General features: G+C 68.1%; 110 protein-coding genes, 1 tRNA gene and 2 pseudogenes (1 of these 113 only partly in view). 64 read left to right on the top strand and 49 right to left on the bottom strand.

Features of this window, described 5'->3' with window-relative positions:
• Window positions 1-16: the 5' portion of an MFS transporter gene (locus GH815_RS04520; RefSeq protein WP_153747561.1), read on the bottom strand. The gene continues 1,211 nt to the left of window position 1, outside the view; the window shows 16 of its 1,227 coding nt (coding positions 1-16); the start codon lies at window positions 14-16; its stop codon lies off the left edge, out of view.
• 280 nt (window positions 17-296) lie between these two features.
• Here GH815_RS04520 and GH815_RS04515 point away from each other — a divergent pair, with 280 nt between their 5' ends.
• Window positions 297-1,859, top strand: coding sequence for a trimethylamine methyltransferase family protein (locus tag GH815_RS04515; protein WP_153747560.1), 1,563 nt, complete (start codon window positions 297-299; stop codon window positions 1,857-1,859).
• A 6-nt stretch (window positions 1,860-1,865) separates the two neighbouring features.
• On the opposite strand, the gene GH815_RS04510 is transcribed toward GH815_RS04515, so the two are convergent.
• On the bottom strand, window positions 1,866-2,168 hold the full coding sequence (locus GH815_RS04510) for a DUF6477 family protein (protein ID WP_153747559.1): 303 nt from the start codon (window positions 2,166-2,168) through the stop codon (window positions 1,866-1,868).
• 230 nt (window positions 2,169-2,398) lie between these two features.
• On the opposite strand from GH815_RS04510, the gene GH815_RS04505 reads away from it, so the two are divergent.
• The 3 genes from GH815_RS04505 to lipA all read left to right on the top strand — a co-directional run bounded on the left by GH815_RS04505 (window position 2,399) and on the right by lipA (window position 5,634).
• Window positions 2,399-3,493 (top strand): DUF6456 domain-containing protein, encoded by a 1,095-nt coding sequence (locus GH815_RS04505; RefSeq protein ID WP_153747558.1) that lies wholly within the window; start codon window positions 2,399-2,401, stop codon window positions 3,491-3,493.
• Between the two features lie 248 nt (window positions 3,494-3,741).
• Entirely contained in the window at window positions 3,742-4,536 is a 795-nt protein-coding gene (locus GH815_RS04500; protein WP_153747557.1) for a cache domain-containing protein, read from the top strand.
• Between the two features lie 126 nt (window positions 4,537-4,662).
• A complete protein-coding gene (gene lipA, locus GH815_RS04495; protein WP_153747556.1) occupies window positions 4,663-5,634 on the top strand; it encodes a lipoyl synthase in 972 nt (323 codons plus the stop codon).
• 21 nt (window positions 5,635-5,655) lie between these two features.
• On the opposite strand, the gene GH815_RS04490 is transcribed toward lipA, so the two are convergent.
• The 4 genes from GH815_RS04490 to GH815_RS04475 all read right to left on the bottom strand — a co-directional run bounded on the left by GH815_RS04490 (window position 5,656) and on the right by GH815_RS04475 (window position 8,093).
• Window positions 5,656-6,492 carry an arginyltransferase gene (locus GH815_RS04490; RefSeq protein ID WP_153747555.1) on the bottom strand — a complete coding sequence of 279 codons (837 nt, stop codon included), beginning with the start codon at window positions 6,490-6,492 and terminating at the stop codon, window positions 5,656-5,658.
• Between the two features lie 83 nt (window positions 6,493-6,575).
• Complete coding sequence (locus tag GH815_RS04485) at window positions 6,576-7,034, bottom strand: RDD family protein (RefSeq protein ID WP_153747554.1); 459 nt, start codon at window positions 7,032-7,034, stop codon at window positions 6,576-6,578.
• Between the two features lie 74 nt (window positions 7,035-7,108).
• Window positions 7,109-7,519: a DUF2852 domain-containing protein gene (locus tag GH815_RS04480; protein ID WP_153747553.1), complete on the bottom strand. Its 411-nt coding sequence runs from the start codon at window positions 7,517-7,519 to the stop codon at window positions 7,109-7,111.
• Between the two features lie 106 nt (window positions 7,520-7,625).
• Complete coding sequence (locus GH815_RS04475) at window positions 7,626-8,093, bottom strand: YbaK/EbsC family protein (RefSeq protein ID WP_153747552.1); 468 nt, start codon at window positions 8,091-8,093, stop codon at window positions 7,626-7,628.
• A gap of 93 nt (window positions 8,094-8,186) precedes the next feature.
• Here GH815_RS04475 and GH815_RS04470 point away from each other — a divergent pair, with 93 nt between their 5' ends.
• Together GH815_RS04470 and GH815_RS04465 are read left to right on the top strand one after the other, a co-directional pair.
• On the top strand, window positions 8,187-10,997 hold the full coding sequence (locus GH815_RS04470) for a [protein-PII] uridylyltransferase family protein (protein ID WP_153747551.1): 2,811 nt from the start codon (window positions 8,187-8,189) through the stop codon (window positions 10,995-10,997).
• On the top strand, window positions 10,987-11,253 hold the full coding sequence (locus GH815_RS04465) for a hypothetical protein (protein ID WP_153747550.1): 267 nt from the start codon (window positions 10,987-10,989) through the stop codon (window positions 11,251-11,253). The genes GH815_RS04470 and GH815_RS04465 overlap by 11 nt, the downstream gene beginning before the upstream one ends.
• Before the next feature lie 25 nt (window positions 11,254-11,278).
• On the opposite strand, the gene GH815_RS04460 is transcribed toward GH815_RS04465, so the two are convergent.
• The 3 genes from GH815_RS04460 to edd all read right to left on the bottom strand — a co-directional run bounded on the left by GH815_RS04460 (window position 11,279) and on the right by edd (window position 14,944).
• Window positions 11,279-11,863 (bottom strand): HNH endonuclease, encoded by a 585-nt coding sequence (locus tag GH815_RS04460; RefSeq protein ID WP_153747549.1) that lies wholly within the window; start codon window positions 11,861-11,863, stop codon window positions 11,279-11,281.
• A gap of 564 nt (window positions 11,864-12,427) precedes the next feature.
• The gene (gene eda / locus GH815_RS04455; protein ID WP_153747548.1) at window positions 12,428-13,081 is read right to left on the bottom strand and encodes a bifunctional 4-hydroxy-2-oxoglutarate aldolase/2-dehydro-3-deoxy-phosphogluconate aldolase; all 654 of its coding nucleotides are present in this window, start codon (window positions 13,079-13,081) and stop codon (window positions 12,428-12,430) included.
• Between the two features lie 57 nt (window positions 13,082-13,138).
• A complete protein-coding gene (edd, locus tag GH815_RS04450) occupies window positions 13,139-14,944 on the bottom strand; it encodes a phosphogluconate dehydratase (protein ID WP_153747547.1) in 1,806 nt (601 codons plus the stop codon).
• A 113-nt stretch (window positions 14,945-15,057) separates the two neighbouring features.
• Between edd and GH815_RS04445 the strand changes: the two genes are divergently transcribed.
• Window positions 15,058-16,269: an RSP_2647 family RNA methyltransferase gene (locus GH815_RS04445; protein WP_153747546.1), complete on the top strand. Its 1,212-nt coding sequence runs from the start codon at window positions 15,058-15,060 to the stop codon at window positions 16,267-16,269.
• The gene (locus GH815_RS04440; RefSeq protein ID WP_343030658.1) at window positions 16,266-16,805 is read left to right on the top strand and encodes an RSP_2648 family PIN domain-containing protein; all 540 of its coding nucleotides are present in this window, start codon (window positions 16,266-16,268) and stop codon (window positions 16,803-16,805) included. Before GH815_RS04445 ends, GH815_RS04440 begins: the two co-directional genes overlap by 4 nt.
• A 15-nt stretch (window positions 16,806-16,820) precedes the next feature.
• On the opposite strand, the gene GH815_RS04435 is transcribed toward GH815_RS04440, so the two are convergent.
• Window positions 16,821-17,516: a M48 family metalloprotease gene (locus GH815_RS04435; protein ID WP_153747545.1), complete on the bottom strand. Its 696-nt coding sequence runs from the start codon at window positions 17,514-17,516 to the stop codon at window positions 16,821-16,823.
• A 131-nt stretch (window positions 17,517-17,647) separates the two neighbouring features.
• Between GH815_RS04435 and GH815_RS04430 the strand changes: the two genes are divergently transcribed.
• Window positions 17,648-18,424, top strand: coding sequence for a lysozyme family protein (locus tag GH815_RS04430; RefSeq protein ID WP_153747544.1), 777 nt, complete (start codon window positions 17,648-17,650; stop codon window positions 18,422-18,424).
• Between the two features lie 101 nt (window positions 18,425-18,525).
• Here the strand turns inward: GH815_RS04430 and GH815_RS04425 are convergent, their stop codons facing one another.
• Window positions 18,526-19,614 carry a site-2 protease family protein gene (locus tag GH815_RS04425; protein WP_153747543.1) on the bottom strand — a complete coding sequence of 363 codons (1,089 nt, stop codon included), beginning with the start codon at window positions 19,612-19,614 and terminating at the stop codon, window positions 18,526-18,528.
• A gap of 38 nt (window positions 19,615-19,652) precedes the next feature.
• Window positions 19,653-20,144: a single-stranded DNA-binding protein gene (gene ssb, locus GH815_RS04420; RefSeq protein ID WP_153747542.1), complete on the bottom strand. Its 492-nt coding sequence runs from the start codon at window positions 20,142-20,144 to the stop codon at window positions 19,653-19,655.
• Window positions 20,145-20,405: 261 nt separating this feature from the next.
• On the opposite strand from ssb, the gene GH815_RS04415 reads away from it, so the two are divergent.
• Window positions 20,406-20,927 carry a lytic transglycosylase domain-containing protein gene (locus tag GH815_RS04415; RefSeq protein ID WP_153747541.1) on the top strand — a complete coding sequence of 174 codons (522 nt, stop codon included), beginning with the start codon at window positions 20,406-20,408 and terminating at the stop codon, window positions 20,925-20,927.
• 8 nt (window positions 20,928-20,935) lie between these two features.
• Here GH815_RS04415 and GH815_RS04410 read toward each other — a convergent pair whose 3' ends face one another.
• Window positions 20,936-23,404: a penicillin acylase family protein gene (locus GH815_RS04410; RefSeq protein ID WP_153747540.1), complete on the bottom strand. Its 2,469-nt coding sequence runs from the start codon at window positions 23,402-23,404 to the stop codon at window positions 20,936-20,938.
• Between the two features lie 80 nt (window positions 23,405-23,484).
• On the opposite strand from GH815_RS04410, the gene GH815_RS04405 reads away from it, so the two are divergent.
• Window positions 23,485-24,357, top strand: a complete 873-nt coding sequence (locus tag GH815_RS04405) for an NAD(P)-dependent oxidoreductase (RefSeq protein ID WP_153747539.1) — start codon at window positions 23,485-23,487, stop codon at window positions 24,355-24,357.
• 77 nt (window positions 24,358-24,434) lie between these two features.
• Here GH815_RS04405 and GH815_RS04400 read toward each other — a convergent pair whose 3' ends face one another.
• The 7 genes from GH815_RS04400 to GH815_RS04370 form a co-directional block, all read right to left on the bottom strand.
• Window positions 24,435-25,004: a PqiC family protein gene (locus tag GH815_RS04400; protein WP_153747538.1), complete on the bottom strand. Its 570-nt coding sequence runs from the start codon at window positions 25,002-25,004 to the stop codon at window positions 24,435-24,437.
• 11 nt (window positions 25,005-25,015) lie between these two features.
• Window positions 25,016-27,100 (bottom strand): MlaD family protein, encoded by a 2,085-nt coding sequence (locus GH815_RS04395; RefSeq protein ID WP_153747537.1) that lies wholly within the window; start codon window positions 27,098-27,100, stop codon window positions 25,016-25,018.
• The gene (locus GH815_RS04390) at window positions 27,097-27,726 is read right to left on the bottom strand and encodes a paraquat-inducible protein A (protein WP_246176314.1); all 630 of its coding nucleotides are present in this window, start codon (window positions 27,724-27,726) and stop codon (window positions 27,097-27,099) included. The genes GH815_RS04395 and GH815_RS04390 overlap by 4 nt, the downstream gene beginning before the upstream one ends.
• Window positions 27,705-28,367, bottom strand: coding sequence for a paraquat-inducible protein A (locus GH815_RS04385; protein ID WP_153747536.1), 663 nt, complete (start codon window positions 28,365-28,367; stop codon window positions 27,705-27,707). The genes GH815_RS04390 and GH815_RS04385 overlap by 22 nt, the downstream gene beginning before the upstream one ends.
• A 40-nt stretch (window positions 28,368-28,407) precedes the next feature.
• Window positions 28,408-29,316 carry a DMT family transporter gene (locus GH815_RS04380; RefSeq protein WP_153747535.1) on the bottom strand — a complete coding sequence of 303 codons (909 nt, stop codon included), beginning with the start codon at window positions 29,314-29,316 and terminating at the stop codon, window positions 28,408-28,410.
• Between the two features lie 76 nt (window positions 29,317-29,392).
• On the bottom strand, window positions 29,393-29,680 hold the full coding sequence (locus tag GH815_RS04375) for an HU family DNA-binding protein (protein ID WP_153747534.1): 288 nt from the start codon (window positions 29,678-29,680) through the stop codon (window positions 29,393-29,395).
• A gap of 127 nt (window positions 29,681-29,807) precedes the next feature.
• Entirely contained in the window at window positions 29,808-31,292 is a 1,485-nt protein-coding gene (locus GH815_RS04370) for an AMP nucleosidase (protein WP_153747533.1), read from the bottom strand.
• A gap of 111 nt (window positions 31,293-31,403) precedes the next feature.
• Between GH815_RS04370 and GH815_RS04365 the strand changes: the two genes are divergently transcribed.
• Window positions 31,404-32,258 (top strand): SDR family oxidoreductase, encoded by an 855-nt coding sequence (locus GH815_RS04365; RefSeq protein WP_153747532.1) that lies wholly within the window; start codon window positions 31,404-31,406, stop codon window positions 32,256-32,258.
• Between the two features lie 31 nt (window positions 32,259-32,289).
• Here the strand turns inward: GH815_RS04365 and GH815_RS04360 are convergent, their stop codons facing one another.
• From GH815_RS04360 to GH815_RS04350, 3 genes are read right to left on the bottom strand one after another with little or no spacing between them, the layout of a single operon-like run.
• Complete coding sequence (locus tag GH815_RS04360) at window positions 32,290-33,354, bottom strand: TRAP transporter substrate-binding protein (RefSeq protein WP_153747531.1); 1,065 nt, start codon at window positions 33,352-33,354, stop codon at window positions 32,290-32,292.
• Between the two features lie 17 nt (window positions 33,355-33,371).
• On the bottom strand, window positions 33,372-34,916 hold the full coding sequence (locus GH815_RS04355; RefSeq protein ID WP_153747530.1) for a TRAP transporter large permease: 1,545 nt from the start codon (window positions 34,914-34,916) through the stop codon (window positions 33,372-33,374).
• On the bottom strand, window positions 34,913-35,419 hold the full coding sequence (locus GH815_RS04350; protein ID WP_153747529.1) for a TRAP transporter small permease subunit: 507 nt from the start codon (window positions 35,417-35,419) through the stop codon (window positions 34,913-34,915). Before GH815_RS04350 ends, GH815_RS04355 begins: the two co-directional genes overlap by 4 nt.
• A 112-nt stretch (window positions 35,420-35,531) precedes the next feature.
• Here GH815_RS04350 and GH815_RS04345 point away from each other — a divergent pair, with 112 nt between their 5' ends.
• The 7 genes from GH815_RS04345 to GH815_RS04315 all read left to right on the top strand — a co-directional run bounded on the left by GH815_RS04345 (window position 35,532) and on the right by GH815_RS04315 (window position 44,514).
• Entirely contained in the window at window positions 35,532-37,145 is a 1,614-nt protein-coding gene (locus tag GH815_RS04345) for an FAD-dependent oxidoreductase (protein ID WP_153747528.1), read from the top strand.
• A gap of 59 nt (window positions 37,146-37,204) precedes the next feature.
• Window positions 37,205-38,176 (top strand): TDT family transporter, encoded by a 972-nt coding sequence (locus GH815_RS04340; protein WP_153747527.1) that lies wholly within the window; start codon window positions 37,205-37,207, stop codon window positions 38,174-38,176.
• Complete coding sequence (locus GH815_RS04335) at window positions 38,160-38,804, top strand: Crp/Fnr family transcriptional regulator (RefSeq protein WP_153747526.1); 645 nt, start codon at window positions 38,160-38,162, stop codon at window positions 38,802-38,804. Before GH815_RS04340 ends, GH815_RS04335 begins: the two co-directional genes overlap by 17 nt.
• Before the next feature lie 96 nt (window positions 38,805-38,900).
• Window positions 38,901-39,179 carry a N(2)-fixation sustaining protein CowN gene (gene cowN / locus GH815_RS04330; protein ID WP_153747525.1) on the top strand — a complete coding sequence of 93 codons (279 nt, stop codon included), beginning with the start codon at window positions 38,901-38,903 and terminating at the stop codon, window positions 39,177-39,179.
• Between the two features lie 210 nt (window positions 39,180-39,389).
• Entirely contained in the window at window positions 39,390-40,838 is a 1,449-nt protein-coding gene (guaB, locus tag GH815_RS04325) for an IMP dehydrogenase (RefSeq protein ID WP_153747524.1), read from the top strand.
• Between the two features lie 67 nt (window positions 40,839-40,905).
• On the top strand, window positions 40,906-42,072 hold the full coding sequence (locus GH815_RS04320) for an RsmB/NOP family class I SAM-dependent RNA methyltransferase (RefSeq protein WP_153747523.1): 1,167 nt from the start codon (window positions 40,906-40,908) through the stop codon (window positions 42,070-42,072).
• A gap of 93 nt (window positions 42,073-42,165) precedes the next feature.
• Window positions 42,166-44,514: an ATP-binding protein gene (locus tag GH815_RS04315; RefSeq protein ID WP_246176313.1), complete on the top strand. Its 2,349-nt coding sequence runs from the start codon at window positions 42,166-42,168 to the stop codon at window positions 44,512-44,514.
• Window positions 44,515-44,520: 6 nt separating this feature from the next.
• Here the strand turns inward: GH815_RS04315 and hisH are convergent, their stop codons facing one another.
• A complete protein-coding gene (gene hisH / locus GH815_RS04310; RefSeq protein WP_153747522.1) occupies window positions 44,521-45,159 on the bottom strand; it encodes an imidazole glycerol phosphate synthase subunit HisH in 639 nt (212 codons plus the stop codon).
• Window positions 45,160-45,163: 4 nt separating this feature from the next.
• Entirely contained in the window at window positions 45,164-45,751 is a 588-nt protein-coding gene (gene hisB / locus GH815_RS04305; RefSeq protein ID WP_153747521.1) for an imidazoleglycerol-phosphate dehydratase HisB, read from the bottom strand.
• Between the two features lie 137 nt (window positions 45,752-45,888).
• Here hisB and GH815_RS04300 point away from each other — a divergent pair, with 137 nt between their 5' ends.
• Window positions 45,889-46,128, top strand: coding sequence for an Lrp/AsnC ligand binding domain-containing protein (locus tag GH815_RS04300; RefSeq protein WP_153747520.1), 240 nt, complete (start codon window positions 45,889-45,891; stop codon window positions 46,126-46,128).
• Window positions 46,129-46,146: 18 nt separating this feature from the next.
• Here GH815_RS04300 and GH815_RS04295 read toward each other — a convergent pair whose 3' ends face one another.
• The 4 genes from GH815_RS04295 to pepN all read right to left on the bottom strand — a co-directional run bounded on the left by GH815_RS04295 (window position 46,147) and on the right by pepN (window position 51,603).
• A complete protein-coding gene (locus tag GH815_RS04295) occupies window positions 46,147-46,545 on the bottom strand; it encodes an acyl-CoA thioesterase (protein WP_153747519.1) in 399 nt (132 codons plus the stop codon).
• Between the two features lie 90 nt (window positions 46,546-46,635).
• A complete protein-coding gene (locus GH815_RS04290) occupies window positions 46,636-47,958 on the bottom strand; it encodes an acetamidase/formamidase family protein (protein WP_153747518.1) in 1,323 nt (440 codons plus the stop codon).
• A gap of 119 nt (window positions 47,959-48,077) precedes the next feature.
• Entirely contained in the window at window positions 48,078-48,953 is an 876-nt protein-coding gene (locus GH815_RS04285; RefSeq protein WP_153747517.1) for a 1-acyl-sn-glycerol-3-phosphate acyltransferase, read from the bottom strand.
• Between the two features lie 91 nt (window positions 48,954-49,044).
• Window positions 49,045-51,603 (bottom strand): aminopeptidase N, encoded by a 2,559-nt coding sequence (pepN, locus tag GH815_RS04280; RefSeq protein ID WP_153747516.1) that lies wholly within the window; start codon window positions 51,601-51,603, stop codon window positions 49,045-49,047.
• 66 nt (window positions 51,604-51,669) lie between these two features.
• Between pepN and GH815_RS04275 the strand changes: the two are divergent.
• The 3 genes and pseudogenes from GH815_RS04275 to GH815_RS04265 form a co-directional block, all read left to right on the top strand.
• Window positions 51,670-51,810, top strand: a pseudogene (locus tag GH815_RS04275) (DUF2256 domain-containing protein); the annotation flags it as partial.
• A 76-nt stretch (window positions 51,811-51,886) separates the two neighbouring features.
• Entirely contained in the window at window positions 51,887-52,663 is a 777-nt protein-coding gene (locus tag GH815_RS04270; RefSeq protein ID WP_153747515.1) for a gamma-glutamyl-gamma-aminobutyrate hydrolase family protein, read from the top strand.
• Window positions 52,664-52,775: 112 nt separating this feature from the next.
• Window positions 52,776-53,195 (top strand): c-type cytochrome, encoded by a 420-nt coding sequence (locus GH815_RS04265; RefSeq protein WP_153747514.1) that lies wholly within the window; start codon window positions 52,776-52,778, stop codon window positions 53,193-53,195.
• Between the two features lie 6 nt (window positions 53,196-53,201).
• Here the strand turns inward: GH815_RS04265 and GH815_RS19135 are convergent, their stop codons facing one another.
• Together GH815_RS19135 and kynU are read right to left on the bottom strand one after the other, a co-directional pair.
• Window positions 53,202-53,717, bottom strand: a complete 516-nt coding sequence (locus GH815_RS19135) for a GNAT family N-acetyltransferase (RefSeq protein WP_153747513.1) — start codon at window positions 53,715-53,717, stop codon at window positions 53,202-53,204.
• Window positions 53,675-54,868, bottom strand: a complete 1,194-nt coding sequence (gene kynU, locus GH815_RS04255; protein ID WP_153747512.1) for a kynureninase — start codon at window positions 54,866-54,868, stop codon at window positions 53,675-53,677. The genes GH815_RS19135 and kynU overlap by 43 nt, the downstream gene beginning before the upstream one ends.
• A 176-nt stretch (window positions 54,869-55,044) precedes the next feature.
• Between kynU and GH815_RS04250 the strand changes: the two genes are divergently transcribed.
• From GH815_RS04250 to GH815_RS04240, 3 genes are all read left to right on the top strand, one after another.
• The gene (locus GH815_RS04250; RefSeq protein ID WP_153747511.1) at window positions 55,045-55,500 is read left to right on the top strand and encodes a methyltransferase family protein; all 456 of its coding nucleotides are present in this window, start codon (window positions 55,045-55,047) and stop codon (window positions 55,498-55,500) included.
• A gap of 135 nt (window positions 55,501-55,635) precedes the next feature.
• Window positions 55,636-57,207: a Re/Si-specific NAD(P)(+) transhydrogenase subunit alpha gene (locus GH815_RS04245; RefSeq protein WP_343030657.1), complete on the top strand. Its 1,572-nt coding sequence runs from the start codon at window positions 55,636-55,638 to the stop codon at window positions 57,205-57,207.
• Between the two features lie 15 nt (window positions 57,208-57,222).
• Window positions 57,223-58,659: an NAD(P)(+) transhydrogenase (Re/Si-specific) subunit beta gene (locus GH815_RS04240; RefSeq protein ID WP_153747509.1), complete on the top strand. Its 1,437-nt coding sequence runs from the start codon at window positions 57,223-57,225 to the stop codon at window positions 58,657-58,659.
• A gap of 212 nt (window positions 58,660-58,871) precedes the next feature.
• On the opposite strand, the gene guaA is transcribed toward GH815_RS04240, so the two are convergent.
• From guaA to GH815_RS04225, 3 genes are all read right to left on the bottom strand, one after another.
• Entirely contained in the window at window positions 58,872-60,431 is a 1,560-nt protein-coding gene (gene guaA / locus GH815_RS04235) for a glutamine-hydrolyzing GMP synthase (protein ID WP_153747508.1), read from the bottom strand.
• A 54-nt stretch (window positions 60,432-60,485) separates the two neighbouring features.
• Window positions 60,486-61,241 carry an SDR family NAD(P)-dependent oxidoreductase gene (locus tag GH815_RS04230; RefSeq protein ID WP_153747507.1) on the bottom strand — a complete coding sequence of 252 codons (756 nt, stop codon included), beginning with the start codon at window positions 61,239-61,241 and terminating at the stop codon, window positions 60,486-60,488.
• Window positions 61,242-61,316: 75 nt separating this feature from the next.
• Window positions 61,317-62,171 carry a TPM domain-containing protein gene (locus GH815_RS04225; protein ID WP_153747506.1) on the bottom strand — a complete coding sequence of 285 codons (855 nt, stop codon included), beginning with the start codon at window positions 62,169-62,171 and terminating at the stop codon, window positions 61,317-61,319.
• 233 nt (window positions 62,172-62,404) lie between these two features.
• Between GH815_RS04225 and GH815_RS04220 the strand changes: the two genes are divergently transcribed.
• Window positions 62,405-63,004 (top strand): outer membrane protein, encoded by a 600-nt coding sequence (locus GH815_RS04220; protein WP_246176312.1) that lies wholly within the window; start codon window positions 62,405-62,407, stop codon window positions 63,002-63,004.
• Window positions 63,005-63,023: 19 nt separating this feature from the next.
• Here GH815_RS04220 and GH815_RS04215 read toward each other — a convergent pair whose 3' ends face one another.
• A complete protein-coding gene (locus tag GH815_RS04215) occupies window positions 63,024-64,412 on the bottom strand; it encodes a pyridoxal phosphate-dependent decarboxylase family protein (protein WP_153747505.1) in 1,389 nt (462 codons plus the stop codon).
• Window positions 64,413-64,486: 74 nt separating this feature from the next.
• Window positions 64,487-64,819: an MmcQ/YjbR family DNA-binding protein gene (locus GH815_RS04210; protein ID WP_153747504.1), complete on the bottom strand. Its 333-nt coding sequence runs from the start codon at window positions 64,817-64,819 to the stop codon at window positions 64,487-64,489.
• 108 nt (window positions 64,820-64,927) lie between these two features.
• Between GH815_RS04210 and cysS the strand changes: the two genes are divergently transcribed.
• The 4 genes from cysS to GH815_RS04190 all read left to right on the top strand — a co-directional run bounded on the left by cysS (window position 64,928) and on the right by GH815_RS04190 (window position 69,711).
• On the top strand, window positions 64,928-66,412 hold the full coding sequence (cysS, locus tag GH815_RS04205) for a cysteine--tRNA ligase (RefSeq protein ID WP_153747503.1): 1,485 nt from the start codon (window positions 64,928-64,930) through the stop codon (window positions 66,410-66,412).
• Between the two features lie 190 nt (window positions 66,413-66,602).
• The gene (gene cimA / locus GH815_RS04200; RefSeq protein WP_153747502.1) at window positions 66,603-68,231 is read left to right on the top strand and encodes a citramalate synthase; all 1,629 of its coding nucleotides are present in this window, start codon (window positions 66,603-66,605) and stop codon (window positions 68,229-68,231) included.
• Window positions 68,231-68,947, top strand: a complete 717-nt coding sequence (locus GH815_RS04195) for a class I SAM-dependent methyltransferase (RefSeq protein ID WP_246176310.1) — start codon at window positions 68,231-68,233, stop codon at window positions 68,945-68,947. The genes cimA and GH815_RS04195 overlap by 1 nt, the downstream gene beginning before the upstream one ends.
• Complete coding sequence (locus GH815_RS04190; RefSeq protein WP_153747501.1) at window positions 68,944-69,711, top strand: squalene/phytoene synthase family protein; 768 nt, start codon at window positions 68,944-68,946, stop codon at window positions 69,709-69,711. Before GH815_RS04195 ends, GH815_RS04190 begins: the two co-directional genes overlap by 4 nt.
• Before the next feature lie 115 nt (window positions 69,712-69,826).
• Here GH815_RS04190 and GH815_RS04185 read toward each other — a convergent pair whose 3' ends face one another.
• Complete coding sequence (locus tag GH815_RS04185; RefSeq protein WP_246176308.1) at window positions 69,827-70,378, bottom strand: YceD family protein; 552 nt, start codon at window positions 70,376-70,378, stop codon at window positions 69,827-69,829.
• Window positions 70,379-70,541: 163 nt separating this feature from the next.
• Here GH815_RS04185 and GH815_RS04180 point away from each other — a divergent pair, with 163 nt between their 5' ends.
• Window positions 70,542-70,925 (top strand): outer membrane protein assembly factor BamE, encoded by a 384-nt coding sequence (locus GH815_RS04180; protein ID WP_343030656.1) that lies wholly within the window; start codon window positions 70,542-70,544, stop codon window positions 70,923-70,925.
• A gap of 21 nt (window positions 70,926-70,946) precedes the next feature.
• Here the strand turns inward: GH815_RS04180 and msrB are convergent, their stop codons facing one another.
• Complete coding sequence (gene msrB / locus GH815_RS04175) at window positions 70,947-71,342, bottom strand: peptide-methionine (R)-S-oxide reductase MsrB (RefSeq protein ID WP_153747499.1); 396 nt, start codon at window positions 71,340-71,342, stop codon at window positions 70,947-70,949.
• Window positions 71,343-71,450: 108 nt separating this feature from the next.
• Here msrB and GH815_RS04170 point away from each other — a divergent pair, with 108 nt between their 5' ends.
• The 3 genes from GH815_RS04170 to GH815_RS04160 all read left to right on the top strand — a co-directional run bounded on the left by GH815_RS04170 (window position 71,451) and on the right by GH815_RS04160 (window position 75,239).
• On the top strand, window positions 71,451-72,197 hold the full coding sequence (locus tag GH815_RS04170) for a GNAT family N-acetyltransferase (RefSeq protein WP_153747498.1): 747 nt from the start codon (window positions 71,451-71,453) through the stop codon (window positions 72,195-72,197).
• Window positions 72,198-72,293: 96 nt separating this feature from the next.
• Window positions 72,294-74,948: an alanine--tRNA ligase gene (gene alaS / locus GH815_RS04165; protein WP_153747497.1), complete on the top strand. Its 2,655-nt coding sequence runs from the start codon at window positions 72,294-72,296 to the stop codon at window positions 74,946-74,948.
• Window positions 74,949-74,951: 3 nt separating this feature from the next.
• Window positions 74,952-75,239, top strand: coding sequence for a DUF1330 domain-containing protein (locus tag GH815_RS04160; protein WP_153747496.1), 288 nt, complete (start codon window positions 74,952-74,954; stop codon window positions 75,237-75,239).
• A 115-nt stretch (window positions 75,240-75,354) separates the two neighbouring features.
• Here GH815_RS04160 and typA read toward each other — a convergent pair whose 3' ends face one another.
• Both typA and GH815_RS04150 read right to left on the bottom strand, forming a co-directional pair.
• On the bottom strand, window positions 75,355-77,175 hold the full coding sequence (typA, locus tag GH815_RS04155) for a translational GTPase TypA (protein WP_153747495.1): 1,821 nt from the start codon (window positions 77,173-77,175) through the stop codon (window positions 75,355-75,357).
• Between the two features lie 66 nt (window positions 77,176-77,241).
• Entirely contained in the window at window positions 77,242-77,577 is a 336-nt protein-coding gene (locus GH815_RS04150) for a DMT family transporter (protein WP_343030655.1), read from the bottom strand.
• Window positions 77,578-77,674: 97 nt separating this feature from the next.
• Between GH815_RS04150 and GH815_RS04145 the strand changes: the two genes are divergently transcribed.
• Window positions 77,675-78,724, top strand: a complete 1,050-nt coding sequence (locus GH815_RS04145) for a YjgN family protein (RefSeq protein ID WP_153747493.1) — start codon at window positions 77,675-77,677, stop codon at window positions 78,722-78,724.
• A complete protein-coding gene (locus tag GH815_RS04140) occupies window positions 78,705-79,721 on the top strand; it encodes a M48 family metallopeptidase (protein ID WP_153747492.1) in 1,017 nt (338 codons plus the stop codon). The genes GH815_RS04145 and GH815_RS04140 overlap by 20 nt, the downstream gene beginning before the upstream one ends.
• A 66-nt stretch (window positions 79,722-79,787) precedes the next feature.
• Here GH815_RS04140 and GH815_RS04135 read toward each other — a convergent pair whose 3' ends face one another.
• The 3 genes from GH815_RS04135 to GH815_RS04125 form a co-directional block, all read right to left on the bottom strand.
• Entirely contained in the window at window positions 79,788-80,396 is a 609-nt protein-coding gene (locus tag GH815_RS04135) for a YitT family protein (protein ID WP_153747491.1), read from the bottom strand.
• On the bottom strand, window positions 80,359-81,534 hold the full coding sequence (locus GH815_RS04130) for a Hint domain-containing protein (RefSeq protein ID WP_170290290.1): 1,176 nt from the start codon (window positions 81,532-81,534) through the stop codon (window positions 80,359-80,361). Before GH815_RS04130 ends, GH815_RS04135 begins: the two co-directional genes overlap by 38 nt.
• A gap of 135 nt (window positions 81,535-81,669) precedes the next feature.
• Window positions 81,670-82,884 (bottom strand): NADP-dependent isocitrate dehydrogenase, encoded by a 1,215-nt coding sequence (locus GH815_RS04125; protein ID WP_153747489.1) that lies wholly within the window; start codon window positions 82,882-82,884, stop codon window positions 81,670-81,672.
• A gap of 297 nt (window positions 82,885-83,181) precedes the next feature.
• Between GH815_RS04125 and GH815_RS04120 the strand changes: the two genes are divergently transcribed.
• Both GH815_RS04120 and GH815_RS04115 read left to right on the top strand, forming a co-directional pair.
• Entirely contained in the window at window positions 83,182-83,496 is a 315-nt protein-coding gene (locus tag GH815_RS04120; RefSeq protein WP_343030654.1) for a hypothetical protein, read from the top strand.
• Window positions 83,493-85,049: a methyl-accepting chemotaxis protein gene (locus tag GH815_RS04115; protein ID WP_153747488.1), complete on the top strand. Its 1,557-nt coding sequence runs from the start codon at window positions 83,493-83,495 to the stop codon at window positions 85,047-85,049. The genes GH815_RS04120 and GH815_RS04115 overlap by 4 nt, the downstream gene beginning before the upstream one ends.
• A 22-nt stretch (window positions 85,050-85,071) precedes the next feature.
• On the opposite strand, the gene GH815_RS04110 is transcribed toward GH815_RS04115, so the two are convergent.
• Window positions 85,072-85,329 carry a hypothetical protein gene (locus GH815_RS04110; protein ID WP_153747487.1) on the bottom strand — a complete coding sequence of 86 codons (258 nt, stop codon included), beginning with the start codon at window positions 85,327-85,329 and terminating at the stop codon, window positions 85,072-85,074.
• Window positions 85,330-85,342: 13 nt separating this feature from the next.
• Window positions 85,343-85,996, bottom strand: a complete 654-nt coding sequence (locus GH815_RS04105; protein ID WP_153747486.1) for an alpha/beta hydrolase — start codon at window positions 85,994-85,996, stop codon at window positions 85,343-85,345.
• 150 nt (window positions 85,997-86,146) lie between these two features.
• Here GH815_RS04105 and GH815_RS04100 point away from each other — a divergent pair, with 150 nt between their 5' ends.
• The 9 genes and pseudogenes from GH815_RS04100 (at window position 86,147) to GH815_RS04060 (ending at window position 94,261) form a co-directional block, all read left to right on the top strand.
• On the top strand, window positions 86,147-86,608 hold the full coding sequence (locus GH815_RS04100) for a Fe-S cluster assembly transcriptional regulator IscR (RefSeq protein WP_153747485.1): 462 nt from the start codon (window positions 86,147-86,149) through the stop codon (window positions 86,606-86,608).
• A gap of 66 nt (window positions 86,609-86,674) precedes the next feature.
• The gene (locus tag GH815_RS04095) at window positions 86,675-87,718 is read left to right on the top strand and encodes a cysteine desulfurase family protein (protein ID WP_153747484.1); all 1,044 of its coding nucleotides are present in this window, start codon (window positions 86,675-86,677) and stop codon (window positions 87,716-87,718) included.
• Between the two features lie 53 nt (window positions 87,719-87,771).
• Window positions 87,772-89,298: a Fe-S cluster assembly protein SufB gene (gene sufB / locus GH815_RS04090; protein WP_153747483.1), complete on the top strand. Its 1,527-nt coding sequence runs from the start codon at window positions 87,772-87,774 to the stop codon at window positions 89,296-89,298.
• Window positions 89,299-89,346: 48 nt separating this feature from the next.
• Window positions 89,347-89,676 (top strand): annotated as a pseudogene (locus GH815_RS19130) (DMT family protein); the annotation flags it as partial.
• A 212-nt stretch (window positions 89,677-89,888) separates the two neighbouring features.
• Complete coding sequence (sufC, locus tag GH815_RS04080) at window positions 89,889-90,644, top strand: Fe-S cluster assembly ATPase SufC (protein ID WP_153747481.1); 756 nt, start codon at window positions 89,889-89,891, stop codon at window positions 90,642-90,644.
• The gene (locus GH815_RS04075; protein ID WP_153747480.1) at window positions 90,644-91,933 is read left to right on the top strand and encodes a SufB/SufD family protein; all 1,290 of its coding nucleotides are present in this window, start codon (window positions 90,644-90,646) and stop codon (window positions 91,931-91,933) included. Before sufC ends, GH815_RS04075 begins: the two co-directional genes overlap by 1 nt.
• Before the next feature lies 1 nt (window position 91,934).
• Window positions 91,935-92,426 carry a YIP1 family protein gene (locus tag GH815_RS04070; RefSeq protein WP_153747479.1) on the top strand — a complete coding sequence of 164 codons (492 nt, stop codon included), beginning with the start codon at window positions 91,935-91,937 and terminating at the stop codon, window positions 92,424-92,426.
• A 19-nt stretch (window positions 92,427-92,445) separates the two neighbouring features.
• The gene (locus GH815_RS04065; RefSeq protein WP_153747478.1) at window positions 92,446-93,048 is read left to right on the top strand and encodes a Yip1 family protein; all 603 of its coding nucleotides are present in this window, start codon (window positions 92,446-92,448) and stop codon (window positions 93,046-93,048) included.
• Window positions 93,041-94,261, top strand: coding sequence for a cysteine desulfurase (locus tag GH815_RS04060; protein ID WP_153747477.1), 1,221 nt, complete (start codon window positions 93,041-93,043; stop codon window positions 94,259-94,261). The genes GH815_RS04065 and GH815_RS04060 overlap by 8 nt, the downstream gene beginning before the upstream one ends.
• A gap of 33 nt (window positions 94,262-94,294) precedes the next feature.
• Here GH815_RS04060 and GH815_RS04055 read toward each other — a convergent pair whose 3' ends face one another.
• The 4 genes from GH815_RS04055 to GH815_RS04040 all read right to left on the bottom strand — a co-directional run bounded on the left by GH815_RS04055 (window position 94,295) and on the right by GH815_RS04040 (window position 98,117).
• On the bottom strand, window positions 94,295-94,489 hold the full coding sequence (locus GH815_RS04055; RefSeq protein ID WP_153747476.1) for a heavy-metal-associated domain-containing protein: 195 nt from the start codon (window positions 94,487-94,489) through the stop codon (window positions 94,295-94,297).
• Window positions 94,490-94,601: 112 nt separating this feature from the next.
• Window positions 94,602-94,871: a DksA/TraR family C4-type zinc finger protein gene (locus GH815_RS04050; RefSeq protein ID WP_153747475.1), complete on the bottom strand. Its 270-nt coding sequence runs from the start codon at window positions 94,869-94,871 to the stop codon at window positions 94,602-94,604.
• A gap of 60 nt (window positions 94,872-94,931) precedes the next feature.
• Complete coding sequence (locus tag GH815_RS04045) at window positions 94,932-95,936, bottom strand: NAD(P)H-binding protein (RefSeq protein WP_153747474.1); 1,005 nt, start codon at window positions 95,934-95,936, stop codon at window positions 94,932-94,934.
• Between the two features lie 18 nt (window positions 95,937-95,954).
• Complete coding sequence (locus GH815_RS04040; RefSeq protein ID WP_153747473.1) at window positions 95,955-98,117, bottom strand: malate synthase G; 2,163 nt, start codon at window positions 98,115-98,117, stop codon at window positions 95,955-95,957.
• A 209-nt stretch (window positions 98,118-98,326) separates the two neighbouring features.
• Between GH815_RS04040 and GH815_RS04035 the strand changes: the two genes are divergently transcribed.
• The 16 genes from GH815_RS04035 to GH815_RS03960 all read left to right on the top strand — a co-directional run.
• Window positions 98,327-100,840 (top strand): cation:proton antiporter, encoded by a 2,514-nt coding sequence (locus tag GH815_RS04035; RefSeq protein WP_153747472.1) that lies wholly within the window; start codon window positions 98,327-98,329, stop codon window positions 100,838-100,840.
• Window positions 100,841-100,926: 86 nt separating this feature from the next.
• Entirely contained in the window at window positions 100,927-101,898 is a 972-nt protein-coding gene (locus tag GH815_RS04030) for a glycosyltransferase (protein WP_153747471.1), read from the top strand.
• A 13-nt stretch (window positions 101,899-101,911) separates the two neighbouring features.
• On the top strand, window positions 101,912-102,085 hold the full coding sequence (locus tag GH815_RS04025) for a hypothetical protein (protein WP_153747470.1): 174 nt from the start codon (window positions 101,912-101,914) through the stop codon (window positions 102,083-102,085).
• Window positions 102,086-102,201: 116 nt separating this feature from the next.
• Window positions 102,202-102,492, top strand: coding sequence for a ribbon-helix-helix domain-containing protein (locus GH815_RS04020; RefSeq protein WP_153747469.1), 291 nt, complete (start codon window positions 102,202-102,204; stop codon window positions 102,490-102,492).
• Window positions 102,493-102,590: 98 nt separating this feature from the next.
• A complete protein-coding gene (locus GH815_RS04015; RefSeq protein WP_343030653.1) occupies window positions 102,591-102,986 on the top strand; it encodes a VOC family protein in 396 nt (131 codons plus the stop codon).
• Between the two features lie 65 nt (window positions 102,987-103,051).
• Window positions 103,052-103,576 (top strand): twin-arginine translocation signal domain-containing protein, encoded by a 525-nt coding sequence (locus tag GH815_RS04010; RefSeq protein ID WP_153747468.1) that lies wholly within the window; start codon window positions 103,052-103,054, stop codon window positions 103,574-103,576.
• Between the two features lie 20 nt (window positions 103,577-103,596).
• Complete coding sequence (locus tag GH815_RS04005; RefSeq protein WP_153747467.1) at window positions 103,597-105,168, top strand: GMC family oxidoreductase; 1,572 nt, start codon at window positions 103,597-103,599, stop codon at window positions 105,166-105,168.
• A gap of 106 nt (window positions 105,169-105,274) precedes the next feature.
• A complete protein-coding gene (locus GH815_RS04000) occupies window positions 105,275-105,577 on the top strand; it encodes a hypothetical protein (RefSeq protein ID WP_343030652.1) in 303 nt (100 codons plus the stop codon).
• Between the two features lie 53 nt (window positions 105,578-105,630).
• Entirely contained in the window at window positions 105,631-105,969 is a 339-nt protein-coding gene (locus GH815_RS03995; RefSeq protein ID WP_153747466.1) for a hypothetical protein, read from the top strand.
• Window positions 105,966-106,151, top strand: coding sequence for a hypothetical protein (locus tag GH815_RS03990; RefSeq protein ID WP_153747465.1), 186 nt, complete (start codon window positions 105,966-105,968; stop codon window positions 106,149-106,151). The genes GH815_RS03995 and GH815_RS03990 overlap by 4 nt, the downstream gene beginning before the upstream one ends.
• A gap of 222 nt (window positions 106,152-106,373) precedes the next feature.
• Complete coding sequence (locus GH815_RS03985; protein WP_153747464.1) at window positions 106,374-106,877, top strand: type III secretion system chaperone family protein; 504 nt, start codon at window positions 106,374-106,376, stop codon at window positions 106,875-106,877.
• 33 nt (window positions 106,878-106,910) lie between these two features.
• Complete coding sequence (gene proC, locus GH815_RS19125; protein ID WP_153747463.1) at window positions 106,911-107,732, top strand: pyrroline-5-carboxylate reductase; 822 nt, start codon at window positions 106,911-106,913, stop codon at window positions 107,730-107,732.
• Window positions 107,729-108,067, top strand: coding sequence for a tRNA-binding protein (locus GH815_RS19120; protein ID WP_343030651.1), 339 nt, complete (start codon window positions 107,729-107,731; stop codon window positions 108,065-108,067). The genes proC and GH815_RS19120 overlap by 4 nt, the downstream gene beginning before the upstream one ends.
• Window positions 108,067-109,020 carry a 2-hydroxyacid dehydrogenase gene (locus GH815_RS03970; RefSeq protein WP_153747462.1) on the top strand — a complete coding sequence of 318 codons (954 nt, stop codon included), beginning with the start codon at window positions 108,067-108,069 and terminating at the stop codon, window positions 109,018-109,020. Before GH815_RS19120 ends, GH815_RS03970 begins: the two co-directional genes overlap by 1 nt.
• 403 nt (window positions 109,021-109,423) lie before the next feature.
• Window positions 109,424-109,513, top strand: a tRNA-Ser gene (locus tag GH815_RS03965).
• 103 nt (window positions 109,514-109,616) lie between these two features.
• Window positions 109,617-110,199 (top strand): hypothetical protein (locus tag GH815_RS03960; protein WP_153747461.1); only part of this gene is annotated, 583 nt, incomplete at its 3' end.

Below are 110,199 nucleotides of genomic sequence, written 5' to 3'. Positions count from 1 at the left end.
TGGGCGTATCGGTCATGTCCTTTCCCCTAGCGCGGCGCAGGCGGTCAGGAAAGAGGGAGCCCGCGTTCGCGGGCTGCCTCCGGCGGGGATATTTGAGGCCAGAAGAAGACGGGGCGGCGTCTGCATCTTCTTCCTGGAAAAAATACCCGTTGGCGCGCGATCAGGATCGGGCAAAACGGCGGTGTCATGCCGCGATGTCGCACATGGCGGCGGAAGCGGCGGAAACCGCACGCAACCGCATGGGAAACTGGCGTAAACCGCGCGCGGACACTATGGGCTGGCGACGGGAGAGGGGCATGGGCGACGTGGATGCGCGGCAGGGGGCGGGGGCCACCGGGCGGGGCCGTGGCGGCGGCGGCGCGGCACGGCGGGCGGCGCGCTCGGGCATCGCCATCGAGACGGCGCGCTTCATCGAACGCAACATTCCCGATTTCGAGCTTCTGAATGCCGAGGCGCTGGAGATCATCGAGGAGAATGCCGAGCGCGTTCTGGAGGAGATCGGCGTCAGTTTCGTCGAGAACCCGGCCGCGCTGGCGCGCTGGCGCGAGGCCGGTGCCGATGTGCAGGGCGAGCGGGTGCGCATCCCGCGCGGTCTGGCCCGCAAGCTTTGCGCCACCGCGCCCGCGCGCTTCACCCAGCATGCCCGCAACCCGGCGCGCAACGTCGAGATCGGCGGGCGCAGCCTGGTGCTGGCACCGGTCTACGGGCCGCCCTTCGTGCGCGATCTGGAGGGCGGGCGGCGCTATGCCACGATCGAGGATTTCCGCCGCTTCGTGCGGCTGGGCCAGATGTCGAAATGGCTGCATCATTCCGGCGGCACGGTTTGCGAGCCGACCGACGTGGCCGTGAACAAGCGCCATCTGGACATGCTGCTGGCGCACATGACCCTGAGCGACAAGCCGTTCATGGGTTCGGTCACCGAACCGTCGCGTGCGCGGGATTCCGTCGAGATGTGCGAGATCCTGTTCGGCCGGGACTTCGTTGCATCGAACGCGGTGATGACCTCGCTCATCAACATCAACTCGCCGCTGACCTTCGACGCGACGATGATGGGGGCGCTCGAGGTCTATGCGGCGGCGAACCAGGCATGCATCGTGTCGCCCTTCATCGTCGGCGGTGCGATGGCGCCGGTGACGGTGGCGGGCACGTTGACCCAGGTTCTGGCCGAGGTGCTGGCGGGCGTGGCCTATTCCCAGCTTGTGCGGCCGGGCGCGCCGGTGATCTTCGGGGCGTTCGTCACCTCGATCGACATGAATTCGGGGGCGCCCACCTTCGGCACGCCCGAGGCCAGCCAGATCCTGTTCGGGGCGGGCCAGCTGGCCCGGCGGCTGGGGCTGCCGTTCCGGTCGGGCGGGGGGCTGTGCGGCTCGAAGCTGCCCGATGCCCAGGCCGCCTATGAAAGCGCGAACACGCTGAACACCGCGCTGCTGGCGGGCGTCAACTTCATGCTGCATGCCTGCGGCTGGCTGGAGGGCGGGCTGGTCGCCAGCGTCGAGAAATTCGTGATGGATGCCGATCAGCTGGGCGCGCTGCACCGCATGGCGCAGGGCGTGGCGATGGATCCACAGGCGCAGGCGATGGAGGCGCTGCGCGAGGTCGGACCCGGCGGCCATTTCCTGGGCTGCGCGCATACACAGGCCCATTTCCGGGAGGCGTTCTGGCGCTCGGATGTCCTTGACTACAAGCCTTACGAGACCTGGGAAGAGGAAGGCGCGCGCGACACCGCGTCCCTTGCCGCCGAGCGCGCCCGGGTGCTGCTGGCGCAGTACGAGCCGCCTTCGCTGGACGAGGGGATACGCGAGGGTCTGGAGGACTATATCGCGCGGCGCAAGACCGAGATGCCCGACGCCTTCGTGTGATCCTGCTCAGGCCGCCTCGCTGAACGGTTGGGGGGTGGCAAGGGCGCGCGCTTCGGCCATGAGCGCGATCAGGGCCTCGACATGGCGGGGATAGGAATACCCGGCGTCGCCGCTGCGGCGCCGTTCGTCCATGCCGGCCTCGATCTCGATCAGCCGGTCGATCACCGCTGCCGGGCTGCCGTGGCGCTGGCCTTGCAGCAGCCGGGCAAGGTCTCGGTCGCGGCGATAGTCCGCAAGTCCGAAGCGCGCGGCCTGAATCATCAGGCGGGGGCGACGGAGCCGGGCGAGCTGGGCGGGAAGACGGGTCATGGCAGAACCTCCGATATGTCGATCGCAGGCAACATCGCACAACCCTGACGGGTGTTGCGCGATTGTGGATAACTGCGTACGGAGGGGTCAGAAATCTTTACCGTTTAGAAACAATACTCAGCATCGCGATTGTTGTTAACCGGACGGTAACCAATTCAACCTTGGATTGTATCCGACTTTGGGGGCAAAAGATCCACCCGGGTACATCAGGACCAGAGGGAAGTCTAGACATGGATTGCGTCAAACCGTCGGAAACCTCTCCCGCCTGGCTGCCACAGGCGGCGCGATGGTATCTCGCCCATACCGAGGGCGGCTGTTCGTTGCGTGAACTTGCGCGCAGTGAAGGCTGCCATCCCTCGACCGTACTGCGTCAGGTGCGGCGGGTCGAGACGCGGCGTGACGATCCCCTTGTCGATGAAGCGCTTGCCCGGCTTGGCGCGCATTCCCGGACTTCCCTTCCGCGAAAGGAGACCCCCCCGATGACAGCGACGATGCGCCTGGAAAAGCCCGCGGCGGAGGATCCCGCCCTCCAGCGCGAGGCACGCCGCATCCTGCGCCGCATGAACGAACCCGGTGCCTTTCTTGCCGTTGCAAACGACATGGAAAAGGCGGCGGTGCTGCGCGAGGGACCGGACGGGCAGACCAGCCGAGTCGCGGTGGTGGACCGTTCCGTGGCCGAGATCTTTGCGCTGAAGGACTGGATCGGTTGCCGCAGCCGGGGCCGCGTCACGATATACGAGATCACGCAGGCAGGGCGGGCCGCACTTAAGCGGATTCTTGCCGATGACGAGCCGCGCCAGCCGGGCTTTGCCGAGGCCGCGGCGCCCTTTGCCGCCCAGCATCGCGACTGGGAAACGGTAAGCGACGAGAGGGCCGAGCGCATCCGCTACAACCGCGCCGAGTCGCCGCTGTCGATCCTTGGCCGGCGGCGCGACAAGGATGGCAAGCCGTTCCTGCCCCCCGATCTGGTCGCCGCGGGCGAACGGCTGCGCGAGGATTTCGAGGTGGCCCAGATGGGACCGCGGGTCGCGCAGAACTGGGACCGGTTCCTGACCGGCGGCGAGCGGGGCGGATTCCAGCCCGGCGCCGGTCCCTGTGACGGGCCGATGGGCGCGCGTGAGCGTGTGGCCTCGGCGCTGCGTGATCTGGGGCCGGGGCTGGGCGATGTGGTGCTGCGCTGCTGCTGCTTTCTCGAAGGCATGGAGCAGGTCGAACAACATCTGGGCTGGTCGGCGCGCTCGGGCAAGATCGTGCTCAGGATCGCGCTGCAACGACTCAAGCGGCATTATGAACAACTGGGCGAACGTGCCGGTCTGATCGGCTAGGTGCTGGCCCCTTCTGCCAATCCCATGACATAGACTGCCCCTTGCGGGCGCCAGCAAGACCGCCAAGGCGACGGTGGTGACGCGCCCACCTTGCCCTTCGAAGACGATCTGCCAGAGGACTCCCCGGGTCCGGCATTGCCGGACGGGGCGGAGCGGGCAGGATGAGTGGGCCTTTTCGACCGGCATGGAAATAGAGCGTCGGCACCAGCGGACAAGCATCCATCCCTTCCCATTCCATTGACCCGGACATGTTTCCAGACGGACGGCTATTCCCCCGTCATCGCGTTGATTGTCGGCGTGCGATAAGCCTTTGCCCGATCTTGCCCAGAATTCGTGCGTTTCTTGGGGCCATCTTCACGCATTTTGGCCAGTTTCCCGGCGCAGAAGCCACGCCTGAAAATTCAAGAAAATTCAATTTTTTACAACTCAAGGGCGAGTTTCATGTCCCTCCGTGCCAGGCTCATCCTGTCGATCACTGCCACAATGCGCTGTCGATGGCGACGCTGGTGGCGCGCATGCCGCAGGTTCAGGCGGCCGTGGCCAGCGGGGATCGTGCGTCGCTGGATGCGTTGTTCGTGCCCGGCTTTGCCGAATTGCGCGATCAACAGGGCGTGCGCCAGTTCCATTTCCATACGCCCGGCTCGGTATCGTTCTTTCGGGTGAACCAGCCCGATACCTTTGGCGACGATCTGTCGGGCTTTCGTGAGACGGTGGTTCGGGCCAACGCGACGCGGGCGACGGTGCGCGTGATCGCCCCGATTGCCCATGACGGCGCGCATGTCGGCACCGTCGAGTTCGGGCTGAGCCTTGATGACGAGTTCCCGAATGCGCTGGTCGCTGAAAGCGGTGTCCAGATCGAGTTCCGTGTGGTCCCGAAAGCCGGGATCGCCGCGTTCGACAGTTCGGATTCCGCGGCGGTTGAGCGTAGCCTGGCCACCCCCACCCGCCCCGCGCCGCCCAGCCAACCGAAAGCCGCCGCGGATCCGATCCGGTCCGGCCGCCTCAAGCGTGCCGCCGGTGCCGAGGATTGGCTTGAGTTCTGAGCCCGCCCCCGGGCGCGGAACCGGCACGGCATCCGGGTAACCGGGTGCCGTTACGCGCGCGGCTGCGGACGGCATTGGAAATCCTGCCGGAACAGCCTAATATGGGCGTCTGCTACAGGAGACCCCATGCGCCAGCGCGACCTCAGGAATCCCGGCGAGCGTCACCCCGAAAAGGTCAACCGCCCCGACACCGCCCAGCCGAAGAAACCCGCATGGATCCGCGTGCGCGCGCCCGGCGGGCAGGGCTATCAGGACACCCACAGGATCATCCGCGAACACGGGCTTGCCACGGTCTGCGAGGAGGCGGGCTGTCCGAATGTGGGCGAATGCTGGTCGCAGGGCCACGCCACGATGATGATCATGGGCGAGATCTGCACCCGCGGCTGCACCTTCTGCAATGTCGCGACCGGCAAGCCCCAGCCGCTTGACCCGTTCGAGCCCGGACGGGTGGCCCAGGCGGTGGCGCGGCTGGGGCTGAAGCATGTGGTCATCACCTCGGTCGACCGCGACGATCTGGACGATGGCGGGGCCGAACATTTCGCCCGAACGATCCGCGCCACCCGCCACCGCGCCCCCGACACCACGATCGAGGTGCTGGTGCCCGATTTCCTGAAATGCCCGGGCACGGCACTGGAGACGGTGATCGCGGCGAAGCCGGACGTGTTCAACCACAATCTGGAAACCGTGCCGGGCCTTTACCCCGAGGTGCGGCCCGGCGCGCGCTATTTCCATTCGCTGCGCCTGCTGCAACGGGCCAAGGAGATCGACCCCGCGATGTTCACCAAGTCGGGCATCATGGTCGGCTTGGGCGAGACGCGGCAGGCGGTGCTTCAGGTGATGGACGACCTGCGCGCGGCCGATGTCGATTTCCTGACCATCGGGCAGTATCTTCAGCCGACCCCGAAGCATCACGCCGTCGATCGCTTCGTGACGCCCGAGGAATTCGCCGCGTATGAGAGGGCGGCCTATGGCAAGGGGTTCCTGATGGTCTCGGCCAGCCCGCTGACGCGCTCGAGCCACCATGCGGGCGAGGATTTTGCCCGGCTTCGGGCCGCGCGGGACAAGGTGCAGTCGCCCCGGCCCGACCCCGTATCCTGACCGGACGCGGGCGCCCTGGGCTCAGCCGCGGATCGGCTGGGTGTCGGGCAGGGTGATGCGCGCGACCTGTTCGGCGATGGGCGCGACCGACAGCGGATGGGTCTCGCCGTTATGGGAATCCGGGTCGCCGATATCCTGCCAACGGCCGTTCTTGTAGATTTCCAGCGCGTCGAAATTCGACTTGTAGCCCATCTTGGGGCTGCCCGGCACCCAATAGCCCAGATAGACGTAGGGCAGACGCGCCTCGCGCGCGATCTCGATATGATCGAGGATGATGTAGGAGCCCAGCGAACTGCGCGCCCGGTCGGGTTCGTAGAAGGAATAGACCATCGACAACCCGTCATCGAGGATATCGGTCAGGCTGACGGCAATCAGCGTGCGCCGCCGGTCGCCGGGGGCGGGGTCGGTGCTGTATTCCACCACGCGCGAGCGGATCGGCGTTTCCTCGATCATCGCGGCGAATTCGAAGATGTCCATGTCGGCCATCCCGCCATTGGCATGCCGGCTGTCGAGATAGCGGCGGAACAGCGCGTATTGTTCCTCGGTGGCCCAGGGCGCGCTGGATTGGCGGCGAAGATCGGCATTGCGCGCCATCGCCTTGCGCTGGCTGCGATTGGGCTGGAAATCGGCAACCCGGATGCGGGCCGACAGGCAGGCCGAGCAATCGGCACAGGCCGGGCGGTACAGCACGTTCTGCGACCGGCGGAACCCCTGTTTCGACAGCGCGTCGTTCAGCGTTTCGGCACTGTCGCCCTGAAGCGCGGTGAACAGCTTGCGCTCCATCCGGCGTGCCAGATAGGGGCAGGGCTGGGGAGCCGTCACATAGAATTGCGGCGCAAGCGGAAGGGTGTGGCGCATGAAGGTCGGGGTTGGACAGATTTATGACGTGGTTTCGTCACAAAGCTAACACCCGATTGCGCGCGCTGCCAAGGGGAACGGGCTCAGAACCTTGCAGGACGGTTAATGGCGGCGGTGCCCAGCAGCAGGTCATGCAGCCCCTGCGCCCGCGCGCCGGTCAGCATCAGCACGACCGAGGCCACCTGCGGCAGCACGAAGGCCATGGAGAGCGAATAGAGCAGCGTGTGCAGCGCCGCGCTGGGCAGGTCCAGCCGCTCGCCCCGGCCATTGCGGATCTCGATCGCAACAAGCCGCATGCCCCAGGTCGCCGAGCCGCGCGCCAGCGTGACCGTGCGATAGGCAAAGCCCACCACCGCCACGAACAGCGGCAGCACGAAGACAGCCGCAAAGGCGGTGAAGGGCAGGGCGAGCAGCGCGATCAGCAGGATCAGGACCGTGTCCACGACCCAGGCGACCAGCCGCTTGGCAGGCACGTCCTTGTAGAACTCGGCATGCAGCGCGGGGTCGGGCAGACCCCAGAGGGGATCGGGCGCATCGGTCATCTGGCTCATTTGGGCAGGTCTTTCTGTCGGGGCAAGGGGGCGCGCGCCCCTGGCCGGGCGCGCGGGTCGTTCTGTCAGGCGCCCGCGGGCATCTCGGGGGCAGGCGGGGCCTCGCGGGCACGGCGCGCGCGATCTTCCATGAACTGGTCGAACTCGGCCTTGTCCTTGGCCTCGCGCAGCCGGTGCAAGAACTCCTCGAAGGCGCGCTGTTCCTCTTCCAGGCGGTGCAGCGTATCGGCCTTGTAGGCGTCAAACGCGGCATTGCCCGAGGACCGGAACGCATCGCGCGCCTGGCGGAACTGGCGGTGACGGGAATGGCACTTTCCGTTGAACATGCGTTTGCTCCAGATCATGTAGGCAAGAAGGGCAAGGCCGACAGGCCAGAACAGGATGAACCCGATCACCATGGCGGCGATCCAGGCCCCCTTGCCGCGCTCGTCGAGCCAGCTTTCGGCCCGTCCGGGCCAGGTGGCGAATGTGGTCATGGGCGGTCTCCTCGGTCGCGATGTGAATGTCCTTCACATGAACGCAGATCGGTATCCCGCCCGGCCCCTTCAAGGGGTCATGTGAATCTTTTTCACATGGCCGCGATCAGAGCGTGAAATCGGCCAGCCCTGCCCCGGTCAGGGCGGGCAGCACATGCGGGTCCAGCGCAAAGACATGGCGCGGCGTGCCCGCCGCCGCCCAGACCGTGTCGAACTCCAGCAGCCTTGGGTCCAGAAAGGCGCGGATCGGGGTCAGATGGCCCACCGGCGCCACGCCGCCGATGGCAAAGCCGGTCTGGGCGCGGATCAGTTCGGCATCGGCCTTGCCCAGCGGTTCGCCCGCCAGCGCGGACGCCTTGGCATCGCATACCCGGTTGCCGCCCGCGGTCAGGAACAGGATCGCCTCGCCCGAGTTCTCGCCACGAAAGATGATCGACTTGGCGATCTGGTCCAGCGCGCAGCCCACCGCATCGGCGGCCTCCTGCGCGGTGCGGGTCTGGCCCAGTTCGCGGATATCGGCGGACAGCCCCGCCGCCTCCAGCGCCGCGCGCACCCGTTTCAGGCTCTTGCTCATCGGCTGCCCTCCGTTCTTGCGGCCGGACTAGCCGCGCGCAGGGCAGGGCGCAACCCCGTTGACCCCCGCGCCCGCGCCCGGCATCAAGACGCCATGACCCTAGCCGCCCGCCTGACCCGTTCGCCCCTTCCGCACGAGCCCAACCGCGCTGCCGAGGCGGCCGAGCGTTTTGCCGCGCAGCCCCCCGAGATCCGAGACTTGCTGGCCGGAACCGCCGGGTGCAGCCCCTATCTGTGGGGGCTGATGGTGCAGGAAACCGCCTGGCTGGAGGAGGCGCTGGCCGCCGACCCGGATGCCATGTTCACCGTGCTGCTGGACGGGATCCGCGCGCTGCCGCTCGATGCGCTGAAATCGGGGCTCAGGCAGGCCAAGCGCCGCGCCGCGCTGCTGATCGCACTGGCCGATGCGGGCGGGGCCTGGCCGCTGGAACGTGTCACCGGCGCGCTGACCGATCTGGCGGATCTCTGCGTCGATACCGCGCTGAAACGCCTGGTCGCGGCCGAGATCGCGCGCGGCAAGCTGCCCGGCCTGACCGAGGCCGATGCCGAGGCCGCGGGCGGCATGGTTGCGCTGGCGATGGGCAAGCAGGGCGCGCATGAGTTGAACTATTCCTCGGATATCGACCTGATCATGCTGTTCGATCAGGACCGTTTCGACGAGGCCGATTTCCACGAGGTTCGCGCCGGTTTCGTCAAGATCACGCGGCGGCTGACCGCCCTTCTGTCCGAGATGACCGGCGAGGGTTACGTCTTTCGCACCGATCTGCGGCTGCGCCCCGATGCCAGCGTGACGCCGGTCTGCATGTCGATGGAGGCCGCCGAACGCTATTACGAAAGCCTTGGCCGGACATGGGAGCGGGCGGCCCATATCAAGGCGCGGCCCTGTGCGGGCGATATCGCGGCGGGCTGGGCCTATCTCGACCGGCTGCGTCCCTTCGTCTGGCGCAAGCATCTGGATTTCGCCGCGATCCAGGATGCCCATGACATGCGCCTGCGCATCCGCAACCACAAGGGGCTGCATGGCGCGCTGGCGCTGGAAGGCCATGACATGAAGCTGGGGCAGGGCGGCATCCGCGAGATCGAATTCTTCACCCAGACCCGGCAGTTGATCGCAGGCGGTCGCGATGGCGACCTGCGCGTGCGCGGCACGGTCGAGGGGCTGGCGCGGCTGTCCGCCAAGGGCTGGGTGCCGCCGGACGTGGCCGAAACGCTGAGCGCGGATTACCGCGCCCATCGCGAGGTCGAGCACCGCTTGCAGATGGTCAACGACGCCCAGACCCACAAGCTGCCCGCCACTGTCGAGGGGCTGGACCGGATCGCGCATTTCTGCGGCTGGGGCGATCCTGCCGCCTGGCGCGCCGACCTGACCGCCCGGCTGGGCCGCGTCTCGGGCCTGACCGAGGGTTTCTTTCAGCCCGGCCGTCCCGGCACGGACCAGTCCCTGCCCGAGTTGCCCGACAATGCAGGCGAGTTTGTCGAGCGCTGGCCGCACTACCCCTGTCTGCGCTCGGCCCGCGCGCGCGAGATCTTCAACCGGCTGAAACCCGACCTTCTGACCCGCCTGACCGCCGCCCCCCGGCCCATCGAGGCTTTCGCCGCCTTCGACGGTTTCCTGTCGGGACTGCCTGCTGGGGTGCAGCTTTTCTCGCTGTTCCAGGCCAATCCGCAGCTTATCGACCTGATCATCGACATCACCAGCGTCTCGCCCGAGCTTGCCCAGTATCTGTCGCGCAATGCGGGCGTGCTGGACGCGGTGATCGGCGGCGATTTCTTCCAGCCCTGGCCGGGGCGCGCGGCATTGCAGGCGGCGCTGTCCGCGCGTCTGGCGGCGCTGAAGGATTACGAACGCCAGCTTGATGCCGCCCGTGCCTGGACCAAGGAATGGCATTTCCGCGTGGGGGTGCATTTCCTGCGCGGGCTGATCGACGCGGGCGAGGCGGGACGCGAATATGCCGATCTGGCCGAGGCGGTTCTGGCCGCGCTCTGGCCGCATGTGGTGGCGGGTTTCGCGGCCAAGCACGGGGCGGCGCCGGGCAAGGGAGCTGTCGTGCTGGGCATGGGCTCGCTGGGGGCGGGGTCGCTGACGGCGAAATCCGATCTGGACCTGATCGTGATCTACGATGCCGACGGGGTCGAGGCGTCCGAGGGCCGCCGCCCGCTGGCCGCGCGGGCCTATTACGCCCGGCTGACCCAGGCGCTGGTCACCGCGCTGACCGCGCCGATGGCCGAGGGCAAGCTTTACGAGGTCGACATGCGCCTGCGCCCCTCGGGCAATCAGGGCCCGGTGGCGACCTCGATCCAGAGTTTCCGCAACTACCAATGCAACGAGGCCTGGATCTGGGAACATCTGGCCCTGACCCGCGCGCGCCCCGTGGCGGGCGAGGCGGCGCTGGCCGATGAGGTCGAGGCGTTCCGGCAGCGCCTGCTGGCCGACAAGGGGGATGTGGGCCGCGTGCTGGCCGGTGTCGTGGACATGCGCCGCCGTCTGGCCGAGGCCAAGCCCGCGAAATCCGCCTGGGACGGCAAGCAGGGGCCGGGGCGGGGGCAGGATATCGAGCTGATCGCCTCGGCCGCTGCGCTGATCGCGGCCAGCCCGGCGACAGCGGTGGCCGGGCAACTGGCGGCGGGCGTGGCGGCGGGCTGGCTGCGCGAGGAAGAGGCGCGGGTGCTGGCCGACAGCTACACCCTGGCGCGCAAGGTGCAGGGCGCGGCGCGGCTGATCTCGGACGCCCCGCTCGACCCGGCCCGGCTGGGCGAAAGCGGACGGACATTCCTGCTGCGCGGCACCGGGGCCGAGGATGCCGCGACGCTTCAGGCGCTGCTCGACCGTGCACGGGGGGCGGCGGCAGAGGTGATCGAGACGGTGATCGCGCGCGGTCCTCTGGAGGCGTGCGATGCGGATTGAGACGGCCGACCCCAAGGGCCTGATCCGCGAAGCCTATCGGATCGAGGGCATCGGCCCCGAGGAATGCCGCTCGATCTTCCTCGACTGGGCGCTGTCACTGCCCGAGGGCGCCGGAACAAGGTCGGCGCTGAAGCGGCTATTGGCGGAATATGGCGGCGCAGCGCCTGCGCACCCGATGACCGCGGTGCTGCGCGCCGGTCTCGACGACCAGCCCCCCCCGCGCCGCCGCGGCGGCGCGCGAGGGCGCAGAAGCTGAGCGCAAGGACCGCAGCCGGGATCTCTCAGGCTTCGAGTTCGGCGTCCCAGTAAAGGAAGTCGATCCAGGTCTCGTGCAGGTGGTTCGGGGGGAATTTGCGGCCGGTGTCGCGCAGTTCTTCGGCGCCGGGCCGCCGCGGGGCGCGGCGCAGGCTCATCCCGGCCTGACGCAGGCTTTTCGACCCTTTCTTGAGGTTGCAGCGCGAACAGGCGGCGACGACATTTTCCCAGCTCGTGATGCCGCCTCTTGCGCGCGGCACCACATGGTCGAAGGTCAGATCGCCCCGGGTGCCGCAATACTGGCAGGAAAACTCGTCCCTCAGAAAAAGATTGAAGCGCGTGAAGGCCACGCGCTTCTGGGGTTTGACGAAATCCTTGAGAACCACGACCGAGGGTATTCGGATCTCCCGCGAGGGGCTGCGCACCACCTTGTCGTATTCCGCCACGATATCGACCCGGTCGAGCACCGCCGCCTTGACCGCCTCCTGCCAGGGCCAGAGCGACAGGGGATAGTAGGAAAGCGGGCGGTAATCGGCGTTCAGCACGAGCGCGGGATTGTTCTTCAGACTGCCCGGCTCGCGAACGAAGGTACTTCGAAAATCGCCATCCATCAAAGACTCGGCCTCCGCTCCGTCTGCCTGTTGCGGCCGCGGAGCGGGAAGCGCCCGCCCCCTGCCTGTCAGAGACTATATATGGCGTTTCCCGCCTGGCAAGCCCCGCAACATGAAGTGGCCTGCCAGGGCCTGCCTAGCGTCCTCCTGTAACGTCGATGTGTAACGCCCCGTTCGACCGGGGTTTCCGGGGCGTCGCTGGCGTGGGCATCGCGATGCGGGCTTCCGGGCGTCGCCGATTATTTGCGCGCCGCGCCCGGTCCTTCGCCCCGAACCTGTGCCGAAGAATTGCAGCGGGCGCGCATCTGACGCTGCGTATCGGTGGGAATCGACCCGGTTGCCTTTGCGCTGCGACGGCAGAGGAACCGACCCGGGTTTCGGACCATCCCGGACAATGAGGGCTGCGCCCGGAGGGGTGCGCGATCATGCCGTCGGCGGCATCACACCCGTACAGAAACTGAAAATGGCCGCGTGAATTCTACGGATCCACCCCGCTAGAAAATGGGGGGATTACCGGATGCCGGGCGTCCTCTTTTGCTGGCCGATGCGAGCCCGTGAACGCGATCACCTGATGCCAGGCGCTCCCAGTGCAGCCGCGGCACGGGCAAGCGCGGTGATCTCTGCCCATGCCCCTGCCTCGGTCAGCGCCTTGGGCGCGATCCAGGATCCGCCCACGCAAAGCGTGTTCGGCAGGGCCAGATACTCGGCTGCATTCCCGGGCCCGATCCCGCCCGTGGGGCAGAAACGGATATGGGGCAGGGGACCGGCCAGCGCCCTGAGCGCCGCAACCCCGCCCGCGGCCTCGGCGGGAAAGAATTTCTGCACGGTGAAGCCGCGTTCCATGAGCGCCATCGCCTCGGTCGCCGTGGCCGCCCCCGGCAGAAGCGGCAGCGCCCCCGCCCGCGCTGCGTCCAGCAGCATCGGCGTCGCCCCGGGCGAGACGCCGAACCGCGCACCGGCGCCTTGCGCGGCCTCGACATCGCCGGGCGTGATGAGCGTGCCCGCGCCGATGATAACGCCCTCGACGCTGGCCATCTGGCGGATCGCCTCGAGCGCGGCATCGGTGCGCAGGGTGACCTCCAGCACCGGCAACCCGCCTGCCACCAGCGCCTCGGCCAGCGGGCGGGCCTGGGTGGCGTCCTCGATCACGAGGACGGGGATCACCGGGGCGCGGCGGCAGAGAGTTTCGAGGATTTCGCTGGCGGCATGGGGCGTCATGGCGGGCCTTTTCGCTTGGTGGCAGGGCGGGTCATGGGTATTTGTGCCAAGAAGAAGTCACAGGATCGGGCTTGCCCCCTCGGTCGCGGGGCCGGCATGGGCGCGGAAGGCGGCGAAGAGTTCGCGCCCCATCCCCGTTGCATTGGCCGAAAGGTCAGGGGTTGCGGGCGGGCGGTCGAGCGCGCCTTGGGTCGTGACATCGAGCCTGCCCGCGACGGCATCCAGCCGGATCACGTCGCCATCCCGCAGCCGCGCCAGCGGTCCGCCCCCGGCCGCCTCGGGCGTGAGGTGGATGGCGGCGGGCACCTTGCCGCTGGCCCCCGACATCCGTCCGTCGGTGACCAGCGCCACCTTGAGCCCGCGATCCTGAAGAACGGCGAGTGTCGGGGTAAGGGAATGCAGTTCCGGCATGCCATTGGCGCGCGGCCCCTGGAAGCGGACGACGACCACGGTATCGGACGTGAACTCGCCGCGCTTGAAGGCCTCCTTGACCGCCTCCTGGCTGTCGAAGATGCGGGCGGGGGCCTCAATCAGGTGGCGCTCGGGCGCGACGGCCGAGGTCTTGACGATGCCGCGGCCCAGATTGCCCGACAATGCCTTGAGCCCGCCGCTGGGCTGGAACGGTGAGGCGGCGGGGCGCAGGATCGCGTCGTTCAGGCTGGCGCCCGCGCCCGGAGCCCAGGTCAGCGCGCCGTCGATCAGGCGCGGCTCCTGCGTATAGCGGGCAAGGCCCGGTCCCACGACGGTCTGGGTGCCGGGGTGCAGAAGCCCGACCCCCAGCAATTCGCCGATCAGGTAGCCCAGCCCGCCCGCGGCGTGGAAATGGTTCACATCCGCCAGCCCGTTGGGATAGACCCGCGCCATCAGCGGCGTCACCTCGGAGAGCCGGGCGAAATCCTCGATATCGAGGATGATCCCCGCGGCCCGGGCCATCGCGGGCAGGTGCAGGACCAGATTGGTCGAGCCGCCCGTCGCCATCAGCCCCACGATGCCGTTTGCAAAGGCGCGTTCGTCCAGCACATGGGCCGCAGGGGTATAGGCGTTGCCCAGCGCCGTGATTTCCAGCGCGCGTTTCGCCCCCGCCACCGTCAGCGCATCGCGCAAGGGCGTGCCGGGATTGACGAAGCTCGCGCCGGGCAGGTGCAGGCCCATCACCTCCATCAGCATCTGGTTGGAATTCGCGGTCCCGTAGAAGGTGCAGGTGCCCGGTCCGTGATAAGACGCCATCTCGGCCGCCATCAATTCCTCGCGCCCGATCTCTCCGGTGGCGAAGCGCTGGCGGATGCGCGCCTTCTCGTCATTCGGCAGGCCGCTGGTCATCGGTCCTGCGGGCAGGAAGACCGCCGGAACATGGCCGAAACTGGCGGCCGCGATCACCAGCCCCGGCACGATCTTGTCGCAGACGCCCAGGAACACCGCCGCGTCATAGCAGTTATGCGACAGCGCCACCGCCGCGGCCATCGCGATCACGTCGCGCGAGAACAGCGACAGTTCCATCCCCGGCTGGCCCTGGGTGACCCCGTCGCACATGGCGGGCACGCCGCCTGCGACCTGCGCCGTGGCGCCCGCATCATGGGCGGCGGCGCGGATCAGGTCGGGGAAGCGTTCCAGCGGCTGATGCGCCGACAGCATGTCGTTATACGCCGTCACGATGCCCAGATTGGGCGCGCGCCCCTCGGCCAGCCGGTCCTTGGCCGCGCCCATCGCGGCATAGGCATGGGCCTGGTTGCCGCAGGTCAGATGCGCGCGCGCCGGGCCCTGCTCGGCGGCGCGCGCGATCCGGTCCAGATAGGCGGCGCGGGTCGGGCGCGAGCGGGCGGCGATCGCCTCGGTCACCGCGGCCAGCACGGGGTTCAGCGCCATGGGCCTGCCTCCTTTGGGGAAACGCTCTGTTCCTGGGATATAGCCGGTTAGCGCTAACATGGAAAGGCCGCGCCGCCTCTTTCCCCGCGCGGGCGAAGCGCGTATGGGAGGGCATGACCGACACGCTTCCCACCGACACGCTTCCCACTGTCCGCCTGCGCCCCAATGCCGAGGCCCGCGCCATTCGCCACGGCTTTCCCTGGATCTATGCCGACGAACTGGTGACAGACCGGCGCACCCGCGCGCTGGCGCCGGGCAGTTTCGCCCGGCTCGAGGATGCCGAGCGTCAGCCGCTGGCGCTTGTCACCGTCAACCCGGCCTCGAAGATCATCGCGCGGGTGATGGATTCCGATCCCGGGGCCGTGATCGGGCCTGACTGGCTGGCGGCGCGGCTGTCGCGCGCGCTGGCGCTGCGCGAGCGGCTGCATGATGCGCCCTTCTACCGGCTGGTCCATGCCGAGGCAGACGGGCTGCCCGGCGTGGTGATCGACCGCTTTGGCGATGCGGCGGTGATCCAGCCCAATGCCGCCTGGGCCGAGACGCATCTGGACGCGCTGGCCGAGGCGCTGGTGGCGGTGACAGGTGTCGCGACCGTGGTCAAGAACGGCACCGGCCGCGCCCGCGGTCTGGAAGGGCTGGTCGAGGAAACCTTGGTGCTGCGCGGCGCGCTGGCGGGGCCGGTTCCGGTGCCGATGAACGGGGCGGTCTACATGGCCGATCTGCTGGGCGGGCAGAAGACGGGGCTGTTCTATGACCAGCGGCCGAACCATGCCTTCGTTCAGGGGCTGTCGCGCGGCGCGCGGGTGCTGGATGTCTTTTCGCATGTCGGGGGCTTTGCGCTGGCGGCGCTGGCCGGTGGCGCGGCGCATGCGCTGGCGGTGGATGGCTCGGCCCCGGCGCTGGCCCTTGCCGAACAGGGTGCGGCGGCGATGGGGGCGGCGGATCGGTTCGACACCCGCCGGGGCGATGCGTTCGACACCATGGCCGCGCTGGCCGAGGAAGGGGCGGCCTTTGACATCGTCATCTGCGACCCGCCTGCCTTCGCGCCCTCGAAACAGGCGCTCGAGGCCGGGTTGCGCGCCTATGAACGGGTGGCGCGTCTGGCGGCGGGGCTGGTGGCGCCGGGCGGGTTCCTGTGCCTGTGTTCCTGTTCCCATGCGGCCGATCTGACGCGGTTCCGCACGGCCTCTGCCCGCGGCATCGGCAAGGCGGGGCGGCGGTCGCAGATCCTGTTCACGGGATTTGCCGGACCCGACCATCCGGTGCTGCCGCATCTGGCCGAGTCGGGCTATCTCAAGGCGCTGGTCTTCCGGCTGGCCCCGTGAAGGCCCTGCTGGACGCCTGCGTTCTTTATCCCACCGTGCTGCGGCAGATCCTGCTGGGCGTGGCGGCCGAGGGGGTGTTCACCCCGCTCTGGTCGGCCCGCATCCTGGAAGAATGGGCCCGCGCCGCGCGCAAGCTGGGACCGGCGGGCGAGGCGCAGGCCAGGGCCGAGATCGCGCTGGTCCGAGCCGCCTGGCCGGGGGCAGAGGTCGCGCCGAAACCGGGGATCGAGGGGCGGCTCTGGCTGCCCGATCCGAACGATATTCACGTTCTGGCCGCCGCCATTGCCGGTGGGGCCGACCTGATCGTGACCTTCAACGCGCAGGATTTCCCGCGCCAGACCCTTGCCGACGAAGGGCTGCGGCGCGTCGATCCCGACCAGATTCTGCGCGAATTGTGGCAGGTGCATCCCACCGCGATCGAGGCGGTCGTGGCGCGGGTGCATGAAGAGGCGGAGCGGCTGTCGGGCGAGGCGCTGCCCTTGCGCGGCCTGATGAAGCGCGCGCGCCTGCCGCGACTGGGCAAGGCGCTGGGCTAGGGCGCGGCCCTTCGCTCACTCGCCGGTGACCGCCGTCCAGCGGGCTTCCAGCGCCTCGATGGCCCGGATGCGCTCGTCGGTTTTCGGATGGCTCATCAGCCAGGCGGGCATCGTGCCGCCGGGCGCCGCGGTCAGTTGGTCGAGTTTCCGGAACAGTGCCTTTTGCGGCCCGGTCCCGATGCCCGCCTTGGTCAGCAGCGCAGCCGCATAGGCGTCGGCCTCGTATTCGTCCTGACGGCTCAGCCGCGCGGCCAGCAGAGAGGCCAGCATGTTCGCGATCATGACCCCCAGCCCCGGCAGGAACCGGCCCAGCACCATCGCCAGCGCCGTGCGCAGCGCATTCTGCCCCGAGAAGTCGATCATCCGCCGCCGCGTATGGCCCAGCGCCACATGGCCCATCTCATGCGCGATGACGCTGGCCAGTTCCTCGGCGCTGACCTCGCCCGCCCGGTAACGGTCGTGGAATCCGCGGGTCAGGAAGATGCGCCCGTCGGGGGCGGCCAGCCCGTTCACCGGCGCGATCTCGTAGATGTGAACGCGAATCCGCGGCAGATCGAGCGCCTCGGCCATCCGGTCGGTCAGCCGCTTGAGCCGCGCATCCGCCAGTTCGGTCGAACGCGCATCCAGCTCGCGCGAGGTGCGCCAGGCGGAAAAGCGATACATCGCAAGTGCATAGAGAACGGCCAGAAGGATCGGCGTGAATTTCAGCATGGGCCAGATATGGGGCAGGCGCGCCGCGGTGGCAATCCGGGGTGGCCGCGTCTTCTGTGCAGAGGGCAACCGAATGTGAACCTTCTGCACCCATCCTCGCCGCGATGTCACCGACTCAGAACGAGAGGCGCATGCCGCTGCGCAGACAGATCCTCGCGCTTGCCCTGCTGGCGGTCTGCAATGGTCTGGCCAGCATGGCTGCGGCGCAGGCCGTGTCGCTGTTGGGCGAAGGCGGGATTTTCGGCGCGCGCAGTGCATTGGTGCCGGTGATGCACACGCCTCCCGACATGGACGAAGGGGCCGGTCCCAGCCTGTTCGCCGGTCGGGAGGGGGCGAGCCTGTTCGCCCCCGGAACGCCGCGGGCAGAGCGGTCGCGGAGCAGCGGGCTGGGCCGCGGGCCTTCGGGGTTGCGGCTGTCGGGCACGTCGGCCTTTTTCGCCGAGGCGGTCCGCGACCTGATCGCCCGCGCCGAGGCCGGGTCCAAGGGCTATGACGCGGTGCAACACGGTGCACGCATCCCCCCGCCACGGCGCCCGACCGAAATGACCATCGGCGAGATCTATGCCTGGATCAAGGCGACCCCGCGCCAGCCCCATGCCATCGGTCGCTACCAGTTCATCCCCTCGACCCTGCGCCGCCTGGTCAACGAGCTTGGCATCGACGAACGCACGCGCTTTTCGCCCGAGGTGCAGAACCGGCTGGCGGACCTGTTGCTTGAAGAGGCGGGCATGGGCGAGTTTCTGGCGGGCCGGATGGACCGGCGCAGCTTCATGAACAACCTTGCCAGGATCTGGGCGGGCTTTCCCAATTCCAGCGGCAAGTCGCATTACCACGGCTATGCCGGCAACAGCGCAACGATGAGCTGGGCGCAGTTCTCGGCCCATATGGACCGCATCTTTCCGGGCTGAGCTTGCGGCGCAGGTTGCGGGAACCGGACCGCAGCCTGTTGAGGGCGAACAGGAAATCCGTCGCGCTTTGGTCGCGTCGTAACGGCTACCGCAGGCGCGGCTCAGGCCATGCGCCGCTCGCGTCCCGAGATGACCATCAGCTCGCCGATATTCTCGCGCGTGATGTAGCCGATCATCCGCCCCGTCGGCTCGGTCACCGCAACGGCCGGGGCGCCGCTGTCCTGCAAGGCATCCAGCGCGGCATCCAGCGGTGCGGACAGCGCCACGGTCGGGATGCCTTCGGTCATCGATTCGGCCACGGGCCGCATCGGGTTGCCCTCGGCCAGTGCGGCGAACAGCGCGTTGCGGGTCAGGAAGCCGCGCAGCCCGCCCCCGGCATCGACGACCGGGAATTCGTGCTGGGTCGTGCGGATCACCGCGTTCGAGGCCACCTGAAGCGTGTCAGAGGGCCTGAGCGTCTCGAAATGGGTAATCATCGCATCGCGCGCCCGCAGATGCCGGGCCATGTCGCGCAGCGAGACATCGGCGCTTTCGGCGCCCGCGGCGACAAAGACGAAGATCGCGATCAGCACCAGAAGCGGGCTGCCCGAGGTCAGGCCGAGAAAGCCGAACAGGAAAGCCAGCGCCTGTCCCGAGCGCGCCGCCAGCCGGGTCGCCGCAACCCGCCCCATGCCGTAGGACAGCGCCGCGCGGAACACCCGCCCGCCATCCATCGGGAAGGCGGGGATCATGTTGAACAGCACCAGAAACAGGTTGATCGCGGCCAGATTGCCCCAGAACGCCGCCGCGCCGCCCTCGCCGAGTTTCGCGAGATTGGCGAAATCGGTCTGGGCGCCCAGCCCCACCAGCACCGCCCAGATCACCACGTTCACCGCAGGCCCGGCCAGCGCCACGGCGATTTCCTGCCCGGGCTGCTCGGGCATCCGGTCCAGCCGCGCCAGCCCGCCGATCGGCAGAAGCGTGATGTCGGGCGTCGCGATGCCGAAGCGGCGCGCCATCAGTGCATGGCCGAACTCATGCGCCACCACGCAGGCAAACAGCGCCAGCACGAAGACCACGTTGATCGCGGCCGTCGCGGGGCCATCGGCGATCCAGCTTGCCGCCCCGATCCAGGCCAGCAGCAGGAAGAAGGTGGCATGCACCCTCAGTTCCGAGCCTAACAGGCGGCCGATGGGAAAGGACCAGGTCATCGCCTATGCCTCTGGGCGCGGGCCGGGCCGCGGCCTTGTCAGAACGGGATCTCGTCGTCGAGATCGGCCGCCGGGGCCGGGCCCGGCCGGCTGCCATAATCGTCGCCGCGGCCCTGGTCGTAATCGCCATACCCGCCGCCGCCATAGTTTCCGCCGCCGCCGCTGCCGCCGCCTTCGCCGCGGCCGTCAAGCATGGTGAGCGCTCCACCGATTCCAGCCACGACAACATCGGTGGAATAGCGGTCTTGTCCAGATTGATCCTGCCATTTTCGGGTCTGAAGCGACCCTTCGACATAGACCTTAGACCCCTTGCGGAGATATTGTTCAGCAACGCGCACCAGACCATCGCCCCTGAGAACGACATTGTGCCATTCGGTCCGCTCGCGCCGCTCGCCGGTATTGCGGTCCTTCCAGGTTTCCGAGGTCGCAATCCGGAGAGTGCAGATCTTGCCGCCGTCTGGAAAGCTGCGCACCTCGGGGTCGCGGCCCAGATTGCCGATAAGGATGACCTTGTTGACCGAACCCGCCATATGCGTTCCCCCTGTCGATTCTGAGATGTCGCGTTGTCCTGTTTACACCACCCCGTCACCGCCAAGGGAAGGTCAAAATCCGCCCTTGCCTCGGCGCTCCGGGCCGGGGTGACGCAAGGCGGTGCTCAAGGCTGGCGCGGGCGGCGGTTTTTTTCTATAGTCCCGCCGACGCGAAAGAAGATCGGACGAGGGACAGTGCTTCGCAACTTCACGACCGCCCTGGCGCTGCTTGGGCTCGGTGCATATCCCGTTGCGGCCGATATGACCGTATCCTCCAAGGCGCGGGCGGTGATCTTCCAGTCGCAGACCCGCGTGCTCGATGGCCGTGCGGCGCAGCAATATGCCAATTCCGTGCGGCTTCAGCCGCACCGCTTCGTCACCCCCTCGGCGGGCGGCACGCTGCCCTATGCTGGCAAGTATCGCGGAGAATATCTCGAACATGCCCGCGCCGCCGCCCGGCGCCATGGCGTGCCCGAGGATCTGTTCCTGCGCCTCGTGCAGCAGGAATCGGGCTGGAACCCGGGGGCTGTGTCTCACAAGGGGGCGATCGGGCTGGCCCAACTGATGCCCGAAACCGCGCGGCTTCTGGGCGTGGATCCGCGCGATCCGCACCAGAACCTTGACGGCGGCGCCCGCTATCTGCGCCGCCAGTATGAAAAGTTCCAGTCCTGGCGGCTGGCGCTGGCGGCCTATAACGCCGGTCCCGGCGCGGTCGAGCGGCATGGCGGCGTGCCGCCCTATGCCGAGACGCAGACCTATGTCCGGCGGATCTGGGGCAGCTAGGCCGGCGCCTATTCGGGTGCCGGGATCAGCCGCGTGACGCCCACCGCTGCCGCGCGCGCCAGCGCAGGGTCAAGCGACATCGGGATATATTCGCCGCGCCGCCACAACTCGCCCAGATCGTCGTAATGGCGGCTGAGCGGGTGGCCCGATTGCCCGGTCGAGATCACGAACACCGAACTGTCGGGATCGGCGAAATCATAGACCCCGCGATAGCCCGCGCCGTGGATGCTGGCGAAGGGCTCGGGATCGCGGCCGCGCGTCAGCCCGCGGTTCAGCGTGTTGTCGCCGCCCGAGGTCGGCTGGCGGATATTGACGAACCATTTCAGGAACGGCACCTCGCCCAGCACCGGATGATCGTGCCAGGCTTGATGCGCCGCGCCCCAGCGCAGCGATTCGAGCGATCCGCCATAGGTCTCGGCCAGCCACAGAAGTGCCTCGTCCAGCGCAAGACGGGCGATCTCGGTACAGGTCTCGACGGTGCCCGACTGGCGGATGTCGCACCAGATGGCGGCGCCGTCGATGTCACGGAATACCCGTTCGATGAAAAGCGGCTCGACATGGATGAACTCGTCGGCCAGCGGACCCAGCTCGTCGCGGATCAGTCGGTTCTGAAGATTCCGAAGCCAGGCGGCATAGATCAGCGGCTCGGGCAGATGCTCGTTCATCTCGCCGTTCCAGGCCGCCAGCAGTTCCAGCGCGCGCTGGCGCCGCCGCTCGGGGCTGCCTGCGGGGGCGGGCTCGCCGGTGAACCAAAGATCGCGCGCGATCAGCGGCAGAAGCGACTGCGCGGTGAAGGACACGGTATCAAGCTGCGCCTCGATGAAGCTTTCGCGGGTATGCACCGAGCGGCGCGTCATCAGCGTCTTCCAGCGCTCGATCCGCTGGGTGTCGCCCCAGTCGAAACTGACATGCAGCGGAAACGGCCGGTCCAGAAGCTTGTTGTTGGTGTTGCCCAGGATGCCGCTTTCGGGCGCACGGAAACGCGGGTTGGCGGCATAGTTCAGCCAGCCCTGCCAGCGGTTCTCCTCGCGCCAGCCCGGCACCGGCAGGCGCCCCTGGCTCTGGTGCTCGGCCAGACGGCGGGGCATGGCGCCCACGGTCTGCAACGCGATGGTCTTCTGATCGGCCACCACGAGGTTCTGCGCGGGCGCAATGTAGAAGCGGCCCGCCTCCAGCGCCTCGTCGATATCGCGAGACCGCATCAGGCTCATCGCCGCGCTGAGCGAGGTATCGGCGCCGTTCAGCAGCGTCCAGCCCAGCGCCGTCACATGGCCCGGCGGCGTGATCGAGCCCAGCCCGTAATGCCCGCCGGGCAGCACCGGGCCATTCTCGGTCCAGCGCATCGTGATCGTGACCGGTTCGGCATCCGCGACCCGGATGATCGAACGGCGCGTCTCGAACGGCTTGAACCCGTCCGGGGTGCGGTATTCCTCGGGATTGTCGGGGTTGATCTGTTCCAGGAACACGTCCTGATCGTCCAGATAGGCGGTGGTCATGCCCCATCCCAGATTGGCCGACCGCCCCCCCAGGATCACCGGCAGGCCCGGGATCGTGCCGCCGATCACACCGCCCGAGGCCAGCTCCAGCCGCGCGAGATACCAGATCGACGGCGCGGTAAAGCCCAGATGCGGGTCGCTGGCCAGAAGCGTGCCGCCCGCGGCCGAGCGGTTGGGCGCCGCGGCAAAGACATTCGAGGCCGAGGCGAAGGCGCGCGGGGCAAAGGGCGACAGCGGCCCCTCGGCCATCCGTTCCAGCGGCGCGGCCGAGGGCAGGATCCCGGGGGCGAGCGCGGCATAATCGGGCAGGGCCGTCAGCCCCGGACCGGGTGCGTCGGGCATCAGATCGCCCACCCGCTCGGCCCCGATCAGCAGCGACAGGCGCGCGCGCAGCACCTCGGTTTCCAGATGCGTCGACAGCCGCAGGCCCATCACCTTGATGATGGCAATGGAATCGGCGGGCTGCCACAGCGCGACCTCGGGCGGGAACAGGAAGAATTCCGGCGCGCCGCGGCCGCGGGCATCGGCATTGACCCGGGCGATCCAGGCATTGACCCCGTCCGAATAGGCCCGCAAGGCGGCGGCCGTATAGGGATCCTGCACATCGACCGAGCTTTGCGACTGACCGTAAAGGTCCAGCCGCCGCACCAGCTCGTCGATCGCCAGCGTCCGCGTGCCAAAGATCTCGGACAGCCGCCCCTGCGCGGTGCGCCGCAGCATCGTCATCTGCCACAGCCGGTCCTGCGCATGGGCAAAGCCCAGCCCGAAGAACACGTCGGCATCCGTTTCGCCGAAGATATGCGGGACATTGGCGTTGTCGCGCACGATCTCGACCGGCGCCGAGATCCGGGCGACGCTGTGCGTGGCCTCGTATTCGGGCAGCGACCGCGACGCGAGGTAATAGATTGTGACACCGGCTAGGAAGGCCAGGATCACCGCGGCCGTGAAAAGCCGCAGAAGCCAGCGGAAAAGCCCGGCCATGTCCGCACCATTGTTGACGCCCCCGATGCGGCCGTTAGTTAGGGGCAAACGCCAAAGACTGCAACGAGGGGGAAGATCCGATGGCAAAGGTCGCGTTTCTGGGGCTTGGGGTGATGGGCTACCCGATGGCGGGGCATCTGGCGGCCAGGGGCCATGAGGTCACGGTCTACAACCGCACCGCCGCCAAGTCCGGGGCGTGGGTGGCGCAGCATGGCGGCCGGGCTGCCGCGACGCCCGCCGAAGCGGCGGCCGGGGCGGAATTCGTGATGGCCTGTGTCGGCAATGACGACGACCTGCGCGCGGTCTGCACCGGGGCGGACGGGGCCTTTGCGGGCATGGCGGCGGGCACGGTCTTTGTCGATCACACCACCGTTTCGGCGGCCGTGACGCGCGAGATGCATGCCGCCGCAGCCGCCGGGGGCATCGGTTTTGTCGATGCGCCGGTGTCGGGCGGGCAGGCCGGGGCCGAGAACGGCCAGCTTGTGGTGATGTGCGGCGGCGAGGAGGCCATATATGCCCGCGCCGAGCCGGTGATCGCGTCCTATGCCAAGGCCTGCCGCCTGCTGGGCGCAAGCGGGGCGGGGCAATTGACCAAGATGGTCAACCAGATCTGCATCGCCGGGCTGGTTCAGGGTCTGGCCGAGGGGCTTCACTTCGCCGAGAAGGCAGGGCTTGACGGGCGCGCGGTTGTCGAGGTGATCGGCGGCGGCGCGGCCGGAAGCTGGCAGATGATGAACCGCTACGAGCCGATGATCGAGGACCGCTTCGATTTCGGCTTCGCCGTCGACTGGATGCGCAAGGATCTGGGCATCTGTCTTGCCACCGCCAACGAGACCGGCGCCAGCCTGCCGGTGACGGCGCTGGTCGATCAGTTCTACAAGGATGTCCAGAAGCTGGGCGGCGGGCGCTGGGACACCTCAAGCCTGATCCGCCGCCTGCGCGCCATGGGCTGAGTCCGGGCGCTGCGGCAATCCGTCATGGGCGGGTTGCCGCGCCACCGCCACAGTCCGGCGCGCGCGACTCGGTCCGATCAGCGCAGCCCCTCGCGCGCAATCAGCGCGGCCAGGTCGCGCAGCGCCTCGCCGCGGGCCGCGGCGATGGCAGCCGGGCCGCCGCCGGGGGCGATCCGGGTGGTGATGGCGAAGCTGCCAGAACGCCCGCGCCGCCCCTGTTCGGGCGCCACGAAATACTGGCCCGACAACCGGAACCGGCCATCCGCCTCGGCCAGCATGTCCGAGACGCGCACCTCCAGCGTGGCGGCGGCGCGCTCGAAGAAGGGCCAGGGTTCGGCGGCGACGGTGGCCCCCGTCATCCGGCCCAGATAGCGCGCCAGATCGGCGGTGATCGCGCGGGCCGGATCGTCGGCCCAAAGCACCGCGGGCGCGGGCGCCAGCGCCCCGTCCGCGGTGCGGATATGGATTTCGTCAGAGGCGGCATAGGCAGGCAGCGCAACCTCGCGCAGCGCCACGGTGGCAAAAGCCGAGGGCAGGCGCGGGCCTGCGACCGGCGACTCGGGCACGGTGTAGCGCAGCGGCGGGGTGCTGGCGCAGCCTGCGGCAAGGGCGACCAGCGCAAAGGCGAGAAGGGGGGCGTGTTTCATCTCTGGCGTCCCTAGCGTCCGAACAGGATCGAATTGGGGTTGCGTTCCAGCGTCCGCGCCAGCGCCGATACGGCGCGGGCGGCGCGTTCGACCTCGCGGATGGCGGGGCCAAGATCGCGGCCGACCCCGCGTGTCGCGTCATAGTCGCGGATCGTCGCGGCGGCCTCGTCCAGCACGCTGCGGGCGCGGTTCAGAAGGGCGGGCAGGTCTTCGGCGGCGGCTGAAAACCCGTCGGCGGCGGCCCGGGCCGAAGCCAGCGTGGCGTTCGCATTCTCGATCACGCCGCCATCGCGCAGATCGGCCAGCACCGCGCGCAACTCGCCCAGCGCAGCGGACAGATCGGCGGGCAGGGCGCGTGCGTCATCGGTATCGACCAGCCGCGCCGCGGCGTCGAGCAGCGCCGAAAGCCGGGCGGCCAGTTCGTCCAGCGGCACGGCCTCGGCATTCTCGGCGATGCCGGTCAGGCGGGCGATCAGATCGGGCACCCCCTCGACCGTGCTTTCGACGCGGGCGGCGGCGGCCGCGGCGGCGTCGATGGCCGCGCCCAGTCGCCCGGCGGCGTCGCTTTCGTTCAGCCGCGCGACCAGCGTTTCCAGTTCGCCCACCGCGGCCGAGAGCCGCCCGGGCAACGCCTGCGCCTCGTCGGTGCCGACAAGCCCACGCGCCTCGCCCAGCAGGGCGCGCACCTCGCCCGGTACGGCGCGGATATCCTCGCTGCCGGCCAGCCGGGCGATGTTGTCCAGCGCGGCGATGGTGCTTTCCATCACCTGCTCGATGGGCAGGGCGCTGATGCGGTTATAGATCCCCTCGGCGGTGGCGGCGGCATCGGCGATCTCGGCGGGTGCGGTGGGGATCGCGGGGTTCGGGCTTGCGTCGCGATCCAGCGCGGCGGGCGGCGCCTCGGCCAGTTCGACCAGTTCGACCTTGAGCCCGCCGGTCAGCAACGAGGCCGTGGCCAGCCGCGCGCGCAACCCCTCGTCCACGCGGGCGGCAAGGTAGTCAAGCGCCGCCTCCGGGTCGGGCGTGCCCTCAAGGCCCAACTGGCGGGGCCGGATCGCCAGAGTCGCTGCCAGCCGAACGCGCTCGTCCCCGAAGCGCGCGGCATCCACGATCCCGCCCAGCGCCGTCACCCGGCCGATGCGGATGCCGCCCAGATCGACCGGCGCATCCACCGCAAGGCCGCTGACATTTTCCTCGAAGACCGCGGACAGGCTCAGCAATTCGCCCTCGTCCGGGCCGAACAGGCTGGCGCGCGCCGCGGCCTCGTCGGGATAGACGTTGAACTGCGTGCCCGGCTCCACCGGCGCCCCCCCCGAGACCACGGTGCGAAAGGTGATCCCGCCCGACACCAGCGAGGCGAGCGAGTCGAAATCCAGCCGCGCGCCGCCGGGCCCCAGCGAGAACCGGAAGCCCGAGGTATCCCAGAACCGCGTCGCCGACGAGATCAGCCGGTCATGAGGGGCAAAGATGATCGCTTCCGCCTCGACCGTGGCGCCGTCCTCGGACACTTCGGCGCGGCCGATCCGGCCGACCTCGATGCCGCGATAGACGATGGGCGCCTCGGCCGTCAGCGCGGCCGAGCCTGCCGCGCGCAACCGCAGCCTGAGCGCCGGGCGCCCCTCGCGGTTCAGCGGCGCGGTGGTCGAGGCGTCGTGGCGCTGGACGAAGCCGCCGGGGGTGTCGTCCCAGATCCCCTCGATGAAGGTGCCCGACAGCACGGTTTCCAGCCCCGACACGCCACGCGGCGTCACCTCGGGGCGGACCACCCAGAATTGCGCGTCGTCGTCCACGAAGTCGGCCACGTCGCGATCCAGCCGCACACCGACCAGCACCTTGCCCAGCCCTTCGGTAAAGGCGACGCTTTCCACGATGCCCACGGTCACGTCGCGATAGCGCAGCTCGGTTTCGCCCGCGCGGATGCCCGAGGCGGTCTCGAACACCAGTTCCAGAAGCGGCCCGCGTTCCATGTAACTGTTCCACGCCACCCCCAGCGCGATCACCAGCGCCGCGGCCGGAATCACCCAGACGATGGACAGCCGTTCCAGCAGGCTGCGGCGGGCGGGCTCGATGGGGGTTTCGGGCGGCAGGTCGGTCATGCGCGGCGGCCCTCCCGCTCGGCGTCCCAGATCAGGCGGCTGTCGAAGCTTTGCGCCGAGAGCATGGTGAAGATCACAGACAGCGCAAAGAACAGGCTGGCCGGGCCCGGACTGACCGAGGCGACGGCGCCAAGCTGCACCAGCGAGGCCAGGATCGCGACCACGAAGACGTCTATCATCGACCAGCGGCCGATATATTCCACCACCTGGTAAAGCTGCTGGCGGCGGCTGCCGGACAGGGCGCTGCCATGGCGCACGCCCAGCGCTAGCATGGCAATGGCCAGGAACTTGCCCAGCGGGATCGCGACCGAGGCGGTCAGGATCACCAGCGCGATGCCCCAGTTGCCGTGCCGGGCAATCTCGATCGCGCCGCCGACGATCGTGGCCTCCTGTGAGGCGACCAGCGTGCGGGTGGACAGCATCGGGTAGAGATTGGCGGGCACATAGGCGATCACGCCGACCAGCCACCACGCCCAGACCCGTTGCAGCGCCAGCGGCGCGCGGGTGTGCAGCCGATGCCCGCAGCGCCCGCAGCGGTCCGTTCCCGCGGGCCAGACCCGGGTGCAGCTTGTGCAGGCCACCAGCCCCATCTCGCGCGCGGTTCTCAGCGTTCCAGCGATTTCCATACCGAATACCTGCACATGAATCCGTCCTGCACCACCACCAGCACGACGAGGGCGGCGAACATCCAGAAGGCGGGGCCGAAATGGACCTGCGCCAGATCGGCGATCTTGACCAGCGCGATCGCGCAGCCGATGACAAAGATCTCGGCCATCGACCAGGGCCGCAGCTCTTCGGAGAGCCGGAAAGCGGCGGCGGCGTGGGGCGCGGGCGGGCGGTCCAGCACGACGGGGCCGAGCACATAGATCACCAGCAGCGCGCGCAGCACCGGGATGAACACGATCAGCGCCGCCACCGCCAGCGCAAGCATGGCGACCGGCCCCGCCGCGGCAAAGGCCAGCGCGGCGTCCAGTACCGAACTGGCATTGCTGCGCCCGGCGACCTCGATGGCGAGAAAGGGGGCCAGCGTCGCCGCCACCACCAGCACCACCACCGCCACGGCGACCGCGATCAGCTGCTGGCCCGCCCGGCGGCGCGGCGCGATCAGCACCGTGTTGCAGCGCGCGCAGACCGCGCGTTCGCCCGGCCCGGGCTGGACCGCGCGATAGACCGCATCGCAGCGCGGACAGGCGATCAGCGCGGCCAGATCCGGCCCGATGGCTTGCGGGGCGGGGGGCAGGGGTTGCGGCACGTCCAAGGGGGTCATGGGCACAAGCATAGGGGGTGGGGCGGCGCAATCCAACGCCCTAGGGCGAACGATCCCGCGGATGTGCGGTCTGGGCGGCCGGTCGGACCTGTTTCGACAGTTGCACCGCCAGGATGCCCGCCATGATGACGCCAACGCCCGCCACGTCCAGCGGCCCCAGCGTTTCGCCCAGCAACAGCGCAGCGATGGACACACCGAAGAACGGGCTGAGGAAGTGGAAGGTTGCCGCCCGCACCGCGCCGATCCGGCGCACCAGCAGGAACCAGATCAGCGTGGCGACGAGGCCGGGGAAGATCGTCGTGTAGGCAAAGGCCAGGATCAGCGGCCAGCTCCAGCGCACCTCGGGGCTTTCGCCCGCGACGACCGAGGCCACGGCCAGCGCCGCTGCGCCCACCAGCATCTGAAGCCCGACGATCATCAGCACATTGCCGCCCGACGAGGCGCTGCGCACCGCCAGCGTCGCCGTGGTCAGCGCGAACACGCCCCCGACGCACAGCATGAGCCCGTAGAGATCGACGCCGCCGGTGATCCGGCTGCCCATGATGATCGCGACCCCGGCAAAGCCGATCACCAGCCCCAGCGTACCCAGCGGCCGCACCTTTTCGCGCAGCACCAGCCAGCCGAACAGCGCCACCAGAAGCGGCATGGTCGAGGCGATGATCGCCGCCATAGAGGCTTCGAGGGTCTGCATCGCGACGAAGTTGAGGCCAAGATACAGCGCGTTCTGGCTGATGCCGAAGATCAGCGTGGCGCGCCATTGCTCGCGCGTCAGCCGCCAGCTTTGCCCCAGCGCCAGCGCGATGCCGACGCCCAGCAGCCCCGACAGCAGGAAGCGCAGCGCCAGCGCGCCCAAGGGCGGCGCATCGGCAACGATGATCCGCGCCGAGGTGAAGGCCGAGGCCCAGATGAAGGCGAAGGCAAGGCCCATCGCCAGCGCGCGCAGATCCATGGCGACCCCACAAAGCGAAAGGGCCGCCACGCGGGCGACCCTGAACCGTTTCCGGCACTGCGGAAAGGCGCGGGCCTCAGCCGTTCACGCTGTCCTTCAGCGCCTTGGCAATGGTCATCTTGACAACCTTGTCCGAGGGCTTCTTGAACTGTTCGCCGGTGGCGGGGTTGCGCACCATGCGCTCGGGACGCTCGCGGCAAGAGATCTTGCCCACGCCCGGCAGGGTCACCGAACCGCCCGCAGCCACTTCGCGGGTGATGATATTGGTCACCGCGTCCAGCGCCGCCGTCGCGGTTTTCTTGTCCGCGCCCATCTCCTCGGCCAGGGCCGCGACGAGCTGGGTCTTGGTCATCGGTTTCGCCATCTAGGGTCTCCTCGTTCGTGCCCTCTTTGGGGGCTCATCTCGGGGATTAAACTCGATATTGCGGCAACACACAACGATTTGTGGAATGAAACGGCCAATTTTCACGCATTTTGTGGTCGATTTCCGCCTAGAGGAAGGCCGTTTCCTCGAAGCTGCGCAGCTTTCGGCTGTGAATCCGCTCAAGCGGCATCTCGCGCAGCCGCTCCATCGCGCGGATTCCGATGGCCAGATGGCGCGAGACCTGGGTCTTGTAGAAGTCGCTGGCCATGCCCGGCAGCTTCAATTCGCCATGCAGCGGCTTGTCGGACACGCATAGAAGCGTGCCATAGGGCACCCGGAAGCGAAAGCCGTTGGCCGCGATGGTCGCGCTTTCCATGTCCAGCGCGATGGCGCGCGATTGCGACAGCCGCTGCACCGGGCCGGACTGGTCGCGCAATTCCCAGTTGCGGTTGTCGATGGTGGCCACGGTGCCGGTGCGCATGATGCGTTTCAGTTCGAAGCCCTGAAGCTGCGTGATCTCGGCCACCGCCTCTTCCATCGCGACCTGAATCTCGGCCAGTGCCGGGATGGGCACCCAGACCGGCAGATCGTCGTCCAGAACGTGATCCTCGCGCAGATAGCCATGGGCCAGCACGAAATCGCCCAGACGCTGCGAATTCCTCAGCCCCGCGCAATGGCCGACCATGATCCAGGCATGCGGGCGCAGGACCGCGATATGATCGGTCGCGGTCTTGGCGTTCGAGGGGCCGACGCCGATATTGACCAGCGTGATGCCCTGACCATCGGCGCGCTTGAGGTGATAGCTGGGCATCTGCGGCAGCTTGGCGGGCGCGGGCAGGGCGGCGTCGGGGGTGGCGATCAGCGCATTCCCGGGGCCCACCAGCGCGGTATAGCCCGAGGCTGGATCGGCCAGCGCGGCGCGGGCGAAAGCCTCGAATTCCTCGACATAGAACTGGTAGTTCGTGAACAGGACGTGGTTCTGGAAATGCTCGGGCGCGGTGGCGGTGTAATGTTCGAGCCGCGCCAGCGAATAATCCACCCGCTGCGCGGTAAAGGGGGCCAGCGGGCGTGCGGCGCCCTCGGCCAGCGCCAGCGTGCCGTTCACGATGTCGTCGTTCGTGGTGTTCAGATCGGGCACGTCGAACAGGTCGCGCAGCGGATAATCCAGTACCCCCTCTTGCGGGACGGACAGCCCGGTTTCGCCAGCAACGGCGAAATGCACCGGGATCGGGGTGTCCGAGGGGCCGATCAGCACCGGCTGGCCATGATTGGCGATCAACAGGCCGATCTGCTGGCGCAGGTAATTGGCGAACAGGTCCGGCCGGGTGATGGTTGCGCCATAGGTTCCCGGCTCGGCGACATGGCCAAAGGACAGACGGCTGTCGACCTGGGCATGGGTGGCGGTGGCAAAGCGCACCTGCGGATAGACCGCGCGGAACCGGGCCTTCGGCGCCTCGCCCGCCAGCGTCTGGCGGAACCGCGTGCACAGGAAGCTGCGCGAGATGTCATAGATCTCGACCAGCCGCGCGACCGCCGCCCCGGCATCGGTGAATGCCTCGGCTCCGGGCAGATCGGGGCTGAGAAGCGGCAGTTCGTCGGCGTGGTCCTGCATGTTCGCGGTATCCCCGGGCTGTGCCGGGACAGGTTTCACGCTTTGGCCGCCCGGCGCAAGCCCTGCGCGCGCCCCCTTGCCGCGCGGCGCCGGGCGCGCGATGCTGGGGCCATGACAGGAACGCTTCTTTCCATCGGACATGGCTATTCCGCGCGCGAGCTGGGCCGGGTTCTTGGCCCGGGCTGGCGCGTCATCGGCACCACCCGCAGCTCCGAACGTGCGGACGAGTTGCGCGCCGAGGGGGTCGAGCCGGTGATCTGGCCCGGCGACGATCTGCGCCCGGCGCTGGCCGCGGCCAGCCATGTCCTGAGTTCGGTGCCGCCCGGTGCGGGGGGCGATCCGGTGGTGGCCGCGCTGGGCGATGCACTGCGCGACGCCCGGCATCTGGTCTGGGTCGGCTATCTGTCCACCACCGGCGTCTATGGCGATCATCAGGGCGGCTGGGTCGACGAGACGACGGCGCTGACGCCCGCCACGGGGCGCGGTGCGGCGCGGGTGGCCGCCGAGGCGGAATGGGCGGGGCTGGGCCTGCCGCTGCACATCTTCCGGCTGCCGGGTATCTATGGGCCGGGCCGCTCGGCGCTGGATCGGCTGCGCGACGGAACGGCGCGGCGGATCGTGAAACAGGGGCAGGTCTTTTCGCGCATCCATGTCGAGGATATCGCGCAGGTGCTGGCGGCCTCGATGGCGCGGCCGAATCCCGGTGCCATCTACAATGTCGCAGATGACGAACCCGCGCCCGCGCAGGACGTGATCGCCTTTGCCGCAAGGATGCTGGGCCTGCCGCTGCCGCCCGAGATCGCGTTCGAGGAGGCCGGTCTTGGCCCGATGGCGGCCAGCTTCTATGCGGAATCCAAGCGGGTGCGCAACGACCGTATCAAGACCGAGCTTGGCATCCATCTGCGCCACCCCGATTACCGGGCGGGGCTGGCCGCGATCCTCGAAGCCGAGGCTGGCAATGATTAGGGCCGGCCGCCTGCGCGACCGGCCCCGGTGCTCAGATCCGGCCAGCCAGCAGCGGCAGCGTCATCTCGGCGGCATAGTCGCGCGCCTGGGCCAGATAGGTGTCATAGCTTTCGCGCACCTTCGCCACATCGGCGCTTGCGGCGCTCAGCTCGTCCTGAACCTCGGCCCAGGCATTGCGCAGCGCGGCGATCACGTCTTCGGGGAAGGGCAGGAACTGCACGCCCTGCGCCTTGAGGTCGGCCATGGCCCTGGCGTTGTAATAGTCGAACTGCGCCTGAACTTCGAGCGCTGCGGCATAAGCTGCCGCCTCGCAGATCGCCTGAAGGTCGGGGGACAGCTCGGCCCAGGCATCGGCATTGAACACGATGGCCAGCCCCGCGCCCGGCTCGTTGAAGGCGGGCACGTAGCACAGGTTGGTCAGCTTTTGCAGTCCGAACGCCTGATCCAGCATCGGCCCGACCCATTCGGCGGCGTCGATCGCGCCCGATTGCAGCGCCTGGAAAATCTCGGGCGGGGGCATCAGAACGGCGTTCACGCCAAGCTTGCGATAGATCTCGCCGCCCAGCCCCGCGATGCGCATGTTCATGCCGCGCAGGCTGTCGACGCTGTCGATGGGCCGCTTGAACCAGCCGCCGGACTGCGTGTTGGAATTGCCCGAGTAGAACGGCTTGAGGTTGCGCTGGGCATAGATCTCGTCCCAGATCGCCTGCCCGTCGCCCCAGCGCAGCCAGGCGAAATGCTCGTTCGAGGTCATCCCGAAGGGAACGCCGGTGAACCAGTGGATCGCCGGGTTCTTGCCCGCGGCATAATAGGTCGGGCCATGGCCCACCGGCGCGTTGCCCGCCTGCACCGCATCCTCGACCGCAAAGGCGGGCACCAGTTCGCCCGCGCCATGCACGGTAAAGCTGAGCCGCCCGTCCGACATCGCCGCGACCTTTTCGGCGAAGCTCACGACATTGGTGCCGACGGCGGGAGCGTTCTTGGGAAAGGCGGTGGGCAGGTTCCAGGTGATCTTGCCCTGCGCAATGGCCGGGGCGGCCAGCGTGCCTGCGGTGGCGACACCGGCGCCAGTGGTCAGGAAGGTTCTGCGGTCCATGTCGGTCCTCTCGGGTCTCAGCGGAAAATCTGGTGCGGCAGCCATGTGGCAAGCCCGGGCCAGGCTATCAGAACCGCAAGGGCCGCAAGCTGCAACATGACAAAGGGGACAACGCCCCGATAGGTGTCGAACGTGGTGATGTCGCGCGGCGCGACCGAGCGGAAATAGAACAGCGCGAATCCGAACGGTGGCGTCAGGAACGAGGTTTGCAGGTTCATCGCGATCAGGATGGCGAACCAGATCGGCGATATGTCGGTGCCCAGGATCGGCGGGCCCAGCAGGGGAACCACGATATAGATGATCTCGACCGCTTCCAGCAGGAAGCCCAAGAGGAAGATCAGCACCATCACCAGCGCGATCGCGCCATAGGTTCCGCCGGGCAGGGCGGCCATCATCTCGGCCACCATCCGGTCGCCGCCGAAGCCGCGGAACACCAGAGCCAGAAGCGAGGCCGCGACCACGATGCCGAAGACCATGCCCGAGATGCGGATCGTCTCGGTCATAGCACCTTGCAGAAGCCCCGCCGCCCAGAGCCGCAGCGCGCCCCAGAGCGTGCCCAGCCCGATCACCAGCGCGGCCGCCAATGCGGCCAGCGCCGCAGGGCTGCCCGCTGCTGCGCGGCCCATGCCGCCCATGCCGATGCCCACCAGCGCCAGCGCCGCGAACCCGGCCCCCGCGATCAGCCAGCGGCCCGCGCGGAGCGGTTCGGCGGCATGAGCGGCCAGCAGCAGCGCACCGACCGCGCCCAGCCCCGCGGCTTCGGTCGTGGTTGCGACACCCGCAAGGATCGAGCCCAGCACCGCAAGGATCAGCAGGACCGGCGGCAGGAAGGTGAACAGCACCTCGGCCGCGGGCACGGGATCGCGCGGGGCGTGGGGTGCGGTCAGCGGCGCGGGTTTCAGCCGCAGCGCGACGTAAAGCGCGTAAAACGCCACCAGCATCAGCCCGGGGATCAGCGCGCCCGCGAACAGATCGCCGACCGAGACGGCATCGGGGGCGAAATTGCCCGCCCGTTGCTGCGCCTCGAGATAGACATTGCCGATCTGGTCGCCCAGCAGCACCAGCACGATCGAGGGCGGGATCACCTGGCCCAGGGTTCCGGCGGCGCAGATCAGCCCCGCCGCCAGCCGCTTGTCCACGCCCGCCGCGCGCATCGCGGGCAGGCCGATCAGCACCAGCATCACCACGGTTGCCCCGATGATGCCGGTCGAGGCGGCGATCAGCGCCGAGAAGGCCAGAACGCTCAGCGCCATGCCACGCGACGATCCGCCGGTCAGCCGCGCCAGCACGCCAAGCATCCGTTCGGCCAGACGCGCGCGTTCCAGCAGCACGCCCATCAGGATGAACAGCGGCACCGCCATCAACAGCCGGTTCGACATCACCCCCCAGACCCGGGCGGGATAGAAGTTCAGGAAGGACAGGTCGAACACCCCGAATGCCGCACCCGCCAGCGCAGTGACCAGCGGCACGCCCGCAATTGCCAGCATGGCCGGGATGCCGCTGAGGATGCCCGCGAACAGCCCAAGGCCCATCGCCAGCAGGAACGCCTCGGCCCCGGTCATTTCCGCACCCTCGGGGCCAGAACCTGCGCGATGCCTTGCAGGATCATCATCGCCGCCGCCACCGGCAGCGCGGTCTTGACCAGGTAAAGCCCCTGCATCCCCCCCGTCTCGACCGAGCTTTCGCGGATCGACCAGGAATAGGCCAGCTCCGGCCAGTAGGCGCGGATCAGCAGCCCGAAGACGGGGATCAGGAACAGCACCAGCGCCACCGCATCGGCCGCGCGCAGATAGCCCGGGGGCAATTGTTCCGAGATCACCTCGACCCGGACATGGCCGCCCCTGGCCAGCGTCACCGGCAGGCTGAACGCCACCAGCACCGCAAAGGCATAACCGGCGGCGTCCTGCAACTGGATGAAGCCCAGGCCGAAGCCGTAGCGCAGCACCACGATGGCCAGCACCGCGCCAGTCAGGAACAGACCCGCGCTGATGCACAGCGCCAGTGCGGCGCGGTCAAGCCAGCGGCAAAGCGCCAGATAGGCGGAAAGGGGTCGAGATAGTGTCATCGGGCGGGCCTTGCCACAGCCTTGCGAAAAGGGCAATCGCGGCATGCGGCGAATGACGCTGGCCCGCGGCGCCGGATGCGCTATGCTGCGCCGCAGCAAGAAAGGGATCGCCATGGCGGATCGGATCGTCGTTCTGGGGGGCGGCTTCGGCGGCATGTATGCGGCGCGCGCACTGCGCAAGCGGCTGGGCAAGTCGGTGCGGGTCGAGTTGATCAATGCCGACAACTATTTCGTCTTCCAGCCGCTTCTGCCCGAGGTCGGCGCGGGCTCGATCACGCCCGGCCATGCGGTGTCGCCGCTGCGCTTCCTGCTCAGGGGCGTGTTCGTGCGCAAGGCGCTGATCGACAGCGTGGATTTCGAACGCCGCATCGTCACCGTGTTTCAGGGCATCCAGCGCCGCCCGACCGAGGTTCGCTATGACCATCTCGTGATCGCGTTGGGGCAGGGGGTGGATCTGTCGCGCAGCCCGGGGCTTGAGGAACATGCGCTCAAGATGAAGACGCTGGAGGATGCCCGGCGCCTGCGCGAGCATGTGATCGAACAGCTTGAACATGCCCAGGTCAGCCAGGTGCCCGAAACCAAGCGCGGCGCGCTGACCTTCACCGTGATCGGCGGCGGCTTCTCGGGCGTCGAGACGGTGGGCGAGATGAAGGAACTGATCGACCGCTCGCTGAAATTCTATCCGCGCATCGACCCGTCGGAGGTGCGGGTGCAACTGGTCGAATTCGCCCCCCGCATCCTGAACGAGATGCCCGAGCGGCTGGCGCGCTATGCCGCCGATCACCTGACCCGCCACGGGGTCGAACTGAAGCTGAACACCGGCGTCGCCTCGGCCACGGCCACCCAGCTTGTCACCACCAATGGCGAGGTGATCGACACCCGCACCATCGTTGCCACCATCGGCAATTCGCCCCTGCCGGTCGTCGCGCGCATGGGCCTGCCCAGCCAGCATGGGCGGATCGCGGTGGACCGCGCGCTGCGCGTCAGGGGGCACGAGAATGTCTGGGCGCTGGGCGATTGCGCACTGATCCCGCTGAAGGAGGGCGCCGAGGCGCGCGCCGATTACGCCCCCCCCACCGCGCAATTCGCTGTGCGCGAGGCCAAGCTTATCGCCCGCAACATCGCCGCCGCCGTCAAGGGCAAGACGGTGCAGCCCTTTGCCTATCGCTCGCGCGGGTCGCTGGCCTCGCTCGGCGCGCATCGGGGTGTGGCCGAGGTCTTCGGGCTGCAACTGACCGGATTTCCGGCCTGGGTGCTCTGGCGGTCCTATTACCTGGCGCTGCTGCCGGGGATGGGCACGCGGATCAAGGTGATGGTGAACTGGACGCTGGACATGCTGGGTGCGCGCAGCGTCGTGCAATTGCGCGCGCTGCCCCGCCCGCCGATGCGCTATGCCCATTTCCGTGCGGGCGATATCGTCTATGAGGCCGGGCACCGGTCTGACGGGTTCTATTCGGTGATCTCGGGCGCGGTCGAGATGGAGCGCAAGGATCCCGTCACCGGCCAGACGCATCTGCGCCGCATCGGCCCCGGCGGGCATTTCGGCGAACGGCTGATCCTTGGGGCGACGCGGCGCAAGACCACCGTGCGCGCCGTCGAGGACACACGGGTTCTGGTGCTGAACCGCGAGGAATTCCTGATGCTGGCCGAGGGTTTCCCCGCCTTCCGCGAATATTTCCGTCCCTATATGGAGGCCCGCGGCGCGGAATGGCCGCCCGGCGCCTGACGGTTCCCCGCGGGGCCTGCGCGCTTGCCCCGCCGCGCGCGCCATGGCAGATCGGACCCATGTCGCGCCCCCTTGCCCCCCGCCCGCGCTTCGGCGATCAGACGCCGCCCGCGATCTTTCCGCCCGTTCTGGGCGCACTTGCGCTTGGGCTGGCCTGGCGCCAGAGCGCGGACATCCTTGCCGCCCCGCCGGCGGTGGGCGAGCTGATCCTGGGCGCGGTCACGCTGCTTTACCTGTTCTGCGTGGCGTCCTATGCGCTGAAAGTCGTGCGCCGCCCCGGCGTCCTGCCCGAGGATCTGCGCGTGCTGCCGGGGCGCGCCGGGCTTTCGGCGATGGTGCTGTCGGCCTATCTCGTTTCCGCGGCGCTTGTGCCCCTTGCCCCGGGGGCGGCGCTGGGCGTCCTTGGCGCGGCGCTCGCGCTGCATGCCGGTCTTGTCGCGCTGGTTCTGGCTGCGCTGATCCGTGGCCCGGCCGAACAGCGCCGCGTGACGCCGGTCTGGCACCTGCAATTCGTCGGTTTCATCCTCGCCGCGCTGCCCGCGCAGGCGCTGGGTTTCGCCCCGCTGGCGAGCGTGCTGCTTCATGTGACCGGCGCGGCGGCGCTGGCGATCTGGGGCGCGAGCCTTGTCCAATTCCTGCGCGAGGATGTGCCCGCGCCCCTGCGCCCGCTGCTTGCCATTCACCTTGCGCCTGCCTGCCTGCTCGGCAGCGTGGCGCTGGCGCTGGACAACCCCGGCCTTGGCTGGGCCGCAACGCTGTTTGCCGGACTGCTGGGCGCGGGGCTGCTGATCCGTCTGCCCTGGCTCATCAAGGCGGGCTTCTCGCCGCTCTGGGGCGCCTTCACCTTCCCGCTGGCGGCCCTGGCCAACCTGCTGCTGGGCCTGGCGCCGGGGCAGGGCACGGCCATCGGGATCGCGGGCGGGATCGTTCTGGTCGCGGCCACGCTGGCAATCCCGCCGATCCTGGTCGCGATCCTCAGGGCCTGGGCGCGCGGCGGGCTCGGGGCCCGGACCAATGCCGCCCGGGTCTGACCGCCGGCCATCCCCCGGCGCCCATGCCGACTGGCTTGCCGGGCTCGATGGCGGCACCCGGCGCCATTACCCGGCTGGCGCCACCATCGCAGAGCCCGGCGACGGTCCCGACCGGCTGTTCGTTCTGGACGAAGGCCGCGCCCGGATCTGCCTCAGCGGGGCGGGGCGCGATCTGACGCTGGGCCATCTGCATCCGGGCGGCGTCTTTGTCACCCATACCCGCGCCCGGGTCGAGGCGCTGGAACCCTGCACCTTGGTCGCCTGGCCCGTCGGCGAGATGCTGCGCCTGATCGCCCGCCAACCCGATCTGGGCCTCGCCGCCTTCCGCGAGATCGGGCTTCTGCTGGCCGGTGCGCTCGACCTGATCGAGGATCTGGCCTTCCGCCCGGTCGGCGCACGCCTTGCCCGCTTCCTGCTGGCCGAGGCCGCCCGCCAGAACAGCGCCACGATCCGCCTCGCCGACAGCACCGAGGCGCTGGCCACCGCGCTCGGCACCTCGCGCCAGACGCTCTCGACGCTCTTGAACCAGCTGATCCGCGAGGGGCTGATCGAACGCGCGGGACGACGCCAGCTGCGGCTTCTGCGCCCCGAGCGTCTTGCCGATCTTGCCGAGCTGTCATCTGGCTGACAGACAGGCGGCAGATTTCCGACTAGAACGCTCGGCATTCAGGATTCACAGGATCCGGCCCCCCGCGCCGGACGCCCCAACCGGGACGATGACGACATGACCGACCAGACCCCCGACCGCTATGTCAGCTTCCTCGGGCTCGACTGCACCGGCAAGGCCGACCGCCTGATGGAGATGCTTGCCGCCCATATGGACGGGACCGACTCGCGCTGGGTCGGCTATTTCGAGCGCAAGCTTGCCGAAAAGACGCGGATGGGGGCGGACAACCTGCATTTCGTCGGCAGCCAGGTCAACGCGCTCATGGCATTCTTCGAGGAAACCGGCGACAAGGCCGCGCAGGATCTTCTGTGGAATCTCGAACAGACCTGCTGCTGAGCCCCGTCCTTCTTCTGGCCCCAAATATCCCCGCCGGAGGCACCGCGCGCGGTACGCGCGCGGCCACGCCCAACCCCGGACAAGCGGGGCGCCTGCGCCCTGCGCCGGACGGGGGTGGGAGCGCCCCCTTGCCCCCGCGATTGGCCCTTTCCTTTTTCGCCCCCCCATGAAATAGGGAAGCGCCAAACGACGCATCCCCAGGAGACCCCCATGGAGATTCGCGAGGCGCTCACCTTCGATGACGTGCTTCTGGTTCCGGGCGCAAGCTCGGTCCTGCCGAATCAGGCCGACACGGCCACTTTCGTCACCCGCGCGATCCGGCTCAACATCCCGCTTCTGTCCTCGGCGATGGACACGGTGACCGAGCATCGCATGGCGATCGCGATGGCGCAGGCGGGGGGGATCGGCGTGATCCACCGCAACCTCACCATCGAGGAACAGGCGCGCGAGGTTCGCCGCGTCAAGCGCTTTGAATCGGGCGTCGTCTACAACCCGATCACGCTGACCCCCGACCAGACGCTGGCCGATGCCAAGGCCCTGATCGAACGCTACAATTTCACCGGTTTCCCGGTGGTCGACGGGCGCGGGCATGTGGTCGGCATCGTGACCAACCGCGACATGCGCTTTGCGGCCAGTGATGCGACCGAGGTCAGGGCGATGATGACCGCCGACAATCTGGCCGTGCTCAAGGAACCGGTCGACCGCGCCGAGGCGCTGAACCTGATGAAGGCACGCCGGATCGAGAAGCTGCTGATCACCGACGAGGCGGGCAAGCTGACGGGTCTTCTGACGCTGAAGGACACCGAGAAATCGGTCCTGAACCCGCAGGCGACCAAGGACGAACTGGGCCGGCTGCGGGTTGCCGCCGCCTCGACCGTGGGCGATGCCGGGTTCGAGCGGTCGCAGGCGCTGATCGAGGCGGGCGTGGACCTGATCGTGATCGACACCGCGCATGGCCATTCCGAGGGCGTCGCCCGCGCCGTCGAGCGGATCAAGGCCGCCACCAATGCGGTGCAGGTCATGGCCGGCAATGTCGCCACCGCCGAGGCAACGCGCGCGCTGATCGACGCGGGCGCGGATGCGGTCAAGGTCGGCATCGGGCCGGGCTCGATCTGCACCACGCGGATGGTGGCGGGCGTGGGCGTGCCGCAGCTGACCGCGATCATGGATTGCGCCGGGGCGGCGGGCGATGTGCCGGTGATCGCAGATGGCGGCATCAAGTATTCGGGCGATTTCGCCAAGGCGATCGCGGCGGGCGCGGCCTGTGCGATGGTCGGCTCGATGATCGCGGGCACCGATGAATCGCCGGGCGAGGTGATCCTCTATCAGGGCCGCTCGTTCAAGGCGTATCGCGGCATGGGCAGTCTGGGCGCGATGGCGCGCGGCTCTGCCGACCGCTATTTCCAGAAGGACGCGGCTTCGGACAAGCTGGTGCCCGAGGGGATCGAGGGGCAGGTGCCCTACAAGGGGCCTGCGGGCGCGGTGATCCATCAGCTTGTGGGCGGCTTGCGCGCGGCGATGGGCTATACCGGCTGCGCCACGGTCGAGGAGATGCGCAGCAAGTGCCGTTTCGTGCGGATCACCGGGGCGGGGCTGAAGGAAAGCCATGTCCATGACGTGCAGATCACCCGCGAAAGCCCGAATTACCGGGTGATGTAGACCGGCGAAAGCCCCTTGCCGCAGGAGGTTGCGCGGTGATCCTCGCGTTCTGTCCGGGCGCGCGCCGATGACGCCCGCCGCCCGCATCGCCGCCGCGATCGGCCTGCTGGATGCCTGGCTGGCGGGTGCGCCGGTGGAACGTCTGCTGACCACCTGGGGGCGGCAGAACCGCTATGCCGGTGCCAAGGACCGCGCCGCGATCCGCGATCTGGTCTTCGACGCGCTGCGCTGCCGCCGGTCCCTTGCCGCGCTGGGCGGCGCCGAGACCGGGCGCGGGCTGATGCTGGGGCTCTTGCGCGCTGCGGGCACGGATCCCGGGACGCTGTTCACCGGCGCGGGCCATGCCCCGCCGCCCCTGACGCAAGCCGAACTGGCCCCCGCGCCCGCCGATCTGCCCGAGGAGGTTGCCTGCGACTGCCCCGCGGCGCTGGCCCCGGTGCTGCGGGGCAGCCTTGGCGCCGATTTCGTCCCCGTGATGCAGGCGCTGCGCCAGCGTGCGCCGGTCTTCCTGCGCGCCAACCTGCGCCTGTCCACGCGCGACGAGGCCGCCGCCGCGCTGGCGGCCGAGGGGATCGGGACGCAGCCACATCGGCTTTCGCCCAGCGCGCTGGAGGTGACCGCGAATGCCCGCCGCATCCAGCAATCGCGGGCCTGGCTCGAAGGTCTGGTGGAGTTGCAGGATGCCGCCTCGCAGGCCGTGGCCGACATGATGCCGGTGCCCGAGGGGGGGCGCGTGCTCGACTTCTGCGCCGGGGGCGGGGGCAAGACGCTGGCACTGGCCGGCCGTGTGGCGGCGCGGTTCCTTGCGCATGACGCGGCGCCCGAGCGGATGCGCGATCTGCCCGCGCGGGCCGGGCGCGCAGGGGTTGCGGTGACGCTGCTGGGGCCCGGCGATCTGGCGGGGACCGAGCCGTTCGATCTGGTGCTGTGCGACGTGCCCTGTACGGGCAGCGGGGCGTGGCGGCGCAGCCCCGAAGCAAAGTGGCGCACCGGGCCCGACGATCTGGCGCGGCTGGTCGGGATTCAGGCCGGGATCCTCGATCGCGCGTCGGCGCTGGTCGCACCGGGCGGTGCGCTTGGCTATGCCACCTGTTCGCTGATCGAGGCCGAGAACGGCGCCCAGATCGCGGCATTCCTGGCGCGCCATCCGGGCTGGGCATGCGTGACCGAGCGCCGCCTGACACCGCTTGACGGTGGCGACGGTTTCTTCGCGGCAATTCTGCGGCGGAACTGACGCAAGAGTAGACACGGGCGCGCTTTGTTAACACATGGTTAACCGCGCTGCCGCCAGACTGACACCGCCCATGCGAATCCGCCGGAGCCCGCCTTGCCGCGCCTTTCCCCCGTCTTGTCCAGCCTTGGCCAGAATGCCGCCGCTTACGCAGAGCGGGCCTGGGCCATCCTGTTGTGCGGTGTCGTCCTTGCGCTGATCGCGCGGGCGGTGCCGGTCCCTTGGCTGGCGGTTCTCTTGCTTTCGGCGGGGGCGACGCTGGCGGCGCTGGCGACCTTCATCCGGGTTGCGGATCTCTGGGGCCGCCGCCTGCCCGCCGGGCGGCTGAGACGGCTTTGTGCCGCGGCACCCGGCTCCTGCATACTGACAGATACGCGCGGGGAGGTGCTGCTGGCCAACCCGCAGGCACTGCGCCGCGTGCCCGCAAGTCGGGGCCAGCCGGTGGCTGCGGCTTTCGCCGCCGTCTTCGCCGATCCCGAGCGCGCGGTCGAGAACCTGATTTCGGCTGCCGCGCGGGGCGAAAGCGCAACCCATGTCCGCCCCGGCGCCGAGGGTGCGCTGCGGCTGCGGGTCGAGCGGGCCGCCCATGGCGTCTTTGTCTGGCATCTGGACGGCGGCGAACCGCCCGCGCCCGACAGCGCGCTGCCGATGCTGCGGATCGACGCCGATGACAAGGTGCTGTCGCTGAACCCCGCCGCGCGCGAATTGCTGGGGCATGTCCCGGCAAGCCTGGACGCGCTGCGCCGCGGGCTGCCGCCAGCCGCCCATCCCGATGGCGAGGAAATCGCGATCGAGACCGCCCAGGGTCTGTTGCGCCGACGCCTGATGACGCTGCCGGGCCGGGACGGGCTGCGCGAGCTTTACATCCTGCCGGCGGGCGCGATGGCGGGTGTGGCGCATCCGCCCGAGGGGCTGCTGGACGCGCTGCCGGTGGCGATCCTGCAACTCGACACCGACGGAACGGTGCGGCTGGCCAACATGCGCGCGCGGGAACTTCTGGGCAGCACGGGCGTCAGCACGGGCAGCGGGCCGCTCAATCTGTGCGAGCGGCTCGAAGGGCTGGGCCGTCCGGTCAGCGACTGGCTGGCCGAGGCGGCCGAGGGGCGGGCCAGCAACATGGCCGAGGTGCTGCGCGTGGCGCGCGACGACCGCGAACTGTTCGTGCAGGTGGCGCTGGCGCGGATGTCGGGCGGCGGGCTGGTCGCGGTGCTGCATGACGTGACCGAGATGAAGACACTTGAAGCGCAATTCACCCAGAGCCAGAAGATGCAGGCGATCGGCCAGCTTGCGGGCGGGGTCGCGCATGATTTCAACAACCTGCTGACCGCGATCTCGGGCCATTGCGACCTGTTGATGCTGCGCCACGATCCGGGCGATCCCGATTATGGCGACCTTGTGCAGATCCACCAGAACGCCAACCGCGCGGCCAGTCTTGTGGGCCAGTTGCTTGCGTTCTCGCGCAAGCAGACGCTCAGCCCCGAGGTGCTGGACCTGCGCGACACGATGGGCGAGCTTGCGCATCTGCTGGACCGTCTGGTGGGCGAACGGGTGCGGCTGCGCATCCGCCATGGCGAGGGGCTGCCGCGCATCCGTGCCGACAAGCGCAAGCTTGAACAGGTGGTGATGAACCTTGTCGTCAATGCCCGTGACGCGATGCCGAGGGGCGGCGAGATCCGGCTTGAGACCGAGGCGGTCGAATTGCGCAGCGAGCTTCGGCGGGACCGGGCCGTGGTGCCTGCGGGGACATATGCGGTGGTGCGCGTGATCGACAAGGGCGATGGCATTCCGCCCGACCGGCTGACCAAGATCTTCGAGCCGTTCTTCACCACCAAGCGGCCGGGCGAGGGGACCGGGCTTGGCCTGTCGACGGTTTACGGCATCGTCAAGCAGACCGGCGGCTTCATCTTTGTCGACAGCGAAGTGGGCAAGGGCTCGACCTTCACGCTCTATCTGCCCGGCTATCGCGGTACCGAGGACGAAGCGGCAGCGCCTTCACCCGAGGCCGAGGACGAGACGCGCGATATCGGCGTGGTGCTTCTGGTCGAGGACGAGGCGCCGGTGCGGTCCTTTGCGTCGCGGGCGCTGGCGATGCGCGGGCATACCGTGCTCGAGGCCGAAAGCGGCGAGGAGGCGCTGGAAATACTGGCCGATCCGACGCTGGAGGTCGATGTCTTCGTGACCGACGTGGTGATGCCCGGGCTGGACGGGCCGGGTTGGGTCAGCGAGGCACTGAAGGGCAGGCCGGGGACCAAGGTGGTCTTCGTCTCGGGCTATGCCGAGGACAGTTTCGGCGAGATCCGCGCGCGCATCCCGAATTCGGTCTACCTGCCAAAGCCCTTTTCGCTGGCCGACCTGACCGCCACCGTCCAGCGTCAGTTGCGCGCACCCGCCATCCGGCCCGGCCCCACGCCCCCACCCGGCGAGGATGCGATGCGCGGGGCGTGACCCCCGTCAGGGGGTCCAGGTCAGGAAATTCGCGATCAGCCGAAGCCCGGTGGCCTGGCTTTTCTCGGGGTGGAACTGGGTGCCGACCATGGTGCCCCGGCCCACGATGGCGGTGACGGGACCGGCGTAATCGACATGCGCCAGCAGATCGGCGGGGTCGGCCACGCGGAAATGGTAGGAGTGGACGAAATAGGCGTGATCGCCGGTCGCGATGCCGTCCAGCACCGGATGCGCCCGGTCGATCACCAGATCGTTCCAGCCCATATGCGGCACCTTGAGCGCGCGGTCCCCGGGCGCGATGCGCACCACCTCGCCGCCGATCCAGCCGAAGCCCGGCGTTTCCTCGTATTCAAGCCCGCGATCCGCCATCATCTGCATCCCGATGCAGATGCCGAGGAACGGGCGCCCCCCGGTCACCACGGCTTCCTCGATCGCCTCGAAGACGCCGCGATGGTCGAACAGGGCGCGGCGGCAGGCCGGGAACGCCCCGTCGCCCGGCAGCACCACGCGGTCGGCGCGGCGCACCCTGTCGGGATCGGCGGTGACGATCACCTCGCCCGCGCCGGTTTCGCGCGCGACCCGCTCGAATGCCTTCTGAGCCGAGTGCAGGTTGCCCGACTCGTAATCGACGATGGCGGTCAGCATCCGCTTACAACGCCCCCTTGGTGGACGGAATCGCGTCGGCCTTGCGCGGATCGGTCTCGACCGCCTCGCGCAGGGCGCGTGCCACGGCCTTGAAGGCGGCTTCCGCTATGTGGTGGCTGTTGATCCCGTGCAGCGCATCGACATGCAGCGTGATGCCGCCATGGGTCGAGAGCGCCTGAAAGAACTCGCGCACCAGTTCGGTGTCGAAACTGCCGATCTTCGCGGTCGGGAAGTCGACGTTCCACACCAGATAAGGCCGCCCCGACAGATCGAGCGCGGCGCGCACCAGCGCGTCGTCCATCGGCAACAGGCAGGCGCCATAGCGGCGGATGCCGCGCTTGTCGCCCAGCGCCTGCGCCAGCGCCTGGCCCAGCGCGATGCCCACATCCTCGACCGAATGGTGGTCGTCGATATGGGTGTCGCCCGCGCAGCGCACATTCATGTCGATCAGCGAATGGCGCGCGAGCTGGTCCAGCATGTGGTCGAAAAAGCCCACGCCCGTCGCCATGTGATAGGCGCCGCTGCCGTCCAGATTGACCGCGACCGAGATATCGGTCTCGGCGGTCTTGCGCGTGATCGTCGCTGTCCGCATCGGGGCCTCCCTAGGCTTGTCGCGCCTCCCTTACACCGCGGCCCCGTCCTGTCCAAGCCCCGGGCGCGGCTTTTGCCGCTTGCCGGGGCGGGGCGGCCTCAATAGGGTCTGGCCACCACGCCGAGAGGAGCCGAAAGATGTCCACCTGTGTCTTCGTGCAACTGCGCTGCCGCCCGGGCAAGACCTATGAGGTGGCCGAGGAGATCGTCCTGCGCGAGATCCATTCCGAGCTTTACTCGACCAGCGGGGTCTATGACCTGCTGCTGAAGCTCTACATCCCCGAGGGCGAGGATGTGGGCAAGTTCATCAATGACCGGCTACTTGACGTGCCGGGGATCGAACGCTCGCTGACGACGCTGACCTTCAAGGCGTTCTGAGACGGGGCGCGGCGGGCCTCAGACCTCGATATCCTGGGTCGGCACGGGGCGTGCCCGGCCGGTTTCGTCGATGGCGACGAAGGTGAAGATGCCCTTGGTGACCTGTTCGCTCCATTCCTGGCAGCGCGGGCGGTGCCAGGCGCGGACCTCGATCTTCATCGAACTGCGCCCGACCGCGACGAGCTTGGCGTAAAGCGTCACCTCGTCGCCGACCTTCACGGGCTTGAGGAACTGCATCCCGTCCACCGCGATGGTTGCGGCGCGGCCGCGGGCCACGCGGGCGGCCACGCTGCCTGCGGCAAGGTCCATCTGCGCCATCAGCCAGCCGCCGAAGATGTCGCCCGAGGGGTTGGTATCGGCCGGCATGGCGATGGTCCGGATCACCGGCTCGCCGTTTTCGGGGCTCAGGTCTGGCATGGGGCGCGCTCTCCTTCTGGCTGGCAGGCTTTCGCGCCCTATAGCGGCTGGACCGCGCGGGGAAAAGACGCCCCGCGCGGCCGCATCGGATCAGAGGTTGTATTGTTCGCGCGCGTAGCCGCCCAGCCCCACCGCGTCGAGCCGGTCGAGCGGGGCAAGGAAGGTCACCTGGATCACGCCGGGCGCGCGGCCGATCTCGATCGCGCCGTTGATCGTGGCGCGGTTGCGTATCTCGGGCACGCTCAGCCCCAGCAGTTTCGCCGCCCGCTCAAGCCCGTTCGCAATCGCGTCGTTCAGGTTCGCCGCCGTCCCGATCACCGAGACCGGCGCGACCTCTTCCAGCCGCTCGACGCCCCATTGCGCGGCAAGCCGCGCGCCCTTGGCCTTTTCCTCGGTCGTGAAGGGGCGGGCAAGCGGCGGCAGATCCTCGACCAGCGGGAACAGCACCGGCCCGTCGATGGGGTAGTCCTTGACCAGTTCGACCTGCAAGGTCACGCTGCCCGCCACATCCATCGTGTGGCCCGCGATCTCGCCATCGCCCTGACCGGCATGCATGTCGCCCATGTAGATGCCCGCGCCCGGCACCTTGACCGGGCAGACCAGGATCGCGCCGGGGCGCACCGCGTCGATATCCATGTGCCCGTCGGTCTTGTGCTGCGCCAGTTCCTCGGCCGTGATCGCATAGGCATGCGGCGCCCCCACGAGGAACGCGCCGAAATCGCCCGCATTGTGGCTGTCGGGCATCGCCTTGGACGGGCAGGTGCCCAGTTGACCCAGAAAGGGCCGCATCCGCACCAGCGCGCCGGGCATGTCGGAGGGCGCATAGACCAGGATCGAATGCTGGCGGCTTTCGTCGGGCAGCGCGGCGTAATGGTCAGCCGCATGCGCGATCTTCTCGGCCGCGGGTTGCGGCAGGGTCAGGCCGACCGCGCGGGTTTCGTCGAAGGTGACGGTATAGCCATGCACGATGCGGAAGGGCGTCATCGGATTGCCGCAGCCATCGCATTTCACCGCGTCCTGGCCGATCCCCTCGACATGGGTTTCGGGCCAGACCCGGTCGCAGGTCGGGCAGCGCGCGGCGACATAGGGATCGCCCAGGCAGAACCCCTCGGGCGAGCTGTCATGGCCCGAGGCGGTGGCAATCGAGGTCACGGTAATGTCGCGGATGCGGATTGCCACGGCATCACCGGGCTCGGCCCCCGCGACCGCGACGGGTTGCGTCACCTCATGCCCGCCGCGCAGGCTGGGCGTGATCATCGGCCCCCAGCAGCCCGGTGCCGTGTTGGCGATGATCGTGCCGCCATTCTCGAGCGGACCCAGCATCGGCGCGTCGGGATCGAGCACGCTGTTGGTGAAGCCATGCACCACCACGCTGCGGCAGGCGGCGGTCGTCTTCGGGGTTCCATCGGCCATGTCGGCATCCTCCCTTGCGGTTCCACGAGAAAGGTAGGGGCGGCCCGGCGGATTGTCGACGCCTCGGGGCCGCAAAGCCGGGCCGCGCGCGGGATCGGTCCCGCCCGCGCGCCCCGACCCTAGCCCGGAACCGTCGTCTTCACCCGGCCCGGCCGGCGTGTGACCTGCAACAGGCTGACCCGGGGCGCGTGGCGGCCGCCCAGCGCCAGCGTTGCGGCACGCAGCATCTCGATCCCGTCCTCCGAGCGCAGCGGCAGCGCGGCGGCCGGGATCGGGGTGCCCACGCTCATCCGGTAGGGTTGGCGGGCCTTGTTCAGTGTTTCGTGGAACAGCGTGATGTCGCGCAAGGTGGGGTGGATCAGGTCGAACAGGTAGAACAGCGCCGAATTGCGCGCGCGGATATTGACCGGGATCACCGGCAGGTCGAACTTGCGCGCGATCATCGCCGCCGAGGCCATCCAGGGCCGTTCATGCAGGCTGAGCCCGCGCCGCTTGGCCAGCCGCCCCGAGGGAAAGATGATACCCAGCCGCCCGGCCTCGATCGCGGTGCGGGTATAGGCCATGGTCTCGCGCGTCTTGCCGTGGCTGCGCTTTTCCGCGCGCCATTCCACGGGGGCAATGATGTCTTCCATCTGCGGCAGCACGCGCAGGATGTCGCGATTGGCGTAGAAGAACAGATCGGGCCGCCGCTCGCGCAACAGGCTCCACAGCATGATCCCGTCGGCGATGCCGGTGGGATGGTTCGCCACGATCAGCGCCGGGCCCGAGGCGGGAATGTTGTCAAGCCCGGTGGCGCGCACGTCGCGCGCCAGCAGGCGGGCCATCTCGTCCATGATGACCGGGGCGGGGTGGGGTTGCAGAACCTCGCCCAGCGCCACGGTGCGCGGATAGCCCAGCGCGCTGTTCAGAATCCGGCGCGCAGGCGCGCTCCACGGGTGGTTGGCGAAAAGCCACGGTGCCCGTTCCGCGATCAGGGGATCGATTCGGTCCTGCATGCGCCTTCCCACCATGCCCGCATGACGTTGCAGTGACAGCAGAGCCGATTTGCCCCGGCCCCGTCAAAGCGATTCGGCCCTGCCCGGCGGCTTACCGCCCGGCCGCCAGCAACCGGCCCACCATCTCGCCCATGTCGCGGCTCAGCCCCGCGCGCGCCGCGATCCGTTCCAGCGCGGCCTGCGCCCTGGCCTGCCGGGCGTCGTCGTAGCGCGTCCAGGTCTCGAAGGCGGTGGACATGCGCGCCGCGGTCTGCGGGTTGACCGCATCAAGCCGGATCAGCCAGTCTGCCACCAGATCGTAGCCCGCGCCCGAAGGATCGTGAAAGCCCGCCGCATTCATCGTGAACCCGCCGATCACCGCGCGGAAGCGGTTGGGGTTTTTCCATTGGAAATCTGGATGCTCCGTCAGTTTCCTCGTGCGAAGGGCGGCGGTCTCGGGTGCGGCGAGCGAGGTTTGCAGCGCGAACCACTTGTCCATCACCAGCCGGTCATGCGCCCAGCGCCGCTCGAACCGCGCCAGTTCCTCCTCGCCCGCGCCGACCTCCAGCAGGATCGCCAGCGCGCCCAGTTCGTCGGTCATGTTGTTCGCGCCCGTGAAATGCGCCTGCGCCCGCATGCCATGGTCAAGCCGCGCGATATGGCCCAGCGCCGCCAGTCGCAGCGCGCGGCGGCCCGCATCGGCGGCGCCGGGCGAATAGGGGCCGGGGCAGGTCATCTGCTCGTAAAGCGGGGTCCAGAGCGGTTGCAGATGCGCCGCGACCGCCGATTTCAGCCGCTTGCGCGCGGCATGGATCGCCAGCGGGTCGGGCGTGATGCCGCGGCTGTGCACCTCCTCGGCCAGCTCGTCCTCGCCCGGCAGGCCCAGCGCCAGCGCGCGGAAGGCCGGGTCCAGCGCCTCGTCCCGCGCCATGGCGGCCAGCGCGTCCAGATAGGCAGGCGCGGGCGGCGCGCCCCGGGTGACCATCGCCACCAGAACGTCGCGGGCCAGCGCCCGGCCTGCCTCCCACTTGTTGAACGGATCGGTGTCATGGGCCAGCAGGAAGGCGCGTTCCTCGGCGCTGGTCTCGCGGCTCAGGATCACCGGGGCCGAGAAGCCGCGCAGAAGAGAGGGGACGGGCTTTGCCGCAAGCCCCTCGAACCGGAAGGATTGCGCGGGTTCGGTCACCTCAAGCACCGTGGTCGGCACCACCTCGTCGCCATTGGGCGACAACAGCCCGACGGCCAGCGGGATCACCTGCGGCAGCTTCTCGGGCTGGCCGGGGGTTGGCGGCGTTTCCTGTTCTACATGAAGGATATAGGTGCCGTCCTTGAAGTGATCCCTCACGCGCAGCCGCGGGGTGCCTGCCTGCGAATACCAGCGCTTGAACTGGCTCAGGTCGCGCCCGGTCGCGTCCTCGAACACCGTCAGCCAATCCTCGATGGTCGCGGCCTGTCCGTCATGGCGGTCGAAATACAGCGCCAGCGCCGTGTCATAGCCCGCAGGCCCGACCAAACGGCGCAGCATCCCGATCAGTTCGGCGCCCTTCTCATAGACCGTTGCGGTGTAGAAGTTGTTGATCTCTGTATAGCTTTCGGGCCGGACCGGATGCGCAAGCGGCCCTGCATCCTCGCGGAACTGGCGGGTGCGCAGCGTCAGCACATCCTCGATGCGCTTGACCGCGTGGGAGCGCGCGTCGCCCGCGAATTGCTGGTCGCGGAACACCGTCAGCCCCTCTTTCAGGCAAAGCTGGAACCAGTCGCGGCAGGTGATGCGGTTGCCGGTCCAGTTGTGGAAATACTCGTGCGCGATGATGCGCTCGATATTCTCGTAATCGCGGTCCGTCGCGGTTTCGGGGCTGGCAAGCACATAGCGCGAGTTGAAGATGTTCAGCCCCTTGTTCTCCATCGCGCCCATGTTGAAATCATCCACGGCGACGATGTTGAAAACGTCCAGATCGTAAGCCCTTGCATAGACATCCTCATCCCATTTCATCGACCGGACAAGGGCATCGAGCGCGTAATCCGCCTTGCCCTGGTCGGCGGGACGGACCCAGACATTCAGCGCCACCTTGCGCCCCTCGCAGGTGGTGAAACTGCCCGAGGTCGCCACCAGATCGCCCGCCACCAGCGCGAACAGATAGGCGGGCTTCGGCCAGGGATCGTCCCATTCGGCCCAGCCCGGACCGCTGGCAACGGGGTTTCCGTTCGACAGAAGAACCGGCAGATCGCTGTCGATCCGCACGCGGAAGGGCGCCATCACATCGGGGCGGTCTGGATAATAGGTAATCTTGCGAAAGCCTTCCGCCTCGCATTGCGTGCAATACATGCCGTTCGACATGTAAAGCCCTTCGAGAGATGTATTTTCCTGCGGCGCGATCTCGACTTCGGCCTCCCAGGTAAAGGGGATGTCGGGCACGGCACAGCTTAGCCCCTCGGCGGTGATGTCGGGCGTGACCGGGCTGCCGTCGATTGCGGCCGAGATCAGCGCAAGCCCCTCGCCATGCAGAAAGAACCGCCGGTCGCCCACATCCGGGTTCGGCCGGAAGGCGATGCGCGCGCGCACCCGTGTCGCGGTCGGGTGCAGCCGGAACGCCAGTTCGACCCGGTCGATCAGGTAGGCGGGGGGCGTGTAGTCATGCAGGTGGACGGGCTGCGGGGCGGTATCTTTCATCGCGATCTCCACTTCGGCTGCCCAAGACCTAACTTGTGGCGCGGCGGCTGCAAGATGGGGGATTTGATGGCGGGCATGCGTCGGAAGGGCGATCTGCCGGTCAAGACCTGCGCCTGTTGCGGGCGGCCCTTTGCGTGGCGGCGGAAATGGGCCCGCGACTGGGCGGAGGTGCGCTATTGCTCGGACCGCTGCCGGGGTGCGCGGGGCAAGGGGAAGGGGGCCGGGCCTTCACCTCGGACCGAAAGCGCTATATCCTGTGGCAAACCCCGGAGATGAGGACATCATGGCGCGCCCTCGGGTCGGCATCATCGGCAACAGTTATCTCATCAACGATGAATACCCCGCCCATGCCGGCGGCACGATGAATTCCGAGGCCGTGGCCGAGGTGGCGGGCGCGCTGCCGTTGCTGATCCCGGCCGATCCGCGCTTCGTCTCGGTGCCCGAGTTGCTGGACAGTTTCGACGGCTTCCTGTTCACCGGCGGGCGGCCGAACGTCCATCCCGAGGAATATGGCGAGGCCGCGACCGAAGCGCATGGCGCGTTCGACCGGGCGCGCGATGCGATCGCGCTGCCGCTGATCCGCGCGCTGGTCGAGCGCGGGCAGCCGTTCTTTGCGATCTGCCGCGGCTTTCAGGAGGTGAACGTGGCGCTGGGCGGATCGTTGTACCCCGAGATCCGCGATCTGCCGGGGCGGATGAATCACCGGATGCCGCCCGATGGCACGCTGGAGGAGAAATTCGCCCTGCGCCACAAGGTGACATTCACCGAAGGCGGCATCTTTCACCGGCTGCTGGGCGCAACCGAGGTGATGACCAACACGCTGCACGGGCAGGGGATCAAGTCGCCCGGCGCGCGCATCCTGATCGAGGGCTGGGCGCCCGACGGCACGCCCGAGGCGCTGCATGTCGAGGGGGCGGCGGGCTTTGCCCTCGCGGTGCAATGGCATCCCGAGTACAAGGCCGCCTGCGATCCGGTCTCGCGCCCTCTGTTCGAGGCGTTCGGGCAGGCGGTGGCGGCCTGGGCGACGGGGCATTGCCCTTCGGTGCGGCGCCTGGCCTGAGCCGGTGCATCGGGTATTTTTTCCAAGAAGAAGATCAGGGCACACGCTGCTGTGACTTGAGGTTCCACCTGCTGGAAGGCCCAAGCTGGTTCGGTCGAACAATGGAGGGCGGATGCGACGCTGGTGGATCGCGGGGATGGGGGCTGTGGCGCTGGTCGCGCTGGCGGCGGTGTCGATGGTGCCTTTCGGCCAGACGCCCGCGCCGGTCGAGCCCCGAGCGATGGTTCAGGTGTCCCTGCCCGGGCTGAGCGACATGGCGCAGGCCGGGCAGGCGGCCTTTGGCCGGAACTGCGCAGAATGCCATGGTCCCGATGCCGGAGGGCGGCTGGGCCTCGGGCCGCCGCTGATTCACCGCGTCTATGAACCCTCGCATCATGGCGACATGGCGTTCTGGATGGCCGCGCGGCGCGGCGTTGTCGCGCATCACTGGCCGTTCGGCGACATGCCCCCGGTGCCTGGCGTCAGCGATGACGAGATCGCCGCGATCATCGCCTTCGTGCGCGAGGTGCAGCGCGCGAACGGCATCCATTGAGCGGCGTCAAAGCGCCAGTTCCATGCGGAAATTCGTCAGGGCGATGCCGTGGCGGATGACGCTCTGGCGGCCGGTCTCGCGCCAGCCGTGGCGGGCGTAGAAGGGCCGGGCGATCAGGCTGGCCTCGGTGGTCAATAGCTCCAGCCCGGCCTTGCGCGCCGTCGCCAAGATTGCGTCATGCAGCGCTGCGCCGATGCCCTGGCCCATCCGGTCGGGCGCGACATAGGCGAATTCAAGATGGCCGTCGGCCTCCAGCGTCATGAAGCCCACGATGTTCCGTCCGGCCTCGGCCAGAAGGGTTGTTCCGGCCAGCAGCCGTTCCTCCCAGCCCGGGGCGGGCTCGGGCGAGGGGGCCCAGGCGGCGCGTTCCTCGGGGCCATAGGCGGCGGATGTGCCGTGATGGACAGCGGCATAGAAAACCGCATGTGCAGCCGCCCCGTCGCCTTGCCGGGCCGGGCGCAGGCGCAGCCGGGGCGCGATCAGGTCACGGCCGCGCGGACATGATAGGCGGTGTCGTCCCACAGCCTGTTCTCCATCACATCGGCCAGGATATCGGCGGCGCGGCGCACCTCGTCCTCGCCGATATAGAGAGGGGCGAAGCCGAAGCGCATGATGTCGGGTGCGCGGAAATCGCCGATCACGCCGCGCGCGATCAGGGCCTGCATGGCCGCATAACCGTCGGGGAAGCGGAACGAAACCTGGCTGCCGCGCTGGTCCGGGTCGCGCGGGGTGGCAAGGTGCAGTTCGGGGCAGCGCGGCTCGACCAGCGCGATGAACAGCTCGGTCAGTTCGACCGAGCGGGCGCGCAGCGCGGCCATGTCGACGCCGTCCCAGATATCGAGCGCGGCCTCCAGCGCGGCCATCTGCAACACGGGCGGCGTGCCGACGCGCATCCGTTCTATGCCCGCGCCGGGGCGGTAGGCGGGTTCGAAGGCAAAGGGCGCGGCATGGCCCAGCCAGCCTGACAGCGCGGGGCGCGCATCGTCCTGATAGCGGGGGGCGACATAGATGAAGGCTGGCGCGCCGGGGCCTGCGTTGAGGTACTTGTAGGTGCAACCGGCGGCGAAATCGGCCCCCGCACCCGCCAGATCGACCGGAAAGGCCCCGGCGGAATGGGCCAGATCCCAGAGCACCAGCGCGCCCGCGTCATGTGCCGCGCGGGTCAGCCGCACCATGTCGTGGCGCCGGCCGGTGCGGTAATCCACCTCGGTCAGCATCAGCACCGCGACATCCGGGCCGATCCGGTCCTCGACCGCCTCGGGCGCGACGGTGACCAGTTGATGGCCGCGGCCAAGCCCGGCGATCAGCCCCTCGGCCATGTAAAGGTCGGTCGGGAAGTTACCGGAATCGCTGAGGATAACGCGCCGGTCTGGCCGCATCTCGAGCGCCGCGGCAAGCGCCTGGTAGACCTTGACCGAAAGCGTGTCGCCCAGCACCACGCTGCCCGGTTCGGCCCCGATCAGCCGGCCCAGGCGGTCGCCCAGCGCGCGCGGCTGCGCCATCCAGCCCGCCTTGTTCCAGCCGCCGATCAGCATCTCGCCCCATTCCTCGCGCATGGTCTGCGCGACCCTGTCGGCGGCGGCAACGGGCATCGGACCCAGCGAATTGCCGTCTAGATAGATCACACCCCGGGGCAGGTGGAACAGTTTGCGTGTGGCGACGAAATCGGTCATCGGGCTCTCCTTGCGGTCAGCCTTGCCCGCGGGCGGGCTGGCGCGCAAGGGGGCGATCTGTCCTTGATCGGTGCGGCGCGGGGCGGGTAGAGGGGGCAGGTCACGTCCTGTCGCGGTCCGGCAGGGCGGAAAACCGCGGCACTGTTGCAGGGACGCCGCATGGGCGGAAGGCTGCCATGAAACGGCTTATTCATCATGTCGAACTGCCGCCGGTCTGGCTGGCCCTGTTCGCCGCGCTGGCCTGGCTGCAGGCGCGGCTTTTCCCGATGGAGGTCACCGGGCGGGCGGGCGATGTGATCGGCACCGGGCTGGTCGGTGCGGGACTGGCCGTCATGGGCTGGGCGGCGCTCCAGTTCCTGCTGGCGCGCACCTCGCTGATCCCGCGCATGCGGCCCGATACACTGGTCACCACCGGGCTTTACCGGTTCTCGCGCAACCCGATCTACCTGGCCGATGTCGCGATCCTGCTGGGGCTGATCCTGATCTGGGATGCGCTGCCCAGCCTGATCCTGGTGCCGCTTTTCGTGAAGGTGATCGAGGCGCGATTCATCCGCCATGAAGAGACGCTGCTGCGCGCGCATTTCGGCACCGCCTTCGACGCCTATTGCGGCCGGGTACGCCGCTGGTTGTGATGCGACGCTGCGACCAAAGGATGAGTTCCGGAATCCTTGGCGATGCGCTTGTGAAACTTAATTGCGCGATGGTAAGAGACTGCGACTTGACGCGGGGCCCTCGGGTCCCGTCGCCTGAGAGAGGGGACAGACAACGTGAAGATCGGCGCACCCAAGGAGATATTCGAGGGCGAGGCCCGCGTGGCCATGACCCCGGACAGCGCGCTCCAGCTGCAAAAGCTGGGCTATAGCTGCCTGATCGAGACCGGCGCGGGGGAAAAGGCGGGATTCTCCGATTCCGCCTATCAGAAGGCCGGGGTCGAGGTCGTTCATTCGGCCGCCGCGCTGTGGCAGGCGGCCGATATCGTGGTCAAGGTGCGCGAGCCGTCCGAGACCGAGGCCGACAACCTGCGCAAGGGCCAGACGCTTATCAGCTTCTTCTGGCCTGCCCAGAACGAGGCGCTGTTGCAGCGCTGCAAGGACCGGGGCGCGAATGTCCTGGCGATGGACATGGTGCCGCGAATCTCGCGCGCGCAGAAGATGGACGCGCTGTCCTCGATGGCGAATATCGCGGGCTATCGCGCGGTGATCGAGGCGGGCAACAATTTCGGCCGCTTCTTCACCGGCCAGGTGACCGCGGCGGGCAAGGTGCCCCCGGCCAAGGTGCTGATCGTGGGGGCCGGTGTGGCCGGTCTGGCCGCGATCGGCACGGCGACCTCGCTGGGTGCCATCGTCCATGCCTTTGACGTGCGTCCCGAAGTGGCCGAGCAGATCGAATCGATGGGCGCCGAGTTCGTCTATCTCGATTTCCAGGACAGCCAGGACGGTGCCGAGACGGGGGGCTATGCCAAGCCGTCGAGCCCGGAATTCCGCGCCAAGCAGCTGGAGAAGTTCCGCGAACTGGCGCCCGAGATGGATATCGTCATCACCACCGCGCTGATCCCCGGCCAGCCCGCGCCCAAGCTCTGGACCGAGGACATGGTGGCGGCGATGAAGCCCGGCTCGGTCGTGGTCGATCTGGCGGCCGAGCGGGGCGGGAACTGCGACCTGACGGTGCCGCACAAGAAGATCGTCACCGCGAACGGCGTCACCATCGTCGGCTATACCGACTTCCCCAGCCGCATGGCGACGCAATCCTCTACGCTTTATTCCAACAACATCCGCCACATGATGACCGACCTGACGCCCGGCAAGGACGGCAAGGTCGTGCACAACATGGAGGATGACGTGATCCGCGGCGCGACCGTCACCTATCAGGGCGACATCACCTTCCCGCCGCCGCCGCCCAAGGTGAAGGCGATTGCCGCCGCGCCGAAGAAGGAAAAGCCGAAGGAACTGACGCCCGAGGAAAAGCGGGCCAAGGAAATCGCGGCCTTCCGCAAGCAGACGCTGACCCAGGTCGGCCTGCTGGCCGGGGGCGGTGCGCTGTTGCTGGCCGTGGGCCTTGTGGCGCCGGCCAGCTTCATGCAGCATTTCATCGTGTTCGTGCTGGCGGTCTTCGTCGGCTTCCAGGTGATCTGGAACGTCTCGCACTCGCTGCACACGCCGCTGATGGCGATCACCAACGCCATCTCGTCGATCATCATCCTGGGCGCGTTGATGCAGATCGGATCGGGATCCTATCTGGTGATCCTGCTCTCGATCCTCGCGATCTTCATGGCGTCGATCAACATCTTCGGTGGCTTCCTCGTGACACGGCGCATGCTCGCCATGTTCCAGAAATCGTAAAGAGGGATGGGGACAATGGATTTCGGCTTCACGACAGCGGCCTATGTGGTCGCGGCTGTCCTCTTCATCCTCGCGCTGGGCGGGTTGAGCGGACAGGAAAGCGCCAAGCGCGCGATCTGGTACGGCATCGTCGGCATGGCGCTTGCGGTGGTCTCGACGCTGGTCGGGCCGGGGCAGGGGCTTTGGGTGCTCTCGCTGATCCTGATCGCGGGCGGCGCGGTCATCGGCTACCAGCTTGCGACGCGGGTGCAGATGACGCAGATGCCCGAGCTTGTGGCGATCATGCACTCGCTGGTCGGCCTTGCGGCGGTCTTCGTCGGCTTCAACGCAGATATCGAACTGACCCGCGTTCTGGCCATGACCGACGAGGCCCGTGCGGCGCTGGCCAACGGCTTTGCCGCGATCGTCGCCAAGAAGACGCCGGTCGAGATCAACATCCTGCGCGTCGAACTGGTGCTGGGGATCTGGATCGGGGCGGTGACGTTCACCGGGTCGGTGGTTGCCTATGGCAAGCTGGCGGGCAAGGTGAACACGGCCGCCAAGAAACTGCCCGGCGGGCATCTGCTGAACGCCACCGCGGCGATCCTGTCGGTGGTGACGGCGGTCTGGTACTTCCAGGGCGGCGGCTTCCTGGCGCTGTTCCTGATGACGCTGTTGGCGCTGTTCATCGGCTATCACCTGATCATGGGCATCGGCGGCGCCGACATGCCGGTGGTGGTCTCGATGCTCAACTCCTATTCGGGCTGGGCGGCGGCGGCGATCGGCTTCAGCCTCGGCAATGACCTCTTGATCGTGGTCGGTGCGCTGGTGGGCTCGTCCGGTGCGATCCTGTCCTACATCATGTGCCGCGCGATGAACCGGCATTTCGTCAGCGTGATCCTGGGCGGCTTCGGCGGCACGGGCGGCCCCGCGGCGGCGGTCGAGGGCGAGATGATCGCCATCGACGCCGAGGGCGTAGCCGCGGCGCTGGACGATGCCGACAGTGTCATCATCGTGCCGGGTTATGGCATGGCGGTCGCGCAGGCGCAGAACGCGGTTTCGGTGCTGACGGAACACCTGCGCAAGCAGGGCAAGACCGTGCGCTTTGCCATTCACCCGGTCGCGGGCCGTCTGCCCGGGCACATGAACGTGCTGCTGGCCGAGGCCAAGGTGCCCTATGACATCGTGCTGGAGATGGACGAGATCAACGAGGACTTCCCCTCGACCGATGTTGCCATCGTGATCGGCTCGAACGACATCGTGAACCCGGCGGCGCAGGACGACCCGAATTCGCCCATCGCGGGGATGCCGGTTCTGGAAGTCTGGAAGGCCAAGCAGGTCTTCGTGTCGAAACGTGGCCAGGGCACCGGCTATTCGGGCATCGAGAACCCGCTATTCTACAAGGAGAACACGCGGATGTTCTATGGCGATGCCAAGGACAGCCTGGAAAAGCTGCTCTCGCATCTGCGCTGAGCGCCGCAAGACCGCATCGCGAACGCCCCGCCCCTTGGCGGGGCGTTCTGCGTTTCGGGGGGCGTGGGAAAACTGGACCGGGCGCGACCAGCGGCAGGCGCGGTCGTGAATGGGACCGGCGCTGCCGCTGCGGGCGCGTCTGGGGGGTGCTTGATAAAAGGGGCCGGGTGACGCTCAGGCCAGCCCGGTGACGGGCTGGCCCGAATTCTGCGTCATTCCCACTCGATGGTGCCGGGCGGCTTCGAGGTGATGTCGTAGGTCACGCGGTTGATGCCCTTGACCTCGTTGATGATGCGCGTTGCTGTCTCGGACAGGAAGTCGTGGCTGAACGGGTAGTAATCCGCGGTCATGCCGTCCACGGACGTCACGGCGCGCAGCGCGCAGGCATAGTCATAGGTCCGCCCGTCGCCCATCACGCCGACGGTGCGCACGGGCAGCAGCGCGACGAATGCCTGCCAGATCTCGTCGTAAAGCCCGTGGCGGCGGATCTGGTCGATATAGACCGCATCGGCCTTGCGCAGGATCTCCAGCTTTTCGCGGGTGATCTCGCCGGGGCAGCGGATGGCAAGGCCGGGGCCGGGGAAGGGGTGGCGGCCGATGAAGCTGGCGGGCAGGCCCAGTTCGTGGCCCAGCGCGCGCACCTCGTCCTTGAACAGCTCGCGCAAGGGTTCCACGAGTTTCAGGCCCATCTTCTCGGGCAGGCCACCCACGTTGTGATGCGACTTGATCGTGACCGAGGGGCCGCCCGAAAAGCTGACCGACTCGATGACATCCGGGTACAGCGTGCCCTGCGCCAGGAATTCGGCGCCGCCCACCTCGGCCGCGTGTTTCTGGAACACGTCGATGAACAGCTTGCCGATGGTCTTGCGCTTCACCTCGGGGTCGGAAACGCCGTCGAGCGCGCCAAGGAACAGATCGCTTTCATCGGCATGGATCAGCGGGATGTTGTAATGGTCGCGGAACATCGCGACGACCTCGGCCGCCTCGTTCTGGCGCAACAGGCCATGATCGACGAAGACGCAGGTCAACTGATCGCCGATCGCCTCGTGGATCAGCACGGCGGCCACCGAGGAATCCACGCCGCCCGACAGCCCGCAGATCACCTTGCCATCGCCGACCTGCGTGCGGATCTTCGCAATCGCTTCCTCGCGATAGGCGCCCATGGTCCAGTCGCCCCGGAACCCGGCAAGGCGGATGAAATTCTCGTAGAGCGTCCGGCCGTTCGGGGTGTGATGCACCTCGGGGTGGAACTGCACGGCATAGAAACGGCGCGCGGGATCGGCGGTGATCGCAAAGGGCGCCCCGGGCGAGGTGCCCAGAACCTGAAAGCCCGGCGCGATCTCGGCGACATGGTCGCCATGGCTCATCCAGACCTGTTCCCGGCCCTCAAGGAACCAGCCGAACAGGAAATCGTCGTCCTTGCCCGTCTGCTCGACATAGGCGCGGCCGAATTCTGCGGTGGCATGTTCGCCCGCCTCGACCCGCCCGCCGAGATCCTGCATCATCACCTGCTGGCCGTAGCAGATGCCGAGGATCGGAACGCCCAGGGCGTAGACCGATTGCGGCGGGCGCGGGCTGCCCGCGCGGGTCACCGAATCCGGCCCGCCCGAAAAGATCACCGCCCTTGGCGCGAACGCGGCAAGAAAGGCGTCGGTGACGTTCTGATAGGGATGGATTTCGCAGTAGACGTTCAGCTCGCGCAGGCGGCGCGCGATGAGCTGGGTCACCTGGCTTCCGAAATCGACGATGAGAAGGCGGTCATGCTGGGTCATGGCCGTCTGATAGGCCCGGGCGGGGACGCGCGCAAGCCCGCGCGATGCCCGCCCTCAGCGCATTCGAAGCGCACCGTCCAGCCGGATCACCTCGCCGTTCAGATAGCAGTTCTCGATGATGTGGCAGACAAGGGCGGCGTATTCCGCCGGATCGCCCAGCCGCGGCGGGTTCGGCACATCGGCGGCCAGACCGTCCATCACCTCTTGCCCCAGACCTTCGAGCATCGGGGTGCGAAAGACGCCGGGCGCGATGGCCATCACCCGGATGCGCAGATTCGCCAGATCGCGGGCCAAGGGCAGCGTCATTGCGGCGACAGCGCCCTTTGACGCGGCATAGGCGGCCTGGCCCTTCTGCCCGTCGAACGCGGCGATGGAGGCGGTGTTGACGATCACGCCGCGGCAGCCATCGGCCTCGTGATCGTTGTTCGCCATTTCGGCCGCCGCCAGGCGCAGCACGTTGAAGCTGCCGATCAGGTTGATCTCGACCGTGCGGCGAAAGCTTTCCAGCGCATGCGGCCCGTTCCGGCCCAGCACCCGCTCGGCGGTAGCGATTCCGGCGCAGTTGATGCAGGCGGTCAGCCCGCCCATCTGCGCCACCGCCTCGCCGATGGCCTGGGCGACCGAGCTTTCGTCGGTGACATCGACCGGCTGAAAGCCCGCGCCGATTTCTGCCGCCAGCGCCATGCCGCGTTCGGCGTCGCGGTCAAGGATCGTCACCGCCGCCTCGCCCGCGCAGAGTGCGCGCGCCGCCGCCGCCCCCAGCCCCGACGCGGCCCCGGTCACGATGGCCTTGGTTTCGCTGATCCGCATGGTTTCCCCTCCCTTTCGGCCAGTTTTGCCAGAGCTAGCCGCGGGCCGCGCGGCTTGTCCATGCGTCCTTGCGGCCTACCAGCGCCCGCTGGCGCCGCCCCCCGACGACTTGCCGCCGCCGAAGCCGCCGCTCGACCCGCCGGGGCGCGAGATCGGGTAGGTTTTCGTGTCGCGCCGCCCGCAGGCGGGGCAGGAGGTGATCTGCCGCCCCTCGCCGACCTCGGTGCCAGTGGCGGGGCGGATCACCTCGCGGCTCTGGTGCAGCCCGCGATGGCCGCAACCGGGGCAACGCCGGACGCGCAGGCCCAGATCGCCCAGCCGCCGCCGGAAGGCGATCGCCACAAGGAAGACCGCGAACAGCAGCGGCGGCAGCAGCCCCGCACCCCATCCGCCCGTGCCGGACCCGGATCCGGGCGGTTTGCCCGCTGCATGGGGCCGGGCGATGCGGGCAATGGCGGCCATCGTGCCGGTCTCGATCCCCTCGGAATAGCGGTCCTGACGGAACAGCGGCAGGAAACTGTCCTCGACCACATCGCGCGCCACGCGGTCCCAGTCGCGCGCATAGCCCGCGCCCAGTTCCAGCCGCATCTCGCGGTCGCGATGGGCGACCAGAACGAGGATGCCGTCATTGCGCACCGCATCGCCCACGCCCCAGGTATTGAACAGATCGGTGGCAAAATCCTCGAACAGGCCGAGATAGCCGTAATCGGACCGGCGGGCGATGGTCACCACGGTCATCTCGACCCCGGTTTCGGCGCGCAGCGCGGCAAGGGCGGCGCGCAGACGGTCCTCGGCCGCGGCCTCGATGATCGCGGCATGGTCGTTGACATATAGATCGTCAAGCGCGGGCCAGGTGCCGGTCTGGGCGAATGCCGGGGTCTGCGCCAGCATCAAGGGGACCGTCAGGATCAGGGCAGGGCGGCGGGACATGGGCGGTCTCCGGGGATGCGGGCGCGTCGAGCGAAGGCTGGGCGAGTGTCCGCCGCTTGTCCAGCCCCGGCCCGGCGGAAAGCTGCCGGGACGGGGCCGCGCGCTCCGCAAGGCTCACATCCCCGTGTTCAACCCTTTTCCGGCGACCGAAACGGCCCTTTATAAGTCACACGAGGGCGCCCCTGCGGGCCCTGTCCGCATGGCGACCGGAACCGGAAGCAAGGAGTATTCCCATGAAACAGGTTCGATTTGGCCTTCCCCTGGCCATGGCGCTGGGCGCCGCCGCCTCTGGTCCGGCACTGGCCGGCAGCTATGATCCGGCCCCCGCCGATGCGCCGGTCATCACCGCCGTTCCCGCCCCCGCCCCTGCACCCAGCGGCGATTGGGGTGGCTTTTACGGCGGTGTGCAGCTTGGCTATGGCGATGTGAACGTCTCGGGCACCAGCGGCGGCAATGGCGAGTTTTACGGCCTGCATGCCGGTTATCGCTGGGACATGGGCACGATGGTCACGGGCATCGAGCTTGACTATGACCGCGCCGATATAAGCCTTGCGGGCGGCACCGAGGAACTGGACGATATCTGGCGGCTCAAGGGGCAGGTCGGCTACGACATGGGGCCGACGATGCTGTACGGCACGGCGGGCGCGGCGCGGGCCAAGACCTCGCTGGGCAGCGAAACCGGGCCGTTCGTGGGTGTGGGCCTGGCCTGGCAGCCCTCGCCGTCCTGGATCCTTGGCGGCGAAGTTCTTTACCACGATTTCGACGAGTTCGGCAGCTCGGGCGTGGGCGGCAATGCCACCACCGCGACGCTGCGCGCCTCGTTCCGGTTCTGAACCGGCGGGCGGGGCGGCGTCAGGCCGCCCCGCTCAGCTCTGCCAGCACGCGGGGCAGCATCATCACATCCTCGCGCGTGCAATCGAACGCGCCGACCTGCACCCGGATCACGAAGCGGCCCTGATGCCGCGTCTGGGTCAGGTAGATGCGGCCATCATCATTGACCCGTTTCAGAAGCGCCTCGGTCGCGTCATCCCCGTCCAGTGCGAAGGTGAACAGCGACAGCCGCGGCTCGGTCACGATCTCGAAACCGGGCAGGGCGGCGATGGCATCGCGCGCCTCGGCGGCCCAGGCGACATGGTTGCGGATGCGCGCGCGCAATCCCTCCAGCCCATGCGCGCGCAGCACGAACCACAGTTTCAGCGCCCGGAAGCGGCGGCCCAGCGGCACCGTCCATTCGTTGAAATCGGTCACCTCCGACTGGCCCAGCGTTTCCAGGTAATCGGGGCGCAGCCCCAGCGTGTGCACCTGCGGCGCGGGGTCGGCCAGGAACTGCACCGCGCAATCGAACTGCACGCCCAGCCATTTATGCGGGTTCGTGACGATGGAATCGGCCCCGTCGATCCCCTCCCATAGCGGCCGGAATTCCGGGCAGATCATCGCCGAGCCCGCCCAGGCGGCATCGACATGGGTGTAAAGGTGATGCGCCCGGGCGATGGCCAGCGTTTCCGCGATCCTGTCGATGGCGCCGATCCCGGTGCCGCCGACGCAGAGGATCACGCCCGCCGGAAGGTAGCCCGCTGCCAGATCGGCCCGGATCGCGGCCTCGAGCGCCCGGGGGTCCATTGCGTGGGTCGCGTCTGTCGGCACCTTGACCAGGTTATCCTGCCCGATCCCCGACAGCCGCGCCGCCTTGTCGACCGAGGAATGGGTCTGGGCGCTGGCATAAAGCCGCAGCCGCTTCTGGCCCGAGAGACCCTGCGCATTGCCCGCCCAGCCCAGCGCGCGTTCACGCATCGTCAGCACCGCCGAGAGTGTGGCGGTGGTGGCGCTGTCATGGATCGTGCCGGTGAAGCGGGGGGCAAGCCCCAGCGCCTGACGCAGCCAGTCCACCGTCACCTGTTCCAGTTCCGTCGCGGCGGGGGCGGTCTGCCAGAGCATGCATTGCGCGGCCATCGTATTGGCCAGTTGCTCGGCCAGCATCGAGGCGGGGGCGGCATTGGCGGGGAAATAGGCGAAGAAGCGGGGATGCTGCCAATGGGTCATGGCATCGGGCACCAACGCCTGGAAATCGGCCCAGATGGTTTCCATCGGTTCGGGCTGTTCGGGCGGTGCGGCGGGCAGGCGGGCGGCGGTGGCGCCGGGGGTCGTCTGCGCACGCACGGGGCGGTCGCGCAGCCCCCGGTGATAGTCGCGCGCCCAGTCGGCGGCGCGTTTCGACCAATGCGCCAGATCGTCGTGGTCCATCGCCCCTGTCTCCTGTCGGATGCCTCCGGCGGGGATATTTGGGGCCAGAAAAAGGGGCAAGGGGGCGCGGCGTCTCAGCCGAGGCTGTCGCGCAGGCGTCTGGGCAGGCTGGCGCGGATGGTGGCGTGGCTTTCTGTCAGGCGGTGGGCAAGATCGGGATCGGAGGCGGGCAGCGCGATCCAGCCGCCGCGCGGCAGATAGGGGGCGCGGGTGGCGCGGCCGGTTTCGATCAGCATCTCGGCGAAGGCGGGATCGGGGCATTTGAGCGAGACCCGGCCCGCGCCCGACGCAAGGATCGCGAAGATCTTGCCGCCGAGTTTCCAGACCTCGGCCTCGGGGCCGAAGGGCTGGTTGCGCGTGGCGCCGGGCAGCGCGTCGCAAAAGGCGATGATCTGATCCTCGGTCATGCGGGCAGGGTGCCCCGTGGCGCGCGGTTGTGCAAGCCGGTCGGCATATTCCCATCGCGGCCCGGATATGCCAGAACCCGGCCCGGGACGCGCGCGAAGGACCACGCCATGACCGAGATCCGCCTTTACAACAGCAGGACGCGCCGCAAGGAGACGTTCGAGCCCATCGACCCCGCGAATGTGCGGATGTATGTCTGCGGACCCACCGTCTATGACCGGGCGCATCTGGGCAATGCCCGGCCGGTCGTCACATTTGACGTGCTGTTCCGGCTGTTGCGCCATGTCTATGGCGAGGGCGCGGTGACTTATGTACGCAATTTCACCGATGTCGATGACAAGATCAACGCCGCCGCCCAGACACGGCGCGCGGCGGGCGATCCGCGGTCGCTGGAGGATCTGATCCGCGAGCGGACGGACGAGACCATCGGCTGGTATCATGCCGACATGGATGCGCTGGGGGCGCTGCGCCCGACCCGCGAGCCGCGCGCGACCGAGTGGATCGGGGCGATGATCGCCATGATCGAGGGGCTGATTGCCAAGGGCCATGCCTATGCGGCCGAGGGCCATGTGCTGTTCCGGGTGCGGTCCTATTCGGCCTATGGCGCGCTGTCGGGCCGGTCTGTCGACGACATGATCGCGGGCGCCCGGGTCGAGGTGGCGCCGTTCAAGGAAGACCCGATGGACTTCGTCCTGTGGAAGCCCTCGGACGACGAGTTGCCGGGCTGGGACAGCCCCTGGGGCCGGGGGCGGCCGGGCTGGCACATCGAGTGTTCGGCGATGGCGCATGAATTGCTGGGGGCGTCGTTCGACATCCACGGCGGCGGCATCGACCTGCAATTCCCCCACCACGAGAACGAGATCGCCCAAAGCTGCTGCGCCCACCCCGAGGGCGGTTTCGCCCGGGTCTGGATGCACAACGAGATGCTGCAGGTCGAGGGCAGGAAGATGTCCAAGAGCCTGGGCAATTTCTTCACCGTGCGCGACCTGCTGGACGGAAATTGGAGCGGCGGCTGGAAAGTGCCGGGCGAGGTGATCCGCTTCGTGTTCCTGTCGACGCATTACCGCAAGCCGATGGACTGGACGGCGGAGAAGGCGGGCGACGCCAAACGGACATTGGAGGGTTGGCATGGCCTTGTTCTAAGGAAACTGCCAGACGTGGTCCCTGAGGTTACTAGAGTCGATGAAGCGGTCGTTGAAGCTCTTGCACAGGATCTCAACACCCACGAGGCGCTGCAGGCTTTGCATGTACTTGCTGCTTTCGCAGATGACGATGAGCATCCAAAATGTCTGAAAGCGGCTCAGAGTTTGGCAGACTCTCTGGCGTTTCTGGGTCTCTTCAATCGCTGCTTCGGTGAAAGAACCGTGCCCGTGATTGATCCCGTTGTCGCGGAACGCCTTGCGCAGGGGCTCCTGCGATTGCGCGCTGCGGCAATGAAGACCAAGGACTTTTCCATAGTCGATGCCGGTAAGACAGCCCTTGTTGCCGCCGGGATTGAGGTTCGTATGTCGAAGGAGGGCGTTGAACTCATCCCCGGTCCCGATTTTGATCCGACCAGGCTTGAGGCCATTGGCGAAACGTTCGAGTCGGAATGATGCTAGGCCCGAGCCGCATCGCCCGGCAGCACGCCGGGCAGCGCCCGACCCTCCCCCCGGGAGGGCGCCTTGGTGACGTCCTGCGCCGAAGTGCTGGCATGGGCGGTTGCGCCGTCTCAGGCCGCCCGGCCGTCGCGGGTGCCCTCCCAGGCTCGGGCGCTGCCCTCCTTTTCGACCGGATACCTTGCCGATGAAGGAACGCCTCACCCTCTACGACACCACGCTCCGCGACGGGCAGCAGACGCAGGGCGTGCAGTTCTCGACCGACGAGAAGTGCCGCATCGCCCGCACGCTCGACGCGCTCGGCGTCGACTATATCGAGGGTGGCTGGCCCGGCGCCAACCCCACCGACAGCGCCTTTTTCGAGACCGCGCCCAAGACCCGCGCGCGGCTGACTGCCTTTGGCATGACCAAGCGGGCGGGGCGGTCGGCCGAGAATGACGAGGTGCTGGCCGCCGTCCTGAACGCCAATACGCAAAGTGTCTGCCTGGTCGGCAAGACCCATGATTTCCACGTCACGACCGCGCTGGGCATCACGCTGGACGAGAACCTCGAAAACATCGCGAAATCCATCGCCCATGTGACCCGTCAGGGCCGCGAGGCGCTGTTCGATGCCGAACATTTCTTCGACGGCTGGAAGGCCGACCCGGCCTATGCGCTTGATTGCCTGATGGCCGCGCATCAGGCGGGCGCGCGCTGGATCGTGCTGTGCGACACCAATGGCGGCACGCTGCCCCATGAGATCGGCGCGATCACGGCCGAGGTGATCGCCCGCGGCATCCCCGGCACGCAGATCGGCATCCACACCCATGATGATACCGGCAACGCGGTGGCGGGCAGCCTGGCCGCCGTCGATGCGGGCGCGCGGCAGGTGCAGGGCACGCTGAACGGGCTGGGGGAACGCTGCGGCAATGCCAACCTGACCACGCTGATCCCGACCTTCCTGCTCAAGGAGCCCTATGCCAGCCGGTTCGAAACCGGCGTGACGGAAGCGGCGCTGACCGGGATGACGCGGGCCTCGCGGCTTCTGGACGACATCCTCAACCGCGTGCCGCGCAAGGCGGCGGCCTATGTCGGCGCCTCGGCCTTTGCTCACAAGGCGGGGCTGCATGCCAGTGCCATCCTCAAGGATCCGGCGACCTACGAACATGTCGATCCTGCCCTTGTCGGCAATGTCCGGGTCATCCCGATGTCGAACCAGGCCGGGCAGTCGAACCTGCGAAGGCGGCTGGCCGAGGCGGGGCTCGATGTGCCCGAGGGCGATCCGCGGCTCGCCGCGATCCTCGACGAGGTCAAGACGCGCGAGGGCGAGGGCTATTCCTATGACGGCGCGCAGGCCAGTTTCGAACTGGTCGCGCGGCGCATCCTGGACCGGCTGCCCGCCTTTTTCGAGGTCAAGCGCTACCGGGTCACGGTCGAGCGGCGCAAGAACCGCTATGACCGGATGGTCAGCCATTCCGAGGCGGTGGTGGTGGTCAAGGTGGGCGGCGAAAAGAAGCTGTCGGTCTCGGAAAGCCGCGATGCCGAGGGGCGCGACCGCGGGCCGGTCAACGCGCTGTGGCGGGCGCTGGCCAAGGATCTGGGCCTCTATCAGCCCTATATCGACGACATGAAACTGGTCGATTTCAAGGTGCGCATCACCAATGGCGGCACCGAGGCCGTGACCCGCGTCATCATCGACAGCGAGGACGGGCAGGGGCGGCGCTGGGCCACGGTGGGGGTCTCGCCCAATATCGTCGATGCCAGTTTCGAGGCGCTGCTGGATGCGGTCGTGTGGAAACTGGTGCGCGACGGGGCGCCGGTATCGGGGAAAGCCTGATGGACATGGAAGCCTTCTTCACGCTTTACGACGACTTGCCCCGCGGCGGGCCGAGTGACGACGACAGCCTGAACTGGGCACTGGCGCTGGCAGGCGTGCCCGAGGATGGCGCGATCTGCGACGCGGGCTGCGGGCCGGGGGCGGATATCGCGGCGCTGCTGGCCCATGTGCCGCGCGGCCGGGTCGAGGCGGTGGAACTGCACCCCCATTATGCCGCCCGCGCGGCGGCCCGTTTCGCGGACGAGCCGCGGGTGCGGGTGCGCCAGGGCGACATGGGCACGCTCGGCGGTCCCTTCGATCTGATCTGGTCGGCCGGTGCGCTCTATTTCCTTGGCGTGACCGAGGGGCTGACCCGCTGGCGCGCCGCGCTGGCCCCGGGCGGCGCGGTCGCGTTCTCCGAAGCCTGCTGGTTCACCGCGGCGCCCTCGGCCCGGGCGCGCACCTTCTGGGACCGGGAATACCCGCAGATCACCGACGCGGCCGGCATCGCGGCGCAGGTCGAAGCGGCGGGCTACACGGTCCTTGGCCAGCGCCCCCTGTCCGATGCGGCATGGGAGGACTATTTCCAGCCGATGGAAGACCGGATCGCCACGCTGCGTCCCGGCGCCCCGCCAGCGCTGGCCGAGGTGCTGACGGCAGCCGAGGATGAAATCGCCACCTGGCGCGCCTGCCGCGCCGAATACGGCTATCTGCTGACCGTGGCCCGGCCGCGATGAGCCTTGACGCCTGCGCCGAGATCGTCCGGCGGGGCGATCCAGACCGCTTCCTCGCGACCATGACTGCGCCGGTTGCGGCGCGCGAAAGGCTGCTGCCGCTTTACGCCTTCAATGTCGAGGTGGCGCGCGCGCCCTGGTTGACCCAGGAGCCGCTGATTGCCGAGATGCGCCTGCAATGGTGGCGCGACGTGCTGGACGAGATCGCGCGCGGCGGCCCGGTCCGTCGCCACGAGGTCGCGACACCGCTGGCGCAGGTGCTCGACCCCGATTGCGCAAGGCTGCTTGATTCTCTCGTGGCCGCGCGCCGCTGGGATTGCACCCGCGCGCCCTTTGCCGATCAGGCAGCATTCGAGGCGCATATCGACGCAGGCTTCGGCACGCTGATGTGGGTCGCGGCGCGGGTTCTGGGCGCCGCAACGGGCGAGCGGGCGCTGCGCGATCTGGCCTTCGCCCAGGGCATCGCCAACTGGCTCGTGGCGGTGCCCGATCTCGCGGCGCGCGGCCGCCTGCCGCTGGTCGATGGCCGCCCCGAAGCTGTCGCGGCCCTGGCCCGCCACGGCCTTGCCCGGCTCGCCGCCGCGCGCCGCCAGCGCGCCACGATTCCCCCCGCCGCAACCCCCGCCGCGCTGAGCGCCTGGCGCGCGGGCACGATCCTCCGCCGCGCCGCGGCCGAGCCCGCAAGGGTGGCCGAGGGCCGGCTTGCGACCTCGGAATTCCACCGCCGCGCGGGGTTGCTGATCCGCAGCCTGACCGGACGCTGGTAGCCCCGCATCCACGCCTGCCTCTTCTTCTTGGCCCAAATACCCAAAAGGCCGGGGGCGCAGCCCCCGGCCCCGGTCGCCTCGCGCAAGCGAGGCGAAACCCGCAGGGCGGGTGCCGCTAGTCCGCCCCGTCCTTGTACCCCTTCAGCCGGGCCAGCGCGGCAAAGGGCCTGGTGTCCTCGTCCCGCATCGCCGCCACCCCCGGCGGGCCAAAGCTGGCCTCGCCGCTCTCGGCCCCCTCGGCACGCGGATAAAGCGGCAGCGCCAGTGCCAGCGCCTCCTCGATCACCGCGAGCAGTTCCAGCCGGTCAGGCAGGGGCTCCTCGTTGTCATCCTCGGGCATCTCGATCTCGCTGCCCGGGGCCGGCGCCGCCATCCCGGCGCGGTAGAGGCGCAGCAGATCGGTCTCGATCCGCGTCGTCACCGGGGCCAGGGTGACCACGCAGGGCTGGACCACGGTCGCGCCCAGTCGCCCCGACAGCCGCCAGTCGCGCCGCCCCTCGGGGGCCAGTTCGCCCTCGAAGCGCAGCTTTCTGAGCCCCAGCAGTCCCAGCCGCGCGGCCATTGCCTCCTGCGCTGCGGCATCGGGCAGCACGCTTAGCGGCAGGGCAGCACGGCCGGACAGCGCGGCAAGCCGGATCGTCATCGGGGTGGGCCCGGTATCGGTCATGGCGACGTTCCTTCCTTGAACCCGGGTGGCTCTCTGATGTAAGCGGATTAGGAGGCAAGAGCCCTTGTGACAAGAGGTTGGCATGGCAAGGCCCCGGGCAGGTTCCGCCAGACTGGCGCTCGTCGTCGTGCTATGCGCGTCGATTGCGGGCTGTTCCCCGATCATGCGCAAGAACGGCTACGCTCCGTCCGAAGAGGATCTGGCCGGGATCGTGGTGGGTGTGGATACCCGCGACAGCGTGGCCGAACTGGTCGGCACCCCCTCGGTCAATGGCGTGATGCGCGACGAGGCGTGGTATTACGTCGAGAATACTTGGAAGACGGTCGGCCCCCGCGCGCCCGAGAATGTCGACCGGCAGGTGGTGGCGATCTCGTTTGGCCCCAACGGCACCGTCGAGAATGTCGAGCGCTTCGGTCTGGAACAGGGCCGGGTGATTGCGCTCAATCGTCGCGTCACCGAGGCGAATGTCCAGGGCATCTCGTTCCTTGGCCAGCTGTTCCGCAACCTCGGCAATTTCCGCGCCGATGACGTTCTGGGGCCGCGCTAGGCCCCGGAGGGCGGGGCCGGTTCAGCCCCTTTCCTCGAAATCCAGCGCAACCCCGTTGATGCAGTAGCGCAACCCCGTGGGCGCCGGGCCGTCGGGAAAGACATGGCCCAGATGGGCGTCGCAGCGGGCGCAATGCACCTCGGTCCGGGTCATGAAGAAGCTGCGATCGGTGGTTTCGCCCACCGCATCCGCGTCTGCCGGCCGGGTGAAGCTGGGCCAACCGGTGCCGCTGTCGAACTTGTCTGCGGCATCGAACAGCACAGCATTGCAGCAGATGCAGCGGAAGCTGCCCGGCCGCTTGGGGAAATCGTCATGGGTAAAGGCGCGCTCGGTGCCATGCTTTCGCGTCACCTTGTAGGCCAGGTCGGACAATTGCGCCCGCCATTCCGCATCGGTTCTGGAGATCTTGTGGGTCATGCTGTCGCTTGTGCCCCGTCCTTCAAGTGTCATGATTTGTGTGCTAACGGCGTCGTGAACATATCTAGTCGGGCGCGCGCCGTCCGCCAGCCCGCGGGAGCGGTCAAGATGCTGTCACTTCGCAAGGGGCGCTATGGCGCCCGTCTCGCAGAGACACCGGCCGATATCGAGGCCGCGCAGCGTCTGCGCTACCTGACTTTCCGCGCCACGCCCGACGCGCCCGAGGGGCTGGATGCCGACGCCTTCGACGCGCTTTGCCGCCATGTGCTGGTCGAGGAGGCGCGCAGCGGCGAACTGGTCTGCTGTTTCCGGCTCATGCCGCTCAAGGGCGGGGCCGAGATCGGGCAAAGCTATTCGGCGCAGTATTACGAGTTGTCGGCGCTGGCCGAGTTTGACGGGCCGATGGTCGAGATGGGGCGCTTCTGCATCCATCCCGACTGGCGCGACCCGGACATCCTGCGCGTCGCATGGGGCGCGATGACGCGCTTTGTCGACGAGACCGGCGTCGAGATGCTGTTCGGCTGTTCCTCTTTCAAGGGCACCGAGGCTGCGGCGCATATGGATGCCTTCGCGCTGCTGACCGAGCGCCATCTTGCCCCCCCGCGCTGGCTGCCGCGGGTCAAGGCGCCCAATGTCTTCCGCTTTGCCCAGCGGCTGCGCCGCCGCAAGCCGGATGCCAAGCGCGCCATGCTGGCGATGCCGCCGCTTCTGCGCAGCTATCTGGTGATGGGCGGCTGGGTTTCAGACCATGCGGTGGTCGATCGCGACCTCAACACGCTGCATGTGTTCACCGGGCTCGAGATTCGCGCGATCCCGCCTGCGCGCAAGCGTCTGCTGCGCGCCACCGCGGGCTGAGGGGCAGGCGGGCCCGGCGCCGCCTTGGCCATGGACAGCCCCCGCGCGCGGCGATACATCGGATCGGAAATTCCGAGACCCCGAGGCGCGACCGACATGCCCAGCCTGAACGACATCCGTTCGACCTTTCTGAGCTATTTCGAGAAGAACGGCCACGAGGTGGTCGACAGCTCGCCCCTTGTGCCGCGCAACGACCCCACGCTGATGTTCACCAATTCCGGCATGGTGCAGTTCAAGAACCTGTTCACCGGGGTCGAGAAGCGCGACTACACCCGCGCCACCACCTCGCAGAAATGCGTGCGCGCGGGCGGCAAGCACAACGATCTGGACAATGTCGGCTATACCGCGCGGCATCATACCTTCTTCGAGATGCTTGGGAATTTCAGCTTCGGCGACTATTTCAAGGAAAACGCGATCCCCTTTGCCTGGGAGCTGCTGACCCGCGATTTCGACATCCCCAGGGATCGTCTGCTGGTCACCGTCTATCACACCGATGACGAGGCCGCCGCGATCTGGAAGAAGGTCGCGGGCCTGCCCGACGAGCGGATCATCCGCATCCCCACGAACGACAATTTCTGGATGATGGGCCCCACCGGCCCCTGCGGCCCCTGTACGGAAATCTTCTTCGATCATGGCCCGTCGATCTGGGGCGGCCCGCCCGGCAGCAAGGACGAGGATGGCGACCGGTTCATCGAGATCTGGAACCTGGTCTTCATGCAGTACGAACAGTTCGAGGATGGCAGCCGCCGCGAACTGGCCGCGCAATCGATCGACACCGGCATGGGGCTGGAACGGATCGGCGCGCTGTTGCAGGGCAAGCACGACAATTACGACACCGACCTGATGCGCGCGCTGATCGAGGCATCGGCGCATGCGACATCGTCCGAGCCGGACGGGCCGGGAAATGTCCATCACCGGGTGATCGCGGACCATCTGCGCTCCACCTCCTTCCTGATCGCGGACGGGGTGACGCCCGGCAATGACGGGCGCGGCTATGTGCTGCGCCGGATCATGCGCCGCGCGATGCGGCACGCGCATCTGCTGGGCGCGCAGGATCCGGTGATGCATCGGCTGGTGGGCGCGCTGGTGACCCAGATGGGCGCGGCCTATCCCGAACTGCGCCGCGCGCAGGCGCTGATCGAGGAGACGCTGAAGCTTGAGGAAACCCGCTTCAAGCAGACGCTTGATCGCGGCCTTCGCCTGCTGGACGACGAACTGGCCCGGCTGCCAGAGGGCGCGGCGCTGCCCGGCGAAGCGGCCTTCCGGCTTTACGACACCTATGGCTTCCCGCTCGACCTGACGCAGGACGCGCTGCGCGAGATGGGGCGCGGGGTCGATGTGGCGGGCTTCGACGCCGCCATGGCCGAGCAGAAGGCCAAGGCGCGCGCAAGCTGGGCCGGCTCGGGCGAGGCGAAGGAGGCGACCATCTGGTTCGAGATCGCCGAGCGCGTGGCCGCCACCGAATTCCTGGGCTACGAAACCGAAGTGGCCGAAGGCCAGGTGATGGCGCTGGTCGTGGACGGGGCCGAGGTGGCGGCGCTGCCCGAAGGCACGACCGGCTGGATGGTGGTCAATCAGACCCCGTTCTATGCCGAATCCGGCGGGCAGGTGGGCGATAGCGGCACCTGGCTGAAACCCGATGCCTCTGGCGTGATCCACGACACCCAGAAGATGCCCGGCGGGCTGTTCGCCCACAAGGTCACGCCCGCCAGGGGGGGGCTGTCGGTCGGCGATCCGCTTGAGTTGCGCGTCGATCACGCCCGCCGCGGCGCGATCCGCGCCAACCACTCGGCCACGCACCTGCTGCACGAGGCGCTGCGCCAGACCCTGGGCGAGCATGTCGCGCAAAAGGGCTCGCTGAACGCGCCCGACCGGCTGCGCTTCGATTTCTCGCATTCCAAGGCCATGAGCCGCGAGGAACTGGCCGCGGTCGAGAGCGAGGTCAACGCCTTCATCCGCCAGAATTCGCCGGTCGAAACCCGCATCATGACGCCGGACGACGCCCGCGCCATCGGCGCGCAGGCGCTGTTCGGCGAGAAATACGGCGACGAGGTGCGCGTGGTCTCGATGGGCCGCGCGCCGACCGGCAAGGGGCAGGACGGCAACACCTGGTCGCTGGAGCTGTGCGGCGGCACCCATGTCCGGCGCACCGGCGATATCGGGCTTTGCGTGGTGCTGGGCGACAGCGCATCCTCGGCCGGTGTGCGCCGGATCGAGGCGCTTACCGGGCAGGGTGCGCTCGAGCATCTGATCGCGCAGCAGAACCGCCTGGCGGACGTGGCCGAGATCCTGCGCGCCCAGCCCGCAGAGGTGGCGGCGCGCGTGCGTGCGCTGGTCGACGAGCGCCGCGCGCTGGAAAACGAGGTGGCCAGCCTGCGCCGCGAACTGGCGCTGGCCGGTCCCGGCGCCGCACCCCAAGCGCGTCAGGTGGGCGGCGTGCCCTTCCTTGCGCAGGTGCTGTCGGGCGTCTCGGGCAAGGATCTGCCGCCGCTCATCGACGAGCACAAGGCCCGGCTCGGAACCGGCGCCATCCTTCTGATCGCCGAGGCCGAGGGCAAGGCGGCGGTCGCCGCGGGCGTGACCGACGATCTGACCGCCCGCGTCTCGGCCGTCGATCTGGTCAAGGCGGCGGTTGCCGAACTGGGCGGCAAGGGCGGCGGCGGGCGGCCCGACATGGCCCAGGGCGGCGCGCGCGACATCGCCAATGCCGAGGCCGCGATCCGCGCCGCCGAAACCCTGCTGGAGGGCTGAGCGATGGGTGCGCTCTGGATCGCCCATGTCACCGTCACCGACCCGGTGGCCTATGGCCGCTATGCCGAACTGGCCGGACCCGCCATCGCCGCCCATGGCGGCACCTTCATCGCGCGGGGCGGTCGGTTCGTGCAGCTCGAAGGCCGCGAACGCCCGCGCAATGTCGTGGCGCGCTTCCCCAGCCTCGAGGCGGCGGTCGCCTGCTACAACAGCCCCGAATACCAGGCCGCGCTGGACCATGCCCGCGGCGCCTCGGAGCGGGAATTGATGGTGGTCGAAACCACCGATTGACGCGCGCGCCGGAAAGGGAAACGCCGCATCCCGGGGACGGGGCGCGGCGCTTGGTCTTCTTCTTGGTCCAAATACCCACGCGCCGCAGGCGCCCGGCCCCGCAAGGGGCCGGCCCTCAGCCCGCCGCGCGGGACTGGCGCTTGCGCTCGTGCGGATCGAGGAAGCGCTTGCGCAGACGGATCGCGCCGGGGGTCACCTCCACCAGCTCGTCATCGTCGATATAGGCGATGGCTTCTTCCAGGCTCATCCGCACGGGCGGCGTCAGGATCACCGCGTCATCCTTGCCCGCGGCGCGGATATTGGTCAGCTTCTTGCCCTTGAGCGGGTTCACTTCCAGGTCGTTGTCGCGCGAGTGCTCGCCGATGATCATGCCCTGATAGACCGGCTCCTGCGCCCCGATGAACAGCCGCCCGCGTTCCTCGAGGTTGAACAGCGCATAGGCCACCGCCGTGCCCGCCTCCATCGAGATCAGAACGCCCGCACGCCGCCCCGGGATTGTTCCCTTCCAGGGCGCCCAGGCGTGGAACACCCGGTTCAGGACGCCGGTGCCGCGGGTGTCGGTCAGGAACTCGCCGTGATAGCCGATCAGCCCGCGCGAGGGCACATGCGCCACGATCCGCGTCTTGCCGACGCCCGCGGGGCGCATCTCGACCATTTCGCCGCGGCGGGGGCCGGTCAGCTTCTCGATCACGACGCCGGAATAGTCTTCGTCCACATCGACCGTGACCTCCTCGACCGGCTCCAGCCGCTGGCCGTTCTCCTCGCGGGTCAGCACCTGCGGGCGTGAGATCGACAGCTCGAACCCCTCGCGGCGCATGTTCTCGATCAGGACGCCCATCTGCAATTCGCCGCGGCCTGCCACCTCGAAGGCCTCGCCGCCCGGCGTGTCGGTCACCTTGATCGCGACATTCGATTCGGCCTCTTTCATCAGCCGTTCGCGAATCACCCGCGATTGCACCTTCTTGCCGTCGCGCCCCGCGAGCGGGCTGTCATTGATGCCAAAGGTGACGGAGATCGTCGGCGGGTCGATGGGCTGGGCGGGCAGGGGTTCGGTCACGGCGGTCGCGCAGAGCGTGTCGGCGACGGTAGCCTTAGACATGCCCGCCAGCGTCACGATATCGCCCGCCTCGCCCATGTCGATGGCGGTCTGCGACAGCCCGCGGAAGGCCAGTACCTTCGAGACGCGGAAGCGTTCCAGTTCCTCGCCGCTGCGCGACAGCGCCTTGACCGTGTCGCCCGCACGCACCCGGCCCGATTCGATCCGGCCGGTCAGGATGCGGCCGATGAAGGGATCGGCCGAGAGCGTGGTGGCCAGCATGCGGAACGGCTCGTCCACATGGGCAAGCTGTTTCGGCGCGGGCACATGGTCGAGGATCAGGTCGAACAGCGCATGCAGATCCTTGCGCGGCCCGTCCAGACTGTGATCGGCCCAGCCCGACCGACCCGAGGCATACATATGCGGGAAATCAAGCTGTTCCTCGTTGGCGCCGAGATTCGCGAACAGGTCGAACACCTCGTCCAGCGCGCGGTCGGGCTCGGCCTCGGGCTTGTCGACCTTGTTCAGCACCACGATGGGACGCAGCCCCAGCGCCAGCGCCTTGGAGGTGACGAACTTGGTCTGCGGCATCGGCCCTTCGGCGGCATCGACCAGCAGCACGACGCCATCGACCATCGACAGGATCCGCTCGACCTCGCCGCCGAAATCGGCGTGGCCGGGGGTGTCGACGATGTTCACCCGATGCCCGTCCCAGTCGACCGAGGTCGCCTTGGCGAGAATGGTGATGCCGCGTTCGCGTTCGATATCGTTCGAATCCATCGCGCGTTCGGCCACCGCCTGATTCTCGCGGAAGGAACCGGATTGCTTCAAGAGCTGGTCCACAAGCGTCGTCTTGCCGTGGTCCACATGCGCGATGATCGCGATGTTGCGAATGTCCATGGGTCTGGCCTCTGGGGGATTTGCGCTGCGGATAGTGGCTTTTGCCCCAAAAGGCCAGCACCAATGCTAGTGCGCCGCGCTTTTCGAGAACAGGTGGATCTCCAGGATGCCCGCAAGGATCAGCGCCATGCCCAGAACCGCGGGCAGGTCGATGCGCTGGCCGAAGACCCGCCAGCCGATCAGCGCGATCAGCACGATCCCCAGCCCCGACCAGACCGCATAGGCGATGCCGACGGGAATTGTCTTGAGCGCGTGCGAGAGCAGGTAGAAGGACAGCGCATAGCCCAGCACGACGATGACCGAGGGCAGAAGCCGGGTGAATTGCTGGCTGGCCTGCAAGGCCGAGGTCGCGAGCGTCTCGGTCAGGATGGCCACGAGAAGGAAAAGATAGGATTTCGGCACTGGTCGCCTTCCGGTCCTGAAAATTACATGATCGGGCAAGACAGTCGCGCGGCGGCCCGGGTTGGGCAAGCAAAAGCGGAAACCACAGGAGGGCCGGATGAGCCTGACGACGCACAGGGTGGTCTTTACCGGGCAGACCGGCGCCTATTTCGGCATCTGGATCGTGAACCTGTTGCTGACGATCCTGACCATCGGCATCTATTCGGCCTGGGCCAAGGTGCGCACCCAGCGCTATTTCAAGCAGAACCTGTCGATCGACGGGCGGTCCTTCGACTATCACGCGACGGGGCTGCAAATCCTGATCGGGCGGATCATCGTGGTCGTGGCGCTTGCCGCGTTCTCGCTGCTCTCGGCGATCCCGGTCATGGCGGTGCTGCTGCCGGTCGGGCTGATCTTTCTGGTGCCCTGGCTTCTGAACCGCAGCCTGGCCTTCAACGCGCGGATGACCAGCTTTTCGGGGCTACGCTTCGGGTTCGAGGGCAGCTATTGGCGGGCGTTCCGGGTCTATCTGCTCTATCCCTTCCTTGCGATCTTCACGCTGTATCTGGCCTTTCCCTTCGTTGCCCGCGCGGTGCGGTCGCATGTGGTGAACGGCCACCGCTTCGGCACCGCGCGCTTTCGCTTCGAAAGCGGGATCGGCCCGTTCTACCGGGCGTTCCTGCTGGCGGGGCTCTGGGCCGTGGGGGTGGGGCTTGTCGCGGTCGCGCTTCTGGTGGCGCTGATCGGGCCGATTGATCCCGCCGCGCTCAGGGGGGCAGGGCCCGACCCGCGTCAGGTTCTGCTGTCGCTTGTGCCGCTGGCGGTTCTGGTGGTCGCGGTCCTGCCGGCGGGCTTCATCTATCAGGCATTTATCCGCAACGCGGTCTTTGCCGGAACGGTGCTGGAGGGCGGTCATGCCTTCGTCTCGGACATCGCGCCGCTGCGGCTGGTCTGGATCGGGATTTCGAACGCGCTGGCGGTGGTCGTCTCGCTGGGGCTGCTGCTGCCCTGGGCGCGCATCCGCATGGCCGCCTATCAGGCCGCGCACAGCCATGTCATCGTGAACGGCGATCTTGACGGCTTTACCGCCGCCGAGGCTGCCAGGGTCGGCGCGCTGGGGCAGGCCTATACCGATCTCGAGGGGATAGATGTCGGGCTTCCCGTCTGACGGCCTGCCGGGCGAGGGCTATGGCCCCGAGACCTCGCGCCGCTACCGCGCGCGCCTGGTCGTCGAGGGCGGGCTTGCCCGGCTGATCGACGAGACCGGCACGGTACTGGCCGAAGGTCCGGCGCGGCACGCGGCACGGATCGCGGGCGGGCCGTCGCGGGCGGTGCTGCAAGGCGGCTGGGTGTTCGAGACACGGGACCATGACGCGCTGGAGGCCGCCCTTGGCCCTGCGCGCGGCGACTGGCTCAGGCGGGCCGAGACGTGGCATCCGCGGCTTGCCGCGGTGGTGGCGGGCTGCCTGATCGGGGTCTGGCTGATCTGGCGCTACGGGCTCGACCTGCTGGTGGCGGCTGCCATCGCGCTGACGCCGCCGACGCTTGTTGCAGCGATCGACCGGGGCAATCTGGCCGCCATCGACCGGGTTCTGGCCAAGGAAACCGCGCTGCCGGAGGTGCAGCAGGCCGAGATTGCCGCGCTCGCCTCGGCCGCGCCGCCCCCGCCCCATGGTCCCTATCGGCTGATGCTGCGCGACATGCCGATGATCGGACCAAACGCCTTTGCGCTGCCGGGCGGAACGGTGGTGCTGACCGACCAGTTCGCCCAGACCTTCCCCGATCCGGACGTGATCGCCGCCGTGCTCGGCCACGAGATCGCCCATGTCAGCGCCCGGCACGGCCTGCGCCAGCTCTACCGCTCGCTGTCGGTCTATGTGCTGGTCGCGCTGATCGCGGGCGATGTGGGGCCGGTGCTGGAGAATGTCCTGCTTGAGGGTAACCTGTTGCTGTCTCTGGCCTATTCGCGCGCCCATGAACACGAGGCCGATGCGCTGGGGATAGAGATCGCGGCGCGGGCGGGCTTTGATCCTGCGGCGCTGATCCGGTTCTTCGAGGAGCTTGACCGCATCACCGGCGCGCAGGGTCCGGCCTGGCGGTCGACCCATCCGCTTTCGGCGGACCGGGCGCGGGCCGTGCGGGACTTGCTGGGCCAAGGCGGGTAAGGGGGGCGCTGCCCCCCGTCCTTGCGGACTCCCCCCGGGATATTTGAGGCCAGAAGAAGGACAGGCTCAACGCGCGATGTAGCGGTCGCGGCGGTGGTTCGTCGCGATGATGAGGTTCAGGATCGCCGCGCCGATCAGCGACCAGAGCACCGTCATCGGTGCGATCACCGCGAAGGCCAGCGCGAAGACCGCGGCATCGAAGCCAAGCTGCACCCAGCCCGCCCTTATGCCGCGGCTGTCCTGAAGCCAGAGCGCCAGGATGCCGACACCGCCGAGGCTCGCGCCATGACGAAAGAGCGCCAGCAGCCCCGCGCCCGCGGTGATGCCTGCGAGAAGCGCGGCGAGGGCCGGGTGGGCGGTCTCGACGCGCAGGAGAGAGGGCATCGTTTCGGTGAAGACCGACAGCAGCGCCACCGCGGCAAAACTCTTGAGCGCAAAGGCGCGGCCCATCCGGCGCAGCGCCAGGATGTAGAAGGGCAGGTTCAGCGCGAAGAAGACCGCGCCGAAGGGCCAGCCAGAGGCATAGGCGGCAACGAGCGAGAGCCCGGCGATCTGGCCGGTGACGAGCCCCGCGCCCTGAAGCAGCTGCACCGACAGCGCGACAAGCAGCGTGCCGACGACCAGCCCCTGGGCATCGTCAAGCAGGCTGTGGCGTGGCGCGGTCCGATCCGTCATGGGATGCGGGATGGCGCGTGGCTTGCGCCTTGTCCAGTGGCATGTCGACAGGGGCCTTCGCCCCCGAGCGGGGCCAGAGGCTGCGCGCCAGCGCCTGCCCCCTGCGGCAGGTCAGGACAGGGCGGGCGAAGGGGCCATAGCCATCCGCGGGCAGGTGGCGGGCCAGCGCGGCGCGCTGGGCGGGCGGCAGCAGGCGCAGCGCCATCCGGCCGGGATAGAAGCTTTCGACGGCCAAACCCTCGGCGGTCAGGATCTCGTGGCGCGCGAGCAGCAGGTGGACATAGCCGATCGCCCGCTTGCCGCGCATCACCCGCACCCCTTCGAGCGCCAGAAGCGCCCGGGCGGGAACGAGGATTTCGGGCATGCCGCAGCGGCGCGCCACCTCTGGCCCGGCCAGCAGCACGCGATGTTGCGGCGAAAGCACCAGATTGCGCGCGGGCAGGCCGCCGCCCAGCGCACCGGCGGCAATCCGGATCGGGCGGGCGGGATCGTCCGGCCCGCTCAGCACCCTGTCGGTGCGCCCGGCCCAGAGCACCGGGCGGGCGCCGTGATCGGCCGTCAGCACCATGTCACCCGGCCGCAATGCGCCTGCGAGCCGGGGGCCGCCGGGCGTGGCGATCTGCACCGCCTCGTCAAAGCAGACAACGCCGGAATAAAGCACCGCGCTTGCCTGTCCGTCGCTGCTGTCGGCCGCGAGCCCGTCGCTGCCCTTGGTGGGGGTGAAGGTCGAGCCGGCCGGGATGACGGGATAGGCGGCCTGCGGAGCGAAGCCCACATTCTCGCCATTGATCCGCACCACCCAGACCCGGACGCCGCCTGCGTCGGTCAGTGCGAACTCGTTCTCGATGATCGATCCGGCGGCAAAGGTCTTGCCGTTGAGGGTGACGTCATGCCTCAGCGTTGCGGGCGCGCCGGTCTCGACATAGCCATCCTCGAAATACGCGTCGTCATCGTCGATGAAGACCTTGGTCGGACTGCCGCCCGTATAGCTATAGGTCTTTCCGGTCCAGCCTGGCGCGAAGGGGTTGTAGTGAGGGGTGCCGGGCACGTTGGCATGGGTGGCGTAGAGCAGGTGCTGGCCGGACAGCGATGCGGGTACCGCAACCTGCGACCAGTCGTAGATCTGGATCATCGGCATCGGGCGCAATCCCTGGGCAGAGCGGTTGCGCCGATCCTGCGCGAACATGTCTAACGATGGGTTGACCGCGACGCGGGCCCGCGCATGAAAAGGGCCCCGCGGCGGGGGCCCTTTCTGTCGTGGTCCTGGGCAGGCTCAGCCCGCCAGCGCCCTGTTCAGGTTCTCGTCGACCTTTTCCAGGAAACCCATGGTGGTCAGCCATTTCTGGTCCGGCCCGACCAGAAGCGCCAGATCCTTGGTCATGAAGCCCGCTTCGACGGTTTCGACCACGACGCGTTCCAGCGTCTCGGCGAAATGGGCAAGCGGTTCGTTGCCGTCCAGCTTGGCGCGATGCTTGAGCCCGCCGGTCCAGGCATAGATCGAGGCGACCGAGTTGGTCGAGGTTTCCTCGCCGCGCTGGTGCTGGCGGTAGTGGCGGGTGACGGTGCCATGCGCGGCCTCGGCCTCGACGATCCTGCCATCGGGCGTCATCAGCGCGCTGGTCATCAGCCCGAGGCTGCCGAAGCCCTGAGCCACGGTGTCGGACTGCACATCGCCGTCATAGTTCTTGCAGGCCCAGACGAAGCCGCCGTTCCACTTCATCGCGCAGGCGACCATGTCATCGATCAGCCGGTGTTCGTAGGTGATGCCCTTGGCCTTGAACAGGTCGGCGAATTCCTCGTCGAACACCTTCTGGAACAGGAGCATGAACTGGCCGTCATACTGTTTCAGGATGGTGTTCTTGGTCGACAGGTAGAGCGGCCAGCCCATCGACAGCGCATAGTTCATCGAGGCCCGCGCGAAGTCGATGATCGACTGGTCGAGATTGTACATCCCCATGTAGATGCCCGAGGAGGGTGCCTTGAACACCTCCTCCTCGATCACCGTGCCGTCATCGCCGACGAATTTCAGGCTCAGCGTGCCGGGGCCGGGGAACTTGATGTCGGTGGCGCGGTACTGGTCGCCGAATGCGTGGCGGCCGATCACGATGGGCTGGGTCCAGCCCGGCACCAGGCGGGGCACGTTGCGGCAGATGATCGGGGCGCGGAAGACGACGCCGCCAAGGATGTTGCGGATCGTGCCGTTGGGCGATTTCCACATCTTCTTTAGGCCGAATTCCTCGACGCGCGCCTCGTCGGGGGTGATCGTGGCGCATTTCACGCCGACGCCGACCTCCTTGATCTTCTCGGCGGCGTCGATGGTGATCTGGTCGTCGGTCCGGTCGCGTTCCTCGATGCCGAGATCGTAATAGAGCAGGTCGACATCGAGATAGGGCAGGATCAGCTTCTTCTTGATGAAGTCCCAGATGATCCGGGTCATCTCGTCGCCGTCGAGTTCGACGACCGGGTTGTCGACTTTGATCTTCGTCATGGGCCCCTCGTTCTGGATTGCGGGAATCGCGCCTGAGCAGGGTCATAACCGATTTCACCGTCTCAGGCCAGAGCGGTATGCGCTCGTATACCATGGTGGACCCAAGCCGCGCGGGCAGGGGGATCTGTGGTCCGGGGGGCAATCCGGCAGACCCGGCGCCCGGCGGCGCGTCCGGGCGACGAATGCCTGCACAAAAGGCGGGCAGGGGCGCGCAGGAAGCGGATCGGCCGCGGGAAAATCGTCCTTTGCGCGTCCTTGTTCATCCTTTGGCAAGCATCCCGGCGCATCGCTTTGGGCGTGACACGCGCGACCTTCTCCGATGCCGCCCTGCTGGGGCTGACGCTGATGCTGGCGCTCGCCACGGTGCCGGTGACGCTGGTCATGGCGGGACCGGCGGCGGCGGGCCGGCCGGCGCTGGTGATCGCTCCGCCCGGGGGGGCGGCGGCGGCAATCGCGGCGGCGGGGGGCCACGAGATCGGCCCGCGCATCGCCCCGATCGCGCGCTTCGCGGTGCTTGACCGGCCGGCGCAGGCGCGTGCCGCCGGGGCCTGGGTGGTGCTGGACGCGGCGGCGCTGTTGACGCTTTGCGGCTTTGATGGAGAGATTCCATGAACGATTTTGACGAACTGACCGCCGAGCGCGGCGCCTGCAAGCTGGCCGAACGGGCGCTGATCGGCATGGTGCCGCTGCCGGTGGCGGCGGCCTGGCTGGTCGGTAATCCGATCCTGCCCTTGCTGGTGATGGCGGTGCTGTTCGCCGGGGCCGGGATCATCGCGCGCCGGACCGGCAGCGCCAGGCGGCGCGAGGTGATCGCGGTCGGGCTGATCGGGCTGTCGGCGCTGTTCACGGCCGCGCTTGCCGGGCATGGCTGGCAGATCGATTCGCACATGATGTTCTTTGCGGTGCTTGCCATCATATCGACCATGCGCAGCGTGCCCGCGCTGATCCTGGCCTGTGCGGTGACGGCGGTGCATCACCTGTCGCTCAGCTTCGTGATGCCCGCGCTGGTCTATCCCTCGGCCGATCTGGTAGCCAATCTGGGGCGCACCGCGCTGCATGGCGGCATCGTGGTGATCGAGGGTGCGATCCTGACCATCTCGATGCTCCAGGCCCAGCGCCAGCGTGCGGCCCTGATCGAGGAACGGCACGAATCACAGGCCCTGGCACAAGAGGCGCAGACCGCGCGCCGCGATGCCGAGCGCGCGGGCGCCGATACCGAGACGGTGGTCGAAACCCTAAGCGAGGCACTGGCGCGGATGGCGGCGGGCGATCTGCGCTGCACCATCGCCACGCCCCTGCCTGCGGCACATGAAGCACTGCGAGAGGATTTCAACACCGCGGTCGCGATGCTGTCCGAAAGCCTGGGTGGTGCGGCGGCGGCGGCGGCCGACGTTCACCACGGCGCCTCGGCCATCGCCGCCGCTGCGGGCAATGTCTCGGCCCGGGTCGAAAGCCAGGCCCATGACGTGACCGAGGTTGCCCGCGCGCTGAAGATCCTGGCCACCTCGCTGGCCGAGACGGCGGACGGGGTGCAGGAGGTCAGCGACGGCGCGGCAACCGCCTCGCGCAGCGCGGCCGACGCGGCGGCGATCGTGCGCGATGCCATCGGTGCGATGGCGCTGATCGAGAAAAGCTCGGCCGAGATCTCGTCCATCATCCAGCTGATCGACGACATCTCGTTCCAGACCAACCTGCTGGCGCTGAATGCGGGCGTCGAGGCGGCGCGGGCGGGCGAGGCGGGCAAGGGCTTTGCCGTGGTCGCCTCGGAGGTGCGGGCACTGGCCCAGAGCACCGGCAATGCCGCGCGCGACATCAAGACGCTGATCCAGACATCGGCCGACCATGTCGCCAGCGGTGCCGGGCTGGTGGCGCGGGCGGGCGGTGCGCTGGACGGGATCGGCGCCGAGATCGACCAGGCCAGCCTGCGCGTGACCGCGATCACCCGCTCTGCGCGCGCGCAGTCGGATGCGCTGTCCGAGATGAACGGCGCGGTATCCCGGATCGACGAAAGCCTTCAGACCAATGCGGCGCTGGCCGAGGAAATGTCGGCGATGGGCGCGCGCATGGCGCGAGGCGCGGGCGAACTGGACGATGCGCTTGCGGGATTCGTGCTGCAGGATATGGCGGGCCGCAAGGTGACCCTGGCGATGCGCAGCGTCGCCTGACTGCGCGAGGATTGCGCGCCGGCTAGTCCTGCCCTGCGCGGTCGGGCGCCGGCTCGGGCGGGGGCAGGGCGCGGGTGCCGCGCTTGCGTTCCATCACCGCGCGGCCGCGGCCAAGGGCGCGCCGGATCCGCACCGCGGTCATGAAGGCTTCCTGGGTGGTGGGCGAGGATTCGCCGATCGCCTTGGACATCTCGTCGATCAGCCGCTCGTCATCCAGTTCTTCGGCCAGTTCCAGCGCCTCGCGGGCCAGCGCATCGGCGAGATCGTCGAGAATCGCCACGCCGTTGCCTCCGTCAGCGGGTGCCCTCGGTCAGGCGGCGCCGGACATAGGCGCTGACATGATCGATCATCGTGTCCATATGCGGATCCTGGAAGAAGTGATCCGCCCCCTCGATCTCGTCATGGGTGATGGTGATGCCCTTCTGCTCGTGCAGCTTGTCCACCAGCGAACGGGTATCGGCGGGCGGCGCGACGCGGTCGGCCGAGCCATGGATCACCAGCCCCGAGGACGGGCAGGGGGCGAGGAACGAGAAATCGTACATGTTCGCGGGCGGGCTGACCGAGACGAAGCCCGTGATCTCGGGCCGCCGCATCAGCAGCTGCATGCCGATCCACGCCCCGAAGGAAAAGCCCGCGACCCAGCAATGCTTGGCATTCTGGTTCATGGATTGCAGGTAATCCAGCGCGGCCGCGGCATCCGACAGCTCGCCGATGCCCTGATCATACTCGCCCTGGCTGCGCCCCACGCCGCGGAAATTGAACCGCAGCACGGTGAAGCCCAGCCGGTGAAAGGCATAATGCAGGTTGTAGACCACGCGGTTGTTCATCGTGCCGCCGAATTGCGGATGCGGGTGCAGCACGATGGCGATGGGGGCGTCCCTGTCCTTCTGCGGATGGTAGCGGCCTTCGAGACGGCCTTCGGGGCCGGGAAAGATCACCTCGGGCATGCGGTTCTTCTCATTCGCGGGAGCCCGCCATTTCTTGACGCGAAAGGCCGGGCTACATAAGGACAGGATCACCCGGCGGGCGCGGGCCCGGGGTGCATTCCGAGGTAATGGCCCGCCCGCGCTGCGTCAACCGTCTGCGGGAGGGCGTCGATGAAACTGAGCACGAAGGGCCGCTATGCCATGGTCGCGCTGGTCGATCTGGCTCTGACGCCTGCCGACGGGCTGGTGTCGCTGGCCGAGATATCGAAGCGGCAGGACATCTCTCTGCCCTATCTGGAGCAATTGTTCGTCAAGCTGCGCCGCGCGGGGCTTGTGGACTCGGTGCGCGGCCCGGGCGGCGGCTACCGGCTGGCGCGGCCGGCCTCCGAGATCCGGGTGGTCGATGTGCTGGCGGCGGTCGACGAGACGGTGAGCGCGATGCACAAGGGCGCGGGCGCGTCGGGCGGGATGTCGGGCTCGCGCGCGCAATCGCTGACCAACCGTTTGTGGGAGGGGCTGTCGGCGCATGTCTATGTGTTCCTGCACCAGACGCGGCTGTCGGATGTGACCGCCAACGATCTGGCGCCCTGTCCGGCCGTGCCGGCGCTGTTCGAGGTGGTGGACGACGACTAGGGGGCGCTGCCCCCGTCCGCTGACGCGGACTCCCCCGGGATATTTGAGGCCAGAAGAAGGAAGGGCATGGGCGGGCGCGTCTATCTGGACTGGAACGCGACGGCGCCGCTGAGGCCCGAGGCGCGCGCGGCCATGGTCGCGGCGATGGATCTGGTGGGCAATCCGTCCAGCGTGCATGCCGAGGGGCGCGCGGCCCGCGCGCTGGTCGAGAAGGCGCGCGCGCAGGTTGCCGCGGCCCTGGGGGCAGAGGGGGCCGAGATCGTCTTTACCTCGGGCGCGAGCGAGGCCGCCGCGCTGGCCTGCGCGGGGCGGGGGCTGGTGGCGGGCGATATCGAGCATGATTCGGTCGCGGCCTGGGTCGATCCCTGCCTGCCGGTGGACCGGAAAGGGCAGGTCAGCGTGGCCGATCCCGCGCGCAGCGCGCTGCAACTGGCCAATTCCGAGACCGGCGTGATCCAGGACCTGCCGCCGGGCATCGCGGTCTGCGACATGACGCAGGCCTTCGGCAAGCTGCCGGTGGCGTTCAACTGGCTGGGCTGCGACATGGCGCTGGTGTCGGCCCACAAGATCGGGGGCCCCAAGGGGGTGGGCGCGCTGGTGCTGCGGCGCGGGATCGCGCTTGAGGCGCGAATCCGCGGTGGCGGGCAGGAGCTGGGCCGGAGGGCGGGAACCGAGAATGTTGTGGGCATCGCGGGCTTCGGAGCGGCTGCGGAAGCGGCATCGCGGGAACTTTCTGCTGGAAAATGGCTCGAAATCGAGCATCTTAGAAATATTCTAGAAAACACCATTGAGGCTGGCGCAAACGAGACTATTTTTGTCGGGAAAGCTGCGCCACGCTTGCCAAACACCTCGTGCTTCGCCACTCCGGGCTGGAAGGGCGAGACGCAGGTGATGCAGATGGACCTTGCCGGGTTCGCGATTTCCGCGGGCTCGGCCTGTTCCTCGGGCAAGCTGCGCGCAAGCCGCGTGCTGCGGGCGATGGGCCTGGGCGAGGCGGCGGCCTCTGCGGTGCGGGTCTCGCTGGGGCCGGGGCTGCGGGAAGAGGATGTGATGCGGTTCGCCGAGGCCTGGCTTGCGGCGGCGGCGAGGATCAGGGCCCGGGCGGGCTGAAACGGGTTTGACCGGTGCCCCGATGGGCCCGGCAGGAGAGGCGGAAGGATCACATGGCTGCTTTGGACAATGCCGATCACGAAGGCGTCACGGAGATCCGCGAGACGGTCGAAACCGTCCAGTCGATGGCGGGCAAGTACAAGTATGGCTGGGAAACCGAGATCGAGATGGAATACGCCCCGATGGGCCTTTCCGAAGAGATCGTGCGGCTGATCTCGGCCAAGAACGAAGAACCCGAATGGATGACCGAGTGGCGGTTGGCCGCGTTCCGGCGCTGGCAGCAACTGGAAGAGCCCGACTGGGCGATGGTCGATTATCCCGAGATCGACTTCCAGAAACAGTATTACTATGCCCGGCCCAAGAGCATGGCCGAAAAGCCGAAATCGCTGGACGAGGTCGATCCGAAGCTACTGGAAACCTACAAGAAGCTCGGCATCCCGCTGAAGGAGCAGATGATCCTTGCCGGCGTCGAGGGCGCCGAGGATGCGCCTGCCGAGGGGCGCAAGGTGGCCGTGGATGCTGTGTTCGATTCCGTCAGCGTGGGCACCACCTTCCAGAAGGAGCTTGAGCAGGCGGGCGTGATCTTCTGCCCGATCTCGGAGGCGATCCGCACTCACCCGGAGCTGGTGAAGAAATACCTGGGCTCGGTCGTGCCGCAGAGCGACAATTTCTATGCCACTCTGAACTCGGCGGTCTTTTCGGACGGCTCCTTCGTCTATGTGCCGCCCGGTGTGCGCTGCCCGATGGAGCTGTCGACCTATTTCCGCATCAATGCCGAGAATACCGGCCAGTTCGAGCGCACGCTGATCATCGCCGACAAGGGCGCCTATGTGTCCTATCTGGAAGGTTGCACCGCGCCCAAGCGCGACACCGCGCAGCTTCATGCCGCGGTGGTCGAGATCGTGGTGCTGGACGATGCCGAGGTGAAGTATTCCACCGTCCAGAACTGGTATCCGGGCGACGAGCATGGCAAGGGCGGCATCTACAATTTCGTCACCAAGCGCGCCGATTGCCGCGGCGCGCGGTCCAAGGTGATGTGGACGCAGGTCGAGACCGGCTCGGCGGTGACGTGGAAATACCCCTCCTGCATCCTGCGGGGCGATGACAGCCAGGGCGAGTTCTACTCGATCGCCATCACCAACAACTGGCAGCAGGCCGATACCGGCACCAAGATGGTGCATCTGGGCAAGAACACCCGCTCGCGCATCGTGTCCAAGGGGATCAGCGCGGGCCATGCGCAGAACACCTATCGCGGGCTCGTGTCGATGCATCCCAAGGCCAAGAATTCGCGCAACTATACCCAGTGCGACAGCCTGCTGATCGGCGACAAGTGCGGCGCGCATACGGTGCCCTATATCGAGGTGCGCAACAATTCGTCCCGCGTGGAACATGAGGCGACGACCTCCAAGGTGGATGACGACCAGCTTTTCTATTGCCGCGCGCGCGGCATCGACGAGGAGGCCGCGGTGGCGCTTGTCGTCAACGGCTTCTGCAAGGAGGTGCTGCAAGCCCTGCCGATGGAATTCGCGATGGAGGCGCAAAGCCTCGTGGCGATCAGCCTTGAGGGTTCGGTGGGGTGATGGCGCAGGCGGAGAGCGTCGGGGCAGGCATTTCGGAGACGCGCGGCAATGTGGCCATATCTTGCGCCGATCGGCCTTCTGGCGGTGTCGAACGTGTTCATGACCTTCGCCTGGTACGGCCATCTCAAGTTCAAGGCGGCGCCGCTGGCCGTGGTGGTGCTGGTCAGCTGGGGCATCGCGTTCTTCGAGTACTGGCTGGCGGTGCCGGCGAACCGGCTGGGCCATCAGGTCTATTCCGCCGCGCAACTCAAGACCATTCAGGAGGTGCTGACGCTGACGGTCTTCGTCGGCTTTTCGGTGCTCTATCTGCGCGAGGCCATCGGCTGGCAGGTCATCCTGGGGTTCACGCTGATCGCGGCGGGCGCGGCGCTGGTCTTCTTTGCGCCGGGGGCGCGGACAGACGAGGTGCCGCTGCCCGAGCCGATCGGCCTGATAGACGCGATTGATGCGCCTGCGCCCGACCGCGCGGCAAGCGCCGCGGCGCAGGATGCAACAGGAACGGAAGGACGGGGATGACCGTCGGGACCGACAACATTCCGGGGATGCCCGTGCCGGGGATCGTCGAAACCCTTGGGTGAAGGAAAAGAAAGATGCTGGAAATCAATAACCTGCGCGCCTCTCTTGAAGAAGAGGGCAAGGAGATCCTCAAGGGTCTGACCCTGACCGTAGAGGCGGGCAAGGTGCATGCGATCATGGGGCCGAACGGGTCGGGCAAGTCGACCCTGTCCTATGTTCTGGCAGGCCGCGACGGCTATGAGGTGACCGACGGAAGCGCGACGCTTCTGGGCCAGGACATCCTGGGGATGGAGCCCGAGGAACGCGCGGCTGCGGGCCTTTTTCTTGCCTTCCAGTACCCGGTGGAAATTCCGGGCGTGGGCAACATGACCTTCCTGCGCACCGCGGTAAATGCCCAACGCAAGGCCCGCGGCGAGCCCGAGATGGATGCTGCGACCTTTCTGAAAGAGGTGCGCGCCCGCGCCAGGGATCTGAAGATCGACGCCGAGATGCTGAAGCGTCCCGTCAACATGGGCTTTTCCGGCGGCGAGAAGAAGCGCAACGAGATCCTTCAGATGGCGATGCTGGAGCCGAAGATCTGCATCCTCGACGAGACCGATTCGGGGCTGGATGTGGATGCGCTGAAGCTGGTCTCGGACGGCGTGAACGCGATGCGCAGCCCTGACCGGGCGTTTCTTGTCATCACCCATTACCAGCGCCTGCTGGATCATATCGTGCCCGACGTGGTGCATATCATGGTCGATGGCCGGATCATCAAGACCGGCGGGCCGGAACTGGCGCTGGAAGTCGAGAAGAACGGTTATGCCGACCTGATCGGGGAGGCGGCGTGATGGGGCTGCCGCAGGCGAAACTGACCGCGACCGAGGCGCGGCTTGCCGCGCTCGCGATGCCCGAGGCGCCGGGCTGGACCCGGCTTGGCCGGCTTGGCGCCCGCGCGCGGCTAGAGGCGATGGGCCTGCCGGGGCGGCGCGACGAATACTGGCGTTTCACCAATCCCGCCGATCTCGTGACGCCTGCGCCGGTGCCCGCCGCGGTGTTCGAGCCGAGCGAAAACCCGGTCTTTCACGCCATGGACCGGCTGCGGCTGGTCTTTGTCGATGGCGTGTTTGACGCCGCTGCCTCGGACGATCCCGCACTGGCAGGCGTCGAGATCACCCGTCTGGCCGAGGCGCAGGCGCTGGACATCCACTGGGCGGCCGAGCTTTACGGCACGCTCGAGGCGCGCGGGCAGGAACCCGTGGAACGTCCGATGGCGGCGCTGAACACGGCCTTTGCGACCGATGGCGTCCTGATCCGCGCGACGGGCCGGGCCGAGAAGCCAGTGAACCTGATTTACCTTCATAAATCTGATACTTCAGACGCGATCCTGCATCACGTCATCAGGATCGAGCCGGGCGCCGATCTGACCGTTCTGGAAAACGGCCCGGCGGCTGCGCGGTTCAACAAGGTGATGGAGGTCGACATCGCCGATGGCGGCGCCTTCCATCATGTCCGGGTGCAGGGGCGCGACCATGAACGCCGCGCGGTGACCCATGTCTTTGCCCGGCTGGGCCAGGAAAGCACGTTCAAGTCCTTTACCATGACGGCGAACGGGGCGCTGACGCGCAACGAATGCGTGATCGAGCTGACCGGCGACGAGGGCGTGGCGCATGTGGCGGGGGCCTGTCTGGGCGACGGGTCGGATTTCCACCATGACGACACGATCTTCATCACCCATGACGCCGAGCGTTGCGAAAGCCGCCAAGTCTTCAAGAAGGTGCTCAAGAACGGCGCGACGGGGGTATTCCAGGGCAAGATCCTTGTCCAGCCCGGCGCGCAGAAGACCGATGGCTACCAGATCTCGCAATCGCTTCTGCTGGACGAGGACAGCCAGTTCCTGGCCAAGCCCGAGTTGGAAATCTATGCCGATGACGTGGCCTGTTCGCATGGCTCGACCAGCGGGGCGATCGACGAGAGGGCGCTGTTCTACCTGCGCTCGCGCGGTGTGCCGCGGGCCGAGGCGGTGGACCTGATGGTATTGTCCTTCATCGCCGAGGCGGTCGAGGAGATCGAATCGGACGTGATCCGCGACGAGATCGTCGAGCGGCTTGCCCAATGGCTGGCCCGTCACCGGAGGTAGGATGTCCATCGTCAAGGAAATCGTGGCGACGTGGCGCGGCCCGCGCGCCGCGATCCGGCGCCAGTTGCAGGCCGGCCAGCGCGAAGACCGCGCGCTGGTCTACCTGATGCTGGGCTGCTTTCTGATCTTCGTGGCGCAATGGCCCCGCCTGATGCGCGAATCCCTGATGAGCGACGCGGTCCCGCTAGAGGCATTGCTGGGCGCAGCTTTGTTCGGATGGATGTTTCTGGCGCCGCTGTTCTTCTACGCCATCGCGGGGTTCAGCCACCTCTTTGCCCGGATGATGGGGGGCTCTGGCACGTTCTACGGCGCGCGTCTGGCGCTGTTCTGGACAGTGCTGGCGGTCTCGCCTGCGATCCTTGCCTTCGGTCTTGTGTCCGGATTTCTGGGCGCGGGGGCTATCACGAACCTGATTGCGTCGGTTCTTACGGTTGCGTTCGCGGCGATCTGGTTGTTGTCTCTGGCCGAGGCCGAGAAAAGCGGCCGTGTCTGAGATCCAGGAAGATCGCCCCATGTCCGACAGCACCCCCTCTCTGCTCGCGCTTGCGCGCGACACCGTAAGCGACCCGCGCGAAGGCGCGCGCCGCATCCTCGCGCTTGACCTGCCCGAGGGTGTGCTGTGGCAGGCGCTGGTGGCGGTGGTGGCCGTCAGCGTGCTGCTGACCCGTCTGGGCGATCTGCTGGTGCCGACGCCCGCTGACCCGCTGGTGCCGATCTTTGGCGAGAATCCCTTGCTGATCGCGGTGGTGCAGGGCGGTCTTCTGGTGGTGACGGTCTATGCGGTCTATGCCATCGGCCGGGCCTTTGGCGGGTTCGGCAGCTTTGCGGGCGCGCTGGCGATCACCGTCTGGCTTCAGGTCATCATGGTGCTTTTGCAGGTCGTCCAGACCGTGTTCCTGCTGATCCTGCCGCCGCTGGCGGGGCTGGTCGGGCTGGTCGGCATTGGTCTTTTCTTCTATCTTCTCAGCAATTTCGTGACCGTTCTTCACGGATTCTCGTCAGCAATGAAGACCTTTTTCATGATCCTGGCCTCGATGATGGGCATCGTGGTCGGGATGAGCATCCTGCTGTCGATCTTTGGCATCACCTTCGGAGGAGCCCTGTCGGATGTATGATGTCGAGAAAATCCGCGCCGATTTCCCGATCCTCTCGCGCGAGGTGAACGGCAAGCCGCTGGTCTATCTCGACAACGGGGCCTCGGCGCAGAAGCCGCGCGCGGTGATCGAGGCGGTGACGCGCGCCTATGAGGACGAATATGCGAATGTTCACAGGGGCTTGCACACGCTTTCGAACATTGCGACCGAAAAGTACGAGGCCGTGCGCGGCATCGTCGCGCGGTTTCTGGGTGCGGCCGACGAGGACGAGATCGTGTTCACCTCGGGCGCGACGCATGGCATCAACCTTGTGTCCTATGCCTGGGCCGCGCCGCGGCTTCAGCCCGGCGACGAGATCGTGCTGTCGGTGATGGAGCATCACGCCAATATCGTGCCCTGGCATTTCCTGCGCGAACGGCAGGGGGTGGTGCTGAAATGGGTCGATGTGGACGCGGCGGGCAATCTTGACCCGCAGGCGGTGATAGACGCCATCGGCCCGCGGACCCGGCTGGTTACCGTCACCCAGATGTCGAACGTGCTGGGCACCGTGGTCGATGTCGGTGCCATCGTGCGGGGTGCGCGCGAGCGCGGCGTGCCGGTGCTGGTCGATGGCAGCCAGGGCGCCGTTCACATGCCGGTCGATGTCGATGCGCTGGGGGCGGATTTCTACGTCATCACCGGGCACAAGCTTTACGGCCCGTCCGGCTCGGGCGCGATCCATATCCGCAAGGAACGGCTGGCCGAGATGCGCCCCTTCTTCGGCGGCGGCGACATGATCCGCGAGGTCCACAAGGACAGCGTGAGCTATGCCGATCCGCCGATGAAGTTCGAGGCGGGCACCCCCGCCATAGTCCAGCAGATCGGGCTGGGCGTGGCGCTTGACTACATGATGGGCGTGGGGATGCAGGCGATTGCCGCGCATGAGGCCGATCTGGCCTCTTACGCGATGGCGCGGCTTTCGGGGCTGAACTGGTTGCAGGTGCATGGCCATGCCGAGCGGCGCGGCGCGATCTTTTCCTTCCTGCTCGACGGCCCGGCGCATCCGCATGACATTTCGACCGTGCTGGACAAGCGGGGCGTGGCGGTGCGTGCCGGTCATCATTGCGCCGGGCCGCTGATGGCGCATCTGGGGGTGAGTGCGACCTGCCGGGCCTCGTTCGCGATGTACAACACCCGTGCCGAGGTCGACAAACTGGTCGAGGCGCTGGAACTGTGCCACGACCTGTTCGCCTGAGCCTGACGGCAAGGCCAGCCTGAAGCCGACCGCTCAGATCGTCGTCACGCCATAGCCCGCCGCCACGATGGCGGCGGCGACCGCGGATGGGTCCAGCACGCTTTCGACCTGAACGATCTGCGCATTCAGGTCGCAAAGGATCCGCGCGGACGGATCCCGCGCCATGATCGCTGCCTCTATCGCCGCGGTGCAATGCCCGCAGATCATGTCCGGAACGGAGAATCGCATGTCTGGACCTCTTGCTGGATTCGCGAAGGCGCAACGTATCGGGGTTGCCGCTACTGGAAGGTCAAGCCAACAATTCGGGAGAAAGACCCGGACCGTGCGGCCGTGCGGGGCGTCACTTCAACTGGCTGTCCTTGGACCCGCGCCGGTTGATGCCGCCGCGCTGCACCGGCCTTGAGTCGCGCGCCTGCTGGCACTCGACGCAAAGCTTGACGCCCGGGATCGCCTGCCGCCGCGGTTCAGGGATCGGTTCGTCACATTCGACACACTGGCGCAGGCTTTCGCCGCGGGGCACCGGCCGAGCCTGCATCCGCCGCAGTTCGTCCTCGATCGAGGCGTCGATCTGATCCTGCACGGCGCCATCCCGCGCCCAGCCGCCTGCCATGCTGCGCCCTCCGTACCGGCAGTCTAGCCGATGGGGCGGGGATTGTCGCGCGCCGCGGGTTCAGAACATCGCATGCGCGCCCAGATCGACCTTTTCCTCGTCTGCGAGCAGCCTGTCGTAATAGTCGAACAGCGTTTCGGTGCCATAGGCGGGCGTGGCCTCGGCATCGTAACGCCCGGTTGCGGGGTCGAGAACCAGCATCGATTCGGTAGCATAGTAGCGGCCGATCCGGGCAAACTCGGCCTTGTCGCGCATCTTGGGCGAGACGCGGCCCAGAAGCCCAAGCACCGCGATGATCGCATCCATCATCCCGACCGGGACCGAGCGGCATTTCGGCTCCTGCCCCAATGCGCGGAACAGGTATTCGCCCTGCTCGCGCGGGGTGATCGCGGGTTTGGGGCCGCCGATGGGCAGGATGCGGTTTCGCAGCGCCGGATCGTCCAGGCAATCGGCCATGAACCGCCCCAGATCGGCATCGCTGATCGGGGTGCAGGCGGTCAGGGTGCCGTCGCCGAAGATCAGGAAGGGCTTGCCCTGTCGCACCCGCGCGACCTGGCCCGACAGCGACTTGAAGAAGGCGGTGGGCCGCACGATGGAATAATCGAGCCCCGAGGCGATCAGATCCGCCTCGAAGGCAAGTTTCGCCTTCTGGAATTCCAGCAGCGGCTTCTGCACGCAGATCGCCGACAGCAGCACCACATGTCCGACCCCGGCCGCGCGCGCGGCGGCCAGCGCGTCGCAATGGGCCTGGTGGTCGATGGCCCAGGCATCGCGCGGCGCCCCGGTGCGCGAGGCAAGGCAGGAGACCAGCACATCGAACCGTTCGCCCCTGATCCCGTCGCGGGCCAGCGCGGCCGGGTCGGTGATGTCGACCTCGCGCGCGACAACCCCCGCAGGCAGGCCGCGCGCTGCCGCCGCGCCCGAGCCCGGCCGCACGAGGCAGACAAGCTGATGCCCGCGCGCGGCCAGTTCAACGGCCGTGGCCCGGCCGATCGTGCCGGTCGCGCCCAGCATCAGCACCCGGCGCGGCCGGGGCGAGGGCAGGGGTCTGTCGGTCGCACTCATCATCGGGCTCCTTGCAGGTCAGGGGCGCTGCAACTGCGCCTTGCGTTCGATCCGGCGGGCATGCAGCACCGGCTCGGTATAGCCCGAGGGCTGGACGCGGCCCTTGAACACCAGATCGCAGGCAGCCTGGAACGCGATCCCCTCATAGCCCGGCGCCATCGGCACATAGGCCGGATCGGCGGCGTTCTGGCGGTCCACCACCTCGGCCATGCGGCGCATGACCTCCATCACCTCGTCTGCGCCGACGACGCCGTGATGCAGCCAGTTGGCGATATGCTGGGCCGAGATGCGGCAGGTCGCGCGATCCTCCATCAGGCCGACATCGTTGATGTCGGGCACCTTGGAACAGCCCACGCCGGCGTCGATCCAGCGCACGACATAGCCCAGGATGCCCTGCGCGTTGTTCTCGACCTCGCGCAGGATCTGGGGGCGCGACCATTTGCGGAAGGCGGCCAGCGGAATTTCGAGGATCCCGTCCACATGCGCCCGGCGGCCGCCCTTCCGCAGCCCCGCCTGCACCGCCAGCACATCCACCTGGTGGTAATGCAGCGCATGCAGCGTGGCCGCGGTGGGCGAGGGCACCCAGGCACAATTCGCCCCGGCCTTGGGATGCTCGATCTTGGTGGACAGCATCGCCGCCATCCGGTCTGGCATCGCCCACATGCCCTTGCCGATCTGGGCGCGGCCCGACAGCCCGCATTCCAGCCCGATATCGACATTCAGGTTCTCATAGGCCGTGATCCAGGCCTTGCGCTTGATGAAATCCTTGCGGCTGAACGGCCCCGCCTCCATCGAGGTGTGGATCTCGTCGCCGGTGCGATCAAGGAAGCCGGTATTGATGAAGGCGACCCGGTGCTTCGCCGCGCGGATACATTCCTTGAGGTTGACCGAACTGCGTCGCTCCTCGTCCATGATGCCCAGCTTGACGGTGTAGCGCGGCAGGCCAAGGATTTCCTCGACACGGGTAAAGGTGTCGTCGGCAAAGGCCACCTCGTCGGGGCCGTGCATCTTGGGCTTGACGACATAGATGGACCCCGCGGGCGAATTGCGCGGGCCGTCGGTCTTTTTCAGGTCATGCAGCGCGATCAGCGTGGTGAGCGCGGCATCCATCAGCCCCTCGAACACCTCGGCGCCATCCGCATCCAGGATCGCCGGGTTGGTCATCAGGTGGCCGACATTCCTGACCAGCATCAGCGCCCGGCCCTTGACGGTCAGCATGCTGCCATCGGGGGCGGTATAGGTGCGGTCGGGCTCCAGCGCGCGGGTCAGCCGTTCGCCACCCTTGTCGAATTCGGCGCTCAGATCGCCCTTCATCAGGCCCAGCCAGTTGGCATAGGCCGCCACCTTGTCCTCGGCATCGACACAGGCGACCGAATCCTCGCAATCCATGATCGCCGAAACGGCGGCCTCCATCTGCACCGCCGCCAGCCCGGCCTGATCGCGCGCGCCGACCGGGTGGGTGCGGTCGAAGACCAGTTCCACATGCAGCCCGTTATTGCGCAGCAGGACCGCCTCGGGCGCGCGGGGGTGGCCGCGATAGCCCGCGAACTTTTCGGGCTGTTCCAGCGGCAGATCGTCGATCAGAAGCGCGCCGCCCCTGACGTGATAGCGCCGCGCATCGGCATGGCTGGTGCCCGCGATGGGAAACGCCTCGTCCAGAAAGACCCGCGCGCGCGCCACGACACGCGCGCCCCGGCCGCGATCATAACGGCCGGGCGGCGGCGGGCTGCCCATCGCATCGGTGCCGTAAAGCGCGTCATAGAGATTGCCCCAGCGCGCATTCGCGGCGTTCAGCGCGTAGCGGGCATTGGTGATCGGCACCACCAGTTGCGGCCCCGGCACGGTCGCGATCTCGGGGTCCACATTGGCGGTCTCGATCTCGAACGCAGCACCTTCGGGGCGCAGATAGCCGATCTCGGTCAGGAACGCCTTGTAGGCTTCGTGGTCATGGGGCTGGTTGCGCCGCGCCAGATGCCAGGCGTCGATCTGCTGCTGCATCCGTTCGCGGATCGCCAGCAAGTCGCGGTTGCGCGGGCTCAGGTCGCGCACCAGCCCGGCGAAGCCCTGCCAGAAGGCGCCCGCCTCGATCCCGGTGCCGGGCAGCGCGCGGGCCTCGATGAAATCGGCCAGCACGGCCGCGACCTTCAGCCCGGCCCGGTCCTGATATGTCTCGCCGCCCATCTTCGCCTCCATGCTGCCCTGTCCTGCATAGCTCAGAGCAATTCCCCGCCCGCAATGCAAGTGCAGCGTTGCTGCCCGGCACCGTCCCCGCCCGCAAAACCCGCGCCGCGCCGCCGATCCGGCCAAATCCCCGGCGCTGCGCGTTTTCCCGCCGCTTTGCCGTCTGCACCCCGTGGTGCCCGGCCCGCGGCCTGCGCTATGTTGAGACCATGGATATCGTTCTGCTGACGGCAATCATCGCCTCCCTCTTCCTGCTGATCGGCGCGGCCGAGCCGCTGGCCGCGCGGCTGCGGCTGCCCTATACCGTGATCCTTGCGGTCCTCGGCATCCTGATCGGGGGCGGGGCGATCTTTCTGCTGCGCACCGAGCTGACCGATGCGCTGAACCCGGTGGCCGAGGCGATCCTGGCACTGCCGATCCGCTCGAACGTGTTCCTGTATGTCTTCCTGCCGACGCTGCTGTTCCAGGTCACGCTGGGGATGAACCTGCGCCGGATGCTGGACGACTGGGTGCCGATCCTGGTGCTGGCGGTGGTCGCGGTTGTGGTGGCGACACTGTCGGTGGGCTACGCGCTGTCCTGGGCCAGTGCGCTGCCGCTGGCCGCCTGCCTGCTGATCGGCGCCATCGTCTCGACCACCGATCCTTCGGCGGTGGTCAGCATCTTCCGCTCGATCTCGGCTCCGCGACGGCTGGCGCGCATCATCGAGGGCGAGAGCCTGCTGAACGACGCCGCCGCCATCGCGCTGTTCGGCCTGTTCATCGGCTTCGTGATGCTGGGCGTGCCCGATCCCACGCTGCGCGAGGCGCTGACGCGCTTTCCGCTGCTGATCGGGGGCGGGATCCTGACCGGCTGGGTTGCGGCGCGGCTCGCGGTCGGGATGATGTCGCTGTTCGGGCGCTACGATCTTGCCCAGATCTCTGTCTCGGTGGCGCTGCCCTATCTGGCCTTCATCATCGCCGAACGGATCGTCGGTGCCTCGGGGGTGATCGCCGTCGTCACGGCCGGGCTGACGCTGAACCTGATGGGGCCGGGCCGATTGCCGCCCGCGTCCTGGGCCAATCTGCGCGAGGTCTGGGATCTGCTGGCGCATTGGGCGGGGGCGCTGATCTTCATCCTGGCCGCGCTGTTGATCCCGCGCATCCTCGAAGAGGTGCGGATCGGCGATTTCGCCCTGATCGGCGTGGTGATCCTGGCCGCGCTGGCCGCGCGGGTTCTGATCCTTTACGGGCTGTTGCCGCTTCTGTCGCTGATCCGGCTCTCGCCGGTGGTCGAGCGGCCCTATCGCGTGGCGATCCTGTGGGGCGGGCTGCGGGGTGCGGTCACGCTGGCGCTGGCGCTGGCGGTGACCGAAAGCGTCGGCGTGCCGGTCGAGGTCAAGCGCCTTGTCGCGATCCTGGCCACGGGTTTCACGCTGTTCACGCTGATCGTGCAGGGCACGACGCTGCGCTGGGTGATCCGCCGGCTGGGGCTGGACCGGCTGTCGCCGATCGACCAGGCGCTGTCGAACCAGGTGATCGCGGTCGCGCTTCAGACCGTGCGCGAGGATGTCGCCCGGACCACCGAGAATTACGAACTGACCCGCGACATCGTCCGCTCCGAGGCCAAGCGCTTCGGCGAACGGCTGGATGGCGCGGTGAAGGCGGCCGAGGAGAATGCCGAGATCCTTGACCGCGACCGGATCACGCTGGGGCTGATCGCGCTGGCCGGGGCCGAGCGCGATGCGATCCTCGCCCGGATCAGGGACCGCACCATGTCGTCCACGCTGTCCGAACGGATCCTGTCCGATGCCGACCGGCTGATCGAGGGCGCGCGCACCGGCGGGCGGCTGGGCTATCAGCGCGCGGCGCGGGTCAGTGTCGGTTATGGCCGCACCTTCCGAATGGCGGTGCGGCTGCATAATCGGCTGCGGTTCTCGCGCCCGCTGGGCCGGATGACGGCGGACCGGTTCGACCTGCTGTTGTCGCAACGGCTGATCCTGCGCGATCTGCACGGCTTCATCGACGGCCGGATCCGGCGCATCCATGGCCGCCGGGTGGCCGATCTGCTGCACGAATTGCTGGCCCGTCGGGCCGAGGCGGTCGATACCGCGCTGGAGGGGCTGCGGCTGCAATATCCCGGCTATGCCGAGGAACTGGAACGCCGTTTCATCCGCCGCACCGCGCTGCGGCTGGAAGAACGCGAATATGACGCGATGCGCGAGGACGGGCTGATCGGGGCGGAACTGCATGCGACGCTGATGCAGGACATTGCCCGCCGCCGCGCCGGGCTGGATTCGCGCCCGCGGCTGGATCTGGCGGTCGAAAAGGCGGAACTGGTGCGCTGCTTTCCGCTGTTCGACGATATCGACGGCAAGGCGCGCAAGCGGCTGACCCGGGCGCTGGTGACGCGCTATGTCAATGCGGGCGATGTGCTGATCCGCAAGGACAGCCAGCCGCGCAGCGTGTTCTTCATCGCCTCGGGCGCGGTCGAGGCCGAAAGCGCGGGCCAGACATGGCGGCTGGGCCGGGGCGAGATGTTCGGCCAGATGGCGGTGCTGATGCAGAAACCGCGCCGCGCCGAAGTGCGTGCCATCGCGCCCTCGACGCTTCTGGTGCTGGACGAGGCGCGGTTCCGGCGGCTTCTGCGGCGCAGCCCGGCGGTGCAGGCGGCGGTGCTGGACAGCGCGCGCAAGCGCGGCATCGCCCCCGAGACGCTGTTTCCCGAGGGACTGGACGCCGCCTGAGCGCTGCGCGGCCATTGCCCGGGCGCGCGTTCGCCGTATAGTTGCAGCCGGACCGGCCGCCACGCCGGGCAGCGCATCGGCCGGCCATGAATATCCTCTTCTCGCATCTGAACTTTCCCGCCCAGTTCGGGGCCTTCGGCGCCAATCTTGCGCGGCAGGGCTGGTCGGTCACCTTCGTAACCGAGCGCACGGATGCGGTGCCGCCGCCGGGCTGCCGGATGTTCCGCATGACCCCGCATCGCACGCCGACCGAGGGCGTCCACCGGTTTGCCCGCCCGCTGGAAGCGGCGATGATCAACGGACAGGCCTTTGCCAATGCCGCCCTTGCCGCCCGGCAGGCCGGGTTGTCGCCCGATATCGTTGTAGCGCATTCGGGCTGGGGTGCGGGCACCTTTGCCCGGGCGGTCTGGCCGCAGGCGAAACTGGTCAGCTATGTCGAATGGTATTACCGCTTTCCGCCCGTGGATGCGGTGGGGCCGATCCCGCCCGGCAATGACGCAGACCGCCGCGCGCTGGCGCTGGCGCGCAATGCGCCGACGCTTCTGGACCTGGCCGAGGCCGATCTGGTGCTCTGTCCGACGCAGTTCCAGGCCGACCAGTTCCCCGGCTGGATCCGCGACCGCCTGACGGTGCTGCATGACGGGGTCGATACCGGCTTCTTCACCCCCGATCCGCAGGCCCGGCTTGACCTGCCGGGGGTCACGATCCCCGAGGGCGCCGAGATCGTCAGCTATGCCACCCGCGGGATGGAGCCGACCCGCGGCTTTCCCGACTTCATGCGCGCGCTGGCGCTGTTGCAGGCGCGCAGGCCGGGGCTGCATGCGGTGATCGGCGGGCAGGACCGCGCGGCCTATGGCGCGGGGCCGCCCGATGGCACAAGCTGGAAACGGCACATGCTGGCCGAGCTTGATCTTGACCCGGCGCGGCTGCACTGGCCGGGGCTGCTGGCGCGCGGGCCCTGGCGCAACCTGCTGCAATCGACCCATGTCCATGTCTACCTGACCGTGCCCTTCGTGCTGTCCTGGTCGCTGGTCGAGGCGATGGCCGCTGGCGCATGACATCTCGGCCGAGATGGTCGACCACCGCGACCCCGAGGCGCTGGCCGAGGCCATCGCGCGGCTTCTGGATGACCGGGGCCGGGCCGCGCAACTGGGGCAGGGCGCGCGCGCCGCGGCCGAGGCCCGCCATGCGGCCGCCACTCTGTACCCGGCGCGGGCGCGGCTATTGGCGGGGCTTGTCGGCTGAGCCATTGCGCATCGCGCTTGGTGCGGGCACGCGATCCGGGTTAAGCTGCCGGATCGGGAGAGGAACCGGGCGGCGGCCGCGGGAACGGCACCGCCTGTCAGGGAGGGAAACGGCCCATGTGCCAGATTTTCGCGGGGCAGGATCCGCAGCGCTACCGCTCGACCACGCGCCGGTTGCGGCTGAACGGTCATTCGACCAGCATCCGGCTGGAAAACAGCTTCTGGGCGATCCTGGACGAGATTGCCGCGACCGAGGGCGTCACCACGCCCGCCTTCCTGTCGCGGCTGCATGCCGAGGTACTGGAACTGCATGGCGAGCCGCTGAATTTCACCTCGCTGCTGCGCTGCGCCTGTCTGGTCTTCATCGAGACCGGGCACCGCGGCGGGGTGGCCATGGCCGCCGAATGACGGCTTTCGGCGCGGGGTAGTAAGGCGCTACTACCCGCAAGGCCATCCGCGCGGTCTATGCTGGACCCGAAACCAGCAACAACCGGCGGGAGGCATTGGTGGCCAAGGCAATCCACAGCATGATCCGCGTGCTCGACGAGGCGCGCTCGGTGGCGTTTTATGAAAAGGCGTTCGGGCTGAGGGTCGCCGACCGGCTCGACTTTCCCGAGTTCACGCTGATCTACATGAGCAATTCCGAAACCGGGTTCGAGCTTGAACTGACGGTGAACAAGGGCCGGACCGAGCCCTATGCGCTGGGCGACGGCTATGGCCATCTGGCCGTGTCGGTCGCGGATCTGGACGCCGAACATGCCCGCTTCGAGGCCGAGGGGCTTGCCCCGCGCAAGCTGGTCGCCTTTGCCCCCGCGGGCGAGGTGATCGCGCGGTTCTTCTTCGTCGCCGATCCCGATGGCTACCAGATCGAGGTTCTCGAACGCGGGGGACGATTCAAATAGGGAATTCCCGGGCGGTTGGGAGGCCGCCCCGGGACATCACGGACGTCATTCAGGGAGGAGACAGAATGACACTTCAGCCAGCAATCCGGGGTCTGACCCGGCGTCAGCTTCTGTCGCGCGCGAGTGCCGCGGGGGCATCCCTTGTCGTGGGGGCGGGCTTTGTCGCCGCGCCCGATGCGGCCTGGGCCTACGAGACCAGCCATATCGCGCCCGAAACCTTTGCGACGCTGGTCCGGATGGCGCGCGACATCTATCCGCATGACCGCATCCCCGACACCCATTACGTCATCGCGGTCAAGGGCTACGACAGCGCCGAGTCCGCCCCGGGCATCGCCGAGGGGATCGCCGCGCTGGATGCCGCGGCACAGGCCAGGGGGTTCGCGAGCTATCTGGACACCGGCTGGGAACGCGACCGCGTGGATATCCTGCGCTCGATCGAGGACAGCGCCTTTTTTCAGCAGGTCCGCGGCGGGCTGGTGACGGGGCTCTACAACCAGAAAGCGGTCTGGCCGATCTTCGGCTACGAGGGCGAGAGCTATAGCCGGGGAGGCTATATCGAGCGCGGCTTCAACGACATCGACTGGCTTTGAGGTCTGGGGGAGGACTGGCAATGGCTGCATCTTTCGAACTGACCGACGACAGCGTGGTGGTCATCATCGGCACCGGCGCGGGCGGGGGCGTTCTGGCCAACGAACTGGCGCAGAAGGGCGTGCGCGTCGTCGCGCTGGAGGCCGGCGGGCGCTATCTGCCCGAGGATTACGTCAATGACGAATGGGAAAGCTTCGGGCAACTGGCCTGGCTGGACCCGCGCACGACCAGCGGCGACTGGCGCGTGGCCAAGGACTTTTCCGGCCTGCCCGCCTGGATCGTCAAGGCGGTGGGCGGCACCACGACCCATTGGGCGGGTGCCTCGCTGCGCTTTCAGGACCACGAATGGAAGGCGCTGACCACCTATGGCGCGGTCGAGGGCGCGAACCTGCTGGACTGGCCGATCGACGCCGCCGAGATGGACCCCTGGTACGACCTCGCCGAGAAGAAGCTGGGGGTGACGCGCACCAACGGCATAGCCGGGCTGCCCGGCAACAACAACTACCTGCTCTTCGAAAGGGGCGCCAAGGCGCTGGGCTACACGCAGGTCCATACTGGCCGCATGGCGATCAACTCGGCCGAATATGACGGGCGCAGTTTCTGCCACCAGACGGGGTTCTGCTTTCAGGGCTGCAAATGGGGCGCGAAATGGTCGGCGGCCTATACCGACATCCCCCGCGGCGAGGCGACCGGCAATCTGGAAGTGCGCGAGCGCGCCCATGCCGCGCGCATCCTGCATGACGATGCGGGCAAGGTGACGGGGGTCGAGTATTTCGACCGGGACGGCAACCTGCAATTCCAGCGCGCGCGGATCGTCTGCGTGGCGGGCAACAGCTTCGAAAGCCCGCGGCTCTTGCTGAACTCGGCCTCCGCCATGTTCCCCGACGGGCTGGCGAACAGTTCGGGTCAGGTCGGGCGCAACTACATGCGGCACATGACGGGCTCGGTCTATGCGACCTTCGACAAGCCGGTGCGCATGTGGCGCGGCACCACGATGGCGGGGATCATCAGCGACGAGGCGCGCCACGATCCCGGCCGCGGTTTCGTCGGCGGCTACGAGATGGAGACGCTGGCGCTGGGCATTCCGTTCATGGCGGCCTTCCTTGACCCGGGCGCCTGGGGGCGCGAGTTCACCACGGCGCTGGATGCCTATGAATACATGGCGGGCATGTGGCTGGTGGGCGAGGACATGCCGCAGGACACCAACCGCGTGACGCTGAACGCCGATGTCAAGGACCAGTGGGGCCTGCCGGTCGCGAATGTCCATTTCGACGACCACCCCAACGACATCGCGATGCGCAACCATGCCTACAGGCAGGGCAGGGCCGTCTACGAGGCAGTGGGCGCGACCCGCACCTTCCCGACGCCGCCCTATCCCAGCACGCATAACCTGGGCACCAACCGGATGAGCGAACGGCCCGGGGATGGCGTGGTGAACCGCTGGGGGCAAAGCCATGACATCCCGAACCTGTTCGTCTCGGACGGCTCGCAATTCACCACCGGCGCGGCGGAAAACCCGACGCTGACCATCGTGGCGCTGGCGATCCGGCAGGCCGATCACATCGCGCGCGAAATGGCGGCACAGACCCTCTGACATCGGCCAACAGGGGCCGCGGCGCCTTGCGGGGCGGCGCGGCCTTGGGTAACGCTGGACGGAAAGCCGGTGGATGCACCGGCCGCAACAGAGGGGAAGAAAGACGGTGCTGCTGGTCCTCGGTCTTTATCTGGGTTTCTCGCTGTCCCTTCTGCTGGGCGCTGCCGAGCTTGAACGCCGCGCCATCGTCGCCCGCAGGCTGGGGCCGAACGGCCGCGCCATCCTGATCGCGCTGATCGTCTCGGTCGTGGTCTCGCTGGGGGTGGTGGCAGCCGGGGCCGTGACGGGCGGGCTGTTGCGCACGCTGCACCTGCTGGGAGGAACCATCGTCTATCACGGCGCGATGGGCGTTCTGCTGGTGCGCGGGCTGCAACAGGTCTCGGCCCGCGTCTTTGCCCAGCGCGCCTGAGCGGGGCGCCCCGACGTCCCGGCACATGACGGCTGGCGCTGATCGTCACCGTGATGTTCCGCGCGTACCTGCCTGATCAGGATGCCGCGGCGGGCAGACTGATGTCGTCGTCAGTTTCTGTCCGTCAGGGCCTTCCATGCCGCGCGGTCGCAGCGCGGGCAGCCGTGGTCGCGCGCCATCGGCTGGCCGCATCGCGGACAATCGACGACAACACGCGCCGACCCGAGAAGCGCCGCTTTCAGCGCGCGCAGAATCATTCTGATGACGGTCATGCGTCCAAGCTCTCCTGCGGCCTGGATCGGGCGGCACAGCGCCGCTCGGCCCCTTCCCAGCGTTTCCGCAAGTCTGTACTGCGCGACCTGACAAATCCTGTCATGGGAGGCGCGAGATGACCTTTCTCGATCAACTCCGCGCCGATACCCAAGCCGCCCTGTCCGGTTTCGGCGACATGTCCGACAAGGACGAGCATCCCACGAGGTTCCGGATGGAAGCGGTCGAGGTCAGCTACACCGTCGCCGCCAAGGCCTCGGCGAGGGGCGCAAGAGGCGAGCTGCTGATACAGGGGCCTGGCTGATGCCACAAAACCGCCCTGCTGTAACTTTGACTGTCGCGCTACAGGATTTCCACAAGATATTGCGGGTGCGAAGTCCGCGGTAACCAAATTCTCCTTTACAGAATCCGGCTTTGGGACCACCATATCTTGTAAGGTCAGACGGGCATAACCGAAGACCTTCGAGCAGGCAGCTAATCCTTGTGGGGCACACGCCGCGCAAGGCTACAACCCAAGAGGCCGGTCATGTCGCTTTCCGAAGACTTCCTGCACAGCGAGGACCTTCACCCCATCGACGTTGTCGAGCATATCGCCGAGCATCGCGACTGGGAGTTCGACCGCGTGACCGACGACCAGATCGCGATGGCGGTGACCGGGCAGTGGCGGACCTATGCGATCACGCTGGCCTGGTCGGGCCATGACGAGGTGCTGCGGCTGATCTGCACCTTCGAGATGGAACCGCCCGAGGACCGGCTGGCCGTGCTCTACGAGACGCTGAACGCGACCAACGACATGTGCTGGGCGGGTGCCTTTACCTATTGGCATGACCAGCGGCTGATGGTCTGGCGCCATGGGCTGATGCTGGCGGCGGGCCAGCCGGTCGCGCCCGACCAGATCGAGCGGCTGATCCGCGCCGCGGTCTCGGCTTCGGAACGGTTCTATCCCGCGTTCCAGCTTGTGGCCTGGGGCGAGCGCAGCCCAAAGGATGCGCTGCAAGTCGCCATTGCAGAGGCGTACGGCCGCGCCTAACCTCGCCCCCCGAGGAAAACAGGGGTCATGTGAATGGATATGGACGACCTCGCCGCCCGGGGGCTGGTGCTTCTGGGCTGCGGCAAGATGGGCTCGGCGCTGCTGGCGGGCTGGCTCGGGCGCGGGCTGCCCGCGAACGCGGTCTGGGTGGTCGATCCCGGCCCGTCCGACTGGCTGCGCGCCCGCGCGGCCGAAGGGCTGCACCTGAACGAGACGCTGCCCCCATCGCCCGCCATCGTGCTGCTGGCGGTCAAGCCCCAGGCGATGGAGGCGGCACTGCCGCAGATCGCCGGTCTTGCCGATGGGCGAACACTGTTCCTGTCAGTCGCGGCGGGCCTGACGCTGGGCTGGTTTGCCGACCGGCTGGGCGCATCGGCCCCGGTGATCCGCGCCATGCCCAACACGCCCGCGGCGGTGGGCCGGGGCATCACCGCGCTGATCGGCAATGCGCAGGTCGACGAGGCGGGGCTGACGCTTGCCGAAACGCTGCTCTCGGCGGTGGGCCAGACCCTGCGGCTGGAGAGCGAGGACCAGATGGATGCGGTGACCGCCGTTTCCGGCTCTGGCCCGGCCTATGTCTTTCACCTGATCGAGACCTTGGCCGCCGCCGGAGAGGCCCAGGGCCTGCCGCCCGCCATGGCGCTGCACCTTGCGCGCGCCACCGTCGCAGGCGCGGGCCAGCTTGCCGAACAGTCGGCCGAAAGCCCGGCCGAGTTGCGCGTCAATGTCACCTCGCCGGGAGGCACCACGGCCGCGGCGCTTTCGGTGCTGATGGACCCGGAAACGGGGTTCCCGCCGCTTCTGCACCGCGCCGTCGCCGCCGCCACCGCCCGCAGCAAGGAATTGGGATCGTGAGCGACATCAGCTATGACGACTTCCTGAAGGTCGATATCCGCGTCGGCCGGATCACCCGCGCCGAACCCTACCCGCAGGCGCGCAAACCCTCGATCAAGCTCTGGGTGGATTTCGGCCCCGGGATCGGCGAGAAGAAAAGCTCGGCCCAGATCGCCAAGCATTACACCCCCGACGAACTGCCGGGAAAGCGCGTGCTGGCGGTGGTCAACTTCCCGCCCCGGCAGATCGGCCGGTTCATGTCCGAAGTGCTGGTTCTGGGCTTGCCCGACGCGGATGGCGAGGTAGTTCTGATCGGGCCTGACAAGGATGTACCGATCGGGGGGAGGATGTTCTGATGACAAGAATTCTGGTGACGCGGTCGATGCCGGGCCGGGTGGGACCGGCCGTACGCGAACTGGGCGAGGTCGAGATGCGGGAAAGCAACCTGCCGATGTCCGAGGACGAGATGCGCCGCGCGCTGGCCGAGTTCGACATCGTGCTGCCCACGCTGGGCGACCGTTTCTCGGCCGGGATCCTTGCCGCCGTGGATCAGCCACGGGCAAGGCTGCTGGCGAATTTCGGCATGGGCTACAACCACATCGACGTGGAAGCCGCCCGCGCCCGCGGCATCGCCGTGACCAACACGCCGGGCGCCGTGACGGATGCGACGGCGGATATCGGGATGCTGCTGATCCTCATGACCTGTCGGCGCGGGGGCGAGGGCGAGCGCATGGTCCGCGCCGGGCGCTGGGAGGGCTGGCACCCGACCCAGATGCTGGGGCTGCATGTCACCGGCAAGACGCTGGGCATCGTGGGCATGGGCAATATCGGCCAGGCACTGGCGCGGCGCTGCCATTTCGGTTTCGGCATGGATGTGGTCTATTACACCCGCACGCCCAAGGCGCTCGACTTCCCCGCAACGCCGGTGGACAGCCTGACCGCGCTGGGCGCGGCCTGCGATATCGTCGTCTCCTGCGTGCCGGGCGGTGCCGAGACGCGGCACATGATGGGGGCGGACCTGTTCGCGGCGATGAAGCCGCACGCGCATTTCGTCAACATCTCGCGCGGCGATGTGGTCGACGAGGCCGCGCTGATCGCAGCCCTGTCCGAGGGGCGGATCGCGGGGGCGGGGCTCGATGTCTACGAATTCGAGCCGCAGGTCCCGCAAGCGCTTCTGGCGATGGAGAATGTCGCGCTTCTGCCCCATCTGGGCACCGCGACGCTGGAGGTGCGCGAGTCCATGGGGATGATGGCGGTCGAGAACATCCGCGCCTTCCTTGCCGGTGCGCCGCTTCCCAATCCGGTCTGATCCCGGCCCCGGCTGCGAACTGGCGGGTCAGGACCGGCCGGGCCTGCCCCCCGACAGGTTGGCGCGGCGGAGTTGGGCATTCCCCGCGCGGTTCTGGCCACAACGGAAAGTCGTAGCCGGGGCGCAGGCGGGGTAAGCACCGCTTAACGCTTGCGGCGCTTGGCGGGAAGACGATCCGCCGAGGGGCTTTGAACATGCCCCATGCCTTTGATTCACCCGGCTGGACCGTGAGTGGGAGGCATGGATCCCGGGTAGGACGGGAGCGCAGTCTTACGGACAATGGCGCGCGACGCCCCTCAGCCCCCCGCCACGCCCGGCCTGCAAGCGGCACTGGACCGCGCAACCGGACTGTGGTTACAACAAGGGCCGGTCGGCCGCTGCAATCGCCAGCGCCCGGCCTGTCGGAAGCGTGGCCGAGTGGTTGAAGGCTCCAGTCTTGAAAACTGGCATACGGGGAACCGTATCGTGGGTTCGAATCCCACCGCTTCCGCCACACCCTCCGGATCCATTGGTGCGTTTCGCCACAGGGGCAGTCGGGGCTTTCGCCGACGCTCCGGTTGCGCCAGTCTGCGCCGGACAAGGGCGAGGCGCGGGTGGTGAGCGAGACCGGCCATGTCGGAATCAATCTGGCGATCTGGGGCGTGGTTACCGGCTGCGCGGTGGCCCTTCTGGTGGCGTTCATGCCGCATTGGAAGGTCTGGGTCTCGGTCCTGCTGTGGCTGGTCCTCTGGTTAGTTGCAATACTGGGGATTTCGGAAAGCGAGAGCCGCAGGTTCCTTGCCGGAACGCTGCGAAAGTCCAGCTACACCCAGATCTACACCACGCTGACCCGACGAAACGTCATGTGGGTCTGGCGCCGGTATTGCGACGAGGCCAGCGACCGCGACACCTGGCCCACCCTTTTTCGCGCCGCGCTGACCTGGCGGCTTTACGACACCGCCCTGCTGCTGGCGGTGGCCTATCCGCTGCTGTTGCTGGTCGGACAGTGGGTGGTGACGGGCGGCGAGGGGCGGGTGGGCAGTTTCGTTGTCATGCCCGAGGCTGGGTTCTGGCCAGAGCGCGCTTTAATCACAGGTGCCCTTTTCTTGTTTATCGGGGGCAATCTAGGCTCCAGACTCATTGATCGTCAAAGCCAGAACAGGACGGTTGCGGCGAGGGCGATGGCGGAAAGGAAGGTCT

The sequence above is a fragment of the Rhodovulum strictum genome (assembly GCF_009649175.1).
Classification (GTDB): Bacteria; Pseudomonadota; Alphaproteobacteria; order Rhodobacterales; family Rhodobacteraceae; genus Rhodovulum; species Rhodovulum strictum.
The sequence above is the reverse complement of the archived record's forward strand: the minus strand, read 5'-3'. Positions and strand labels throughout refer to the sequence as shown.

What these genes read in the sequence shown, in the direction of transcription:
- GH815_RS04515 (WP_153747560.1), top strand. Translation starts at nt 297, where the DNA reads ATGGGCGACGTGGATGCGCGGCAGGGGGCGGGGGCCACCGGGCGGGGC.
- GH815_RS04510 (WP_153747559.1), bottom strand. Translation starts at nt 2,168, where the DNA reads ATGACCCGTCTTCCCGCCCAGCTCGCCCGGCTCCGTCGCCCCCGCCTG.
- GH815_RS04505 (WP_153747558.1), top strand. Translation starts at nt 2,399, where the DNA reads ATGGATTGCGTCAAACCGTCGGAAACCTCTCCCGCCTGGCTGCCACAG.
- GH815_RS04500 (WP_153747557.1), top strand. Translation starts at nt 3,742, where the DNA reads ATGTTTCCAGACGGACGGCTATTCCCCCGTCATCGCGTTGATTGTCGG.
- lipA (WP_153747556.1), top strand. Translation starts at nt 4,663, where the DNA reads ATGCGCCAGCGCGACCTCAGGAATCCCGGCGAGCGTCACCCCGAAAAG.
- GH815_RS04490 (WP_153747555.1), bottom strand. Translation starts at nt 6,492, where the DNA reads ATGCGCCACACCCTTCCGCTTGCGCCGCAATTCTATGTGACGGCTCCC.
- GH815_RS04485 (WP_153747554.1), bottom strand. Translation starts at nt 7,034, where the DNA reads ATGACCGATGCGCCCGATCCCCTCTGGGGTCTGCCCGACCCCGCGCTG.
- GH815_RS04480 (WP_153747553.1), bottom strand. Translation starts at nt 7,519, where the DNA reads ATGACCACATTCGCCACCTGGCCCGGACGGGCCGAAAGCTGGCTCGAC.
- GH815_RS04475 (WP_153747552.1), bottom strand. Translation starts at nt 8,093, where the DNA reads ATGAGCAAGAGCCTGAAACGGGTGCGCGCGGCGCTGGAGGCGGCGGGG.
- GH815_RS04470 (WP_153747551.1), top strand. Translation starts at nt 8,187, where the DNA reads ATGACCCTAGCCGCCCGCCTGACCCGTTCGCCCCTTCCGCACGAGCCC.
- GH815_RS04465 (WP_153747550.1), top strand. Translation starts at nt 10,987, where the DNA reads ATGCGGATTGAGACGGCCGACCCCAAGGGCCTGATCCGCGAAGCCTAT.
- GH815_RS04460 (WP_153747549.1), bottom strand. Translation starts at nt 11,863, where the DNA reads ATGGATGGCGATTTTCGAAGTACCTTCGTTCGCGAGCCGGGCAGTCTG.
- eda (WP_153747548.1), bottom strand. Translation starts at nt 13,081, where the DNA reads ATGACGCCCCATGCCGCCAGCGAAATCCTCGAAACTCTCTGCCGCCGC.
- edd (WP_153747547.1), bottom strand. Translation starts at nt 14,944, where the DNA reads ATGGCGCTGAACCCCGTGCTGGCCGCGGTGACCGAGGCGATCGCCGCC.
- GH815_RS04445 (WP_153747546.1), top strand. Translation starts at nt 15,058, where the DNA reads ATGACCGACACGCTTCCCACCGACACGCTTCCCACTGTCCGCCTGCGC.
- GH815_RS04435 (WP_153747545.1), bottom strand. Translation starts at nt 17,516, where the DNA reads ATGCTGAAATTCACGCCGATCCTTCTGGCCGTTCTCTATGCACTTGCG.
- GH815_RS04430 (WP_153747544.1), top strand. Translation starts at nt 17,648, where the DNA reads ATGCCGCTGCGCAGACAGATCCTCGCGCTTGCCCTGCTGGCGGTCTGC.
- GH815_RS04425 (WP_153747543.1), bottom strand. Translation starts at nt 19,614, where the DNA reads ATGACCTGGTCCTTTCCCATCGGCCGCCTGTTAGGCTCGGAACTGAGG.
- ssb (WP_153747542.1), bottom strand. Translation starts at nt 20,144, where the DNA reads ATGGCGGGTTCGGTCAACAAGGTCATCCTTATCGGCAATCTGGGCCGC.
- GH815_RS04415 (WP_153747541.1), top strand. Translation starts at nt 20,406, where the DNA reads ATGACCGTATCCTCCAAGGCGCGGGCGGTGATCTTCCAGTCGCAGACC.
- GH815_RS04410 (WP_153747540.1), bottom strand. Translation starts at nt 23,404, where the DNA reads ATGGCCGGGCTTTTCCGCTGGCTTCTGCGGCTTTTCACGGCCGCGGTG.
- GH815_RS04405 (WP_153747539.1), top strand. Translation starts at nt 23,485, where the DNA reads ATGGCAAAGGTCGCGTTTCTGGGGCTTGGGGTGATGGGCTACCCGATG.
- GH815_RS04400 (WP_153747538.1), bottom strand. Translation starts at nt 25,004, where the DNA reads ATGAAACACGCCCCCCTTCTCGCCTTTGCGCTGGTCGCCCTTGCCGCA.
- GH815_RS04395 (WP_153747537.1), bottom strand. Translation starts at nt 27,100, where the DNA reads ATGACCGACCTGCCGCCCGAAACCCCCATCGAGCCCGCCCGCCGCAGC.
- GH815_RS04390 (WP_246176314.1), bottom strand. Translation starts at nt 27,726, where the DNA reads ATGGAAATCGCTGGAACGCTGAGAACCGCGCGCGAGATGGGGCTGGTG.
- GH815_RS04385 (WP_153747536.1), bottom strand. Translation starts at nt 28,367, where the DNA reads ATGACCCCCTTGGACGTGCCGCAACCCCTGCCCCCCGCCCCGCAAGCC.
- GH815_RS04380 (WP_153747535.1), bottom strand. Translation starts at nt 29,316, where the DNA reads ATGGATCTGCGCGCGCTGGCGATGGGCCTTGCCTTCGCCTTCATCTGG.
- GH815_RS04375 (WP_153747534.1), bottom strand. Translation starts at nt 29,680, where the DNA reads ATGGCGAAACCGATGACCAAGACCCAGCTCGTCGCGGCCCTGGCCGAG.
- GH815_RS04370 (WP_153747533.1), bottom strand. Translation starts at nt 31,292, where the DNA reads ATGCAGGACCACGCCGACGAACTGCCGCTTCTCAGCCCCGATCTGCCC.
- GH815_RS04365 (WP_153747532.1), top strand. Translation starts at nt 31,404, where the DNA reads ATGACAGGAACGCTTCTTTCCATCGGACATGGCTATTCCGCGCGCGAG.
- GH815_RS04360 (WP_153747531.1), bottom strand. Translation starts at nt 33,354, where the DNA reads ATGGACCGCAGAACCTTCCTGACCACTGGCGCCGGTGTCGCCACCGCA.
- GH815_RS04355 (WP_153747530.1), bottom strand. Translation starts at nt 34,916, where the DNA reads ATGACCGGGGCCGAGGCGTTCCTGCTGGCGATGGGCCTTGGGCTGTTC.
- GH815_RS04350 (WP_153747529.1), bottom strand. Translation starts at nt 35,419, where the DNA reads ATGACACTATCTCGACCCCTTTCCGCCTATCTGGCGCTTTGCCGCTGG.
- GH815_RS04345 (WP_153747528.1), top strand. Translation starts at nt 35,532, where the DNA reads ATGGCGGATCGGATCGTCGTTCTGGGGGGCGGCTTCGGCGGCATGTAT.
- GH815_RS04340 (WP_153747527.1), top strand. Translation starts at nt 37,205, where the DNA reads ATGTCGCGCCCCCTTGCCCCCCGCCCGCGCTTCGGCGATCAGACGCCG.
- GH815_RS04335 (WP_153747526.1), top strand. Translation starts at nt 38,160, where the DNA reads ATGCCGCCCGGGTCTGACCGCCGGCCATCCCCCGGCGCCCATGCCGAC.
- cowN (WP_153747525.1), top strand. Translation starts at nt 38,901, where the DNA reads ATGACCGACCAGACCCCCGACCGCTATGTCAGCTTCCTCGGGCTCGAC.
- guaB (WP_153747524.1), top strand. Translation starts at nt 39,390, where the DNA reads ATGGAGATTCGCGAGGCGCTCACCTTCGATGACGTGCTTCTGGTTCCG.
- GH815_RS04320 (WP_153747523.1), top strand. Translation starts at nt 40,906, where the DNA reads ATGACGCCCGCCGCCCGCATCGCCGCCGCGATCGGCCTGCTGGATGCC.
- hisH (WP_153747522.1), bottom strand. Translation starts at nt 45,159, where the DNA reads ATGCTGACCGCCATCGTCGATTACGAGTCGGGCAACCTGCACTCGGCT.
- hisB (WP_153747521.1), bottom strand. Translation starts at nt 45,751, where the DNA reads ATGCGGACAGCGACGATCACGCGCAAGACCGCCGAGACCGATATCTCG.
- GH815_RS04300 (WP_153747520.1), top strand. Translation starts at nt 45,889, where the DNA reads ATGTCCACCTGTGTCTTCGTGCAACTGCGCTGCCGCCCGGGCAAGACC.
- GH815_RS04295 (WP_153747519.1), bottom strand. Translation starts at nt 46,545, where the DNA reads ATGCCAGACCTGAGCCCCGAAAACGGCGAGCCGGTGATCCGGACCATC.
- GH815_RS04290 (WP_153747518.1), bottom strand. Translation starts at nt 47,958, where the DNA reads ATGGCCGATGGAACCCCGAAGACGACCGCCGCCTGCCGCAGCGTGGTG.
- GH815_RS04285 (WP_153747517.1), bottom strand. Translation starts at nt 48,953, where the DNA reads ATGCAGGACCGAATCGATCCCCTGATCGCGGAACGGGCACCGTGGCTT.
- pepN (WP_153747516.1), bottom strand. Translation starts at nt 51,603, where the DNA reads ATGAAAGATACCGCCCCGCAGCCCGTCCACCTGCATGACTACACGCCC.
- GH815_RS04270 (WP_153747515.1), top strand. Translation starts at nt 51,887, where the DNA reads ATGGCGCGCCCTCGGGTCGGCATCATCGGCAACAGTTATCTCATCAAC.
- GH815_RS04265 (WP_153747514.1), top strand. Translation starts at nt 52,776, where the DNA reads ATGCGACGCTGGTGGATCGCGGGGATGGGGGCTGTGGCGCTGGTCGCG.
- kynU (WP_153747512.1), bottom strand. Translation starts at nt 54,868, where the DNA reads ATGACCGATTTCGTCGCCACACGCAAACTGTTCCACCTGCCCCGGGGT.
- GH815_RS04250 (WP_153747511.1), top strand. Translation starts at nt 55,045, where the DNA reads ATGAAACGGCTTATTCATCATGTCGAACTGCCGCCGGTCTGGCTGGCC.
- GH815_RS04240 (WP_153747509.1), top strand. Translation starts at nt 57,223, where the DNA reads ATGGATTTCGGCTTCACGACAGCGGCCTATGTGGTCGCGGCTGTCCTC.
- guaA (WP_153747508.1), bottom strand. Translation starts at nt 60,431, where the DNA reads ATGACCCAGCATGACCGCCTTCTCATCGTCGATTTCGGAAGCCAGGTG.
- GH815_RS04230 (WP_153747507.1), bottom strand. Translation starts at nt 61,241, where the DNA reads ATGCGGATCAGCGAAACCAAGGCCATCGTGACCGGGGCCGCGTCGGGG.
- GH815_RS04225 (WP_153747506.1), bottom strand. Translation starts at nt 62,171, where the DNA reads ATGTCCCGCCGCCCTGCCCTGATCCTGACGGTCCCCTTGATGCTGGCG.
- GH815_RS04220 (WP_246176312.1), top strand. Translation starts at nt 62,405, where the DNA reads ATGAAACAGGTTCGATTTGGCCTTCCCCTGGCCATGGCGCTGGGCGCC.
- GH815_RS04215 (WP_153747505.1), bottom strand. Translation starts at nt 64,412, where the DNA reads ATGGACCACGACGATCTGGCGCATTGGTCGAAACGCGCCGCCGACTGG.
- GH815_RS04210 (WP_153747504.1), bottom strand. Translation starts at nt 64,819, where the DNA reads ATGACCGAGGATCAGATCATCGCCTTTTGCGACGCGCTGCCCGGCGCC.
- cysS (WP_153747503.1), top strand. Translation starts at nt 64,928, where the DNA reads ATGACCGAGATCCGCCTTTACAACAGCAGGACGCGCCGCAAGGAGACG.
- cimA (WP_153747502.1), top strand. Translation starts at nt 66,603, where the DNA reads ATGAAGGAACGCCTCACCCTCTACGACACCACGCTCCGCGACGGGCAG.
- GH815_RS04195 (WP_246176310.1), top strand. Translation starts at nt 68,231, where the DNA reads ATGGACATGGAAGCCTTCTTCACGCTTTACGACGACTTGCCCCGCGGC.
- GH815_RS04190 (WP_153747501.1), top strand. Translation starts at nt 68,944, where the DNA reads ATGAGCCTTGACGCCTGCGCCGAGATCGTCCGGCGGGGCGATCCAGAC.
- GH815_RS04185 (WP_246176308.1), bottom strand. Translation starts at nt 70,378, where the DNA reads ATGACCGATACCGGGCCCACCCCGATGACGATCCGGCTTGCCGCGCTG.
- GH815_RS04180 (WP_343030656.1), top strand. Translation starts at nt 70,542, where the DNA reads ATGCGCAAGAACGGCTACGCTCCGTCCGAAGAGGATCTGGCCGGGATC.
- msrB (WP_153747499.1), bottom strand. Translation starts at nt 71,342, where the DNA reads ATGACCCACAAGATCTCCAGAACCGATGCGGAATGGCGGGCGCAATTG.
- GH815_RS04170 (WP_153747498.1), top strand. Translation starts at nt 71,451, where the DNA reads ATGCTGTCACTTCGCAAGGGGCGCTATGGCGCCCGTCTCGCAGAGACA.
- alaS (WP_153747497.1), top strand. Translation starts at nt 72,294, where the DNA reads ATGCCCAGCCTGAACGACATCCGTTCGACCTTTCTGAGCTATTTCGAG.
- GH815_RS04160 (WP_153747496.1), top strand. Translation starts at nt 74,952, where the DNA reads ATGGGTGCGCTCTGGATCGCCCATGTCACCGTCACCGACCCGGTGGCC.
- typA (WP_153747495.1), bottom strand. Translation starts at nt 77,175, where the DNA reads ATGGACATTCGCAACATCGCGATCATCGCGCATGTGGACCACGGCAAG.
- GH815_RS04145 (WP_153747493.1), top strand. Translation starts at nt 77,675, where the DNA reads ATGAGCCTGACGACGCACAGGGTGGTCTTTACCGGGCAGACCGGCGCC.
- GH815_RS04140 (WP_153747492.1), top strand. Translation starts at nt 78,705, where the DNA reads ATGTCGGGCTTCCCGTCTGACGGCCTGCCGGGCGAGGGCTATGGCCCC.
- GH815_RS04135 (WP_153747491.1), bottom strand. Translation starts at nt 80,396, where the DNA reads ATGACGGATCGGACCGCGCCACGCCACAGCCTGCTTGACGATGCCCAG.
- GH815_RS04130 (WP_170290290.1), bottom strand. Translation starts at nt 81,534, where the DNA reads ATGCCGATGATCCAGATCTACGACTGGTCGCAGGTTGCGGTACCCGCA.
- GH815_RS04125 (WP_153747489.1), bottom strand. Translation starts at nt 82,884, where the DNA reads ATGACGAAGATCAAAGTCGACAACCCGGTCGTCGAACTCGACGGCGAC.
- GH815_RS04115 (WP_153747488.1), top strand. Translation starts at nt 83,493, where the DNA reads ATGAACGATTTTGACGAACTGACCGCCGAGCGCGGCGCCTGCAAGCTG.
- GH815_RS04105 (WP_153747486.1), bottom strand. Translation starts at nt 85,996, where the DNA reads ATGCCCGAGGTGATCTTTCCCGGCCCCGAAGGCCGTCTCGAAGGCCGC.
- GH815_RS04100 (WP_153747485.1), top strand. Translation starts at nt 86,147, where the DNA reads ATGAAACTGAGCACGAAGGGCCGCTATGCCATGGTCGCGCTGGTCGAT.
- GH815_RS04095 (WP_153747484.1), top strand. Translation starts at nt 86,675, where the DNA reads ATGGGCGGGCGCGTCTATCTGGACTGGAACGCGACGGCGCCGCTGAGG.
- sufB (WP_153747483.1), top strand. Translation starts at nt 87,772, where the DNA reads ATGGCTGCTTTGGACAATGCCGATCACGAAGGCGTCACGGAGATCCGC.
- sufC (WP_153747481.1), top strand. Translation starts at nt 89,889, where the DNA reads ATGCTGGAAATCAATAACCTGCGCGCCTCTCTTGAAGAAGAGGGCAAG.
- GH815_RS04075 (WP_153747480.1), top strand. Translation starts at nt 90,644, where the DNA reads ATGGGGCTGCCGCAGGCGAAACTGACCGCGACCGAGGCGCGGCTTGCC.
- GH815_RS04070 (WP_153747479.1), top strand. Translation starts at nt 91,935, where the DNA reads ATGTCCATCGTCAAGGAAATCGTGGCGACGTGGCGCGGCCCGCGCGCC.
- GH815_RS04065 (WP_153747478.1), top strand. Translation starts at nt 92,446, where the DNA reads ATGTCCGACAGCACCCCCTCTCTGCTCGCGCTTGCGCGCGACACCGTA.
- GH815_RS04060 (WP_153747477.1), top strand. Translation starts at nt 93,041, where the DNA reads ATGTATGATGTCGAGAAAATCCGCGCCGATTTCCCGATCCTCTCGCGC.
- GH815_RS04055 (WP_153747476.1), bottom strand. Translation starts at nt 94,489, where the DNA reads ATGCGATTCTCCGTTCCGGACATGATCTGCGGGCATTGCACCGCGGCG.
- GH815_RS04050 (WP_153747475.1), bottom strand. Translation starts at nt 94,871, where the DNA reads ATGGCAGGCGGCTGGGCGCGGGATGGCGCCGTGCAGGATCAGATCGAC.
- GH815_RS04045 (WP_153747474.1), bottom strand. Translation starts at nt 95,936, where the DNA reads ATGAGTGCGACCGACAGACCCCTGCCCTCGCCCCGGCCGCGCCGGGTG.
- GH815_RS04040 (WP_153747473.1), bottom strand. Translation starts at nt 98,117, where the DNA reads ATGGGCGGCGAGACATATCAGGACCGGGCCGGGCTGAAGGTCGCGGCC.
- GH815_RS04035 (WP_153747472.1), top strand. Translation starts at nt 98,327, where the DNA reads ATGGATATCGTTCTGCTGACGGCAATCATCGCCTCCCTCTTCCTGCTG.
- GH815_RS04030 (WP_153747471.1), top strand. Translation starts at nt 100,927, where the DNA reads ATGAATATCCTCTTCTCGCATCTGAACTTTCCCGCCCAGTTCGGGGCC.
- GH815_RS04025 (WP_153747470.1), top strand. Translation starts at nt 101,912, where the DNA reads ATGGTCGACCACCGCGACCCCGAGGCGCTGGCCGAGGCCATCGCGCGG.
- GH815_RS04020 (WP_153747469.1), top strand. Translation starts at nt 102,202, where the DNA reads ATGTGCCAGATTTTCGCGGGGCAGGATCCGCAGCGCTACCGCTCGACC.
- GH815_RS04010 (WP_153747468.1), top strand. Translation starts at nt 103,052, where the DNA reads ATGACACTTCAGCCAGCAATCCGGGGTCTGACCCGGCGTCAGCTTCTG.
- GH815_RS04005 (WP_153747467.1), top strand. Translation starts at nt 103,597, where the DNA reads ATGGCTGCATCTTTCGAACTGACCGACGACAGCGTGGTGGTCATCATC.
- GH815_RS03995 (WP_153747466.1), top strand. Translation starts at nt 105,631, where the DNA reads ATGTTCCGCGCGTACCTGCCTGATCAGGATGCCGCGGCGGGCAGACTG.
- GH815_RS03990 (WP_153747465.1), top strand. Translation starts at nt 105,966, where the DNA reads ATGACCTTTCTCGATCAACTCCGCGCCGATACCCAAGCCGCCCTGTCC.
- GH815_RS03985 (WP_153747464.1), top strand. Translation starts at nt 106,374, where the DNA reads ATGTCGCTTTCCGAAGACTTCCTGCACAGCGAGGACCTTCACCCCATC.
- proC (WP_153747463.1), top strand. Translation starts at nt 106,911, where the DNA reads ATGGATATGGACGACCTCGCCGCCCGGGGGCTGGTGCTTCTGGGCTGC.
- GH815_RS03970 (WP_153747462.1), top strand. Translation starts at nt 108,067, where the DNA reads ATGACAAGAATTCTGGTGACGCGGTCGATGCCGGGCCGGGTGGGACCG.